Here is a 112,839-nt window from a genome sequence, read left to right as displayed (position 1 = left end):
CCCCTGCCGCGCCGTGACACCCCTCAGCGCCAGCGCGTTGACTCGATGGGCAGCACCACGCCGGACAGCAGCGCGCCGCGGCCGTGGCCCCGCCTCATCCCTGCACACGCGACGCGGTACGCCTCTCACACCTGAGCCTGCCCATTCAACCTCCACCTACGCCCGCCTCTACAGCGGGATGAAGCAATCCGATGGTGGATCGGAACACCGCGCGACGGCACCCCTCGGGTGCGATTCGCTGAACAATGCGCCACGCCGCGCACCTCGTTGCCTGGCATTTCGATCGCGTCACACGCTTACTTCCCTTATGCCCAGATGCCGCGAGCGGGATTATCCATCCGCTACGTCGACCCTTGCGAAGCGCCGTCACCACTGGGCCACCTCCGCATGCTGGATCGACGAGCTAACACCGAGACGTCATCCAGGACGAGGCGGAACCGGCGCATATGATTCGTCCGTTTCACGTGAAACATCGACACAGCTTCTCCTGGGATACAAGGCCGCAGGGTCGGCCGCCAACCCGCGGTCGACCCCCTTGGCGATCAGCAGATACCCCCACAACCCGATGCGTTGACGTTCGACCGGGGCCGATCCCTGGAGACACCACACCGCGCCCACGTCGCCGCGCTCACAACCGCTTTCCCGCATCTCGCACCGTGGTGACCTCGATCATCATCGGCTCGGCGAGCGATCGAAACCATCGTGCGTTCGCGATCGACCAGGGCAGCTGTTTCACGTGAAACATCGATACGGCTTCTCCCCGGCACCCCTGGCGGTGGGCCCTACGCCCGCGATCGACACCTCGGCGACCATCCGACAACCTCGGTGGCCGATACGACGCCGATCAACCCGCATCGCGCCCCTCGAACGCGACACGGCGCTCACGACGCGCGCTCACGGCCGCTGTTCCCGCATCTCGAACCGTGGCGACATCGATCATCATCGGCTCGGTGAAGGGTTCGTGTTCGTTTTCGCTTTCATCAGGCGGCTCAGCGGTTCGCCGGTGATGCTGCTCCACGTGAAACAGCCAGCGCGAAACTCCGGGGGAGAGTCGTCGCTCCATCACCAGACGACCAAGCCTCACAAGATCCCACATCTGACTGTGACGACGCAGGGTGGTTCAACGACGACAGACCCAAGTACGACGCGCGTCATGGGACACCTCACTCCCCACACAACGAAAAGGCGGAGCGTTTCACGTGAAACACCCCGCCTCGTCATCTCACGGCGTCTAACGAACGCGTGCCCGAACGACTCTCGTAGTCTCGGGAAGCACGTCCTCCCCCAGCACCTCGACACGCACATCGGAAAGGCGGAACTTCTTGATCTGCTTCTGCGCGGCATCGATCTCGTTGCCCGCGTTCATACCCTTGAGGAGAGTGAGCTCCCCTCCATCTCGAACCAGCGGCGCGGTCAGAGGGATCAGGGTGCGCAACGCGCTGACGGCGCGGGCCGTGACGACATCGAATCCTTCGGCCGGACGGACCTCTTCCGCGCGGGCGCGAAGCACCGTCACGTTCTCCAGCCCCAGCGCCTCGACCTGCTCGTTGAGCCACGTGATCCGACGCTCCATCGGCTCGATCAACGTCCACGTCACGTCCGGGCGCGCGATCGCAAGAACAAGACCCGGCAAACCGGCGCCGGATCCGATGTCCGCAACGGAGCCATGGAAGAGCGGTGCCGCGATCACACTGTTGAGAATGTGCCTGGTCCAGAGACGAGGGAGTTCCAGCGGACCGATAAGACCGCGCTCCTCGCCCTCGCGAGCGAGCGCAGCGGTGAATGCCCGAGCCGGCTCGATCTGACCTCCGAAGAGCTCGACGGCGACAGGGGGCTCGAGTTCGACGTCACTCATGAGAGTCCGCGTGTGGACGGCGTTTCACGTGAAACATCAACGACGGCGAAGCACCGTATGGCGGTCAGCGCCCTCGCCATACGATTCCGACACCAGACCGCGGTCCGCCGCGATGTCATGTACCAGCTTGCGCTCATAGCTCGACATGGACGGCAGCGACGCCTGCGAGGAACCCTCGTCGAGCTTGGCGGCAGCGGCGTCGACCAACGTCTCGAGCTGGCGGCGACGTGTGTCTCGAGAGCCGCCGATGTCGAGGATCAACCGCGAGAACGAGCCGGTCTTACTCTGCACCGCGAGGCGTGTCAGCTCTTGAAGGGCCTGCACCGTGTCAGGAGCGGAGAGCAGCGCGAGGCCGTCTCCTTCCGCCTCGACCGATACATAGGCACGGCCCTGACGCACGTCGAGATTGAGGTCGCCGTCGATGTCGGCGATGTCGAGCAGCTCTTCGAGGTAGTCCGCCGCGACGTCGCCTTCGTTCTCGAGCTGAGCCACGGTGGGCTCGGTGTTCTCGGTCATCGTCTCGCTCATGAGCCGCTCCCCTTCTTCTTCGCACGCTTCTTACCCACCGGCTGCTGGCGCTTCGGAGCCTCGGCTTTCGCCCTTTCGGCTTCCTCCAGCAGACGCTGCTGTTCTGCCTCATACGCCGCCATGGGCACCACCTTGCCCGAGGAGTCGATCGCCTTGCCCTTGCGAGCGAGTCGCTCCTCGCGGGCCTTGGCCGCCTCGGAGCCGGGGGTCGGCATCTCACGGATGACGAGGAACTGCTGTCCCATGGTCCAGAGGTTCGAGATGAACCAGTAGACGACGACACCGAGGGGGAAGAACACACCGGAGAAGATGAACCCCAGGGGCAGCACGTACAGCATGATCTTCTGCATCTGGTATGCCTGGCCGGTCTTGGCCTCGGGCGACAGGTTCTTCGAGATGATCTGCAGCTGCGTGAAGAACTGCGAGGCGATCATGAGCACGACGAGCGTGACGAGGATGATGATCGCCGTGGTGTTCTTGGCGTCCACCGCGTTGCCGAGCGTCTCGTGCAGCGACGCGACGCCGAACAGCTTGGCGTCGTAGAACTCCTTGGTCAGCTCCGGGCTGAGCAACCCGACGCCGCCAATGTTGTCCCGCGCGTGCTTGCTCACGTCGCTGAGCACGCTGTAGAGCGAGAAGAAGATCGGCATCTGCACGAGAAGCGGAAGACAGCTCGACATCGGCGTCGTGCCGTGCTTCTTGTACAGCGCCATGGTCTCGCGGCTCATCGCCTCGCGAGACAGCTGATCCTTCTTGCCGCGGTACTTCTCCTGAACTTTTCGCAGCTCAGGAGCAATTTCCATCATCTTTCGCTGACTCTTGATCTGCTTCACGAAGAGCGGGATCAGAGCAGCGCGGACCACGATCACGAGGCCGACGATCGACAGCACCCAGGTGAGGCCCGATGCTGCGGGCAGCCCGACGGTCGTGAGGAGCCAATGCCAGGCGACCAGGATCAGCTCGACGACCCACTTCAGGGGCCAGAGGATCGTGCCGATCAGATCGAATCCACCCGCAGCAGGAGCATCGCTGGGAGTGGAGCTGGCTAGCAGAAGGTCAAGACCCACCGGTCAGTCCTTTCGGGAAGGGACGACGAAACCGTGTGCGGTCAGGTCGTAGCGGAAGTGATCGTGCGGGCGGACGTCGTCGACGCCACCGCTGGTCCAGGGGTTGCAACGGAGGATGCGCCATGCCGAGAGCGCCGCTCCCTTCACCGCGCCGTGCTGCTGCACCGCACCTACAGCGTAGGCGGAACAGCTGGGGTAATACGCACAGACATCTCCATACAGCGGCGAGATGACCTTGCGGTAGCCGGCGAGGAAACCCAGGACCAGATTGCGCGGGATCACGGGGATGCTGCGAAGCAGGTCGCGAGCGTGCAGGTGCGCGGTCCCGACCGACGACGCGGGAAGCGCAGTCATGCCGACACCGCGGCGGACGCCGAGGTGAGCCTGTGAAGACAGCGATCCACGTCGGCACGGAGCTCCGCGAACGTCGCGGTCGCGGATGCAGGAAGGGCACGGATGACGACATCCGTGCCCTCGGGAACACGCGGGAGCGCTTCCGCGCACACGGCTTTGAGCCGCCGACGCACGGTGTTGCGCACCACTGCGGTGCCTACCTGCTTGCTGATGATGAATCCGAACCTCACGGCTCTGCTCTCGCCCGTCACCAGCATCGAAGTGATGACGCGCGCTCCGCCACACCGGGAACCGCGTCGAACGACCAGACGATAGTCGCTCCCGCGGGTCAATCGATACGGGCGGGCGAGCACAGCGGACTACGCAGAGAGCTCGGTGCGGCCCTTCGCGCGGCGTGCAGCGAGGATGCCGCGGCCGGCACGCGTGCGCATGCGGGCACGGAAGCCGTGCTTCTTGGCGCGACGACGGTTGTTGGGCTGGAAGGTGCGCTTGCTCATGGAATCACTCCGGGAATACTGTCACCGGATTCACTTCGACCGGAGACATGGGGAACTGCCGAAAAAGGCATAAGTCAACCGACTTAGGGTACGTCCTCCCGGCGCGCAGAGCAAATCTGCGGGCTTCCCCGACCGGAAGCACGCACGAACCGCACAGCCATTATCCACAACCGAGACTCTCCCGACCCGCACAACACGCGCGCGTGTTTTCAGGGGCAGGTTGCCGTTCACAGCCGGGGTGACTACCGTGGCATCCTAAGTTATCCACAGGGGAGCAGCACGTTTCCCCACCTCGATTCCTCGTCCGGAGCGTCATGTCATCACCTGCCCAGCCCGACGTCCCGATCTGGACCACGGTGCAGGAGCTTCTGGTCGATGACGATCGGGTCACCCCGCAACTGCAGGGGTTCCTGAGTCTCGCAGTCCCGGCTGGCGTCATGGCGGCGACCCTCTACCTCGAGGTTCCCAACGACCTCACGGCGGCGCAGATCAACAAGCGCCTCCGCCTTCCGATCATGGAGGCCCTCTCGCACATCGGCGATGAGGTCACCTCGTACCGGGTCGTTGTGAACCACGAGCTCGCGGAGCAGCCGACCGCACCGATCGCGGTGGGTGACTTCGGACGCCAGGAACCGACGCGGGTCGAGTCGCCGATGGAGCAGCCGACGCAGCTGCGCCACGAATCCCGTCTGAACCCGAAGTACACCTTCGACAACTTCGTCATCGGCCAATCCAACCGCTTCGCCCACGCCGCAGCGGTCGCGGTCGCCGAGGCGCCGGCCAAGGCCTACAACCCGTTGTTCATCTACGGCGACTCGGGCCTCGGCAAGACGCACCTCCTGCACGCCATCGGCGACTACGCACAGTCCCTCTATGCAGGCGTCAAGGTTCGCTACGTGTCGAGCGAGGAGTTCACGAACGACTTCATCAACTCGATCGCGAACAACCGCGGCGCGGCGTTCCAAGCCAGGTATCGCGACGTCGACATCCTCCTGATCGACGACATCCAGTTCCTCCAAGGGCGCGCCGAGACCCAGGAAGCCTTCTTCCACACCTTCAACACACTGCACGATCACAACAAGCAGGTCGTGATCACGAGCGATGTCGCCCCCAAGCACCTCACGGGGTTCGAGGACCGGATGCGGAGCCGCTTCGAGTGGGGTCTCATCACCGACGTGCAGGCACCCGACCTCGAGACGCGCATCGCCATCCTCCGCAAGAAGGCCCAGAGCGAAGCGCTGCACATCCCGGATGAGGTCCTGGAGTACATCGCGACCGTGGTCTCATCCAACATCCGTGAACTCGAAGGCGCTCTGATCCGCGTCTCCGCGTTCGCCAGTCTCAACCGCTCTGCGCTCGACATCTCCCTCGCCCAGACGGTGCTCCGCGACATCATCGACACGGCGGAGGACAACATCATCTCGCCGACGGACATCATCACGGCGACCGCGCAGTACTTCAAGCTCACCGTCGACGACCTGTACGGCTCGAGCCGGTCGCAGCAGATCGCGACCGCTCGACAGATCGCGATGTACCTGTGCCGGGAACGGACGAGTCTGTCGTTGCCGAAGATCGGCCAGCTCTTCGGCAACCGAGACCACACGACGGTCATGTACGCGTACAAGAAGATCAGCGAACTCATGAAGGAGCGGCGCTCGATCTACAACCAGGTCACCGAGATCACGACGCAGCTGGGTCGCCGCTGAGTCGCGACGTCGCCGCGAGGGGACACCGCATCCTGTCGAGGAGCGGTGTCCCCTTTTCCGTACTTGACAGCGCGAGGACGCAACCGATAAATGCCTCTATGCACATGTGGATAACTTGTGGATGAATGCGATTCGGATCGGGACGGATGTGGGTCGATCGGTGGAACCTGTGGATAAGTCGGGGACCAGACCCGCACCCCCGAAACGGTGGAACCCGCGGTTTCCTCAGGGATTCCACAACTGACAGCCGTGTAGTTCCCTACTCGCTCTTGATATCCACCGACTTATCCACAGTATCCACAGCTGTTAACACCGTTAAGGAGTTAACCCATTCAAGGCGCGATCCGATCACCAGACGGTGGGGAGAACCATCCGAGGGACGACAGGAACCTCGGCGTAGGGATACGTGGGACTGTGGGGCTAGCATGGGAAGCCCTGCACCGGCAGGAACGACGACAACGCGTCACAGATCGACGACAAGGGAGCACCCGTGAGGTTTCAGGTCAACCGCGATGTCTTCAGCGAGGCTGTCTCGTTCGTCGTCAAGCTTCTTCCTCAGCGCAATCCCCAGCCGATCCTCGCCGGAGTGCTGATCGAAGCCGACGGCTCGGGGCTCACCCTCTCCGCCTTCGACTACGAAGCGTCCGCGCGCACCACGATCGAAGCCACCGTCGACACGCCTGGCACGATCCTCGTGCACGGACGCCTTCTCTCCGACATCGCCAGCCGGCTGCCGAATGCGCCGATCGAGATCGCCGTCGAGGAAGACGGCGGGATCGCCGTGACCTGCGGCTCTGCCCGATTCACCCTCGCAGCCATGCCGGTCGAGGAATACCCGTCGATCCCCGAGGTCACCGGGACGTCCGGCGTCGTCCCCGCCGATGACTTCGGCACTGCGATCGCTCAGGTCGGATTCGCTGCATCGCGCGACGACGTCACCCCGGTGCTCACCGGTGTACAGCTCGAGGTCTCCGGTCACAACCTGAGCCTGGTCGCCACCGACCGGTACCGGGTCTCGCTCCGAGACGTCCCGTGGGACGGCGAGTCGGTCGAAGCGACCGCTCTGGTCCCGGCGCGCACCCTGCTCGAGGTCGGTAAGACGTTCGGTCACGCCGGCACCATCCAGGTCGCGTTCTCCGGAGCGGGTGACCGCGAGATCATCGCGTTCACCGCGGGCAACAAGACCGTGACGTCGCTGCTCATCAAGGGAAACTTCCCGCCGGTGCGGCGCCTGTTCCCCGAGCAGACCGACCACTACGCCGTCGTCAACACCGCCGACCTCATCGAAGCCGTTCGTCGCGTCTCGCTCGTCCTCGACCGCGCTGCTCCGCTGCGTTTCACCTTCTCAAACGACAGCGTGACGATGGATGCCTCCGGCAGCGAGCATGCACGGGCGTCCGAGTCGGTCGATGCGATCCTCTCCGGTGGCGACGAGGTCACTCTGGGCCTAAACCCCCAGTACCTGATCGAGGCCCTGGGCGCGGTGAAGAGCGAGTTCGTGCGGGTGACCTTCACCTCGAGCGACAACGCCAACAAGCTCAGCCCGGTCCTCATCACGAGCCAGACCTCGGTCGATCAGGCGGGTCTGGACTCGTTCAAGTACCTGCTTCAGCCCAACCTCCTCCTTCGCTGATCCTCTCCGCCTCTCCTACTCGAAACGTTCCCGGATCAGCTATTTCCTCAGTGAAACCTGCGGGAGTCGTGATGCTCCCGGAACGAGCATCGGGAGGGGCCCACGAAGTGGGAGGGTCCCCGTTCTGCGAGGGCAGGGAGCATCACGTCTCCCAACTCACAAGAGCCACCGACTCACAGATCGATTGTCAGAGCCCGAAGGTAGGCTGACTCCGTGATTGTGGAGCACCTGAGTCTGGTCGATTTCCGCAATTACGCGACCGCCGAACTCACCCTTCACCGCGGACCGAACGTGCTCGTCGGACGCAACGGGCAGGGCAAGACGAATCTGGCCGAAGCCGTCGTCTTCCTCGCGACGCTCGGTTCCCACCGGGTGTCGTCCGACGCTCCGCTGGTTCGCGACGGCCAGGAGTTCGCGGTCATCCGTGCCCGGCTCTCGCACGGTGAGCGACGTGTCCTCGCCGAGGTGCAGGTGAATCGGCAGGGTTCGAACAAGGCGCGAATCAACGGCGCCCCCTCGAAACCCAATGAACTGCCCCGCTATGCGCACGTCGTTCTCTTCGCCCCGGAGGATCTGCAGATCGTGCGCGGTGACCCGTCTGCGCGCCGACGGTTCACTGATCAGCTGCTGATCCAACGCACCCCGCGGATGGCAGCGGTCCTCGCCGACTACGACCGCGTGCTCAAACAGCGCAACGCCCTGCTCAAGTCCGCACGGGCGCGCGGTGTCCGTGGCGAGGGTCTGAGCACCCTGGACGTCTGGGATGACAAGCTCGTGGCATTCGGGTCGGAGATCATCACGGCACGACAGCGACTCGCGACCGATCTGCAGCAGCCGGTGGCCGATGCCTACGAGGCCATCGCCGGAGCCGACCACAGGCCTCGACTCGAATGGGCGCTGTCGGTCGACGGCGGAGATCCGGAGGAAGACGACGGTCTCGTCGATGACGCCGAGGCCGCACCGATCGGCGACACGGCCCGCATCGCCGAGATGTTCCGTGCGTCGCTCGCAGCGAAGCGATCGAACGAGCTCGACCGCGGGCTCACCCTCACCGGCCCCCATCGCGACGACCTCGTGCTGCGGGTGCGCGACCTTCCCGTGAAGGGCTACGCCTCCCATGGCGAGTCGTGGTCCGTCGCTCTCGCACTGCGGCTCGCGTCGGCCGAACTGTTGCGGAGTGAGTCGCCCGCGGGTGATCCTGTGCTCATTCTCGACGACGTTTTCGCAGAACTCGACGCCGACCGTCGTCAACGGCTCGCGGGTTTGACGGCAGGGTATGAGCAGGTGGTGGTCACCGCTGCGGTGGAGGAGGATATCCCCGCGGTGCTGCATGCGCATGTGGTCCACATCAGCGCCGGAACGATCAGCGATGACCGGGCACTCCGGAACGCGCAAGAATCCAGCGACGTCGAGGCAGGTGACGATGAGTGACGCGGTTCCGGCTCCCGCAGCCGAAGTCCCGGAGACGGTCGCCACCTATCTGCGCCTGCGCGGTCTCAAGCCGAGCTCCACGAGCTGGAAGCGCAAACGCCGTATCGCCGTCGACGATGACAACGCGCCGTTCACCCCTGGGCGGGATCCGGGAATGCTCGGTGACATCCTCGATCGATTGACCCGCGACTCCGGATGGCAGACCACCCTCGCCCGCGAAGACCTCGTGCGGCAGTGGGCCGATCTCGCCGGCGCCGACACGGCGAAGCACTCCGAGCCCGTCTCTCTCGAGCGCGGACTGCTCACCGTGAAGTGCGATTCGACGGCGTGGGCGAAGAACCTCCAGTTCATGCGAGCCACGATCCTCACCGAGATCGGTCGACGGTATCCCGACGCGGGCGTGGAGAACCTCCGCTTCATCGGACCGGACGTCCCCTCCTGGAAATGGGGTCCCAGAGCCGTTCCAGGACGGGGCCCGCGCGATACCTACGGGTAGGGCACCGTGCGAGGGGTCTGAAACGCTCAGAGGGCCACACGCGGCCGTTGAGCGGCATTTCCCGACGAAACCCCGCTAGAATGGGAGTTCGTGATATCGATGTGGAGAATGCCCTCTGATGACGCCTGAATCCCCTGCTGACGAGACGGAATCGAACACCGGGGGAACCCCCGCAACCGAGGGCACCACTGCACCCAAGGCGAAGCAGCCGGGAGAGTACGGCGCGGATTCGATCCAGATCCTCGAAGGTCTCGAAGCCGTCCGCAAGCGCCCCGGCATGTACATCGGCTCGACCGGACCGCGCGGCCTGCACCACCTGGTCTACGAGATCGTCGACAACTCCGTGGATGAGGCGCTGGCCGGCTACGCCGACACGATCCTGGTGACGCTGCTCGCCGACGGCGGCGTCCGTGTGGTCGACAACGGTCGTGGAATCCCGGTCGACCCGCACTCCTCCGATCCGAACAAGTCGACGGTCGAGGTGGTGCTGACGATCCTGCACGCCGGCGGCAAGTTCGGCGGGGGCGCCTATGCCGTCTCCGGCGGTCTGCACGGTGTCGGCTCCTCCGTCGTGAATGCGCTCTCGACGCGGTTCGATGTCGAGGTCAAGCAGAAGGGGTTCGTCTGGCGCCACTCCTTCGCCGACGGCGGTGTGCCCCAGCAGAAGCTCGAGAAGGGCGAGGCGACCGACGACACCGGAACCAGCATCACGTTCTGGCCGGATGCCGAGATCTTCACCGAGACGATCGACTTCGACTACGACACGCTCCGCACCCGTTTCCAGCAGATGGCATTCCTCAACAAGGGACTGCGCATCGACCTGCGCGACGAGCGGGAGTCCTCCGCCTACGAGGTCGAGGAAGACGGCGCGACCGTCACCAAGCAGCCCGGCGACGTCTTCTTCTACGAGCGCGGACTCGTCGACTACGTGGAATACCTCAACAAGGTGCGCCATGCCGAGGTCGTCAACGAGGAGATCATCGCCTTCGAGTCGGAGGACACCGGACGGAAGATCTCGCTCGAGGTCGCGATGCAGTGGACGACCTCGTACACCGAGAACGTCTTCACCTACGCGAACACGATCAACACCCACGAAGGCGGAACACATGAGGAGGGATTCCGCGCGGCGCTGACCACCCTGGTCAACAAGTACGCCCGCGCGAACAACCTGCTCAAGGAGAAGGACGACAACCTCTCCGGCGACGACGTCCGAGAGGGTCTGACCGCCGTCATCTCGATCAAGCTGGGCGAACCGCAGTTCGAGGGGCAGACCAAGACGAAGCTCGGCAACACCGAGGCGAAGGCCTTCGTGCAGAAGGTCGTGGGCGATCAGCTCGGCGATTGGTTCGAGCGCAACCCGAACCAGGCGAAGAACGTCATCCGCAAGGCGATCGATGCCGCGACCGCTCGTCTCGCCGCCCGCAAGGCCCGCGAGACCGCCCGCCGCAAGAGCGTCTTCGAGTCGGCGGCCATGCCCGACAAGCTCAAGGACTGCACGAGCAAGGATCCGTCGATCAGCGAGATCTTCCTCGTCGAGGGTGACTCCGCCGGCGGCTCCGCCGTGCAGGGTCGCGACCCGCACACGCAGGCGATCCTGGCTCTGCGAGGCAAGATCCTCAACGTGGAGCGCGCCCGACTCGACAAGGCCCTGGGTAACAAGGAAGTCCAGGCGATGATCCAGGCCTTCGGCACGGGTATCGGCGAAGAGTTCGACATCGAGAAGGCGCGCTATCACAAGATCGTGCTGATGGCCGATGCCGACGTCGACGGCCAGCACATCACGACGCTGCTGCTCACCCTGCTGTTCCGCTACATGCGCGGGCTCATCGAAGCCGGGTTCGTGTATCTCGCGATGCCGCCGCTGTACCGCCTCAAGTGGTCGAACTCGGCGCACGAATACGTGTTCAGCGACGCCGAGCGCGACGCCCTGCTCAAGCACGGCCTCGACAACGGCAAGCGCATCCCGAAGGATGCCGGCATCCAGCGCTACAAGGGTCTCGGCGAGATGAACCCCAAGGAGCTGTGGGAGACGACGATGGATCACACCACGCGCACCCTCCAGCAGATCACCATCGAAGACGCGGCTGCGGCCGACGAGATCTTCAGCGTGCTGATGGGTGAGGACGTCGAGTCCCGACGCAGCTTCATCCAGCGCAACGCCAAGGACGTCCGCTTCCTCGACATCTGACGCCCCGCGGGCTCAGACCAGATGTGTGACAGAGAGATTGACTTATGACTGACGAAGAACGCACCGAGCCGGAACACGAACACGGCAAGATCGACCAGGTCGACCTGCAGTTCGAGATGCAGCGCAGTTACCTCGACTACGCGATGGCCGTCATCGTGGGTCGCGCCCTTCCGGACGTGCGCGACGGACTCAAGCCGGTGCACCGCCGTGTCATCTACGGCATGTACGACGGCGGGTTCCGACCGGACAAGTCGTTCTCGAAGTGCGCTCGCGTGGTCGGCGAGGTCATGGGGCAGTACCACCCCCACGGCGACTCCGCGATCTACGACGCCCTCGTCCGCCTGGTGCAGCCGTGGTCGTTGCGCTACCCGCTGGCTCTCGGCCAGGGCAACTTCGGCTCCCCGGGCAACATGGGCGCCGCAGCCCCCCGATACACCGAGACCAAGATGGCTCCGCTCGCGCTCGAGATGGTGCGCGACATCGAAGAAGACACCGTCGACTTCACCGACAACTACGACGGTCAGACGCAGGAACCGACGGTCCTCCCGGCGCGATTCCCGAACCTGCTCGTCAACGGATCGGTCGGCATCGCGGTCGGCATGGCCACGAACATCCCTCCGCACAACCTCCGAGAGGTCGCGGATGCGGCGCTCTGGGCGCTCGACAACCCCGGTCTCCCCCGCGAGGAGCTGCTCGACGGCCTGATCCAGCGTGTGCCGGGACCGGACTTCCCGACCGGTGCCCAGATCCTCGGAACCAAGGGCATCCACGAGGCGTACCGTACCGGCCGCGGATCGATCACGATGCGCGCGGTCGTCAACGTCGAGGAGATCCAGGGACGCACCTGCCTCGTCATCACAGAGCTGCCGTATCAGGTCAACCCCGACAACGTCGCTGTCAAGATCGGCGACCTCGCCCGCGACGGCAAGATCACGGGTATCGCGGACATCCGCGATGAGTCGTCCGACCGCACCGGTCAGCGTCTCGTGGTCGTGCTCAAGCGCGACGCGGTCGCGAAGGTCGTGCTGAACAACCTGTACAAGCACACCCAGCTGCAGGAGAACTTCGGCGCGAACATGCTCGCGATCGTCGACGGCGTTCCGCGCACGCTCGCGATCGACGGCTTCATCTCGCACTGGATCGCCCACCAGATCGATGTGATCGTCCGGCGCACGGAGTTCCGTCTGCGCGAGGCCGAGAAGCGCATGCACATCCTGCGCGGATACCTGAAGGCGCTCGATGCGCTCGACGAGGTCATCGCGCTCATCCGTCGTTCGCAGACCACGGCGGATGCCAACGAAGGGCTTCAGAAGCTCCTCGACATCGACGAGATCCAGGCCGACGCCATCCTGCAGATGCAGCTGCGACGCCTCGCCGCTCTCGAACGTCAGAAGATCATCGACCAGGCGAACGAGCTCGAAGCCCAGATCACCGACTACAAGGCGATCCTGGCCGACGAGGGTCGTCAGCGCACGATCATCCGCGAGGAGCTGACCGGCATCGTCGAGCGGTTCGGCGACGAGCGCCGTACGCACATCCTGCACGGCTTCGACGGCGACGTGTCGATGGAAGACCTGATCGCCGAGGAGGAGATGGTCGTCACCGTCACGCGCGAGGGGTACATCAAGCGCACGCGCAGTGACAACTACCGCTCTCAGCACCGCGGCGGCAAGGGCGTCAAGGGTGCCCAGCTGCGTGCGAACGACATCGTCGAGCACTTCTTCGTGACGACGACGCACCACTGGCTGCTGTTCTTCACAGACAAGGGCCGCGTCTACCGCGCGAAGACCTATGAGGTCCCGGAAGCCGGCCGCGACGCGAAGGGCATGCACGTTGCGAACCTGCTCGCTCTGCAGCCCGACGAGAGCATCGCCCAGGTGCTCGACATCCGCGACTACAAGGTCGCCGACTACCTGGTGCTGGCGACGCGCGAGGGCCTCGTCAAGAAGACACGGCTCGACAACTACGACACCAACCGTCAGGGCGGCGTCATCGCTATCCGTCTGAACGACGAGGACGAGCTCGTCAGCGCCCTGCTCGTGAACGCCGAAGACGACATCCTCCTGATCAGCCGTCGCGGCATGTCGGTGCGCTTCGAAGCCACCGACGAGGCCCTGCGTCCGATGGGCCGGGCGACGGCCGGTGTCCGCGGCATGAAGTTCAAGATCGACGAGGACTGCCTGCTGTCGGCATCCGTCGCCGCACCCGGGAAGTTCGTCTTCGTGGTCACCGACGGTGGGTACGCGAAGCGCACCGCGGTCGAGGAATATCGTGTCCAGGGACGCGGCGGAACGGGCATCAAGGTCGCGAAACTGAACGACGATCGAGGCACTCTGGCGGGCGGTCTGATCGTCTCGGAGGACGACGAGGTCTTGGTGGTTCTGTCCAGCGGCAAGGTGGTACGCTCTGCCGTGGCCGAGGTCCCCGCCAAGGGTCGAGACACCATGGGAGTGGTGTTCGCCCGGACGACGGAGGCCGATCGCATCCTCGCCATCGCCCGTAATGGCGAGCGTGGCCTCGCAGACGAAGAGGCGGATGCGGAGGGTGCCGACCCCCAGGCACCTGAGACGACAGAGACCCCCGAGGATACAGACGCATGAGTACAGTGGCCGACAAGCTGGCGAAGAAGTCGACACGCAAGACAGGCGGCAAGCAGGTCCGCCTCCGTCTCGTCTACGTCGACTTCTGGTCGGCCGTGAAGCTCTCGTTCCTCGGAGCCGTCGCTCTCGCGGTGGTCACCATGGTGTCGTTCTTCCTCATCTTCCTCGTGCTCCAGGCGACGAACGTCATGAGCACGGCCGAGAGCTTCCTGCTCGGCATCACCGACAACACGTTCGTGCTCTCCGAGGTCGTCGGCCTGCCGCAGGTCATGGCCTTCGCGGCGGTGGTCGCGATCCTGAACCTGATCGTCTTCACGGTTCTCGGCGCAGTGATCGCCGGGATCTACAACCTCGCCGTCAAGGTGACCGGCGGACTGCTCGTCGGCTTCATGTCGAACTGACCACGGTTCCTCGAACCGGACGAAGGGCGGATGCTGCGGCATCCGCCCTTCGTCGTCTCGGGGTAGGGAAAACCCGAACACGAGTGTCCGGATGGCTCGGTGTCGGCGCGGGTTGCCCCGCCGTACCTTGGAGACATGACCACTCAGACTGCGACCTCGGCACCCGCACCCGCGGTGAAGCCGCCGTCGCGCATCTTCCTCACGATCCTGCATCTGGCAGGTCTCGGAGTGCTCGGCGGCGCCATCTTCGGAATGCTCGCCGGACTCCTCGGCACCGGCCTCGGCCTCCTCTTCGTCGCGGGCGTCGGCCTCGTGCTCCTCGTGGGGCTCGTCTACGCTCTGTACGGGCTGGGCTGGTTCGAGGTGGCTCGCGTCGGGGCGCTGTACCGCACGCCCATCGCCCCCTTGCAGGTGCAGCGACGGGACCGTCCCGGCTTCGGCGGCTGGCTCCGCTCTCTCGGACGTCAGGCGATCGACGGTCGCATGTGGCGCGCCGTCGCCAACTTCGCGATCTCGGCCATCCTCGGCGTCGTCGTCCTTCGTCTTTTCTGGGGCCTGGTGTGGTCGATCATCATCTCGTTCGCCCCGCTCACGGCCGCGGACGCGGTGATGGGACCCTTCGGCGGCGGAGGCATCCCCGTGGCGTGGGCCCCTCTGGTCGGCATCCTGGGAATCGCTGCCTGCACCGTCGGGATGATCGGTCTCGCCCTGCTGCACCGCACCCTGTCGCTGGCGATCGTGGTGCGGAGCAGGGAGACCGAGCTCACCGAGCGTGTCCGCACCTCCTCCGCTCAGCGGGAAGGCGCCGTGCGCGCCGCCGACGTGGAGCGCACCCGCATCGAGCGCGATCTCCATGACGGGGTCCAACCTCGCCTCGTGTCGGTCGGCATGACTCTCGGCCTCGCCCAGCAGAAGATCGACAGCGACCCGGAGACCGCGAAGGAGCTGATCAACGAGGCGCACACCTCGACCAAGGCGGCCATCACCGAGCTGCGGCAGCTCGCGCGCGGTATCCACGCATCGGTGCTCGACGATCGCGGCCTCGACGCGGCCCTGTCCGCACTGGCCGGACGCTCGCACATCCCCGTGCACCTCGACGTACGCATGGACGGACGGTGCAGCCGTGAGGCCGAGGCGGCCGTGTACTTCTCGATCGCCGAGTCGCTGACCAACGCCGCGAAGCACTCCCGAGCCAGCGAGGCGCGGGTCATCGTGCGACTTCGTGAGGGCAACACGCTCTGGGCCCGCGTGGAGGACAACGGGATCGGCGGGGCACAGGTGCAACCGGGAGGCGGCCTCGACGGCATCGCCAACCGCATCCTCGCCGCCGGCGGAACCTTCCGTCTCGACAGTCCGCAGGGCGGACCGACCAGCCTGGAGGTGACCGTCCCATGCGCATCCTGATCTGCGAGGACTCGGTCCTGCTGCGAGAGGGTCTCGTCCGTCTTCTCGAAGACGCCGGCCATGACGTGGTCGCGGCGCTGTCCGACACCGAAGGCCTCGAGGCCGCGGTCGCGGATACCGCGCCCGAGCTCTGCATCCTCGATGTGCGGCTCCCTCCGACGTTCACCGACGAGGGCATCCGCGCGGCCCTGGCGCTGAGGTCGACCGATCCCTCGCTCGCGATCCTCGTGCTGTCGCAGTACGTCGAAGAGCGATACGCCTCGGATCTCATCGCAGCGCAGGGCGGGCCGCTCGGTTACCTGCTCAAGGATCGCGTCGCCGACGTCTCGGAGTTCCTCGCCTCGGTGCAGCGCATCGCGGAGGGCGCGACCGTGCTCGATCCCGAGGTCGTCGCCCAGCTGCTCACGCGACGGAACCGTGACGATCGGATGCTGCGGCTCACCGAACGCGAACGCACCGTTCTCGCACTGATCGCCGAGGGGAAGTCGAATCAGGCGATCGCCGGACTGCTGTTCCTCTCGGAGGCCAGCGTCGAGAAGCACATCACCTCCATCTTCCAGAAGCTGGGCTTCGACCCGGACGAGTCCGGCAACCGCCGCGTGCTCGCCGCGCTCGCCCACATCGAGAACACGGGCGGCACGACGCCCCCGACCGGCCAGACAGGAGTGGCACGATGACCACCGAAAACAACGACGCCCCGGCAGAGCACACATCGTTCACGCCGCCGCCCGCCTCACCGCCGCCCCCCGGTGCACCGCAGATGTCCGCACCCCAGGCACCCCCGACTCCGACCTCGCCATCACCCTCCGCGGGTGGACGCTCGTCCGGCGCCACCGCGGTTCTGGTCGTGACCGCCGTCGTGGGCGGGATCGCCCTGCTGGGAACCGGCGGGACGGCCGCCGCGGCGGCGGCAGGCACCGTCATCTCGTCGAGTCGCCCCGACTCGGTGCAGACGGTCGATGTCGCGGGCATCGAGGGAATCGACGTCGACGCGGACGCCAGCAGCATGCGCGTCGAGTTCGGTGACGTCGATGAGGCGGAGCTGGCCGTGACCAACGGCCGCGGCACCGCATGGACCTTCGAGCGTGACGGCGACGAGCTGATCGTGCGGAGTCCGCAGGGTGTCTTCGGCTGGTGGTTCGGGAACTGGTTCGGCGACGAGGAGATCGCCGTGCTCACCCTGCCCGAGAGTCTCCGCGGCGCGGGACTCGACGCCGACCTCACTCTCGACGCCGGCAGCCTCGACGTGGACGGGGACTTCGGGATGCTCGACGTGACGGTGAGCGCGGGGGCCCTGGATGCCACCGGGTCGGCCGAGGAGCTCGACGTGCAGATGAGCGCCGGCCGTGCAGACATCATCCTCGACGGGGTCTCCTCCGCGGACCTGGGAGTCTCGGCCGGTGACCTCACGATCGAATTGACGGGCACACCTCCGACGCAGACGACGATCGACGTGAGCGCGGGCTCGCTCGATCTGACCGTCCCGGATGTCGAGTACGCGATCACGCAGGACATCAGCGCCGGCACGTTGAACGCGAAGGTCGACGAGGCCTCGAGCGCTCGCAGGACGATCGACGTCTCGCTCTCCGCGGGCACGGCGACCATCCGTCCGAGCCGCTGAATCCCGTCGGGGGCGAGGACTCTGCGTGGTCCTCGCCCTCGATTCGGATTTTCCGTCTTTCTCCGGTAAAGTCTTGGAGGTTGACGGGGCTATAGCTCAGGCGGTTAGAGCGCTTCACTGATAATGAAGAGGTCCCAGGTTCAAGTCCTGGTAGCCCCACTCCTCAATTCAAGAAACACCCTCACGGGGCCTTAGCTCAGTTGGTAGAGCGCCTGCTTTGCAAGCAGGATGTCAGGAGTTCGAATCTCCTAGGCTCCACAGGTTCGAGAAGCCCCTGGCCGCCGCCGGGGGCTTTTCTCATCGGCCGCCATGCGCTGGCCGTGAGTGCACACGGCCGTCGGGGTTCGAGACCCGACCGTACGCACGGCAGATCTCGGCGAGGTAGGCGAGGGAGCCGCTCTCGTCTCGCTCCGGCGACACCGAGGCCAGAGGCTCGACCCACTCGTTCCATCCGTGCTTCTCGGAGCCGCCACCGTTGACCCTGTCGAAGGCGTCCTGCTCGATCACATGGAGAAGCGAATCGTCCTGAGCGCCGAACGGCTCGTCGAGTGTCTCCGGAGGATACCCGGCCCCGTCGAGGTAGGCGGACATGAGGGTGCGTGCCGTATCGGCCCATGGCTGAAGCTGAGCAGACTCCGAGGGAGAACGGAACGCTCGTTCATGGATGAGCGTCAACTGCGAGACCATCGTTCGTGCGGAGTCCCACACCTCCGCGTCCACGTCGGACCAGAAGAAGTCGATCGAGGCCGACAGATGGTACCGGGCCTTGAGCACCCACTCCGAGACGAGCTCGTACAGCTCTTCGGGTTGAACGACGATCCCCCGGCTGATGGGCAGCCTGAAGCTCTCGCCCTTGCTCTTGTCGACGTACCGCTTGACGACGAGAGGATCGAAGAAGCGGTAGTGAACGGATGCCTGCTCGTCTGTGACGACGGCGATGACGAACGTCGGAGTCCCCGTTTGCGCACCGAGCTGCCACGCCGCTGCCGTCTCTCGTGTGATCGCGGGCAAATTCGTCGTCCTCGTCGTCTTGACCTGCACATGCGCCGTCAAGCCGGACATCGGCCAGGACTCATCGTCTGCCTCGGGGATCCTCACGGGAAGTTGGACATGGAGGTCGAGACCGAAATCCATGAACGGCAGGAAGTTGACCGCACATCCCGCTCGGACGAAGACCTCCGCCACGCGGAGTTCACCGAGCTTTCCCTGTCGGTTGTTCCGGTCGTTGTTGGCCATGGAGTGGGCTCACTTTCTGTTGGGCGCGGGCAGAAGCAGCGGGCAGCTCCACCCCGGCTGCGAGTCCGGGGCGTCACTCGACGGGACGCAGGTCTCGCAGGATCGTGGCGTGACGCACGAGGAAGGTGCGCTCGTCGAGCTTCTTACGGCGGAGCCATCCGGTCACCTCGTCGTTGTGCTTGCTCGCGTTGCACGACGCGCACGCCGGGACGACGTTGTCGAGCGTGTATCGGCCGCCGCGAGAGATCGGCTGGATGCAGTCGCGTTGCAGGGCTGCGCCGTCCCCACCGCAGTACGCGCACCCGCCCCATGCATCCATGAGGTCGTGCCACTGGGCGTCGGTCAGGTCGTTGTCGACGCGGGCGAGTCGCCCCTGACGTCGCTTGGCGTAGCGGGCACGGGTCGCCGGAGACGCGGTGGCGGAAGAGACCTTGCGGCGGCGACGCATGGGCCGATGCTACCGCGACGGGCGCGGGAGCTCGGTCAGTCCGCGCCGACCGACACGAGCTCGTGCGGCGCGACGTTCAACCGCTCGCCTCCCGCAGCCGTGACGACCACGATGTCTTCGATGCGAGCGCCCCACTCCCCTGCGAAGTAGATACCGGGTTCGATGCTGAACGCCATGCCCTCACGCAGCACGAGGTCGTTGCCCGGCGCGATGTACGGCTCTTCGTGCACCGAGACGCCGATCCCATGACCCGTGCGATGCAGGAACGCCTCACCCAGGCCGGCCTCGACGAGCACGGTGCGCGCGGCCGCATCGACCTCGGCCGCGGTGATGCCGGGACGCACGGCATCCACTGCCGCCTGCTGCGCGCGGACGAGAACCGCGATCCGCTCGGCCGCTGCGGAGTCGGGGGTGCCGACGACGTAGGTCCTCGTGCTGTCGGAGTTGTACCCGCTGGGCACGGCACCGCCGATGTCGACCACGACGACGTCGCCCTGCTCGATCACGCGGTCGGAGACCTCATGATGCGGGTCTGCACCATTCGGACCGGACCCGACGATCACGAACTCGACCGTACGGTGGCCTTCGGCGACGATGGCCTCGGCGATGTCGGCCGCGACCTCGCGTTCGGTGCGTCCTGCCCGAAGCCACTGCGGAACGTGGCGGTGGACGGCGTCGATCGCCTCACCGGCGCGGCGCAGCTCGGCGATCTCTGCGGTGTCCTTGATCATGCGGCCGTCGCGGAGCACGGGGGTCGCGAGTTCCAGGCGCACTCCGAGGCGCTCTCCGATGGGGATCACATGCAGTGCTGGCAGAGCGTCGGAGACTCCCACCCGAGAGGCGCTGCCGACGGCGGCGGTCACCAGCGCGTACGGGTCCTCACCGTCGACCCAGTCGGCGACCTCGAGGGCCAGTTCCCCGACGGCGGTGCTGCGGACCTTGGCCAGCTCCATCCGCGGCACCACGACGGTCGGCGTCACGGCCGGGCCGATCACGAGGGCGGTCAGCCGCTCGATGGTGTCGCCCTCCACGCCCAGCAGGTACTGCAGATCGGGGCCAGGGCCGACCACGATGGCGTCGAGCCCCGACTCGGCGGCGAGCGATGAGGCCCTGGCGAGACGGGCGGCGTACACGGCGGCGGGGAAGGGCAATGTGCTCACGGCATCCACGGTACTGCGCACGTCTCCCACTGGGCACCCGATCCTCCGACGGAAGAAGCCCCTGCGACGTTCGGTGGTCGTCAGCTGATCGCGACGCGGATGCGCTCCGCCAGGAACTCGAGGTCCTTCTTCGTCAGGTCGGTCACGGCGTAGGCGGTCGGCCACACGGTGCCGTCGTCGAGGTTGGAGATCGGCTCGAAGCCGAACGTCCCGTAACGCACCTTGAACTTGCTCGCGGGCTGGAAGAAGCACAGCACCTTGCCGTCTCGACCCCACGCGGGCATGCCGTAATAGGTGCGGGGAACGAGTTCCGGCGCGACCTCGGAGACGAGCGTGTGCAGCTTCTCGGCAAGAGCCTTGTCCTCGGGCGTCAGCTTCTCGATCGCCTCCTTGAGATCGGCTTCTCCCGCCGCTCGCAGTTCCTCTGGCGACTTCTTCGCCCGAGAACGCCGAGTCCGTGCTTCCTTCGCGGCGGCCTGCATGGCCTCGCGTTCCTCGGCGCTGAAGTTCTTCTCTTTCTCCGCCATGACCTGTCCTCTCGGTGTGCTGTCGATGTGGGAATCACACTACGGATTCCCCGCCAGGACGCGCTTCTCGATTCGTGATCGATCGTCGCGGTCGCCTCGGCTGTCAGACTGACGCCATGACGACGATCTTCACCGGCCGCATCCGTCCCCTCGTCCCCCGCGTCGACTCCGAAGCGGAGGCCATGGCTGTCGAGGGCGGCACGATCCTCGCAGTCGGGGGCGCCGCTGAGCTTCACACGCGGTTCCCGGAGGCCGACACCGTGGCGCTGGACGGCTGGGTCATGCCGGGACTGATCGAGCCGCACGGACACCCCGGATTCTCCGCGATCCTGCTCTCCGATCTCGTGGTCGATCTCCGTCCCGTCGTGATCCCGGACGCCGAGGGCGTGCTCGCAGCACTTCGCGCAGCGGTGGCGGACGCCGGGGGAGACGCGGTCTTCGCGAACGGCTGGGACGCCCTGCTCCAGCGCGGACTCCCTGACCCCGACCGGGGCTTCCTCGACGAACTCGCCGGCGACGTCCCTCTCACCGTGATCCACAACTCCGGCCACTCCGTGTACTTCAACACGGCGGCGGCGCTCGCGGCGGGCATCGACCGAGACACTCCCGATCCGGCCGGAGCCTCGTTCGGTCGCGACGCCGACGGCGAACTCACCGGTGTCGCGTTGGAGGCCGCGGCGGTCGAGCTGGTCCTCGCGCCGATGCTCGCGCAGGCCCGAGAGCATCTCCCCCGCATTCTGCCCGCGCACCTGCGCGACCTGGCGTCCCGAGGGATCACGACGGTGTCGGACCTGTCGTGGAACACCGACCTCGATCCGCTCATCGACGCCCTCCGCGCGCAAGGACAGATGCCCGTGCGATTGCGCTGGTACGAGATGTCCCGTCCGGGCGGCGCGCCCGCTGCGCGAGGTGCCGACGACCCTGTGGTCCGTCAGACGGGTGTGAAGACTTGGTCGGACGGGTCGCCCTGGGTCGGCAACATCGCGACCTCCTTCCCCTACCTCGACACCCCGGCGACCCGCGACCTCGGCCTCGAGCCGCACCACATCGGACGCGCGAAATACACGGCGGAGCAGCTCGAGGTGATCGCCGAGCCCTACGCAGCAGCCGGATGGCAGCTCGCCTGTCACGCCCACGGCGACAGGGCCATCGATGCGACGCTCGATGTCTACGCGCAGCTCGTCGCCCGTCATGGCCTCGACGATCACCGGTTCCGCCTGGAGCACTGCGGCGCGATGACCCCGGCGCAGTTCGAACGCGCGGCCTCCCTCGGCGTCACGGTCAGCCTCTTCGTCGATCACATCACCTACTGGGGTGAGGTCCTGGTGGACGACCTCTTCGGTGCGGAGCACGGCGGGTCCTGGGCGGATGCCGGCGCCGCTTTCGCCGCAGGCCACCGCGCGACCTTCCACAACGACGGCTGGGTCACGCCGAACGAACCCTTCCGGAACATGGCGGTGGCCGAGACCCGCACCACCCGCAACGGCTATCGGATGCCGGGAGGCACACCGGTCACGCGGGAGCAGTCGTTGGCGGCCCACACCGAGAACGCCGCCTGGCAGTTGTTCAGTGAGCACGAGGTCGGGCTCCTCGCGCCGGGACTCCTCGCGGACTTCATCGTCGTCGACCGCGATCCCGTCACCGTCCCGGCGGACGAGCTCGCGGCGACGCGGGTGAGCGCGACCTTCGTCGGCGGGGCTCGGGTCGTCTGACACGCGGTCATCGGCTGTCCCTGCGGACGGATAGTGTGTGAGCCATGGACCTGCGTGTCGCGGCGTACGCGGTCGTCACCGATGACGACGGGCGTCTGTTGCTGGCGCGCTGGACGGAGGGCCGTCGGGTCGCGTGGACCATGCCTGGTGGCGGTCTCGAGCCGGGGGAGTCCCCGGAAGATGCGGTTCGTCGCGAACTCCGGGAAGAGACCGGCTACAGCGTCAAGGTGGGAGAGCTCCTCGGCATCCACTCTCGGGTGATCCCGGCCGGCCGTCGCGTCCAGAAGGCCGCAGACCCCCTGCACACGCTTCGCATCGTCTATCGAGCCGAGGTCACGGGTGGCAAGCTCCGCTTCGAGACCGGCGGGTCGACCGACATGGCGGAATGGTTCTCCCTGAAGGCGGTCGCCCAACTGCAGCGGGTGAAGCTCGTCGACATCGCGATGCGCATGGCGGGGATCATCTGATCCCGAACCCTTCGTCGACCGGAGGGGTCAGCGTTCCTCGGGAACGGAGATGTCGGCGACGGTGGCGCCGTACGCGGCGATGAGGTCGTCTGCCTCGACGAACAGGCTGTAGCCGTGGGCGCCTGCCCCCATCGCGATCCGCTGGCCGACGATCGACTCGTCCGCGTAGACCGGCCAATCGGTCGTGCTGCCGATCGGCACGATGGTTCCTCGCTCGTAGCCGGTCGCCGCGAGCGCGAGTTCCGCCTCGGGAAGCCTCAGCTTGTTCACGCCGACCAGGGCCCGCAGCTTCGGCCAGGATATCGATCGCCCGCCGGGAATGAGGGCGAACAGGAAGGTGTCGTCCGACCGCTTCACGACCAGCGTCTTCACGATGCCCGAGGCAGGGATGCCGAGCAGTTCCGCGGCCTCGAAGAGACTGCCCGCAGCGGGCCGCTCGCGGATCTCGATCTCGAGGCCCCGCGCGCGGGCCGCATCGCGCACCCGTGCATGCTGATCGCCTCCGCCACCGGAGGCGACGGAGGCGGGATCAGAGGTGTTCACGCGTCGGGAGCGGAGAGCGGGTCGTCCGCGACCCAGAGCTCGTCATCCGCGCGCAGCGTCTGCCATGCGGCGTAGAGCACGCCGACCGCGGCCGCAGCACCGAGGATGATCGCGATGACCGAACCGAGGCCGGGACCCGACTTCTGCTTCTTGCCGAACGCGCCACGAGGCGCGGGGGCCGAGACCCCGTGGCGCTTGGCGTTCGCGACGTCCCAGGCGGTGAGCGCCGATCCGACGACCCCGCCGACGATCGGGACGACCTTGTCGTCGACGACGTGCTTGCCGAACTGCACACCGCGGTCGACGGTCGGGGCGACACGACGGTTGTACGCGTCCTGGATCACCGGCACGACCTGCTCGCGATTGATGTTGCCGAGCTGACGACCGGCCTCACGGGCCACGTCAGCGGCGTGGCCGACGAGCACCTGCTGGTTCTCCCAGAGCTGGTTCGCGTCGTGCTGAAGACGACGCAGTTCCTTCTTCCGCTTGCGGCTGAGGCTCACGATGCTCTCCTGTCCATTGGAGTACGGGTTCCCCATCTTGCCACGAGAGGCTGGATGACGGGCGGGAATCGCCCGGCCCTTGCGCCTTCGTCCGATCCGCGGTACACCGGGCGAACTCACCGAAAGCTCTGCGAGAATGAGGGCATGGTCCACGCTTCTCACGTCGCAACCCTGCACACCAACCACGGTGACATCGTCATCAACCTCTTCGGCGACCACGCCCCGAAGACGGTCAAGAACTTCGTCGGCCTCGCCGACGGCACCCAGGAGTGGACGCACCCCGCCACCGGAAAGCCGGGCGAGGGCCCCCTCTACAAGGACGTCATCTTCCACCGCATCATCCCGAACTTCATGATCCAGGGCGGCGACCCGCTCGGTAAGGGCGTCGGCGGCCCCGGCTACAACTTCGACGACGAGATCAACATGGAGCTCAACTTCAACGAGCCCTACGTCCTCGCCATGGCCAACGCCGGCCTCCGTCGCAACGCCATCACCGGCAAGCCCGAGGGCACCAACGGCTCGCAGTTCTTCATCACCACCGACCCGACGCCGTGGCTGCAGGGCAAGCACACGATCTTCGGCGAGGTCGCCGACGACGCCTCCAAGGCCGTCGTCGACAAGATCGGCGCCGTGCAGACGGGTCCCGGCGATCAGCCGATCGAGCCCGTGGTGCTGCAGTCGATCGACATCGTCGCGGCCTGACGACAGCTGCGGCCGATCCGGATGACCACGCCTGAGTTCACGAGCAATCGCGAAAACTTCTGCTACCGGCATCCGGATCGGCAGAGCTTCGTGCTCTGCCAGCGGTGCATGCGCACCATCTGCCCCGAGTGTCAGACACAGGCGCCGGTCGGCGTCATCTGCCCGGAGTGCATGAACGCCGAACGCAAGAACCGCACGCCGGCACAGAAGAAGGCCGCTCGCCGCTGGGGCGGTCGCGGCACCGGGACGATGACGATGGCCAGGAGCGGAAGGCCCGTCGTCACCTACGCCCTGCTCGCCGTGACGTCGTTCATCGGACTCGTGCAGCTGATCCCGGGGATGAATCAGCCGATCACCCAGGCACTGGGTTTCTTCGCGCCCTACCTCTACCCGAACCTCTTCGCTCTGCCCTTCGAGCCGTGGCGGCTGCTCACGGTCCTGTTCGTCCACGGCGGCTTCATCCATCTCGCGCTGAACATGCTCGCCCTGTGGATGCTCGGGCAGAGCCTCGAACCGATGCTCGGTCGTGTCCGCTTCCTGGCGATGTATCTGATCAGCGGCCTCGGCGGGTCGGTGATGGTCGCGCTCCTCGCTCCAGGGTCGTGGACGGTCGGCGCATCCGGCGCGATCTTCGGCCTCTTGGCATCGCTGCTCATCATCGGACGTCACATCGGCGCCAACGTCACGGGGATCCTCGTCATCCTCGGGATCAACTTCGCCTTCGGCCTGTTCGTCGGCGGGATCTCCTGGCAGGCCCACCTGGGTGGCGCGATCGTCGGCGCACTGGTCGCCCTCATCTACACCCGGACGAAGCGCCGCGACCAGCGCACGTGGCAGATCGTGCTCCTCGCTGCGCTGGTCGTACTGCTGCTCGTGATCGTCGCCTTCATTCCGCCCCTGCTCCTTTTGGCCTGATCCGGAGTTGTTAACAGGGTTGTTAACCCCTGTGAATAACACCGGTGTAATTCTCCCCAGGCTGTGGAGAGGGCTGTGGATAACTCTGGCTCCAGCATGAAGAAAGGCCCCTCGCGATGCGAGGGGCCTTTCGAGAAGAAGGAGTGGCGTCAGCGCCAGCGGGTGGTCATGAGGAAGCCGATCAGGGCGATCCCGAGACCGATGGCGAGGTTCCAGTTGTCGAGCCCCGGGATGGGGAACTGCATGCCCGAGATGTAGAACACGAGGATCCAGGCGAGACCGAGCAGCATGAAGCCGATCATCACCGGCTTGAACCAAACGGCGTTGGGAGCTGCTTCGCCCTCGGCGCGCTCGACGACGGGTTCTTCGGTCTTGCGGTCACGTGCCATGCCGTCATTGTACCCAAGACATCTGTGCCGCGCCGAGAGCCCCGAGTGCGGTGCGCCGCCTCTCGTGGCGCCGATCCGGCGGCTCTGTTCAGCGATGACGGATATGATCACGGCATGACCGCAACCGTCGTGCCTGGGGGGCGACGCCCGCGACGAGAGCGACCGCGCTCCCGCGCCACTTTCGCGAGCGTGCTCGGCGAACTCCTGCTCACCGCCGGAGTGATCGTCCTGCTGTTCGTCGCCTGGCAGATGTGGATCGGCGACATCATCATCGCCGCTCAGAAGAACGACGAGGGTGCGGCCATCTCGCAGCAACTGGCCCAGGCAGAAGCGCCCGAGCTGCCGCCCGTGGTCGAGGATGACGAGGGAACCCCCACGTACGTCCCGCCCGTGCCGGCCGCGCCCGCCGATGGAGCGTGGTTCGCACAGATGCACATCCCCCGCTTCGGCGCCGACTACAACTTCGGGATCTACGGAGGCACGAGCCGCGCTCGTACGCTGGACCAGAAGGGGATTGGGGTCTACAAGGATTCGAAGATGCCCGGCGAGGTCGGCAACTTCTCGATGGCCGGACACCGGACCACGTGGGGCAAGCCGTTCAATCAGCTCGACAAGCTGCAGCTCGGCGATGCGATCGTCGTCGAGACGCCCGACGGGTGGTACACGTACCGGTTCCGGACGCTCGAGTACGTCAAGCCGACGCAGACCGACGTGCTCGCCGATGTTCCCCAGATGCCTGAGCAGCAGACCGGCGAGCAGTACATCACGCTCACGGCCTGCTCGCCGCTGTACTCGCTCGCCGAGCGCATCGTCGCCTACGGGGTCTTCGAGAGCTTCCAGCCGCGCGCAGAGGGACCGCCCAGTGCACTGACCGACCCGCCCCCGCCTCCTGCCGCCCCATCGGTATGACCATGGACGTTCACGAGGGAGAAGACTGATGTACGCCGCACTCTGGCGCCTGCTGCCCGGTCCGTGGTGGCTGCGCGTGCTGATCCTGGTGATCGTCGTCGCCGCCATCCTCTACGGTCTGTTCTGGTATGTCTTCCCGTGGGTGAGCCCGATCATCTCCCCCGGCGAGGTCGACGTCGAATGACCCGCGTGCTCGTGGTCGACAACCACGACAGCTTCGTGCACACGCTCGTCGGCTACCTCCACGAACTCGGAGCGGAGACCGCGATCGTCGAGTCGGACGCCGTGGACGCCGGCGACCTCGAGCGGCTGGTGCCCTCCCACGATGCCCTGCTGCTCTCCCCCGGGCCCGGTCGTCCTGCCGACGCCGGCGCATCCGTCGCAGCCGTGCGGATCGCGGCACGCCTGCGCACGCCGACCCTCGGTGTCTGCCTCGGCCACCAGACGATCGGCGAAGCCTTCGGCGCACAGGTCGGCGAGGCGCCGGAGCTCATGCACGGGATGGTCTCGGCTGTGGCGCACGACGGATCGGCGTTGTTCGCGGGCATCCCCTCCCCGTTCGACGCCGGCCGCTATCATTCCCTGGCGCTCGCGGAGGCCGACCTCCCGCCCGATGTGGTCGCCACGGCGTGGACCGAGAGCGGAACGGTCATGGGGCTCGCCCACCGGGAGCTGCCGCTGTGGGGAGTGCAGTTCCACCCCGAGAGTGTGCTCACCGAGGGCGGCTACCGGCTCTTGGCCAATTGGCTGGAGCTGTGCGGCGCGCAGGATGCCGTGGCCCGTGCGGAGAACCTGCACCCGCTGTCACGCTGACCCAGAATCGCTCAGGGCGACGCTCGGCGGCTCAGCTCCCGGAGCAGTACCGCAGCTCGACCGACGATCCGATCGGAACGTCTCCGGGCGCGATCGACATCGAGTGCACGGTCGTCGGCTCGGTCGCGGGGCAATCCGCCTCCTCGACCGGAACCGGGTTCAATCCAAGATCGGTGAGATTCGTGGTGGCGGCATCGACGGTCCAGCCGACGAGGTTGGTCAGCGTCACCTTTCCGCTCGCGACCTCGACGTTCACGACGGTTCCAGGGGCCACCTCGCTGTCCGCGTCCTCGCTGGCGGACATCACGGTCCCCGCTGCCAGGGCCTTGTCGTTGCGTTGAATGACCGTGCCGAGCTCGAGCCCCGCGGTCTCCAGGGCCTTCGTGGCGTCGGCAAGGGCCATGCCCTCGATCTTCGGCACCGTCACCGTCTCGACCCCGGAGGAGACATGAACGGTGACGGTCGAACCCTCCTCGACCGAGACTCCTGCCTCGGGGTCGGTGCGGATCACGTTGCCCTCGGCGATGTCCGGGCTGGATTCGATCACGATCTTCGCGGTGAGGTCGAGCTTGGCGAGATCGTCCTGCGCGCGCTCGGACGAGACGTTGACGAGGTTCGGCACGATGCGTGATGTGCTGGGGACCTCCGGCGGCCGCATGCTGATCGTGACCACCCAGAACAGCACGGACGCCAGCAGTACGGCGAGCAGAGCGACGCCCGCCCAGATCCAGGCGACCGGCGGACCCGACTGGGTGCGGGTCATGGTGGTGTCGGTGCTGAGCTGTCGCAGGGACCGCGCCGTCTCCTGAGCCTGCCGCGGGCTCGGCCCGTACAGCTCGCTCGTCAGCGCACCGAGCTCCTTGCGCGTCGGAGCGTTGCCCGCGACGGCGGAGTCGAGGGCGGCGCGGAAGTGCGCGGCATCCGGGTATCGCTGGTACGGATCCTTCGCGAGAGCCCGCAGCACGATCGGGTCCAGTGCGCCCGGGGCGTTCTCGTTCACCTCACTCGGCGGAATCGGGGTCTCGCTCACATGCTGGTAAGCGACGGCGACGGGAGACTCACCGCGGAAGGGCTGACGGCCGGTGAGCAGCTCGTACAGCACGACGCCGGTGGAGTACAGGTCGGCGCGGGCGTCGACCGGCTCGCCCTTGGCCTGCTCCGGCGAGAAGTAGGCCGCGGTGCCGATGATCTGCGTGGTCTCGGCGACGGTCGAGGACGAGTCGGACACCGCGCGTGCGATGCCGAAGTCCATCACCTTGACCTGGCCCTTGTCGGTCACCATGACGTTGCCCGGCTTGATGTCGCGGTGCACCACGCCCGCACGGTGCGAGTAGTCGAGGGCTTCGAGGATGCCGTCGACGTAGCGCACCGCATCTTCCACGGGCACCGGACCGTCGGCGATGATCTTCTTGAGCAGGGTTCCCTTGACCAGCTCCATCACGATGTACGGCAGCTCGTCGGACGAGGCGTCGTTGGTCGAGGGGTCGCCCGCGTCGTACACGCGCACGATCGAGGGATGCGACATCCGCGACGCCGCCTGGGCCTCCAGCCGGAACCGCGTGCGGAACGCCGTGTCGCGCGCGAGCTCGGGATCGAGGATCTTGATCGCGACCTCACGGCCGAGAGTCAGGTCGTACCCGCGGTAGACCTTCGCCATGCCGCCATGCCCGATGAGCTCGTCGACGCGGTATCGGCCCGCGATGACTCGTGGCTCTGTGGACACGTACTACCCCCTGGAAACGACTTCGACTGAGCTGGAACTACAGGCTACCCGGCGGTTTCGCCGCCGTCGTCACCCTCGCCGGGGTCGGGCGCGGCGACGATCGGCACCGACAGCGGCGGCGAGGCGGCGGAGGTGCGCTGATCGCCACCGGAGCACATGCCCTGGTACGTGACGATGAGCTGCTGACCCGCGGCGTCGGCGACCTGCACCTGCGTGTTGCGCTGCGTCGGCTGGAAGTTCGGTCCTCCGGAGACGAACGTCCCGTTCTGCAGCGACACGACGTAACCCGAGAGCGTGGTGCCGCTCGGGCACGTGAATCCGGTGCCCCAGGCGATGCTCACGGTGCTGCCGGCCACCGGGTCTCCGGTGATCGTCGGCGCATCGGTCGGCGTCGGCAGGGCCGCCCGCGGTGCGTAGACCGTCAGCGCGATCGGCTGCGTGGTCTCGACGTTCCCCGAGGGGGCGACGCGGTAGACCGTGCCGACCTTGTCATCGGTGGCGGCAGGGTCGCCGTCCGCGCAGGTGATGTCGCTGTCGAAGCCGGCGTTCTTCAGGGTCGACGTCGCGGTGCCGCAGTCCATCCCGACCAGGTTGAGGGCCGTCACGTCGACGCGGGTCACCTCAGGAGTCGGTGTGTCCGACGGCGTCGGCGACTGCGACGGGGAGCTGGGCGGCGGACTCGTCGGATCGGGATCGTCGCCGCCCTGGTTCGCGAGCATCGCCCACAACGTTCCGCCGAGCACGATCACCAGGAGCGCGATCAGCGCGATCAACGGCCACGTCCACCTGCTGCGCTTCTTCTTCGGCTCCTCCGCTGCGTCTTCGGTGGGAAGCTGGGCGGTGGTGGGGAGGATGCGGGTGGTGCCGTCGTCACCAGACGCCGTCAGCATCCGGGTCGCGTCGTCGTCGGACGCGACGCCGCCGGATGCGATGGCGGGCACGGCGATCGCCGCGGAGTTCAGGTCTCCCCGGCGCAACGCCTGCGCGGCACGCGCCACGGTCGCCGAGGACGACGGACGGTCGGCGGGCTTCTTGGCGATCATCGCCATGACGAGGTTCTGGACCGGGATCGGCACGGTCGGCGGCAACGGCGGCGGCTGCTCGTTGATCTGCGCCATCGCGATCGCCACCTGCGACTCACCCGTGAACGGACGCTTGCCCGCCAGGCACTCGTACGCGACGATGCCGAGCGAGTAGGTGTCGGTCGCGGGAGAGGCCGGGTGTCCTGACGCCTGCTCGGGCGAGAGGTACTGGACGGTGCCCATGACCTGGCCGGTCGCGGTGAGCGGCACCTGGTCGGCGATGCGGGCGATGCCGAAGTCGGTGATCTTCACGCGGCCGTCGGGCGTGATCAGCAGGTTGCCCGGCTTGATGTCGCGGTGCACGAGACCGGCGGCGTGTGCAGCCTGCAGGGCGGATGCCGTCTGCGCGACGATGTCGAGCGTCTTGTCGGCGCTCAGCGCGCCATCGCGCTCGAGCACGGTCGAGAGGGCCTCACCGGGCACGAGCTCCATGACGAGGTAGGCACTGCCGTTCTCCTCGCCGTAGTCGAACACGCTGGCGATGCCCTCGTGGTTGACGAGCGCTGCGTGCCGGGCCTCCGCGCGGAACCGCTCGAGGAACCCGGGGTCCCCCATGTACTCGTCCTTGAGGATCTTGATGGCGACGGTGCGTCCGATGACGTGATCCGTCGCCTCCCACACCTCGCCCATGCCACCGATCGCGATACGCGACTGCAGCTCGTAACGACCACCGAACGACACACCCTGCGTCGGCCTCATCTGCCCAGCACCGCCTCTATGACCTTCTTCGCAATCGGAGCGGCGATGGTGTCGCCGCTGCCTGATTGTCCCTGTCCGCCGCCGTCTTCGACGACGACCGCTACTGCGACCGCGGGGTCGTCCGCCGGCGCGAAGCCGGTGAACCACAACGTGTGCGGCCTGTTTCCGTTCTCTGCGGTGCCCGTCTTACCGGCCACGTCGATCCCGTCTATTCTTGCACCCTGCGCCGCGCCCGTAGCGACGCTCGCGACCATGGCCGCGGTGACGTCGTTCGCCACATCCGCCTCCATCGCGCGGCCGAACTCGCTGTCCTCGAAGGCCTTGATCACCGACAGATCGTTGCCGATCACGGCGTCCACCATCCGCGGGTTCATGACCGCTCCGTCGTTCGCGAGGCCGGCGGAGACCATGGCCATCTGCAGCGGTGTCGCGGTGACCTGCCCCTGCCCGAATCCGGTCAGGGCGGTCTGCGCATCGTCGAGCGCACGGGGGTAGCTCGAGGCCGTCGAGGTCAACGGCGTGTCGAACGACTGGTTGAATCCCAGCTTCTCCGCCATCTCGCGGATCGCGTCGTCGCCGAGCTCGACCGCGAGCTCGGCCATCGGGATGTTGCAGCTGAGACGGATGGCCTCCGCGATCGTGACGGTGGCCCCGGGGCCGCAGGCACTGCCCCACGCGTTGGACACGCGGTTCGCGGAGCCGGGGAGCGTGTACGAGGCGGGGTTCGGGAGTGTCGAGCTGGGCGTCCAGTTTCCGCTGGCGAATGCTGCGGCCGCGACGACGACCTTGAAGGTGGAGCCCGGCGGGTTCAGGTCACCGGCGATCGCCCGATTGGACAGCGGCTTTCCGGGGTCGGCGGCGAGCTGATCGTGAGTGGCGTTCGCCGCATCCGCGTCGTGCGTCGCCATCGTATTCGTGTCGAACCCAGGGGTGGAGACCATGGCGAGGATGCGCCCGGTCTTCGGGTCCATGGCGACGACGGCGCCCTGGAGGCCGTCGAGGGCTTCGAAGGCGGCTCGCTGCGCGGCGGTGTCGAGAGACAGTTCGACGCTGTAGCCGCGCTGCGGCTGACCCGAGAGGATGCGCTCGATCTCGCCGAGCAGCGCGTTGCTCCCGGTGCCGGAGAGATCGGCGTTCATCGCCTGCTCGATGCCGGTCCGCGAGTCGAGTGCCGCGTTGAAGTACCCGGTGACCGGCTCCCACATCGCCGCATCGGTGTAGACCCGCTGGAACTGGTAGCGGTCGTCGCTCGGAACCGAGTTCGCGATCGCGGCGCCGTCGACGATGATCGACCCGCGCTGGATCTCATAGCTGTCGAGCCGGGTGCGCGTGTTGTTGCTGTTCTGGGCGAGGCTGTCGGCTTCGACGACCTGGATCCAGCTGGTCGCCGCGAACAGGGCCACGAACATGAACAGCATCACGATGCTGAGACGACGGAGCTCTCTCGTCATCCGATCACCACCCTCGGCTGGCGGCGGACGCCGTCGGAGATACGCAGCAGCAGCGCCACGATGAGCCAGTTCGCCACGAGCGAGGAACCGCCGGCGGCGAGGAACGGCGTCGTCAGGCCGGTCAGCGGGATCAGACGGGTCACGCCGCCGACCATGATGAACACCTGCAGTGCGATCGTGAACGAGAGTCCGGTCGCGAGCAGCTTGCCGAAGTCGTCCTGCCCCGCGAGACCGATGCGCATGCCGCGGCTGACGAACACCATGTAGAGACACAGGATCGCGAAGAGCCCGATGAGGCCGAGCTCTTCTCCCAGGCTGGTGATGATGTAGTCGCTGTGGGCGAGCGGAGTCACCTCCGGACGACCCTGGCCCCACCCCGTGCCGATGAGTCCGCCGCGGGCGAGGCCGAAGAGCCCCTGCATGGGCTGATAACCGGCGCCGTCGGGGTCGACCTGGTTCGCGTCGAACAGGAACAGCCAGTTGATGAAACGACCGTGGACGTAGCTGAGGATCTGCGTCGCCACCGCGACACCAGCGACCACCAGGGTCAGACCGATCAGCACCCAGCTCGTCTTGCCGGTCGCGACGTACAGCATCGCGACGAACATGCCGAAGATCAGTGTTCCCGTGCCGAGGTCGCGCTGGAACACGATGATGCCGAGGGAGATGATCCAGACGACCAGGACGGGCCCGAGCTCGCGCATCCGCGGCCACGTGATGCCGAGCACTCGCTTGCCGACCGAGGTGAGGCTCTCGCGCGTGCGCACCAGGTAGCCGGCGAAGAAGATCGCGAGGCAGATCTTCGCGAGCTCGCCCGGCTGGAAGGCGAAGACCCCGCCGAGAGACACCCAGACGGCTGCGTTCGCGTCTGCGATGCGCAGGCCGGGGACGAACGGCAGCAGCAGCAACAGGATTCCGGCGAGGCCGAAGATGTACGTGTAGCGGAAGAGGATCCGGTAGTTGCGGAGCAGGATCACGACCGCGATCGCACCGGCGAGGGAGATCGCCGTCCAGGCGAGCTGCTTCGTGGAGTACGCGTCCCACCCGGTGTTCTCGTACGCGATGTCGATGCGGTAGATCATCGCGATGCCGAGCCCGGTGAGCAGGGTGGCGATCGGCACCACGAACGGATCGGCGTCGGCGGCGACGAAGCGCAGCACGATGTGCAGGGCGAAGGCGAGCGCGGCGAGGCCTCCGCCGATCGCGAGGATCATCGGGTCGATGACTCCGAGCGCGCCCAGCTGCACGAGGGTGAGAGCTGCGCCGCTGATCGCGCAGGCGAACAGCAGAAGCCAGAACTCGCGGTTGCGCTGCGTCTGGGGCAGACGCAGACGCTTCAGTGCCTTGATGACGGTGGTGTCCGCCTGGAGGTCGGTGCTCATCCCTCACCGCCTGCGGGCGTGTCGGTCGGGGTCGGCAGCGGCGTCGGAAGCGGGGTGGGGATCGCGTTCGCATCGGCACCCGCGCGCAGCCGGTCGACGATCGCCATCGCGTCTGACAGGGAGCGTGCCGTGATGGTGCGCTCGACCGACGCCCGCTGATACGGCGGGAGGTTCGCCAGCAGGATGTCGGTGTCTTCGACCGGTGTCGACAGGGTGATCGGGCCGATGTTCTGCTGCACGCCCTGGAAGATCACGACGCTGTCGTCGTCGGCGCCGATGAAGTAGCGCGTCTGCGTCCAGCTGTAGGCGGCGAAGGCGGCGACCGCCAGCATCGCGACGACCACGAGCGCTCCCGCGATCCAGCCGAGACGCCGCCGCTTCGCACGACGACGGTCTTCTTCGATGAGCTCTTCGAGGTATTCGGGCGCTGGCTCGAAGTGGCTCGGCTCATTCGCGGCCTGACGCACCGGGTGCAGCCAGTTGCCGCGCGGCGGGCGCACCGGCGGCACGTACACGCCGTCGGGGTTCGAGGCCGAGCCGACGATGGTCGGTGTGCCGGAGTGGATCGGATGCTGTCCGCCGACATCGACCAGGACGATCGTGACGTTGTCGGGTGCACCGCCGTCGAGCGCCTGCTTGAGGAGGTTGTCAGCCGTGCGACCGGGAGCGAGACCGAGCTGCATGGCCTTGAGGATGTGGGGCTCGTCGACCACGCCGGACAGACCGTCGGAGCACAGCAGCCACCGGTCGCCCGGCTGGGTGTGCATGACGAACATGTCGAGCTCGGGGTCGGAGTCCATGTCGCTGAGCACGCGCATGAGCACGGACCGGCGGGGGTGGTACCTGGCCTCTTCCGGGGTGATGCGCCCCGAGTCGACGAGCCGCTGCACGAAGGTGTGGTCTGCCGTGATCTGCGTGAGCGCGTCGTCGCGGTACAGGTAGATGCGGGAGTCTCCGATGTGGCCGATGACCGCATACTCGTCGACCATGATGATCGCGCTGACGGTGGTCCCGAGGCCGGCGAGCTCCGGGCGATCCTTGGCCGCGCGGATGAGGTCGCCCGCAGCGGTGGTCGCCGCCGCCTGCAACGACGCCTGAGCATCTTCGGTCGAGGCATACGCCTGGTCGAGGGGCTCCAACCGCTGGATCGCGATGCTCGAGGCGACGTCTCCGCCGGCGTGGCCGCCCATGCCGTCGGCGACGACGAACAGGTTCGCTCCGGAGTAGCCGGAATCCTGGTTGTTGGAGCGGACCTTCCCGGTGTGGGAGATCGCGACGCTCGAGCCCTCGAAGACCATGCCGGGGTCAGGCTCGCAGCTCGAAGGTCGTGGCGCCCACCTTGATGGGGGTTCCGAGCGAGAGGGACACAGGAGAGGATCCGACGCGCTGGCCCGCGACGAAGGTGCCGTTCGTGGAGTCGAGGTCCTGGATCGCCCAGGCGTCGCCGCGCAGCATCAGGCGCGCGTGGTGGCTGGACGTGTAGTCGTCGCGGATCACGAGGGCGGACTCGCTCGAGCGGCCGATCGTGAGCGAATCGGCGCTGAGCGGGAGTTCCAGGCCGGCTTTCGGGCCCGAGGTGATCACGAGGCGCTTGGCCGTCGCGACGGTCGCGGGTCCCGTGGAGGGACGGGACGAGGCCGGCTTCGCGGCGGGCGCGGCGGGTGCCGGTGCCGCTGCGGGTGCCCCCGCTGTGGCCTCGGCCGGAAGCTTGCGCACGCGCACGCCGAAGAGATCGGCGCGCAGCGAGTACACCACGCCGAACACGAAGAACCACATCAGGACGAGGAACCCGATGCGGAGCAGGAGGAGGATCAGCTCGCTCAACCGAGGCCTCCGAACGCGCGGGTGGCGTCGTCGCCACGTGGGGCGGGGCGCGAAGGTGCGGCCACCGGGACGATGCGGAACACCAGCTCGGTACGGCCGATGGTGATCGTGGTGTCGCTGGGGAGCGCGGCCTCGCGGAGCTTCTGCCCGTTGACCTTCGTGCCGTTGGTGGATCCGAGGTCGCGCATCATGGCGCGCTCGCCGTCCCACAGGATCTCGACGTGCTTCCGGCTCGATCCGGCGTCGGCGATCGTGATGTCGGCATCCGTTCCCCGACCGATCACGGTGCGGGCGCGGGTGATCGCGTGGCGGCGACCGTCGACGTCGACGACGGCCTGCCAGCTGACGCGACCTTCCACCGTGCCGGAGTTCACGCGCACGGTTCCCGTCGCGACCTTCTCGTCGGCTTCGAGCGTGATCGAGAGGGGGCCGGCGAAGCTGTAGCCCTGGGCCTTGGCGTGGGTGGTCATGAGAGCGAGCAGTTCATCGGTGAGAGCGCCGCCCAGGCCGCGCATCCGCTCCGCGTCGTCGGTACTCAGACGCACCACATAGCTGTTGGGCGCGATGATGCGGTCGCGGCTCACGACCGCGGCCTTCGTGTCGGCTTCGCGGCGGAGCGCAGAGGCGATCTCCACCGGCTGTATGCCGCTGCGGAAGGTCTTCGCGAACGCGCTGTTCACTGCGCGCTCGAGACCCTTCTCAAAGCTGTCAAGTAGTCCCACTGGGCTCCTCTGGCATGCCGACCGGTAGACACATCGTAGTCAGGTGACCTGGGGGAACGCCGCCGATCGACGTCCGGGGGTGTGCAACAGGGGGTGAAATCGCGTGATATCCTCGGGAAGTTGAGTTCTTCGGAACGAGACACTCGCGCGAGTGGCGGAATGGTAGACGCGCTGGCTTCAGGTGCCAGTGTCCGTAAGGACGTGGGGGTTCAAGTCCCCCCTCGCGCACACGAAGGCTGAATTCTTTTCAGCCTCGAGTGCTCCTCAAGGAAAAGAGCCGGTCAGAAGATGCTTCTGGCCGGCTCTTCCGGTTGTCGACGCCATCCCCTCGCGGGAGCGATCACCACGGCAGCCGTGTCGCGACCTCTCGTCAGGAGTCTTCGGGCTCGATCAGGAGTTCATAGAGGTCGCCGCGGTAGATCGAGCGGGTGATTTCCGCGACCCTGCCGTCGCCGAGACTGCCTCGGGCGACGACGCGGAGGCACGGCTGGTCGAGGGTGATGTCGAGCAGCTCCGCTTCTCGTGCGGTCGGCAGGACAGCGGCCACTCGCGAAGATGCGCGGGTGAGGTGCACGTCGTACCGCCGGCGGAGGATCTCGTACAGCGAACCGGTGAGATCGTTGCCCAGCAGGTTCGGGAAGAGCGCGGCGGGAAGAAGAGAGCGGTCGATGCTCAGCGGCGTGTCATCCCCGAACCGCAGACGTTCGACCGTGTAGACCGATGTGGTCCCCTCGAGCCCGAAGTCCGCGGCGACCTCGGGCGCAGCCGGGGCGATGCCGGCGGACAGGACCTCCGCACGGGCCGTCCGCCCCGCTGCGCGCATGGAATCGGTGAACGAGGCCAGAGTCATGCGCTTGGTCAGAGCGGGCTCGGCGACGAAGGTCCCCTTGCCTCGGATGCCGACGATCCTCTTCGCGTGGGCGAGCGCCTCGAGCGCCCGTCGCACCGTCATCGAGGAGACGTTGAACCGGGCAGCGAGCTGCTGCTCGGTGGGCAGCTGATCTCCTGCACGCATCTGCGCGATCTCCGCAGAGAGCTCTTTCATCACGAGCTCGTACTTCGCCGCCACATCCCCTCCTTTCGCGTGAGAGCCAGCACCATAACTATCACGCATCGGCCGTCGGATCCGGTCCGGAACGTGATTGCGGATGTCCGAGGGACGGTGTAACTTCCTTGTAACCCTAGGGTGCTACTTCTACCCTATGGTATTCAAGACCCCACCCGAATGCACCACTTTCCAACGGAGGATCCCATGAGCGCTGCAACACCCGCCCGCTCGCGTGCACCACGGCTCGCCGTCCGCATCGGCGCCGGTTTCGTCGGTCTCGCGACGGCTGCCGGAAGCATCACCGCCTGCGCACCGTCCGGCTCGGACGGAGACGGCGACGGCAGCGGCGTGACTATCAACGTCCTCGCCGAAGACATCTCCTACACCGACAACTGGAAGGAGCTGCTGCCCGACTTCGAGGAGCAGACCGGCATCAAAGTCAACATCGAGACGGTGCCGTACAGCGACCAGGCCGCCAAGATCCTGTTGAACTTCAGCCAGAAGTCCAGCGACTACGACGTCGTCTTCACAGACAACACCTACGGCACCGGCTACTTCGAGTCCGGTTACATCGACGACCTGTCCGACTACGAATCCGACTTCGTCGCGCTCGACGACTTCTACCAGCCGTACCTCGCCCCCATGCAGAAGGACGATGCCACGTTCGGCCTTCCCGTCTACGGCGAGAGCACCTGGCTGATGTACCGAACCGATCTCTTCGAGGAGTACGGCATCGACGGGCCGCCCACCACCATGGACGACCTGCGAGCGGCAGCGAAGACCATCAGCGAGGGATCGGGCGGCGAGGTCGCAGGCATCACCCTCCGTGGAGCTCCGGGCATCCAGAGCGTGTACCCGTGGGCGGGGTTCCTCCGCGCCTTCGGCGGCGATTTCTACGACGGGGACACCCTGGCCGTCGACTCGCCCGAGGCCGTCGAAGCGACCCAGTTCTGGGCTGACCTGCTCAAGGAGTACGGCCCCTCCGGAGTCGGCAACTTCGACTGGGAGCAGAACCGCATCGCCTTCACGCAGGGCACCGCCGCGATGACCATCGACGCCACCGCCAACGGTCCCTTCAACGAAGACACCGAGGCCAGCGTCGTCGCGGGCAAGGTCGGATACGCACCGATCCCGTACGCCATCTCCGACCCGCCCACCAGCGGCAACACCGACAACTCCCTCAACGTGCACGCGCTGTACCTCAGCTCCTTCTCCCAGAAGAAGGACGCGGCCTACCAGTTCATGACCTGGGCGACGAGCGAGGAAGTGCAGAACAACGCCGTCGAGACGACCGAGGCCGTGGGGGTCACGCTCGACTCCGTCCTGGAGAGCCCCGCCTACGACGAGAAGTACGGGCCGTTCAAGGACGCGCTCCTCGAGCAGCTGGCCACCGGCAACGTCGACTACCTCCCCGCAGGCACCGACGCCAACGCCATCATCACCGAGGTCGGCCAGGCGCTGTCGCGGACCCTGGCGGGAGAAGCGGACGCGAAAGACGCGTTGACCGCCGCTCAGAAAGCACTCGAGACTCAGCTCGGCTGAGACCACGGACGCCGGAACGGAAGAAGAAAGACGATGACCAAGCTCCTGACGCCTCCACGTCCCGATGCGGAAACCAGAGTCGACGACCCTCCGTTCCGGCGTCCACCTCGCCGGAAGTCCCTCCGGCCCAGGCTCGCTCAAGCGAGCCTCGCACTCCCCGCCCTCATCGTGATCGTCCCTCTGCTGGTGATCATCATCATGCAGGGAGCCAACCTCGTCACCCACGCCGAGAACCTTCTCCGCCCCGGCAGCGAGGACATCTTCGTCGGGTGGGACAACTTCACCAGGGCGCTGTCGGACCCGACGCTTCTCGGCTCCATCCGGGTCACCCTCGTCTATGTCGTCGCGGCCGTCGCCATCGAACTCGTCCTCGGTGTGTCCATCGCCCTCGCCCTGCACGGACGCATTCCGGGCAAGGGGGTGCTCCGCGCCCTCATCCTGATCCCCATGGTGCTGACGCCCGTCGTCGCCGGTCTCATGTGGCGCCTGCTCATGGATCCCACTTCGGGCTTCATCAACTGGTTCCTCGACACCGTCGGCATCGGCGGTCATGCGTTCCTCGCCGACCCGGCCACTGCGCTCGCCGCCGTGATCCTCGTCGAGGTCTGGCAGAACACGCCATTCGTCGTGATCATCGTGCTCGCCGGACTCGAGTCGCTCGACCCGTCTCCGTTCGAGGCGGCGCAGCTCGACGGCGCGGGAGGATTCCGCCTGTTGTGGAACGTCACCCTGCCGATGCTCGCTCCCGTGTTGTCGATCGTCGTGCTCCTTCGCGTCATCGATGCCGTCAAGACGTTCGCCATCGTCAACACCATGACGAAGGGCGGACCAGGCACATCGACCCTCGCCATCAGCAACTACGTCTACCGACTCGGTTTCGAGACCTTCGACATCGGGTACGCGACGACCGTGGGCGCCCTCGTCTCCCTGGTCGTCCTGGTCGTCCTGTTCCCCACTGCCACGCGCCTCATGGGCCTGCGAATCTGGAAGGCACGCCGATGAAAACGCGCCGCAACATCCTGCACACCCTCCGCGTCGCCGCGGTCTACGTCTTCGTCATCTGGTGCATCCTCCCGGTCGTCTGGCTGGTCAGCACGTCTCTGAAGAGCGACGTCGACGCGTTCAGCCGTGAGCCGGTCTGGTTCTTCGTCCCCCAGTTCGGCAGCTACGTCAGCGCCTGGGTCGACGGCGGGATGGGGCAGGCCATGGTCGTCAGCGCCGTCGTCGCCATCATCAGCAGTGTCGTCGGCATCGTCGTCGGGTTGCCCCTCGCCTACCTGACGACCCAGGTGTGGCCACCGGAGTCCGCGTGGTCTGCGCGCGTGACGCTCGCGATCCTCCTGCTGACGACGGTTCCCCCTGTGCTCACGCTGACGCCGTTCTATCGGGCGTTCTTCGGCATCGGGCTGACCGGCAACCCGGTGGGGCTCACGATCGTGCACTCCTTCTACGCGATCCTTCTCGCGGTGCTGATCTTCCGCTCGTTCCTCGTCGCCTTCCCGCGCGAGATCCGTGAGGCGGCGATGATCGACGGACTCGGCGAGTGGCGCACCCTGTTCCGGTGCGTGCTCCCGAACGTCTGGGGCGCCGCGTTCGCGACGTTCGTGCTCGCGCTCATCCAGTCGTGGAACGAGTTCCTGTACGCCCTCGTCCTGACCAGCGGCGACAGCCAGACGGTTCCCGTGACCATCGCGGGCTTCCTGAGCTTCTTCGGCACCAACTGGGCCCGACTCACCGCCGCCGGCGTCATCGGTGCGCTGCCCATCGTCATCTTCGCGATCATCGTCCGCAAGCACATGGCCCGTGGTCTGTCGTTCGGAGGGGTCAAGTGACCGGCATCACCGCGCGGAAGTCCGTGGCTGTGACGCACCGGACGGCCACGGCGGCGGCATCGGCGGCGGTCGACGTCATCGAAGCGCTCCTGCACTCCGGCGGTCTGCGCACTCTGGGAGTCGCGACGGGCTCCTCTCCCGGCCCCGTCTATCGAGAGATGGCCCGACGTCAGCTGGACCTGTCGGAGGTGACGCTGTTCGCGCTGGACGAGTACATCGGGCTGCCCGACGGACACCAGGAGAGCTATCGTGCCGTCGTCGAACGGGAAGTCGCCCATCCCCTCCGCGTCCCCCCGGCGCGTGTGCACGTGCCGGACGGCGCCGACCCCGCCGCCTACGACGAACTCATCGCGGACAACGGGGGCATCGACCTGCAGATCCTGGGAGTAGGGAGGAACGGCCACATCGGATTCAACGAACCGGGCTCGTCGTTCGACTCCCTCACCCGGGTCGTCGACCTCGACGAGTCGACGCGCGAAGCGAACGCCCGCTTCTTCGGCTCCCTTGCCGAAGTCCCCCACCGCAGCGTGACGCAGGGAGTCCGCACCATCCTGAACGCGCGCCGAATCGTCGTCGTCGTCTCGGGGGTCGACAAGGCGGCAGCGGTCGCTGCGGCGATCGACGGACCGCGCACCGAGGCGATGCCCGCGAGCGTCCTCCGCGACCACGCGGACGTCACGTGGTTCCTCGACGAGGATGCCGCCTCGCAGCTCCGGCCTCCCGCGAGGGACGGGGGCGACGCATGAACGGCGCTCTCGCCATCGACATCGGGCAAACCGGGCTCCGCGTGCGTGGGGACGAGGGCGAGGTCGTCGGCTTCTCCCTCGGCGTCACGGCACTCACGAGCGAAGAGCACGTCCGTTCGCTCGCGCAGCGCATCGCCGCTCACGTCCCTGAGGGCACGCGGGCCGAGCACGTGGGTGTCGGGTTGTCCGGATTCGTCGACGGCTCAGACGCTCCACACGCCCTCGCGGCACATCTGAAGGAAGCGCTCGGCGCCCGCAGCGTGGTGGTCGCGGCAGATGCCGTCACCGCGTTCCTCGGCACGGTCGGCGCGCGCCCTGGCACCGTCGTGATCTGTGGAACCGGGGTCGCTGCGCTCGGTATCGACACCGGTGCCTCGCCGCGGCGCATCGACGCTCGCGGTTACCTGCTCGGCGACGTCGGCGGCGGGTTCTGGATCGGCCAACGGGGTCTCCAGGCAGCTCTCGATGCTCTCGAAGGACGCGGAGAACCCACAGCGCTCGCCGGCCACAGCGAGCGTCTCGGCACCCCGTCGGACATCTACCTCCAGGCCATGGGCTCGGTGCCGCCCCCGAAGTTCGTCGCGGAGTTCGCCCCCGACGTGATCCGAGCAGCGGCCGAGGGCGACTCCGTCGCGCACGACATCGTCAGAGCCGCCGCCTCCGAACTCGCTCAGTCCATCCGCGCCGCCCGGATCTCCGATGGGCCCATCGGGTTGACCGGCGGCCTGGTGCGCGCTCCTCTGTTCGTCGAAGAAGTCCGCGCAGCGCTCGGCCACATCGGTCTGCCTGTCGACGACGTCCTCGTTCGAGCCGATGCCGCCCTCGAGGGTGCGCGCGTCATCGCCGAGGACGCATCTATCCGACCGGCGTTCGCCGGTCTCATCGCAGTGAAGGAGTAAGAATGCTCGACCTCGAGACGCTTCGTGGACGCCTCATCGTGTCCTGTCAGGCGCCGGACGGGTCGCCGTTGCGCGACCCGGGAATCATCGCCGCGATCGCCGAGGCGGCCGTGCTCGCGGGTGCCGGGGCGGTACGCATCAACAGCGCGGAACACGTGGCGGCCGTGCGTGCACGTGTCACCGTTCCCATCATCGGTCTGGAGAAGGTCGTCACGGACGGGTTCCAGTGGATCACCCCCACCGTCGACAGGGCCAAGGCCCTCCTCGACGCCGGCGCCGACATCATCGCCATGGATGCGACGTTGCGCGCTCGCGGCGAGCACCCGGGCGTCGACACACTCCTTCCGGCTGTCCGTGAGCTCGGCGCGGCCGTCATGGCGGACATCGACAGCTTCGAGGCGGGCGCGCACGCGGGTGAGCTCGGCGCCGACCTGGTCGGTACGACGCTGTCCGGCTACACCAGCGTGCCGCAGAACCGCGGCGGCGACCCTGACATCGAGCTCGTCGCCCGACTCGCCACCCGCCCGACCCCGGTCATCGCGGAGGGGCGCATCAAATCACCCGACGAGCTTCGAGCAGCGTTCGAGGCCGGAGCTTTCGCGGTCGTCGTCGGAACATCCATCACCGAGCCGATGGCGCTGACCAAGCGCTACCTGGCTGCAGTACCCACGCTCACGAAGGGAGCATCCGCATGACCACCAACATCGCCGTCGTCGGCGCCGGCCGCATGGGCCAGGTCCACTGCCGAATCGTCGCCGAGAACCCCAGGGCGACACTGGCCGCCGTGGTCGACCCGTTCGAAGACAGCGGTCGCCGCGTCGCCACGCAGTACGGAGCGCCGTGGTTCCCCACGCTCAGCGCCGCCCGTGAGGCTGTCGCCCTGGACGGCGTCGTGATCGCGGTCCCCGACAAGCTGCACGTCGGCGTCACCGTGGAGGCCATCGAGGCAGGACTCCACGTCCTCGTCGAGAAGCCCCTCGCCGACACGCTCGAGGGTGCCCGCACCATCGCGGATGCCGCGGCGAAGGCGACAGCATCCAAAGTCCTCGTCGGACACGTCCTGCGCCACGATCCTCGGTTCAGGTCGGCGGCGAAGACCGTGGCCGCGGGGACGGTCGGCGACCCCGTCCATTTCCGCGCGGCGCGGATCGTCCCCCGCAGCGTCGGGTTCGCGAACAACGGGGCTTCCCCGATCTACATGTATCAGGGCATCCACGACATCGACCTCGTGCAGTGGATCTCCGGGAGTCCCATCGTGCGCGTCTCGGCCACCACCGCCGCGAAGGTCCTCCCCGCGGCCGGCAAGGAGGGCGTCGACGTCGCCCTGATCCTCGCCGAGCTCGAGAACGGCGCGGTGGGCACGATCGAGATCTCCTGGGTGCTCCCGGATTCCACGCCGAGCGGCCTCGCCTCGCAGTTCGATCTGTACGGCACCGACGGGAACATCAAGGTGGATGTCACGGCCGAAGGCATCTCACTCGACACGCTCGACGACTTCCGGCTCCCCAACACGATGCTCGACCCGGAACTCGACGGACGGCTGGAGGGAGTCGTGCCGCAGCAGTTCGACTACTTCCTGCAGATGGTCGAGTTCGACCTCCCCAGCCGCATCGGCATCGAGGAAGCGGTGTCTGCGGCGCGAGTGCTCGACGCCATCGACGAGTCGCTTCGTACGCGCACCTGGGCGGACGTGAGTCGCTGATCCCGCGGCGGGCCTTCCGAATCGGGAGGCCCGCCACGCGCCTGCGCGTCCGATCGCGGGCGAAAGACTGGCGTCATGAGCGACCAGCACGAGCCCCTCGAGAACCGCTACGCATCCGCTCCGGCCTGGCGCTCTGTCGATTCCTACTTCGCCGCCGCGCTCGTGGACGAGGATGCCGCGTTGGTGGAAGCACGCGAGTCGGGGGCGCGGACGACCATGCCGAACGCCGAGGTCGCCGCGAACCAGGGCGCACTGATCGGCCTCCTGGCGCAGATCTCCGGCGCGCGGCGCGTGCTCGAGTTCGGTACGCTCGCGGGCTACTCCACCGTCTGGTTGGCGCGTGCAGTCGGTGTCGGCGGTCATGTCGTCACCTTCGAACTCGAAGAGCAGAACGCCGCGATCGCACGCGAGAACCTGGAGCGCGCAGGAGTCGCCGACCGGGTGGATGTGGTGGTGGGTCCGGCCGCGGACTCCGCGCAGAGGCTGATCGACCAGCAGGTCGAGCCGTTCGATCTGGTCTTCATCGATGCCGACAAGCCGAGCAATCCGATCTACCTCGCCGCGGCGCTCGAGCTGACCACGCCTGGCGCGGTGATCGTCATCGACAATGTGGTGCGCGACGGCGCCGTCGCCGATGCGAACAGCAGCGACCCGCGTGTGCAGGGGGTGCGTGCAGTGATCGATGCGATCGCCGCGAACCCGGACCTCGATGCGACGGCGCTGCAGACGGTGGGCGAGAAGGGGTGGGACGGCCTCATCATCGTGCACCGTCGGTAGTGCGGGGGCTCAGCCCAGCGGACCCTCGAGAACCGTGAGCACGTCGGCCTCTTCGAATCCGAGGGATCGATTGAGCGCGAGCATCGGCGCGTTGCCCGGCTCGGTGTAGGTCTGCAGGATCCGCGAGGCGGTGCTCTCCGGCACGGTCATGAGCTGACGGAGGTTGGCGACTTTCATCGCGCGACCGATCCCTCGACCTCGAGCCCGCTCCTCGACGAAGGTGTCGTCCTGGTACCCGATCTCGGGATCGGCTCGGGACACCAGGATCTCGGTGTAGCCGACCGCGTCGCCGTGTTCGCGCGCCAGACTCCGCACGAGCGTGTAGCCCTGGGCCGACATGCGCTGCTCGTTGCGACGCACCGCCTCGACGTCGGCGGTCTCCAGCGTGCGGGTCAGCTCTCCCGACGGCACCTCGGCGGACATCTGTGATCGCAGTCGAGCCCAGTCGTCGAGCACATCGTCGGGACACCGACCGGACCAGGAGAGCACCTCGACACCCGCGGGCGCTCCGGCTCTTCCCGCAAGCCTGTTCTCCGGCACCGGAAGCTCGACGATCTGACGGATCTCGCGGGTGCCGACGTCGAGCCCCGCTGATCGGGCGAACGCGACCCCCGCCTCGGTGGAGGTCTCGGCGCGCATGACCGTGGCAGCGCCGCGCAGCGCGGACCGCACGGCTTCGAGCAACGCGCGACCGACTCCTCGACGCCGGCAGTCTTCGCGGACGGCGATCTCGACGTCAGCGGGCTCTCCCGGGCGCATATGAGCCTCGGCGGCGCCGACCGCGACGCCAGCGACCTCGGCCATCAGCAGGACGGAGACCCGGGTCGGATGCGGGTGGTGGAACTGCGAGCGTGTCGCCTCGTCGCTGCGCGACCACACGTGGCTGCGCCCGGACGCGTAGCCGTCACGCAGCACGGCGTTCCATTCGAGGAGCCGTGGGAGATCGTGCGGGTCCACCACCTCGATGGTCACCGTCGGCTCTGAGTGGGAGGACTCGTCATCTGGCGTTCGCTCGGGCACAGGATCCAGCGTGCCATCGATCGGCTGCGGGAACGTGCGGGCTCGGGGCGGTGGGACGGCGGAAGCGCTAGGACGCGCGTGCGGCGAGCTGGCCGAGGTCGCGCATCCCACGTGCGTCGAGGTAGCGCCGGATCACGTCGGTCACCAGTCGGATCTGCGCCTCGTTGCCCATGGCCGCCTGCATCGCGCCCATCGTCGGCGCCGGCTTGCCGTCCACACGCTCGAGTGCCTCCCACACGATGTCCTCGCGGGAGCCACGGCCCATCGCGTGCGGCATCGAACTGAAGACGGGGCTGGGCGTCCAGCCGGATCGGGTCTCATCCATGGTGGTTCCTCTCGTGGGGGTCCCTTCGACCCTAGCAAGTTATTTTGAGTCATTCAAAATAAGGAACCGGTGCGGGATGCGATGAAGGCCCGGACCGCTGCGGTCCGGGCCTTCGTCGGGGGGCGTCTCAACCCTGCGGAGCGTCGTTCCATGACCAGATGTCGTCGCCGCGGAGCACGGCGTCTGCGCCACCGTCGCAGTAGATGGTCTGGCCTGCCATATGGGTGTTCGCCGGACTCGTGAGCCACACCAGCAGTTCCGCGATCGACGACGCGGGCTGGTGGTAGTTGAGGGGCATCGGCACGGCGGCATCCACCTGCGCCAGGCCTTCAGGGCTCGCGAGCAGGCCGGCGGTCATGGCCGTGGTGACTGTGCCGGGCGCGACGGCGTTGAGTGGGATGCCCGCCCCGGCCCACGCGGGGGTGACCGACTCCCGGCGGACCCACCGCGACACCGCGCGCTTGCTCGACGAGTAGTTGAGGAAGCCGGCCTCGGGTGTCGCGGCGAGCTGGTCTCCGATCTCCAGCGCTCGTGCCTCGTCGCCGTCGAGCGCGGCATCGACGAGCTCGGCCGACACGGGCTGCAGTGAGGCCATGGACGACACCACCGCAGCCCTCGGCTGATCGGCGAGGCTCAGCGTCGGCTGCAGCGCGGTCAGGAACTCGGTGACGCCGAAGTAGTTGATCGCCATCGTCTTGGCGATCGGAGCGGCGATCCCCGCACAGGCGATCACGGCGTCGATGGTGCCGCCCGCCGCGGCGATCGCCGCTTCCGCCGCGGCAGTGCGGCCGTCCGGCGTCGACAGGTCGCCCTCGACCTCGGTGCCGGCGAGGTCGACTCCGATCACGGTGTGGCCCTGTGCGCGGAGCAGCTGCGTCGTGGCGGCGCCGATGCCGGATGCGGCGCCGGTGACGATGTAGGTGCGTGTCATGTTTCCTCCTTGTGGGTGGGCGCCCGATCAGGCGTCGTCTTGGGGTCGTGCGGGTGTGTCGTCCGCGAGAGGGCCGCGACGAACCGGGCGAGCTGTGCACGGAACTGCTCGACCTCCTGAGGCGTCCAGCCCGTGACGGCGTCGTCGACCATGCGATGCCCTGCCGCCACGAGGCGCGCGTACGCCCGAGCTCCGGCATCCGTCAGCCGCACCTCGACCGTGCGTCCGGAACGCACGCGCTCGACGACCCCCTGGGCCTCGAGCCGGGTGACGAGCTTGGACGTGGTCGGGCGCGACATCGAGGCGCGCTCGGACAATGCGGTGAAGCCCATCGCACCGCCGCTGAGACCGAGCAGGTACACCGCGCGGACAGCCGTCGGGTCGAGCGCGACGCCCACGCCGTCGGCGACCTGCGCCTGGAGATCGCTCTCCGTCCATTCGGAGACCACCTGCACGAGCGCGACGTGGATGCCTGCGACACCGTCAGCGACTGTCATGCGACCAGTCTACGCCGATAGTTGCCTGAGGCAACTGACGTGCGGAATTCTGTTCACCCCGGCTCAGGCGTCGAACGAGACCGACTCCTCGTGTGCGCCCTCCGACGCGCGGAGCGGGCGCCGCGGCAGCCAGCAGGAGACGCGGTCTCGGTACGCGCGGAACGCCGAACCGAAACGCTCCTCGAGGTCCGCCTCTTCGAGCGGACGCACCACCGTGTTCCAGACCAGCGAGCCGCAGAGGGCGTAGACGACTACGAGCCAGGAGCCGGCCATGAGCCCGATCGCCACACCCTGGGCGATGCCCCCGATCGCCATCGGGTTCCGGACGAACCGGTAGGGACCCGAGATCACGAGTCGACGGGGCATCGACGACGGGAGGGGCGTGCCCGCTCCCTGCACCGACATCGCGGCAGACGACCAGGTCGAGAGGGCGAGCGCTGCCGCGAACAGGGCGACGCCGCCGATGCGCAGGGCGGGAGGGAATGGGACGTGCAGCCCCCACCGCAGCTCCAGCACCACGATGACAGCGGGCAGCGCGAGGAGGAAGATCGCCGAGAACACCACAGTCTGGAGAGTGGCCTTCGACACGAGCGCGCGGGTGTTCATCGGCGCAGCCGGCCGGAAGCGGAAGGGGCCGATCAGCAGCCAGTTCGACGGCACCCTTCCCAGGAGCACGAGGATCGCCGCGCCCGTCGAGCCCGCTGCCGCCGCCACCATCAGCAGTGCGCCCCAGCCCGCGGTCGCCGTGACCGTCGCATACAGACCCATCCCGACGGCGACCAGCAGCGTCCAGGGGGCGGCGACCCATGCTGCACGCCGCACGCCGAGCGCCACCAGTGCCGACGCCACCACGAAGAGGGGGATGTCCGCGACGGCGAGGAGTCGCGCGTCGAGGGTCCCCAGCGTCGCCGTGCGCACGTCCGGCACCGTGAAGACCGTGATCCACCACGCGACGCCCGCCAGTGCCTGGCCCGCGAAGTAGAGGCGTCCCCAGGTCACTGCCGACGTCGATGCGAGCCGGCTCCCCCTCATAGCGGCAAGTCTAGGTCGCCGGGCCGCGGGCACGAGGGTGTCAGCTGAACAGCACGACGACGTAGATGGCGAACGTCACCAGGTGTGCCGCGCCGTGCATGGCCGTCACGCGTTTCGCGGCGAACGTCGTCACCGAGAGCAGCAGCGTGACGCCCAGCATCAGCAGATTCGCCGGAGACTCGGCCAGCACCACGGTCTGGCCCGTCGCGATGCCGATCACCAGCACGGCGGGGATCGTCAGACCCACGGTCGACACCAGGGCGCCGTGGCAGAGATTGACGACGCGCTGCACCTCGCCGCCGAGCGCGGCTCGGACGGCGGTGATCGACTCCGGCAGGAAGACGATGCCCGCGATCAGGACTCCCGCGAGGGCGACCGGAGCGCCGAGGCGACCGAGTCCGTCGTCGAGCAGCGCGGCCATGTCGTGCGACAGCAGCACGATCGGGATCACGGTCACCACCAGGAGCGCGAGCCGGACGATCACCTCGGCGCGGTGTGCGGCCAGCACCTGCCGGATGCCGGTTCGCTCCTCCCGCGGCGACCGCTGCGGCGACCGGGTGTCGACCTCGGTGAAGTCGCCCGCCTGCGCGCCCATCTGCCGGAAGAGGAAGAAGGCGTAGAGCACGAGCGTGAGGATGATGATCGGGATCTCCTGCGCGGTGGCGTACGAGCCGTCGACGCCGATCAGCGCCGGCAGGCCGAACGCGAGAGCCACGAGCACCACCAGCATCGACAGGTACGCCGACGTGCCGGTGCGGTTGTGCGCCATGCCGCGGTGACGCATGCCGCCGAGGAGGAGGGCGAGGCCGATGACGAGGTTCAGGATGATCATCGCGACCGCCATCACCGAGTCGCGGGCGATCGTCGCATGCTCACCGGGTCCGAGCATGACCGCCGAGATCAGGATGACCTCGATCAAGACGATGGAGAGCGTGAGGACGAGCGAGCCGTAGGGATCGCCGAGACGATGGGCGAGAGCCTCGGCCTGCGTGACCACGCCGAACGCGCACACGAGGATCACCGCGACGATCACCGCGAGTGCGATGACCAGGACCGGAGCGGGCACGGGGGGCTCCAGCAGCGGGTGGAGGATCAGGAGCGCGGCGAACGCTCCCCATCCGAGAACGATGCGGGCGACGTCCTTGACGCCGATCAACTGCTTCACTTCTGCGCGGGACATGGCGGACTCCTGGAGTCGGGGCCGTCCCCGGTCTGAATCTCCCGCCGGAGGTCGTCCTCCGTGGTCAGCGAACACTCCAGCGTAGCAAATATTTCCCGGTCAGGAGGAAATTTGACTTCCCTCAGGCGCGGGCTATGGTCGGAGGTTACGCCAGCCAGCACAAGGGGAAGCGAGTAACCATGTCCGGAAAGTCCATCCAGGGTCGGGCCAGCAAGAAGGCACCGCAGCTCACGCTCAAGGAGAAGCGCGCCGCGAAGCGCGAGAAGAACGCGCCAGACGAGTTCCTGAAGCCTCGCAAGGGCGCGAAGGGCTGAGCGAACTCCTCCGGTGGGTGCGTCGACGTGCGCTTCCGGCGCACCCACCGGTCCCGGCTACCTTCCCTTCGTGCGCGTGTCAACGGTGCTGCGTCGCGACGGCATCCGCCCGACGCTGGAGTCTCCCGACGAGAAGGAGTTCACGATGTCGAATCCCGACGTGTACCCGACCGATGCAGAGCAGCCCGAGACGCAGGGCGACGACCCGGTCGAGGCCGAACTCGGCGAAGACGGCCAGGGCGATATCGCGCCCGAGGACGAGGGCGGTGGGCACAGCGGCGACGCGCCGACCGACCTGAGGGACGGTTCCGAATGAGCGGCATCGACGAAGAGGGCCAGCGCCCCGAGAACGTGTCGTCCCCCGCAGACGGCGATGCGCACGGACGGATCGCCGAGCACCTCGCCGAGCGCGGCGGTGACGCGGCCGCGACCTCGGGCGAGGTCCCTGCGGGAGGAGCGGGAGCCGACTCGGGCGCTGCAGAGGCCGTCGGCGTCGAGCGCGGATCGCGATCATCCGTGCCCGACGAGTCGACGCACAACGACGAACCCGGCATCGGCACACGGCGTCCTGACGTCGACGAGGCGAACCGCGACGAGGGCGACCCCGGCGCGAACGCCTGAGGCCACCCCCGCCGAGGACTCACGCGGCAGACTCACACCGTCGAGGGGTGCAGCACCACCTTGATGCAGCCGTCCTCCTTCTGCTGGAACGTGCGGTAGAGCTCGGGGGCATCGTCGAGGGGTGCGTTGTGGGTCGTGAGGTCCATCACACCGATCGGATCGGCGATGTCCTCGACGAGCGGCACCAGGTCATCGACCCAGTGCTTCACGTTGCACTGCCCCATCCGCAGAGTGATCTGCTTGTCGAACAGGGTCTTCATCGGCATGATGTCGGCATCGCCCGCGTACACACCGCTCAGCGACACGGTGCCGCCGCGGCGGACCACATCGATCGATGCGTACACGGCGGCCAGTCGGTCGATGCCGACCTTGTCGAGCACCTGGCGCGCCGCCGGGTCCGGCAGCAGCCCCACGGCCTTCTGCACGAACTCGACGCCAGAGTTGCCGTGCGCCTCGAGGCCGACGGCATCCACCACGGAGTCCGTGCCGCGCCCCTCCGTCAGATCGCGCAGCTCCTCCACGATCGTGTCGGTGAGGTCGAAGGTCTCGATCCCGTGGCGCTCGGCCATCGCGCGGCGCTCGGGCACCGGATCGACCGCGAGCACCCGATAGCCGCGGTGTCGCCCGATGCGCGACACGAACTGCCCCACGGGCCCGAGACCCATCACCGCGAGCGTGCCGCCTTCCGGTACCTGGGCGTACTCGACGCCCTGCCAGGCTGTGGGGAGGATGTCGCTGAGGAACAGGTACCGTTCGTCGGGCAGGTCGGGGCCGACCGGGATGTGGTTGTAGTCCGCGAGCGGTACGCGCAGGTATTCCGCCTGTCCGCCGGGCACCTGGCCGTACAGCTTGGTGTAGCCGAACAGCGCGGCGCCGCTGCCGTACTCCCGCACCTGCGTCGTCTCGCACTGCGACTGGAACCCGCGCCGACACAGGAAGCACTCGCCGCACGCGATGTTGAACGGGATCACGACGCGGTCGCCGACCGACAGCCGCGTCACGTTCGCGCCGACCTCCACGACGACGCCCATCGGCTCATGGCCGAGGATGTCGCCGCGGTCGAGGAACGGCCCGAGCAGTTCGTACAGATGCAGGTCCGAGCCGCAGATCGCGGACGAGGTGATGCGGATGATCGCATCCTCGGGCTGCTGGATCACCGGGTCGGGAACCTCCTCGACCGTCACCGTTCGCTTGCCCTGCCAGGTCAGTGCCTTCATGGCGTCCTCCGCTCGTGTCGTCGTCCGCCCCACGGTCGTCGCCGATGTGGATCCCGCCTACCCGGTTGACAGGTGTCTCCGGGCATGCGACCCCCGCTCAGTGGAACGGGCAGCCTCGTCCGGAGCCGGCGGCGCGTACACGTGCCCCGGATGCGGGCTTGGTCGGCAGGCGGCGGCGGTTCACGTCGAGGCCGTCGTCGAGGATCCGGAGTCGCGGATCGCTCAGCACGGCGATCGCGGCGGACAGCCCCGCGATCACGAGCTTCTCCCCGGGGCATCGATGACCGGTCGCGACCTCGGCGCCACCCTGCGGGATGAACGTGCGCAGCGACTCGTAGTCGTCGACGTCGGTGAACCGCTCGGGGGCGAAGCGGTGCGGATGTGCCCAGGACTGCTCGTCGGTGTTCGTGCCGAGGATGTCGAGCACCACCCTTCCGCCCGCGGGAACCCGCACCTCGCCGATCTCGATGTCGGCGATCGCGCGCCCGGGGAGCATCGGCACGAACAGTGCCGTCCGCCGGATCTCCTGCGCGAACATCGTGGCGAGAGTGCCGCCCACCAGCGCTCCGCGCTCTTCCACCTCCGCGGCGATACGCGCGCGCCACTCCGGGCGGTCGTGCAGCTCCTTGGCGGCGAACGCCACGAACCGGGCCGCTGCGATCATGGGACGGATGCTGTTCTGCAGCTCTATGCCGGCGACCCGCGAGGGGAGGAGTTCGCCGTCCGGAGCGCGGTGCGCCGCCCACAGTGCGAGCGCCGTGCCCTCCCGGGCATCCAGTGAGCGCGCGCGGACGGCCTCGATGAGACGCTGCGCGTGTCGGTCCGACCACACCCGGTTGATGGCGGCCGCGAGGTACTCCGGCGAGTAGGGAACGCCGAAGCCGTCGACGATCTGCGCCAGTCGCGCCGACCACCGCGTCTTCGCCGCCGCGGTCCCCGGCAGGCCCGCCCACCCCATGATCGCGCGGCCGAGGGCCCCGACCGCGGCGTCGTACGCGCTGCGGGTGCCGCCGCGAAGCCACTCCTCGCGCTCGACCGCCCACTCCCTCTCGAGCCACGGCGTGAGGCGCTCGACCTGCGCGTCTTCGTAGGCGACTTCGACGAACGTGGCCTTGCGGTGCCGATGGGCTTCGCCGTCCAAGCTGTGCACCGAGCCGTGTCCGAACAGCGTCTCCTGAACGAGGGCCGGCATGGCGCCGTGGCGCGCGATGCGGGACTCGTCGTAGAACAGCTCGACGCCCTCCGCGCCGCGCACGAACGCCGTGTCGTCGCCGAGCAGCCGCATCGGCGCGGACCGGGAACCGGGCTGCGCTCGCCGCCAGATGCGCTCGCCGAAGTCGTAGCCGCGGGTGAGGAGCGTCGGGGAGTCGTCGTGCACGATCGCGTCGACCGCGCGCGACACCCGGGAGGTCAGTCTCTGGAACATCCTCCGACCGTGCCAGGAGCGGTGACCCCGCTCCAGGGGGGAGCGTTCGCGATCCGGATGTGGTATCCGGGTCGACGCCGCGTGTGTCAAGCACCTGCTGCGAAGAGACCGTGTCGTCCAGGATGGCCGTGGACGGAGGAATCATGACGAGCAACACCCGAGAGATGGCGTGCACCACCGACGATGTGTTCCGCGTGCTCGCGAACGGCTGGCTCTACCCCGCGTGGGTGGTCGGAGCCTCCCGCATGCGCGATGTCGACGAGTCCTGGCCGGCGGCGGGCTCGCAGCTGCACCATTCGGTCGGGGTGTGGCCGGCGCTGCTCGACGACACGACCGAGGTTCTGGAGTGGGATCCCCCGCGAGGCATCATGCTCCGTGCGCGTGGCTGGCCGATGGGTGAGGCGCAGGTCACGCTGCGAGCACGCACGACTCCCACCGGGTGCCAGGTGCGCATCGACGAGGAGCCGGTGAAGGGGCCGGCCGCACTGATCCCGCGACTGTTCACCGCACCGATGCTGCGCTGGCGCAACGCCGAGACACTTCACCGTCTCGCCTACCTCGCCGAGGGGCACGCGGAGTCGTCGTGACCCAGGGCTGAGTGGTCTTCCTGTTCGGCGGCTTCACGCGCTGAGGGCGAGCGCGACGGCCGCCTCGACGTGCAGGGCTGTCGTGGGGAACACCGGGACCGGCGCATCCTCCGCCGAGACGAGAAGCTCGATCTCCGTGCATCCCAGCACCACGCCCTCGGCGCCCCGCAGCACCAGACGCTCGATCACGTCGACGTACCGCCGTCGCGAGTCGTCGCTGATGATGCCGTGGACGAGTTCGTCGTAGATCACCCGGTGCACGGCGGCACGATCCTCCGCATCGGGGACGATCGTGCGGATGCCGTGTGCGGCGAGCCGATCCGCGTAGAACGGCTGCTCCATCGTGAAGGCGGTGCCGAGCAGCCCGACCGTCGTCAGGCCGGACGCGCGGATGGCTGCGGCCGCGGGATCCGCGATGTGCAGGAAGGGGATGCTCACGGCCGCCTCGATCCGATCCGCCACCAGGTGCATCGTGTTCGTGGCGAGCACGAGCAGTTCGGCTCCCATTCCCTGGAGTGCTGCGGCGCGGTCGGCGAGGAGACCGCCAGCGGCGTCCCAGTCGCCTCGAGCCTGCATCGCCTCGATCTCGGCGAAGTCCAGCGAGTCCAGCACGATGCGCGCGGAATGATGTCCGCCGAGCTGTGCATGCACGCGCTCGTTCGCGAGCCGGTACCACTCCAGCGAGGACTCCCAGCTCATGCCGCCGAGCACTCCGATGGCCTTCATCGCGACGTCACTCCCCCGCGCCGTCCTTGAACTGCCGCTCCCAATCCCGCAGCTCGGAGCGGCCGATCAGCGAGTCGAGCGACACCTGGAACAGCAGCCCCTTGCGGGCGTTGACCTGCTTGATGTTGTCGACGATCTGCGTCGTGAGCCCGGCGAGGGCCTCCCGCACCTCGTCGACCCGCTCCTGCGGCGAATCCCACAGGTCGGGCCGGGTGAGCAGGTCGAGCAGGTAATCGGGTTCGAGTGCCGCGACGAGCCGGGCGAGCTTGTCGGCGTACTCGGCCTCGGCGAGCATGACCTGGTCCGCCTCGGCCTTGGCGTCGAGCCGCACGAAGAGCTGCTCGACGTGGGAGGCGAGCGTGTCGATCGACGCCGCCGTCTCCGCCGCGACCGCGTCGCCCCGGAGGTTCGCGTAGTCGACGCGCAGTTCGCGCAGCCGGTTCACACGCAGGCGGATGGCCGGAGGCAAGGGGTCTGCGGTGGCGGCAGCCTTCGGTGCACGGCGCCGACGCAGGACGAGGGCGATGGCGGCACCGGCGGCCGCGGCGAGGACGACACCACCGATGACGAGGGGAAGGATCGCATCTCCTGCTTCGCCCGCGGTCTCCCCCGGCGACGACGGGGCCTCCTCGACGATCTGGTTCACCGTCTCGACGAGCGCGGACTGCGTGTCACCACCGGCCGCTGCCTCGTTCTCGTTGGCGATCCGCAGCACGTCGTTGCTGTCGATCACCGTGGAGCCCGCCTGCAGGTCATCCCCGACGGCGAGCACGACGGTCGTCTGCGGCACCCGCTCGCTGAGCCTGTCCAGCAGTTCGAGGTCGTAGACGGTGCCCAGGTCCGCGTCCTCCGGAAGCACCACGACGGCGATCGTCCGGTCCCCCGGCACGGCGGCCGCCAGCGCCTCGGTCAGGGCTGCCTGCCCCTGCACGCCCGGCGCGACGTAGACGTCGCCCGACTGAAGGGCCGCGATCGCGTCGGTCACTCCGCTCGGGTCGGATGCCGTGGTGCTGATCATCCTCACCTCAGAAGTTGTTGATCACGGAGGCGAACACGAGGTCGATGCGCTCGGCGTCCGAGGCGTCGAACATCTGCCCCCCTGTGGCATCCGCGATCCGCTGCAGCGCCGAGGTGTCGGCGCCCTCTCCGTATGCGATGGGGAAGATGCGCACCGGGGCATCGGTGCCGCCCTCCTTCGTGCTCTTGCCGATCTTCGCGATCAGCGAGTCGAGTGAGGTCGTGGAGTCGGTGTCTTCGCCGTCGGACAGCACCACGATCGCGTTGATGCGTCCGGGTTCGGCGCGCTCGCCCATGGCCTCGTACGCGGTGAGGATCGCGTCGTACAGCGGGGTCCCGTTGCGCTGCGCGTACCGAAGGTCGTCGAGCGACGAGTCGAGCTTCTCGCCGTCGGCACCGAGCGCCGACACGTCGCGCAGCACCTGGATGCCTTCGCCCTCGTCGGACTCGACTCCGGTCGTGAAGGCCCAGACGCCGACCTCGTCGGTCGACCGGAAGTGGTCGAGCGTGGTCTGCGCTCCCTCGATCGCCCCGTCGAGTCGCGAGCGTCCGTCGCCGATCGGGTCGTCCATCGAACCGGAGATGTCGATGAGTTCGAGTACGGAGGAGGGCTTGCGCACCTGGGTCCACTGGTCGATGGCCGTCGAGATGACATCCACGTCGGGCTTGGGCAGTGTCACGGCGGGCTGTGCGGGGTCGACGCCGAAGCTGGCGGTGAAGAGATCGCCGAGGGCGACGGACTCGTCGAGCGGGCGGAAGCCGTATTCGGGGAGGATCTGCTGGGCCGGCGTGGTCTGCAGGAAGGCTGCGAACGCCTCGCCGGCTGTGCGCTGCTCGGGGGTGATCCAGTCTGCTCCGAGCACCGTGACCGGGTTGTCGGACCACATCGAGCCGCCAGAGGGGTACACAGCGACGAGCTTGGTCTTCGGCGGGGTCAGCGTCTCTCCCGGCTGCACGGTGTGCGAGTCGGGGTTCCCCTTGTTGTAGTTGAGCAGCGAGGTCTCTTCGAGGGCGACGGCCGAGACGTACGCCGAGCCGTTGGCGCCGTTCTGGGTCTCGTCGTACAGGGTCGAGAGCACGTTGCCGGTCGTGTCTCCGTAGTGGATCACGCACTCCTCGAACACCCGGGAGAAGTCCTCGGCAGCGTCCACGTCGTCACCCGTGAGTCCCTCCGACTTGCCCGAGGCTTCGTACGACTGCATCAGGATGGTCGACAGTCCGGTCGTCGAGGTGTTCGGGTTCGTCTTGGAGATCTTGAACGCGCCCCAGATGTCCTTGCCGACGCTCCCCCAGCCCTCGGGGTTCTGGCACAGACCCTCGAGGTCGGTGATGCTGATGGGGGTGTCCGGCCACCCCAGAGCCTTGGCCATGGGTTCGGGCATCCCGAACACGACGGGGGTGCGCGTGAACGAGGCGGGCTCGCCGACGAGATTCGGCGAGGCGGCGGCGGCGACACGGTCGGTCCACACGGTCGATGCGGGTGACCACAGTGTCGGCCACAGGGCGCGGTCGTCGCTGGGCCAGTCGTCGCCGGAGGTGAGGTAGCGCGCGGCGTTGCCGGAGGAGACGTTCGTCGGGCGCACCGTCGCGCACGTGTCGAGTCCCTCGTGCTCGGGAGATTCCTTGAACGCCGTCGCGAGCTCGTCGAGCATGTTGACCTTCTCCGACGAGGTCGCCACCGTGATGTGGGTGCAGCCGTCGTCCGGGAACCCCTGTCCGGCCTCGGGCTCCGGGTCTTCTCCCCCGCCCGTGCAGGCCGCGAGAACCAGTGCGGCGACGGCTGCTGTGGCCAACGCGGCGGGTGTTCGCCGGAACAGGGTCCTTCGTGCGGTGCGAGGCGCGCTCATGCGCCTAGGCTACCCAGGTATCGGTCTCGTGATCACGCAGTTCCTGCGCGCATGAACTCCTCTGCGGCGCGCACCTGCTCCGCAGAGGGGCGGACGCCCGTGTAGAGGACGAACTGCTCGAGCGCCTGCAGTGTCGCCACCTCTGCGCCGGTGATCACGGTCTTTCCTGCGGCGCGACCGGCGGCGATCAGCGGCGTCTCGGCGGGAAGGGCCACCACGTCGAAGACGACCGAGGCCGCGGCGATCGTCTCGGTCGCGAACGCCAGAGTGCCCTCGTCCGCTCCTCCGGCCATCCCGATCGGGGTGACGTTGACCAGGATGTCCGCGGTGGCGCTGCCCACTCCCGGACTCCACGCGAACCCGTACAGATCTGCCAGCGCGCGACCGCTCGTCTCGTTGCGGGCGACGACGGTGACGCACGAGAACCCGGCATCGCGGAAAGCGGCTGCGGTGGCCTTCGCCATGCCGCCGGAGCCGCGCAGCAGTACGGACGCCGCGGGATCGAGGCCAGAGCGCTCGATCAGCTGCACGATCGCGGAGTAGTCGGTGTTGTAGGCGGTGAGCACGCCGGCGTCGTTCACGATCGTGTTGACCGAATCGATGGCCGTCGCAGAGGGATCCATCCGATCCACGAGAGCGATCACGTCTTCCTTGTACGGCATCGAGATCGCGCAGCCGCGGATGCCGAGTCCGCGCACGCCGGCGATGGCCAGTCGGAGGTCGGTCGGAGCGAAGGCCTTGTAGATCCAGTTCAGCCCGAGCGCGTCGTAGAGGTGGTTGTGGAACCGTGTCCCGTTGTTGCTCGGTCGAGCCGACAGCGAGATGCACAGGGTCATGTCCTTGTTGAGCAGCGTCACCGCATCAGGGTACTCGCGTGCCGCGCGAGTCCTCCCCTATGGTGAAGGTGCATGCACAAGGGGATTGATCGTCTCCGTCTCTCCCCAGGAGACGGACGGCCCACCCCAGGGGCAAGACGATCCGTGCATGCGATTGGGCCCTCTCGAGTAGTTCAGTCCCCAATGGGCTACTCGAGGGGGCCGCTATCGTCATCCTCCCACCGATTTTCGCCCTTGTCCCCCAAAAGGGGGACAAGGGCGCCGAAAAGGAGCTAGGCTGTTTCTGACGCACCCTCCGGTCGTCTTCGGCCCTCATCGCTCCCCCCGCGGTGAGGGCCACACCATTTTCCGGGCGGCATCCGGCCTCCTCGCCGCGACTCCGCCGCGTGACGGCCGTGTAGCGCTCGTGCAACATTTGGATTACCTTCTCGCCGGCGCTATTCCCCTCGGGGCCTCCTCCACTAGCGTTAGCGATGTCGGGGCATCCCTGCGTCGGCTTTTTACCCAGCAGAACAGGCAGTACATGAGCACCCAGGGCACGGTCAAGTGGTTCAACTCGGAGAAGGGCTTCGGCTTCATCTCCCCCGACGACGGAGGCGCTGACGTCTTCGCGCACTACTCCGCCATCCAGTCATCCGGCTACCGGTCTCTCGAAGAGAACCAGCGAGTCGAGTTCGATGTGGCACAGGGTCCGAAAGGCCTTCAGGCAGAGAACATTCGCCCCGTCTGAGACGGGCGAGACACGGAACTCCCCGACCGGAGCGCGCATCTCGCGCGACATCCGGCGGGGAGTTCTGTGCTTCGTGCGGGTCGATGAGGCCTCGCGCGCAGCTGAGCACCGCTTAGACACGGGTCCCCTGCGGAAGCGGCGGGCGGTGGATCAGTCGAGGAGGAGTCCTCGGAGCTCGTCGACCGTGGAGACGCGGAACGCGGCATCGTCTCCTTCGTGGTGGTCGCTGAAGCCCCAGTCGACGAAGATGACGGGAACGCCGTTCGCCAGCCCACCCTCGACGTCATGGTGACGGTCGCCGACGAGCACGGGTCGTGCCGTGTCGGCCCCGAGCTCACGAAGTCGGCGCAGAGCCTCGGCGACGATGTCGGTCTTCGAGGCGAGGGTCGATTCGTCGGGTGTCGCGCCGACGGTCGTGAGGAACGCGGGCCGGAGGCCGAAGTGGTCGACCAGCGCGTCGACCTGGTTCTCCGGCTTCGAACTGGCGGTCGCCTGCGGCACGCCGGCGGTGTGCAGATCGTGGATGAGCTCGGTGACGCCGGGGTAGGTCGCGACATCGGTCGTGTACCCGTCGGCCTTGCCGAGTGTCCGGTAGAAGGCGACCGCCTCCGCTGACTGCTCCGGCGTCATGCCCGCCTGGTCCTGGAACGACTGGAACATGGGAGGCCCGATCCAGTGCACCAGCTCCTCGCGCGTGGGTGCCGGGTGCCCGAAGTGCGTGAGCGCGACGTTCAACCGGCGGAGGATGCCGACGGAGGCGTCGACGATCGTGCCGTCGACGTCCCAGAGCACGCAGGAGAAGGGGGAGTGGGGCATGCCTCCAGCCTAGGGTCACGCGGGAGGGTGATCACTCACCCTGCACAGGTGTGCAGTGAGCTATCTTCTCCACACCTTACGTGAATGCGTTGTGTCCCCATATAAGGTCGTGACAATGACGGGGCAACGGGTGAGAATGGGGGCTGTACGTGTCGATGGAAGTCATCACGATGCTGGCGACAGCGGCAACACTGCTGGTGGCGATCGTCAGCGGCTTCGGGTGGATGATCACTCGGATGGAAGCGCGGTTCGCTGCGCAGGAGGCGAGGCATGAGGCGCGCTTCGACAGGATCGACGACCGGTTCGACCGTGTCGACGACAGGTTCGACCGTGTCGACGATCGGTTCGACAGGCTGGAGAAGCGGATCCACGGCATCGAGCTCGAGATGACCGGCGTGAAGATCGCGGTCGCGCGACTCGAGGGGCCGACCCGCGGCTGATGATGGTGCGATGACCGGTCGGAACCGGAGAGGGAGCGGGTGAGGACGACTGCGGGTCAGAACAGACGGGGGATGCCCGACTCGATCCCCTTCATGTCGTCATAGTCGAGAACGAGGCAGCGGATGCCGCGGTCCTCGGCCAGCACACGTGCCTGCGGTTTGATCTCCTGCGCGGCGAAGACGCCCTGCACGGGGGCGAGGTGAGGGTCGCGCCCGAGCAGTTCGAGGTAGCGGGTCAGCTGCTCGACGCCGTCGATGTCGCCACGGCGCTTGATCTCGACCGCGATCGCGGCACCTTCGGCATCGCGCACGAGCAGGTCGACCGGCCCGATCGCGGTCGGGTACTCGCGGCGCACGAGGGTCGCGCCCTCGGAGATCCGATCCACCTGCTCGGCGAGCAGCCGCTGCAGATCGGCCTCGACGCCGTCCTTCTGCAGCCCGGGGTCGACACCGAGCTCGTGGGACGTGTCGTGGATGATCTCGTAGATCTGCACCCGCAGCGCATCGCCGGTCTTCTTGTGCGTGACGCGCCACACTTCGACGACGCCGGCGCTCGACTCCTCCTCGCCGGGCTCCTCGCTCGACAGCGAGCACGGCGGGCTCATCCAGTTCAGGGGTTTGTAGCTGCCGCCATCGGAGTGCACGAGCAGACTCCCGTCGCCCTTATGCACGAGCAGACGCGTGGCGAGCGGGAGATGGGCATTGAGCCGACCGGTGTAGTCGACCGAGCAGCGGGCGATGACGAGACGCACCCGTCGAGCCTACTTCGTCGCCGTCCCGTTGTTCGCCGCCTCGGTGTGTGGCGATCAGTTGCCGAGGAAGCCGCCGAGCGCCTCGAAGATGCCGAGCTCGGTTGCGGCGGAGCGGGCGATCAGGAACCCGATGATGCCGATGATCCACGCCGTGTTCTCCGCCCCTGTGCGCTGCATCCAGGCGGCGAAGCGCTGCAGGGGCCTTTCGACCAGGGGAGCGGCGACGAGGCGGAGGATCAGCAGCACGATCGCGGGGAGGATCATCAGCGCGCAGTATCCGACGAGGGACAGCACCCGCAGCGGAGTGTCGATTCCGGCGTCCGCCAGCATGGTCATCGCCACGATGTACGGAAGCATGGTGGCGACTTCGACGAGGCCGGCGGCGATCGCCACCGCCATCACGGCCGTTCCGCGAGTGCGCGGGTCGAGCAGACGCTCCCGCCAGCGGGTGATGCGCCCGGCCGGAGGAGCAGACGCGGTGTCGGCAGTGGCCGCGTGCGGCGTCAGGGGGGCGGCGACCGTGGTCTCCGGCGCGGACGACATGCCCGTCGGCGAGATGCGAGGTGCTGAAGGTGCAGCGGTCGCCGAGGGGGAGGCCTTCGCCTCCGCCTTGTCGCCCGTGGGCATCACGAAGGCGGTGATGAGCAGCGCGCCTCCCACGACGAGACGGATGATCATTCCGGCGGGAGATGCGAGGAACTCGGAGGCGACGTCGACCAGGTTCACGAGTCCCCAGAGGAACAGGAGGCCGACGACCAGATAGAACGCGGTGATCGTGACGAGGTAGAGGAGGATGCGCCCGACCCGCACGCGGCCGGGGTGCAGGAGCAGGAACACCGGGATCAGGAGCGTGCCGACGCTGAGGCCGTCGATCAGCGCCAGGAGCGCGAGGGAGAGGGGGAGCGGCAGCCCGCCGAAGAGTTCCATGCGTCAACGCTCTCCGAAACACGGATGCGGCGAATCGGGCGAAAGTCGCGTCCCGCCTCCTCGTCTCATCCCTTGGTCGGATGCGCGGGGAACCGTGTCGTGATTGCATGAGGACATGCACGAGCAGGTCCACGGCGGCATCGGCGCCTGGTATCGCCGGCACCGCTGGTGGGCCGACCCGGTCGGGATGGCGATCCTCGCCGTCGTCATGGCCGGACTCGGCTTCCGCGGAATCTGGGGACCGTTCTCGATCCTCGCCGCTCCCGTCTCGCCGTGGTGGGCACTGGTGCTCGCGCTTCCCGCCTGTGCTCTCGCGCTCGCGAAGCGTCGCTTGCCGATGACCGTGCTCACCCTCGTGTCCGTGCTGTTCGTGGTCGACTTGCTGACGGTCGGCGGCATCGGAACTCTCGTCGTCCTGCTTGATGTGCTCTGGACGGCTGCCTTCCTCGCCGGGGAGCGGGGCCGTCGCGCTCTGCTCCTGCTGCTCGGGGCGTCGACGCTCGTCCTCTTCGTCGCCGCATGGCTCTTCACCGACGTCTCCTTCGCCGTCGCATTCCTCATCGGGGTGCAGTTCGGAGCGATCTTCGGCACGGACTACTGGTGGGCGGTCGCGGTCTCTCAAGCGCACGAGCTGGCCGAACTGCATCGTCAACGGGCAGAGGACGCCGCGATCGTCGCGGAGCGGGACAGGGCCGAAGCCGTCCGACGCGAACGCGAGACCATGGCGCGCGAGCTGCACGACGTGGTGGCCGGACACGTGATGGCGATGGCGATCCGTGCGGAAGCAGCATTGTCGACCGAGCCGGATCGCACGAAGGACAGAGCAGCGCTCCAGGCGGTTCGCGATGCCGGCCTCGATGCCCATGGCGCCCTGAGATCCATGATCTCGGTGTTGCGGCGCGGCGACGGGAACCTGGCGCGACCACCGCGCTGGGGCGATCTCGACGCCATCGTCCAGGAGGCCGAGCGGGCGGGACTGGTCGTCGACCACTCCATCGTCGACCTCCGCGACCTCGGCACCGGACCTGAGCAGGCCGTCGTCCGCATCGTCAGGGAGGCGGTGGCCAACTGCATCCGTCATGCCGGCGGTGCGCACGTCGAGATCGTGGTCGATCGCGATGACGACGACGTGCGGGTGATGGTGCGATCACGAGGAGGTGTCGCCAGCGCTGCTGTCGCGCGGATCGGCGACGGCTGGGGCCTGCAGATGCTGGAGGAACGCGTGGCGGCGCTCGGCGGGGCGTTCACCGCAGGACCCGAGGCCGACGGCTGGGCGGTCGAGGGTCGGATCCCGATCGAGGTGCGGGTATGAGCGCCCCGACCGTGCTGCTCGCCGACGACCACTCGGCCATCAGAGCGGGCCTTCGGATCATGCTGGAGGCGCACGGCATCACCGTGGTAGGGGAAGCCGCGGACGGCGATGTCGCCGTACGCAACGCGGCTGCACTGCGCCCGGACGTCGTGCTCATGGACCTGCGTATGCCCGGCAGGGACGGCGTCTCCGCGACCCGCGAGATCGTCGACCGCGGGCTCGGCGACGTGCTCGTGCTGACGAGCTTCGACGAAGACGAGCTGGTCTTGGGGGCGATCCGCGCTGGTGCCGTCGGCTTCCTCCTGAAGACGGTGGATGCGCCGACCCTCGTGCAGGCTGTGCGTGCCGTGGCCGCGGGCGACGGAGCGTTGGACCCTCGCGTGACTCGGCGTGCGCTCGCCGCGGCGGCGAGCGGTGCCGATCCCGTACCGCCGAGTCGTGCGGCGCAGCCCGAGCTGACGGCGCGGGAGCGGGAGGTGCTCGACGGCATCCTGCGTGGGTGGTCGAATGCGCAGCTCGCGACGCGCCTGCGCATCTCGGTTCCGACGGTCAAGACGCACGTGTCGAACGTGCTGATGAAGCTCGGCGCGCGCAGTCGATCCCACGCTGCCGCGCTCGTGCGCGAACGCGAGATCTGAGGGTCAGCCCTCGCGGGCGCCGTTCGCCGCGATCTTCTCGTCGTCGCGCAGCGGACGGGCGGCGCCGGAGAACAGTCCGGAGAGGACGACGAGTGCGACCAGGATGAACAGCGTGTTCAGCAGGCCGATGTGCTCGCTGATGATCCCGAGCACGGGTGGTCCGCCGAGGAACGCGACGTACCCGATGGTGGCGGCGGCGCTCACGCGAGCCGCGGCCTTGGCGGGGTCGTCCGCGGCAGCCGACATGCCGAGGGGGAAGCCGAGCGAGGCTCCGACGCCCCAGAGCGCCGCCCCGACGAGCACGAGGGGGAAGGTCGGAGCGAGGATGAAGAGCAGGATCCCGGAGGCCGCCGTCACGGCGAGGATCCGCAGCACGGCGACCCGGCCGAACCGGTCGACCAGGGGCCCTCCGAACAGGCGCACGGTCGTCATGCCGATCGAGAACACGGCCAGCGCCAGGGCGCCGGTGCCTTCGGTGAAGCCGTGCCCCTGCTCCGTACCGAGGGCGATCCAGTCGTTCGCACCGCCTTCCGCGAACGACATGCCGAGCATCACGGTCCCCAACAGGTAGGTGCGAGGCTCGCGCCACGCCTCGAGCGCGGTGTGCATGCGCTCCCGGAACGGCGGCTTCTCGTGTCCTTCCGGGTCGAGAGCGGCTTCGCGCACGGGCACCTGCAAGTAACAGGCGACCGCGATCGCGGCGATCAGCACTCCCATGACCGTGGCGTGGGTCGCGACGTCGAAGGCCAGCTGCGCCGCGAGCGCACCGATACCCGCGCCGATGACCGTGCCGAAGCTGAAGAACGCGTGGAACACCGGAAGGATCGTGCGCCCCATCTGCTGCTCGATCGCCGTCGCCTCGACGTTCATCATGACGTCGACCGATCCGTTGCCGAAGCCGAACAGTGCCATGCCGATCAGGACCACGGGAACTGAGCTGAAGACGTTGGCCCCCAGTCCCACGAGGACGATGCCCGCGGCGAAGGTCAGCATCGTGAGGAGCATGCCCCGTCGTGCCCCGGTGCGAGCCATCACGGCGGGTCCCGTCGAGATGCCGATGATCGAGGCGACCCCCATGCCGAGCAGGATCAGGCCCACCTGCGCATTGTCGAGGTCGAGCGCCTGCTTGATCCCCGGGACGCGCGACGCCCAGGTCGCGATCGACAGGCCGCTCGCCAGGAAGATGGCGAAGATCGCGGCGCGCCAGCGGACGAACTGCGAACGGGTGAGGGCTGCATCCATGCCGGATAGCCTATCGAATCGATTCGACCCTTGGGGATGGAAGACGGCTATCCTCGAAGTATGAGCAGTCAGGAGACGCCGCGTCGTGCCACGATCGCCGACGTCGCCCGCGAGGCGGGGGTCGCGACGTCCACGGCCTCCGTCGTCTTCAGCGGGAAAGCCAAAGTCGCCCCCGCGACCAGGGAGCGCGTGCTCGCCGCCGCAGCCGAACTCGGCTACGCGGGCCCGGATCCCCGTGCGGCATCATTGCGGCGCGGGCGCAGCGGCATCGTGGCCGTGGTGCTCGAAGGCCACCTGCGTGCGGCCTTCCTCGACCCCGTGACGACGGCGATGATGGACGGACTCACCGACGGACTCGCCGAGCTCAGCTCCGGCATCCTGCTGATGCGCGACGACCCCGGCGATGAGGGCGCGGCGATCGCGAGCGCCCCGGTCGATGCGTTCGTGCTGATCGGATGCTCCGGCCGTACCAGGGCATCTCTCGAGGTCGTCGTCGGTCGTGGGCTGCCCGTCGTCGTTATCGAAGGCGACGCAGGGGAGTCGATCCCGCGCATCACGCTCGACAACGCCGCGGCCTCCGCCGACATCGCTCGACACGTGCGCGACCTCGGTCACCGCGATGTCGCACTCGTCACGCTGCCGCTCGACACCGACCGCGAACGTGCTCTCATCACTCAGGAGAGGCTCGAACAGGCGACGGTGGACGTGACGATCCACCGCCTCGCGGGCACACGAGAGGTGTTCCCCGACGCGCCGGCGATCTCGGCGTCGGGCAGCCTCATCGACGAGGGGGTGCTGGTGGGGAGGATGCTGCTCGCCGACCCCGCCACGAGGCCCACCGCCGTGCTCGCACAGAGCGACCTGCTCGCCGTCGGCGTGATCCGTGCCGCGGAAGAGCTGGGGCTGCGCGTGCCGGAGGACCTCTCGGTCGCCGGATTCGACGGGATCGCCCTCGACGGTCTCGGCGACCTCAGCCTCACGACCAGCGTGCAGCCCGCCGTGGAGAAGGGGCGCGCGGCGGGAGAGCAGGTCGCGCGCATGCTGCGCGGCGAGCCCGGTGTCACCCAGCACCTCACCTGCCGGTTCCACGCCGGCACGACGACGGCACGCGCACCGCGCTGACCGGAACCCCCGTCAGCTCCGCTGAGGGCCGAGCGGCAGCGTCGCGGCGCCGAAATCGAGGATGCGGTATCTGCCGCAGTCGACCACCTCATCGGGCACCGCCGGCACAGGCAGCTGCCACGGGACGGTCTGCGCATCCTCCACGAGGAACGACACCTCGCCGACCTCGAAGTCGCGACGGTCCACCAGCCACGCATATCCGTTGAGCTCGTGATCGACCTGCACGAGTCGTGCCGGATCCTCGAGGTGCAGTTTCGGCAGACGCACCGTCCAGAACTGACCCCCGCCGACGCGATCCGATGCGTCGACCCAGTCGGTCACACAGGTGCGGTCGGGGTCGGTGGCCCCTGCGGCGGTCGCCAGTCGGGGAATGCTGAGAGCGCCGCCGAACATCAGCAGCACCCCGGTCGCGCCGATGAGGAGCAATCGCGCTCGCCGCGGGACTCGAACCACGCGGGGCCAGGCGACGAGAGCGAGCACCGGGGCGAACGCGAGCGGCTGCAGGTAGCGCGCCGCATGGGTGCCGAGGGCGACGGCGCCGACCGCGACGAGCAGCGGCGTGATCCACGCGAACGCAGCCACGAGGCGCGCTCCCGTGTCTGCGACCCGCACCGTGCGGTGTACTGCGAGCGCGAGGAGAGCGAGGACGATGACACCCCCGACGACCCCGGTCGGCGTGGACATGCGATCTGCGAAGAGGCCGGAGTAGTAGTCGAGGGACTCGGCCCAGCGCTCGGGCTGCGCGTAGCCCGCCCCGCTTTTCGTGATCCATGCCTGAAGCGGAATGCGACCGAGGAAGCCGATTGCCGTGCCGCACAGCAGCACGGTGAGGAGCAGTGCAAGACGGATCCGGTCCCGCGAACGGACGAGCAGCACGGTGAGCAGCAGGGTGAGCGGAACCGTCGCCCACACCGCGTACAGCGGGTTCGAGAGCGTGGAGACGGCCGCCGTGAGCACGAGAAGGACGAGCATCATTCCACCGCCGACCGGGCGATCGAGGACCCGCCGTACGAATCCCACGGAGAGGACCGCAGCGATCACGGTGCCGGAATAGTAAGTGGTCGTCAACGACAGGGAAGCCAGCTCGAGGGCATCCCGCGATGTCGAGATCTCGGTCATCGCGATCAGGGAGAACACCGTGAGGCCGAGAAGGGACCACGCGACGGGCGCTGAACCCGCCCGCCGGCGGCCGGCCACGAGCCGAAGCGCGCCGAAGAGGGCGAGAAGGTTGAGCACGGCGTTCACGGCGAGCACGCCGTCGACCTCGAGGGGGAGCAGGGCATCGAGGCCCGCGAACACCGCCGTCTCGGGGACGAAGAGCACACTCGACAGGGCCCAGTCCGCCGGTCCTCCGGCGAGCAGAGAGCGCGCGAACATCCCCACGATCAGGGAATCCCCGTCGCGGAACAGCAGCTCCGAACGGGCGGAGGATGCGATCTGTGCCGCGGTGATGAGCGACACCGCCAGGGCGCCGGACCACCCGGCCAGCTCTCGCACCCCAGCCCGGCCCATGCGCCCACTCTCGCACGATCGTGCAAGCCGTGGACCTCGGAACCGCTTCGCCCCGGTAAACTGGCCTGACACCCGCCCGCCTGTGCCGCATGGCCGACGAGCCCTGAGGGAGCCGCGTATATGCTGATGCTCCTCGCCGTGTTCCTCCTCGGGTCGCTGTTGATGCCCGTTCTGGTGCGCTGGCTCGGAGCCCAGGCGTTCGCGATCGCGGCCCTCGTCCCGGCAGCGGCCTTCGTGCACGCGCTCGTCATGACACCGCAGGTGCTCGACGGTCCGGTGCCGTTCGAATCCATCGAGTGGATCCCGCAGCTCGGTCTCGACCTGTCCATGAACATGGACGTCCTCGGCTGGGTGCTGACGCTGATCGTGACCGGCGTGGGAGCGCTCGTGCTCCTCTACTGCCGGTGGTACTTCCACGACGACACCGTCGGCATCGGCCAGTTCGCCGGCGTGCTGCTCGGGTTCGCCGGTGCGATGTACGGACTCGTCCTGACCGACGACCTCGTCATGCTCGTCATGTTCTGGGAGGTGACGAGCATCCTCTCGTACCTCCTGATCGGGCACTACCGTCGCCGAGCCGCCAGCCGACGCGCGGCCCTGCAGGCGCTGCTGGTGACGACGCTGGGCGGACTCGTGATGTTCGTCGGCGTGGTGCTGCTCGTGGTCGACACCGGCACCTCCAGCATCCGCGAGATCCTCGAGATCGCCCCGACCGGTCCGATCGTGGATGCCGCGATCGTCATGCTCCTCGTCGGAGCGATCAGCAAGTCGGCGTTGTTCCCCTTCCACTTCTGGCTCCCCGGGGCGATGGCGGCCCCCACGCCGGTCAGCGCCTACCTGCACGCCGCGGCGATGGTGAAGGCCGGCATCTACCTCATCGCCCGATTCGCCCCGATCTTCGCGTTCAGCGCCACCTGGCGTCCGATCGTCATCACCCTGGGCATCCTCACGATGCTGCTCGGCGGCATCCAGGCGCTGCGCGAGACCGACCTCAAGCGCGTGCTGGCGTTCGGCACCGTGAGCCAGCTCGGGTTCTTCGCCGTGGTCGTCGGGTATGGCACTCAGGCGGCCGCCCTCGCAGGGCTCGCGCTGGTCATCGGCCACGCGCTGTTCAAGTCGGCCCTGTTCCTCATCGTCGGCGTGATCGACCGTCAACTGTCCACGCGCGACATCACCGAGCTCTCCGGTGTCGGGCGGCAGGCTCCCGTCATGGCGACGGCGGCATTCATCTCGGTCGCCTCGATGGCCGGCATCGCGCCCACCATCGGTTTCGTCGCCAAGGAGTCCACGCTCACCGCGCTGCTCGACGATGCCCTCGGGGGCTCTCCCTGGGGTCTTGTCGCCCTCATCGGGGTCGTTCTCGGCTCTATGCTCACTGCGGCATATGGTGTGCGCTTCCTGTGGGGAGCCTTCTGGAAGAAGCGGGACGAGCACGGTCGTCAGGTGCCGGACACGGCGTGGCCCGACCCGCCGGTCGGCTTCCTCTCGGCGCCGATCATCCTCGCCGGCGTCACCATCGCCGCAGGGATCGGGGCTCCTGCCCTCGACATCGCGCTCCAGGGGTACGCGGCCACCGCGACGCCAGGGCTCGATCACGCGGGCGATGCCGTCGAAGGGCCGGGGCACCTCGCGCTCTGGCACGGCTTCGAACCGGCCCTCGGCATCTCGATCCTGTCGATCCTGCTCGGCATCGGGCTGTTCCTCCTCACCCGCAAGACCGGGTGGGATCGCAAGACGCGGATGCTGCGATTCACCGCGGCAGACGTGTACTACTTCGTCGTGCGCGGCGTCGACCGCCTCTCGGTTCTCAGTACGACGTTGACCCAGCGAGGCTCGCTGCCGGTCTACGTCGGCACGATCTTCGTGGTGTTCGTCGCCGCCGAGGTCACGGCTCTGATCGCCAGCGACATCGACCGCTACAACCTCTCGGCCTGGCATACCCCTGCGCAGATCGTGGTGGCGCCCATCATGGCGATCGCCGGCGTCTTCGCGGTCCGTGCGCAGAAGCGCTACACGGGGGTCGTGCTGGTCTCGGTCACGGGACTCGGGATGGTCGTGCTGTTCGCGACGAGCGGCGCCCCCGACCTCGCGCTCACGCAGATCCTGGTCGAGACCGTCACCATGGTCACGTTCGCCCTCGTCCTTCGTCGGCTCCCCGCCCGCATGGGCGAGCACAACGCCTCCGTCGGTCGGGTCCCGCGTGCGCTCCTGGCCATCGGTGTGGGCGTGACGATGGCGTTCGTCGCGGTCGTCGCGACCCAGTCGCGCGTCGCGGACCCGATCTCCGAGGCGTTCCCGAAGCTCGCGTATGAGATCGGCCATGGCAAGAACGTCGTCAACGTGGCGCTGGTCGACCTGCGTGGCTGGGACACGATGGGCGAGCTCTCGGTGCTCGTGCTCGCCGCGACCGGCGTGGCATCTCTCGTCTTCGTGACGCACCGGGCCGACCTGCTCGCCGCGACGAAGAACCTGCCGCGAGCGACCCGCAAGGCCGCGCGCAGCAGGCCGCTCGTCGAGACCACCGAAGGCATCCGCTTCCAGACCACCGAGAACGAGAGCAGCCCGCGCGCGTGGCTCGTCGGCGGGCAGAAGATGAAACCGGAGAACAGGTCGATCCTGCTCGAGGTGATCGTCCGCATCCTGTTCCACACGATCATCGTGGTGTCGATCTTCCTGCTGTTCTCCGGCCACAACCTGCCCGGTGGCGGCTTCGCGGGCGGACTCGTCGCCGGTATGGCACTCGTGATGCGCTACATCGCCGGCGGTCGCTGGGAGCTCGGGGCAGCGGCCCCGACCGACGCCGGCCGGCTGCTGGGCGCAGGACTCATCCTCGCCGTCGGCACCGCTGTGGTCCCCCTCTTCTTCGGCCTCGCACCGCTCACGAGCACGTTCTGGGAGTGGGAGATCCCCGGCATCGGGCATATGGAGTTCGTCACGTCGACGATCTTCGACATCGGTGTGTACCTCGTCGTGATCGGGCTGGTCCTCGATGTGCTGCGCAGCCTCGGAGCCGAGGTCGACAGGCAGGCCGCTCTGCGCACGACCCCGGGGCCCGAAGGCTTCCTCTCACGGGGCGGGAGGAGCAGCTGATGGATGTCTCCCTCACCCTGATCGTCATCATGGCAGTCCTCTTCGCGTGCGGCGTGTACGCGATGCTGGAGCGCAGCCTGACCCGCGTGCTGATCGGCTTCCTGCTGCTGGGGAACGCCACGAACCTGCTGCTCCTGATCGTGATGGGCGTGCCGGGGAACGCGCCGTTCTTCGGTACGGAGGGCGAGCTGAGCGACCCGCTCCCGCAGGCGCTCACCCTGACCGCGATCGTGATCACCTTCGCCGTGTCGGCGTTCCTCCTCGCGCTCATCTACCGCTCCTGGCAGCTCGGTCAGGCCGACACGGTCGAGGACGACGAGGCCGACATCGCGCTCCGCGAGCGCACCGACGCCGACGAAGACGTCATGGACGACGAGTCCGAGACCGACGACGACGAGGCGACCACCGACTTCGTCGGCGTGCAGACCGCGCCGATCACGGTGCTGCACATGCGCGATCACCCCGCCATCCACGACGATGCCCCCTTCGACGCACCGACCGGATGGGGTGCCGAACCCTCATCGCGGCCGGACGACGAGGAGTCGACCCCCGACGAACCACACGACCGCGACGAGAACGAGGAGGGCAGGCCATGACCGCCCTCGTCCCCCTCCTCGTCGCACTGCCGCTGCTCGGCGCGGCGGTCACGCTCGTGTTCGGGCGCAACGCCAGGCTCCAGGTCGTCGTCACCGTGGCCACTCTCGCCGCTGTCTCGGTGATCGCCGCCGTGCTCCTGGTCGTCGTCGATTCCGGGGCGCCCCTCGCGGTGTCGGTCGGCGGATGGCCCGTGCCGTTCGGCATCGTGCTGTACGTCGACAGGCTCGCCGCGCTGCTGGTGCTCATCTCCAGCATCGTGCTGTTGGCGGTGCTGCTCTTCTCGATCGGCCAGGGAGCGGCGGACGGCACGGACGAGACCCCCATCTCGATCTTCAACCCCTCGTACCTGATCCTCGCGGCCGGCATCTTCAACGCCTTCATCGCCGGCGACCTCTTCAACCTCTATGTCGGGTTCGAGATCCTGCTCGTCGCCTCCTACGTGCTGATCACGCTCGGCAGCACGGAGTCGCGGATCCGCACCGGCGCGGTCTACATCGTCGTCTCGCTGGTGTCGTCGATCCTGTTCCTCGCCTCGATCGCGATGATCTACGGCGCGCTGGGTACGGTCAACATGGCCCAGATCGCCGAGCGGATGTCCGAGCTCCCGCAGGAGACGCAGCTGGTGCTGCACCTGATGCTCGTGGTCGCCTTCGGCATCAAGGCCGCCATCTTCCCGGTGTCGTTCTGGCTGCCGGACTCGTACCCGACCGCTCCGGCCCCGGTCACGGCGGTGTTCGCCGGCTTGCTGACGAAGGTGGGCGTGTATGCGCTGATCCGCACCGAGACGCAGCTCTTCGCCTCGAACAGTATCGATACGCTGCTGCTGATCATCGCTCTCGCGACCATGATCGTCGGCGTGCTCGGCGCAGTGGCGCAGGCCGAACTCAAACGAATCCTGTCCTTCACGCTCGTCAGCCACGTCGGCTACATGATCTTCGGTCTCGCGATAGCGACACCCGCTGCCATCGGCGCCACGGTGTACTACATCGTGCACCACATCGTCGTGCAGACCACGCTGTTCCTGGCTGTCGGGCTCGTGGAACGCCGAGCGGGAAGCACCTCCATCCTGCGCGTCAAGGGGCTGCTGAAGGTCGCCCCCGTCATCGCGGTGCTGTACTTCGTTCCCGCGATCAACCTCGGCGGCCTGCCGCCGTTCTCGGGGTTCATCGGCAAGTTCGCGCTGTTCGAAGCTGCGGCATCCGTCGGAACTCCGATCATGATCGTGCTGATCTTCGGTGGCATCATCACCTCGCTGCTGACGCTCTACGCCCTGATGCGCGCCTGGAACCTCGCCTTCTGGCGTGAGGAGGAGGACTCCACCGAGACCGAAGGCCGCATCTCCTACCTGGGCAACGCCCCCGCCGCCGACGAGCAGCAGGAACGTCGTCGCATCCCGAAGATCATGACCCTCGCGACCGGGGGCATGGTCGCGGTGACTCTGGCTCTGACGGTCTTCGCCGGACCCCTGTACGCCCTCTGCGACCGGATCGGCGCCGGTCTTCTGCAGCCCGTGAACCTCGTGCAGCTGGAAGACGAGGTGGGCTGATGGGGCGCGACACCCGACGTCACCTCTGGCGCGACATCCGTGTGCAGCTGCCGTTCCTCGCGTGGCTGGTGGTGCTCTGGATGCTCTTGTGGGCGCAGTTCACGGTGCTGTCTTTCCTGACCGGGCTCGTCGTGGCGATCTTCGTCACTCGCGTCTTCCGACTGCCGACCGTCGCCCTCTCCGGGCGCATCAACCTCTGGTACGCCGCGCTCTTCGTCGTGCAGTTCCTGTTCGCGGTGCTCCGCGGTGCGCTCTCGGTGACCGTGCAGGTGTTCGACTTCCGGCGTCAGCCGGGCACGGCGATCATCGCGGTGCCCCTGCGGTACGCGGACGACCTGGTGATGACGCACGTCGCCGTCGTGTCCTCGCTGGTCCCCGGCTCGCTGGTGGCCGAGACCGACCGGGATCGACGCATCCTCTACCTGCACGTGATCGGCGTCAGGAACCTCGAAGACGTGGAGAAGCAACGCGCAGGAGTCCTGCGGTGGGAGCAGCGGGTCGTGCGTGCGCTCGGCGATCCCGCTCAGTACCGTGCACTCAAGGCCGACGAGCGCGCCGGCCTCGGGCTGACGAAGGGCGGTGCCCGATGAACATCCTGCTGCTGCTGATCATGGTGGTGTTCGGCATCGCCGCGGTTCTCGCGCTGATCCGCATCGTGCGGGGACCGTCCATCCTCGACAGGGCCGTGGCCTCCGATGTGCTCCTCACCGAGGTGATGTGCGTGATCGGAGCGGAGATGGCGATCAACGGTCACACCCGGAACATCCCGGTGCTCCTGATCATCGCGGCCATCGGAGTGTTCGGGTCGATCGCCGTCGCCCGGTTCGTCGCGAGAAGGGACAACACGACACCATGAACGTGTTCGGTCTCATGATCCCTGATGCCGTCATCGATGTGGCGGTCCTGGTCCTCATCCTGCTCGGCGCGCTGCTGTGCCTGTCGGCCGCGGTCGGCCTGCTGCATTTCCGCGACGTCCCCTCGCGGCTGCACGCTGCCACCAAGCCGCAGGTCCTCGGGCTGCTCCTCATCTGCATCGCCATCGCTCTGTCGCAGCGCTCGATCGGGGGCATCCTCGTCGGATTCGTGCTGGTCGCCCCTGTCGTGTTGATGCAGTTCGCCACGGCTCCGCTCTCGGCGCACATGGTCGGGCGGCAGGCCTATCGCAACGGGACCATCGAGCAGCGCGGTCTCGTTGTCGACGAGCTGGCCGAGTCGAAGCAGACTCCTCCCGCCGCCGGCTGACGTCGCCGGCTGCCCCGGTGCTCGATGCCAGCTCACCGCGTCGGATCAGGCCATCGCGCCCAATCAGGCCGTTTCGAAGTGAATCGGCCTGATCCGACGCGATGGCCTGATCCCGCGGGCGTCAGAGGCGGGCGGTGAACTCGTGGATCAGTCGTGCCGCGGGCTCGGAGTCGCTGATCAGCGTGCCGTGCCCGTGGTCGGGGATGACCTCGAGGTCGGCGCCAGGGATGGCGTCGAGGATCTCCTGACACCAGCTCATCGGCGCGAGGGGGTCGCTCTCGCCGCGCAGCACGAGTACAGGGCAGTCGATGCGCACGAAGGCGTCCTCGGGTTCGTGCACGATGGTCGCGCGCATCTTGCGGATGAGGTGCGGCCCACCGCGGAGGTACTCCCTGGCCCCGCGCCAGATCACCAGCGGCCGCTCTCCGACGAGGTCGGTCAGCAGATACCGCGCCTGTGCGCCGATGTTCCGAGCGGCCTTGTTCACGGTCGGGCCCGCCAGCACGACCCCCTCCACGAGAGACGGATGCCGGGCTGCGAGCTCCGCGGCGATCTGGCTGCCCATCGAGTGTCCGATCACGATGACCGGCCCTGAGTCCACGTGCTTCAGGTACGCCGCGACGAGGTCGGCGTGCCGCTCCATGGTGAGTGTCTTCTCCGGCTCCGGAGCTTCACCGAAGCCGGGCAGATCGACGGCGATCACCTTCCCTTCGAGCCGTTGCACGATGTCGAGGTAGACGCTGCGGCCCATGCCGATGCCGTGCAGCAGCAGGTACGTGTGCGGGCCTTCCCCGAACGTCTCGGCGATCAGGGTCGCCCCGCCGTGCTCATACTCCAGGAGCGTGGCGATGGTCCCCTTCGGGGCGAGATAACTGGATGGCACGCATCCACGTTATCCGAGGAAGCTCAGCTTCCCTCGTCAGTCGCCGGGGGTCAGCACGAGGGTGTCGACCGTGGCGGACCGCACCGCCTTCTCCGAGTACGCCCAGGGCTTCTGGACTCCGGCGGCCCAGTCCGCTGTCTGGTCGGTGTAGTGCTCGTGGTAGGCGTGGCCGGAAGCGCCGGTGAGGTGGTTCCAGGTCGAGGCGTCGAAGTCCGCCAGGTCGATGACCATGCGCATGGAGGGCACTGTCGTCGTCGCGTACGAGACACCGAGCTCCCATCCCGTGGCGTTCACGACCGACGCTCCGCCGCCCACCGGGTAGGGGCCGCGGTTGAAGAGGGCTTCGATGGGGGCGATCCCGGATGAGCCGAGCGTGTCGCTCGTGAGGGTGATGGCGTGGAGGTCGCCCCAGTTCCACCGGGCGACCACGTCTCCCTGCAGCGCCGAGAGCTCGTCGTAGGCTTCCTCCGCCGACAGCGTCAGCATCGCCTCCATGCCGTCGACGTCGAGAGCCGGGTTGCTCCACAGAGGGTCCGACGGGTCGTCGAGCATGGCTCCGACCACGGTGAACAGGCGTGCCTGTCCGTCGATCGGCAGAGGCTGCTCGCGCTCGGCGAAGATGTTCTGCACGAGGGTGGACCACAGCACGTTCGCGTAGGCCGCAGCGGGCGAGCTCGCCGAGTTCTGCGCATCCCAGGACCGCAGGAGCTCGACGGCTTCCGTCGGTCCCGCGCCTGGCACGTCGACGTCGCCCATGGCGGCGGCGAGCTGGGTGCCGATCCACATCTCCTCGTCCATCTGGATGTCGCGCATGTCCTGGGCGGTCAACGGGGCTGCGGCCGCACGACGTTCGATGAGGTCGGTGATGCGGGCTGCACGGTAGCCGTAGTCCCAGTCGCGGGAGAGGAAGTACGAGTAGTCGTCCGTCACGATCGCGTTGTTCGCGGTGACGATGTACCCCGACCTCGGGTTGTACGACACGGGCAGCTCCTCGAACGGGATGAAGCCCGTCCAGTCGTAGCTGCTGTCCCACCCGGGCTGGGGCATCCACCCGTCGCCGGCTCCACGGATGGGGAGGCGCCCGGGGGTCTGGTAGCCGATGTTGCCCTCGGTGTCGGCGTAGATGAGGTTCTGCGCCGGGACGTCGAAGAGCGATGCGGCGTAGCGGAAGTCCTCGAAGTCCTGCGCCGTCGACAAGGCGAAGATCGCGGTCGCGGTCGTGCCGGGATCGAGCGCGGTCCATCGCAGGCTGACCGCGTTCTCGGCGTCGCCGTCGGGGTCCGGCACGGTTGCGGGAGCACCGGTCGCCTCTTCCAGGGCGGGACCGGGGTCCTCGGCGATCGCGGTGAAGTCGTCCGTGAGACCCGAGATGATGGGCCCGTGCACGGTCGAGCGGATCGTGAGGTCGATGTCGTCTCCGCCCGCGACCTTGATCGTCTCGGTGCGCGTCTCGAGGGGGACGAGGGCGCCGTCTCGCCAGTACTCGTCGCCGACGACGCGTTCGACGTAGAGGTCGGTGACGTCTGTGGTGAGGTTCGTGAAGCCCCAGGCGACGTGCTGGTTGTGCCCGATCACGATGCCGGGAAGCCCGGAGAACGAGAAGCCTCCGACGTCGAAGGGGCAGTCCTCGTCCACGGTCGAGCACTTCAACTGCACCTGATACCAGACCGAGGGCAGCGATGCGCCGAGGTGCGGGTCGTTCGCGAGCAGCGGCATCCCGCTCTCGGTCAGGTCGCCGGAGACCACCCAGGAGTTCGAGCCGATACCCTCCCCGATGTCCCCGACGAGTTCGCTGGCCGCCTCGATGACGCCCGAGGTCTGGGTCCACTCCACGGTCGTCGTCGCCTGCTGGATCTCCCCGTCGTCCGCCGGGGACGCGTACGCGGCGGGCTCCGCGTCGGTGTCGAGCGCCGGCACGGTCGAGATCTTGGGGACGATCACCGGGTTCTCATCGAACGGATAGTCGGGGTAGAGCTTCGCGAGCAAGGCAGCGGTATCGACGTCCTCGCCTTCGCCCAGCTCGGCGGCGAGGAGCGATCGCTCGGTCTCGTCCTCGATGTTCCCTCGCAGGTCCCAGGCCATCGCCTTCAGCCACGCCACCGAGTCGGCGGGCTCCCAGGGCTCGGGAGCGTACTCCGGATTCTGTATGCCGAGAACCGCATATTCCAGGGAGAGCTCCGCACCGGAACGGGTGGCGAGGTAGGCGTTGACACCGTCGGCGTAGGCCTCGTAATAGCCGCGCGTGGTCTCGTCCATAGCCTCGACCTCGGCTTCGGCGACGGCGCGCCAGCCCAGCGTGCGGAGGAAGGCATCGGTCGCCGCCTGTGACTCGCCGAACATCTCCGCGACGCGGCCGGCGGTGACGTGGCGGCGGAAGTCCATCTCGAAGAACCGGTCCTGGGCGTGCACGAACCCCTCGGCGTAGAACAGATCGTCGGTCGAGTCGGCGGTGATCGTGGGGATTCCGCGGTCGTCCCGCTGCACGGTGACCTCGGACTGGAGCCCATCGAGCTCCAGCGTTCCCGCGGTCTGCGGGAAGGAGCGCTGGATCGTCCACGTGACGAAGAACGCCGCCGCGACGGCGATCACGACGATCCCTGCGACGACCAAGAACGCGATGCGTCCGATGCGGACGCCCAGGGAGGGGCGCGAGGGTGCGGCAGACGCCGTCGAATCGGTCATCATCGTCGAGAACTCTTTCGGGTAGACAGGTGGAACTCAGTCCCACCGAGCCCCAGTGCGCGTGTCAGGCTCGCGCCTTCGCATCATATCCCCCTGCCCGCCGCGGAGTGTTCCACGGCGGGCGGCGACGGTCACCCGATGAGGCTCGGCTGCAGATCGCGGAGCGTGCGTCGATGGGTCATCCGCGTCACGCCGATCATCGCGAGAAGCAGAGCACCGACCAGCCAAGCCCCGAGGACCGCGAGGTCCCATCCGGCGCGTGCATAGTCCCCGCCGTACATGAGCTGTCGCATCGCATCGACCACATAGCCCAGCGGCAGGACATGGTGCAGGGCGGCGAGCGGTGCCGGGAGGGTCTGCCAGGGGAACGTACCGCCGGCCGTGACGAGCTGCAGCACCATGAGCACGAGTCCGAGGAACTGACCCACCGAACCCAGCCACACGTTGAGCGCGAGGATGATCGCCGCGAAGGTCGCGGAGGCGAACACCATCACGCCGAGGGTGCCGAGAGGATGGTCGAAGGTGAAGCCCAGCGTGATCGCCAGGATGCCCATGAGCCCGAGCATCTGCACCGCGCCGAGCATGGCGGGTGTCAGCCACCCGGCCAGCGTGATGCGGATGGGGGAGTGCAGCGCGGTGATGGCGCGGCGGGAGATCGGCTTCACGATCAGGAACAGTGCGTAGATGCCGATCCACGCCGACAGCGCGGCGAAGAACGGGGCGAGACCTGCACCGTAGTCCTCGGCCGACGCGACCTTGTCGCTCGAGACCTTGACCGGATCCGCGATCGTGTCGGCCTGCAGGGTGCGCAGTTCCGGCGTGGATGCGGGTATCGCCTCGACGCCGTCGGAGAGCCCGTCACGCAGCTCCGTCGTTCCTGAGGCGAGCGTGGCGAGGCCGTCGCGCAGCTGTGCTGCCCCGTCGTTCGCAGCGGATGCCCCCGTGGCGACGGTACCGGCACCGGATGCGAGATCACTGGCGCCGGATGCGAGGGATGCGGCGCCGGCCGCGAGCTGGTCGACCTTGCCGACCGCGTTCTGCACCTGCGTGTTCCCCTCCTGCAGACGTGCGCCGAGAGGGTCGAGCCTGGCCAGCACCTGGTCGACCTCTTCGGGCGTGAGGCCCTGCTCGGTGAGCGCGTCCGCGATGTCGGTGCGCACCTGCGGCAGGGCATTCGCGGCCTCTTGGACCGCAGCCCCTGCCCGATCGGCGACGTCGGCGAGCTGACGGTTGCCCGCGCTGACCTGCTGCGCCCCGTTCGCGAGCGTCTGTGCACCGGAAGCCAGCTGTGCGGCGCCGTCGGCGAGTTTCGCCGTGCCTTCGGCGAGGGTCGTGCTGCCCGACGCGGCCGTGCCTGCTCCGTCGGCGAGCTGCGTCGCACCGTCGGTCGCGGTGACGAGGCTGTCGCGCACGTCGCTGAGACCCGTGAGCAGTCGTTCTGCAGCCTCGCTGCCGACCATCTCGGCGACCGAGCTGCGGATCTTCTCCACCGCCTGCGTCCCCATCGACGACGCGAGGTAGTTGTTGGCGTCGTTGGTCTCGAGTTCGATGCGCGCCTGATGCGGATCGTCGCCGGCGGCGGACGTGAGTGCCGTCGAGAAGTCGACGGGGATCGTCACGGTGAAGTCGACCGTGCCCGTGCGCAACGCCTCGGCTGCTTCGTCGGCCGTCATCCGCTGCCAGTCGAACGCGTTGCCGTCGATGAGGTTCTCGGCGACGTCCTCACCGTAGTTCACCGTGTCACCCGTCTCGGGTTCCGTGCCCGTGGTCGGCGCGGGCGCACCTTCGTCATCGACGACCAGGGCGACGGGTACGTCGGGGAACTTCGCGTACGGGTCCTGGTTCGCCCAGAGGTAGAGTCCCCCGTACAGGATCGGCACGCAGATCAGCGCGACGAGGGCGAGGATGCCCATCTTGCTCGCGGTGAGCCGCCGAAGCTCCGCGGCGATCATGGCGGGAACCTTCATCGTGCCCCTCCTTTCTCGTGCGTCGTGACGTCTTCGGGTTCGGGCTCCGCTTCGGGTTCGGACTCCGCTTCGGTTTCGGGCACCGCTTCGGTCGCTGGCTCGGGTTCGAACTCGGGCTCGGGCGCCGTCTCGGTCTCGGTCTCCGGCACGGCCGACTCGGTCTCGGTCTCGGTCTCCGGCACGGTCGACTCGGTCTCGGGTGCGGCCTCCGGTTCGGGTTCCTCGAGGATCAGAGGTTCGACGGGCCCCGAGGCGTTGATCGCCTCGAACTCATGCATCCGCTCGAGGGCGACGGCGGCGGACCCGCCGATGATCACGAGGATCGCGTAGCCGCGGTCCGCGAACTCGCCGGCGATGCGCCACCAGCCGTCGGGACTCCCTCCGTGACGGTCGGGCGACACGAGGACGACGCCCTCGACCCCCTCGCGCAGCACGGCGAGTTCGCACAGGATGCGTACGCGCGCCGCCGGGTCGATGGTGCCGATCGGCGCGGAGGCGAGTTCGCTGAAGCCCAGCTGTGCGAGCCAGCGCCGCGCGTGCAGAGGGGTGGCGCCGACGCCGGCGAACATGAGCTCCTCGCCCACGACGCCGGCGAGGGTGATGTCGGCGTGGGGGTCGCTCACATCCGGTGCGTCGACCAGTGCGACGCGACGACGCAGCGCCTTCGCGTCCGACGTCCCATCGATGCTGACCCTCCCGGAGTCCGGGCGCATCCGGCCGGACGCGATCAGTCCGAGCACCGTCGGGCGCTGCTCGGTCTCGGCGAGTGCGAAGCGCACGGCGCCGGTGTGGAACTCGAGCGACGTCGACGGGAGCGCCTGCCCACCGCGACCCTTGCTCACGTCCTGCAGGGCGATCTTCATGCGCTCGCCTTCCTGTCGGTGTCGGCCGTCGCGGCGACGGTCGTGTCGATGTCGGGGTGCGAAGCCAGCAGGGTGTCGGCTTCGCGCCAGGAGAGCCCGGCGATGCTCAGGACCGTGCGGACGGCCAGGTCGGCGGCCCCCGCGCTCATCGCATCCGTCCGGGACACGACGATCCGGGCCATCTCCTCGATCAGCCGGGCGAGCGTGGGCGCGGCGAGGTCCGTGCGGAAGCTGCCGTCTTCCTGTCCTCGGCGCACGAGCGCGGCGACCGTGCGCCGCAGCGGGGCGAGCGCTGCGGCGGTGTGCTCCACATGCGACTCGTCGAGCGCGAGGGCTGCGGCCACCTGCACGTGCGCCGCCTCCCGCCAGAGCTGAGCGGCGAGGCGGGCGAGGGCGATCCGGGCGTCGGCGTCGTCCACGGATTCTGCGATCGCGTTGAATCGCTGCGCACCGCTCGATATGAGTTCGCGGATCAGGGCGTCACGGTCGTCGAAGTGTCCGTAGAGCGTGCGACGCGAGAGGCCGGCGCTGCGGGCGATGGCGTCGATGGAGGCGTGGGGATCGACGGCGAGGGCCGCGCGTGCGGCGGAGAGGATCCCGACCCGGTTCTCCACGGCGTCGCGGCGGGGTGCGCGAGTGGTCATCCTTCGATGATAATTATCCTGCACATGATTGTGCAAGATCAAACGGCACTCTCTCAGCATCGACTGTTCAGTGGCCGTTGAGAGAGCTGTGTTATGTTACGCGTTGCGCGACGTATGGCAACGGGGGGCGTCGCTCCCGCGAGCGCATAGGAGACCGTGACCGTCGGTCTCTGGGGGTGGGGAATCGCTGTGGTCGAGGAGGGTGCGAATTGTCAGGTTTCGATGGCGCGTTGGAGCGCAGAACCGTGAGCGAAGAGGTCTATCGGCGTCTGAGAGATGCGATCGTGAACGGCGAACTGCGGCCGGGTCAGCGCATCCGCGACTACGAGCTGGCGGAGGATCTGGGAACATCCAAGACGCCCGTCCGCCATGCTCTGGCGCGCCTTGCCGAACTGGGACTCGTCGAGATGCAACGCAACCGGTACACGCGGGTCGCGCCTCTCGACATCGATCACATCCGCGACGCCGTCGCGATGTTCGGTGACATCTGGATCGGGTCGGTGCGTCACGCGATGCCTCTGCTTCAGGAAGACGACGTCGCGTATCTCATCGACCTCACGGAGGACATGTCCTCGGCGATCAGCAAGCGTGACGTCGCCGCCTTCAGCGGAGCCCTTCGTGCTGTCGTCGTCGCCTTCGCCCGCATAGAGGGGAACTCCACGCGGGTCGGTGCGATCGAGGTGCTCGGCCCGCAGATCAGGCGGTTCACGCAGCAGGCGCGGGGCGCCTTCGACTGGGATGGCATCGAACGCGCCACGGCCGAGGTCCGCGAGGCGATCCGGCAGCGCGACGCCGCGGTGACGCGTGCGGTGATCGTGACGCTCTTCGACGACGTGCTTCCAGCGATCATCGACAGGGCGGCCGAAGAGACGGACGCCGCTGAACCGCAGCAGGGACGCGTGCGCCCCGCCTTCGCTCGCGAACCCTGATCCGAACGCCGACTGCCCGTGAGGTCAGTCGGTGCCGGAGTCGAAGGCGGCGCCCTCGGATGCCGTGTCGACGGCGTCTGCCAGAGTCTCGTCGGCCTCGGAGATCGAGCCGTGGACCGACTCGGTGATCTCGGCGGACTCGCCGGCGGTCACACGTCCGACGAGCTCGCCCGTCGCACCGCCGACCAGACCGAGGCCCGCGTACTGCTCCAGACGTGCACGGGAGTCCGAGATGTCGAGGTTGCGCATGGTGAGCTGGCCGATGCGGTCGACAGGACCGAAGGCGGCATCGCCGACGCGCTCCATCGACAGCTTCTCGGGGCCGTACGACAGGTTCGGGGAGACGGTGTCGAGGATGGTCCAGTCGTCGCCGCGGCGCAGGCGGATCGTCACGGTTCCGGAGATCGTGAGTCCGACCCAGCGCTGGATCGATTCGCGCAGCATGAGCGACTGCGGCTCGAGCCAGCGACCCTCGTACATCAGGCGCCCGAGGCGGCGGCCCTGCTCGTGGTAGGTTGCGAGCGTGTCCTCGTTCAGGATGCCGTTGACCAGGCGCTCGTACGCGATGAACAGCAGCGCCATGGCCGGAGCCTCGTAGATGCCGCGCGACTTCGCCTCGATGATGCGGTTCTCGATCTGGTCGCTCATGCCGAGGCCGTGGCGCCCGCCGATCGTGTTCGCCTCCATCACGAGGGCGACCGGATCGCTGTACTCGACGCCGTTGATCGCGACGGGGCGGCCGGCCTCGAACGTGACCGTGACGTCTTCGGCCTCGATCGCGACCGAGGGGTCCCAGAACTTGACACCCATGATGGGGTCGACGGTCTCGAGGGAGACGTCGAGGTGTTCGAGCGTCTTCGCCTCGTGCGTCGCGCCCCAGATGTTCGCGTCGGTGGAGTACGCCTTCTCTGCCGAGTCGCGGTAGGGGAAGTCGCGGGCGACGAGCCAGTCGCTCATCTCCTTGCGGCCGCCCAGCTCGGTGACGAAGTCGGCGTCGAGCCAGGGCTTGTAGATGCGCAGACGAGGGTTCGCGAGCAGACCGTAGCGGTAGAAACGCTCGATGTCGTTGCCCTTGTAGGTGGAGCCGTCGCCCCAGATGTCGACGCCGTCCTCCTTCATGGCGCGAACCAGCAGCGTGCCGGTGACGGCGCGGCCGAGAGGCGTCGTGTTGAAGTAGGTCTTGCCGCTGGAGCGGATGTGGAAGGCGCCGCAGGAGAGGGCGACGAGGCCCTCTTCGACCAGGGCGGTCTTGCAGTCGATCAGGCGCGACGCTTCAGCGCCGTACTCCAGCGCGCGGCCGGGAATCGACGCGATGTCGTCTTCGTCATACTGGCCGAGGTCACCGGTGTAGGTGAAGGGCACGGCGCCCTTCTCGCGCATCCACGCGACGGCGACGGAGGTGTCGAGTCCTCCGGAGAAGGCGATGCCGACGCGTTCGCCGACGGGAAGGGACTGGAGGACCTTGGACATGCTGTCCAGTCTATCGGCGGGCGGCGTGTCGCCCTGTGCCGCGTCAGACGACGGTGACGGCGATGCCGAGGGCCGCGTACGTCGCCATAGCGCGGCGATCGCAACTGAGGAGCGTCACGCCGGCAGCGCGGGCACAGAGCGCGACCAGCCCGTCGTACACCGCGCCGCCGGAGACCCCGGCATCGGCGAGGGTGTCGACGGCGGTCTGCGCCGTCTCTTCTGGGAGCGAGACCGATGCGGGGAACGCGGTCCGGATCGCACGAGCGGCCGCCCGAGGAGTCAGTCGATTCGGGCCAGGAAGACGTGTCAGGACCGAGTAGGTCTCAGCCGACGCATGGCCCGCGAGTCCGAGGACTGCGCCGGCACATGCGGCCTGCATGGCGAGGTGCGCAGTGCTGTCTTCCGTGAGGAGGGCGACCGCGGCGCTGGTGTCGAGAAGGAGGTCAGCGCTGGTCGGCAAGACGCAACTCCCGAATGTCGTCGCTCGTGAGGGGAAGGCCAGACGACGCGATCACGAGGCGCCCGTTCTTCTCGATGAGGTTGTCCGGCGCTTCGATTTCGATACGGATGCCGTTGCCGTCGAGGATCAGGTCGACGGGGCCCGGGACCAGTCCCACGCGCTCACGGAGCGGCGCGGGGATGACGATGCGTCCTGCCTTGTCCATGGTAGCCTTCATGCCATCACGATACCACCGACATGGCACGATACCGCCGCGCCGCAGTGCTTCATATCGGAACCGGGGTGAGGGGCCACCGCCCGGGAACGAGCGACACACCTCGGGCGTCGCTGACGGGCAGCCCGGCCCGGCATCGAGAAGTGGGAGAGTAGGCCCAACGGAGGTGCGACGTGGGCGATGCGATCCTGTGGGGTGCGGTGGCGGCCGCGCCGCTGTTCGTCGGTGCGCTGCTCGCGCTGGTGCGCAAGTGGCCCCCGAAGTGGCTCGGCATCGTGCTCGGATTCGGTGCCGGCGCGCTGATGGCCTCGATCGCGTTCGAGCTGTGGGAAGAGGGCCTGGATCTCGCCGGCCCGATCCCGCTGGTGGCCGGAGTGGCGGCGGGGGCGATCAGCTACTACATCGCCGATCGCATCCTGGATGCCCGCGCCGCGAGGACGAAGCAGCGCGCGGGCGGTGGGCAGCTCGCCGTCGGGGCCCTCCTCGACGGCATCCCGGAGCAGCTGGTGCTCGGAATCGGTCTGGCCTCGGGCGAACCCGTGAGCATCGCCCTCGTGGTGGCCATCCTCGTCTCGAACCTGCCCGAGTCGATCGGGTCCGCAGCCGACCTGCTCGAGGGAGGCATGGGGAAGTCGCGCGTGCTTCTCCTGTGGGCGGGGGTCGCTGTCGTGTGCGCTGCGGCGACGGTCGGCGGCTTCGCGCTCGCCAGCGTGACGGGCGACGACTTCCGCTCCGCCGCGAGCGGGTTCGCGGCTGGCGCACTCCTCGTGATGCTCGTCGACTCGATGGTCCCCGAGGCGCAGTCGAAGGCCAAGGAGTCGACGGGTCTCGCAACGGTGCTCGGCTTCGCGCTCGCCGCAGGTCTCGCGCTGGCCTGATCAATCCCGACGGACGACGCGTCCCTCGATGCTCTCGATCTGGAAGATCAGCGCGAGGTCGCGGTCACCGCCGGCCCAGGGGTTGACCCTGGCGCTGACGGCCGCGACCTCCTCCTCGGGGGCGGGTGACAGAGAGCCGTGCATCAGCACGCTCCACGCGGTGGCGCCGAGCGGGTCGTGGTAGTCCACCTCGAACGAGACATCGACCGCGTCGCGGGCGAGCGACGCCAGCAACCCGTCGGGGCTGGTGCGAAGCAGTAGCGTGCGCCCGGAGACGGCGAAGTTCACGGGGTAGATCTGCACCCGCCCATCGACCACGAACCCGACTCTGCCCACCGTGGTCGTGCTCAACATCTCATAGGACTGCTGCTCGTCGAGAACTCGGATCATGTGGGGGCGTCCCTTCCGTGTGGCGCCAGTGTATCCAGATCAAGCCAAAAGTCCCCATGACACCTTCCCGCTCCGTTGCTAGCGTGTTACGTGTTGCGGGTTAAAGGATCTGCAGCCGGGATCCGTGTCGTTCCGCACCGTGTCACGGGGGAGGGCCACCGTGCAGTGGCGCAACGGATCTTGTCGGCCGGTGGGCCGAAGACCAGATGACTGGGAGAGATGCATGGGGAATTACCTTGCGCGAAAGCGCGCCCGGAAGGCGGCCGTGGGTGCCGTCGTCGGGGCTTTGATAGTGGCCGGACTGGCCTCGATGAGCGGTGGTGCCGCGGTGGCGGATGTGTCGCCGTCGGTGCCGCCGATGCTGCAGCGTGATGGCGACGTGGCGACGGCGGACCCGATTCCGACGGTGCAGATCGACAACGGATACGTGTGGGCACAGGCGACCATCGGGTCAACGGTGTACGCGGGCGGTCGGTTCGACAACGCACGCGAGCCGGGTGCGGCGCCGGGCACGGCATTGACCGCACGCTCGAACCTGCTCGCGTACGACATCAACACCGGGGCGCTGTTGCCTTTCGCGCCGCAGGTGAACGGAGTGATCAAGGCTGTCGTCGCTTCGCCGGACGGCAGTCGGATCTACATCGGCGGGTCGTTCAGCTCGGTGAACGGGCAGGAGCGCAACAACATCGCCGCGATCAATGCGCAGACCGGAGAGTTGATCCCGGAGGTCGTGCCGTCCATCGGCGGATCCGGGGTGTATGCACTGGCGGTCTCGGGTTCGACCGTGTACGCGGGCGGGCTGTTCACCCAGGCCAACGGTGTGGCGCGGAGGAACCTCGCCGCGTTCGACACCACGAATGGCGCGCTGCTGGGCTGGGCGCCGCAGCCGGATCAGCAGATCGATGCGATGGTGATCGATCCGGCCGGGACGAACGCCATCGTCGGTGGGCGTTTCACCCACCTGAACGGCGCAGAGGTGGTCGGGTCGGCTGCCGTGAACATGTCGACAGGCGCTCTGGACACCTCGTGGTTGCTGTCCAAGACCGTGAAGAGCATCAACCTCGCTACCGGGATCGGGGGCATCTTCAGCCTCACGACGGACGCGACCGGCGTCTACGGCACCGGGTGGGGCAGCTCGATCTTCGAAGGGACCTTCGCCGCAGAGGCGGGGACCGGGCAGGTTCGGTGGATGGCGGACTGTCACGGCGATCACTACGGGGTGTATTCGACGGGAAAGGTCGTCTACACGACGAGCCACATGCATTCCTGCCCGACGATGGGGCAGTTCAGCGAGTCGAACCCGATGGCGCATCAGTACGCAGAGGCCTACACGGCTGATGCGCGGGGAACTCTCGCGCACAACCAGGTCTCCGGTTACACCGACTGGGGCGGAAACCCGACGCCGTCCGCCTATCAGTGGGCCCCCGACTGGGCTGTGGGAACGACGACGGGGCTCGGCCAGGCCGGGCTGTCGATCACCGGCGCGGGCGACATGATCTCGATCGGTGGGGAGTTCCGGTCTGTCAACAACGGGCAGTTCGAAGGACTCGTCCGTTTCTCCACGAACCCTCCCGGAGGGGCTCACCAGGGTCCCCGCGTATCGGGCGCTGACTGGACGGGCTCCGCTGTGCGGCCCGACGAGAATGTCGACAGCACTACGGTCACCTTCCCCGCCAATTGGGACCGCGACGATCTGGCGCTGAAATATGAGCTCTACCGTTCCGGAAGCACCACACCGGTAGCGACTACCACGGAGTACACGACCCGGTGGAACCGTCCGAACCTCCAGCTCGTCGACTCGACCTCCTCCAACCACCAGCAGCAGACCTACACGGTCGTGGCGAAGGACAGCAACGGCAACACGGCGACGAGCGCTGTCATCAATGGTCCCGCGCCCTTCGCGGGAACCGATCCGAATCCGACTCCGGTTGCCCAGGAGTACATCCTCGTCACGGCGTCCAGCCAGAAAGCCATGGGAGTGTCCGGAACCGACGATCCTCCTGTCACGCAGGCTGTGACGGACTCCCGAGCCCAGCAGTGGTGGATTCTGCCGCAAGCCGATGGCACCGTGCAGTTGCGGAACGCCTCGCTCGCAGGGTGCCTCACCGTGTCGGGCGCGAGCGTCGACGACGGGGCGCAGATTGTTCGGGAGCTCTGTGGATATCAGTCCCACCCCGCCGCTCACTGGAAAAAGAGGGACATCGGCAACGGCAACAGCCAGCTGGTCAACGTCAACTCCGGTAAGTGCATCACCCTCAAAGACGGCAACGCGGCAGAAGGCGTGTCGTTCGTGCAGGCCGGCTGTGACACGGGGACCAACTACTCCTACTTCACCATCCGCCGACCCAACTTCGGCTGAGAACGACCAGACGCCCCCGGGAGACCGGGGGCGTCTGCCTTCCTCCCGGAGGAAGGCAAGTTCCCCGACATTGTGTGGTAACGTGCTACCCGCTGCAAGCTATAACGCATGCAGCGGGTATTCGTTGCTGTGTGTGTCGGCCGTGTCATGGGGGCTTTCTGGGGAAGCTCTCTCGGTTGGACCACGGTGATGTCTTCGTCGGCCTGAGGGCCGAACTCTGATGACTGGGGAACAAATCATGGGGAAACATCTTGCGCTCAGGCGCGCCCGGAAGACGGCCATCGGCGTCGTCGTCGGGGCTTTGGTCATGGCGGGGCTGGTCTCGCTGAGTGGTGGCGCGGCGGCGGCGGACGTCTCACCAGACCTGCCGCCGTTGCTGCAGCGTGACGGCAATGTGGTGACGTCGGACCCGATTCCGACCGTGCAGATCGACAACGGCTACGTCTGGTCCCAGACGACCATCGGATCGACGGTGTACGCGGTCGGGAAGTTCGATAACGCCCGCGAGCCGAAGGCGGCGCCCGGTACGGCGTTGACGGCACGCTCCAACGTGCTCGCGTACGACATCACCACCGGTGCGCTGCTGCCGTTCGCCCCGCAGGTGAACGGGGTGATCAAGGCGGTCACGGCGTCGCCCGACGGCAGCCGGATCTACATCGGCGGGTCGTTCAGCTCGGTGAACGGACAGGCTCGGTGGAACATCGCCGCGCTCGACGCGACCACCGGCGCACTGGTCCCCGGTTTCGTACCGTCTATCGGCGGATCCGGGGTGTATGCGCTGACGACGTCAGGATCGAGCGTCTACGCCGGTGGGCTGTTCACCCAGGCCAACGGCACCGCGCGCAAGAACCTCGCCGCGTTCGACGCGACCGACGGCGCGGTGCTGGGATGGGCGCCGCAGACGGACCTCCAGGTGGATGCCTTGGTGATGGACCCGGCGGGAGCGGACACCGTCATCGGCGGACGCTTCTCTCAGATCAACGGCGACACCGGGAAGAACGGGATCGCGGCGGTTGACAAGGCCACTGGAGCCGTGGATGCCGCATGGGAGGTTCCGAACACGATCCACAACGGGTTGAACGGCGGTGTGGACGACGGCATGACGGGCATCTTCGCGCTCGCGACGGACGCCACCGGTGTGTACGGCACTGGTTGGTCGTACGGCCTGAGCAAGCCGGGCAGTCTCGAGGGCACGTTCGCGGCAGAGGCGGGAACGGGAAAGATCCGGTGGATCGCCGACTGCCTGGGCGACCACTACGGCGTCTACTCCACCGGCAAGGTGGTCTACACGACCAACCACACCCACGCCTGCAGCACGATGAACCTCCAACCGGAGCAGAATCCTCGGACTTTCCACTACGCGGAGGCGTATACAGCCGACGCTCGAGGAACGCTTGGCCACCAGACGAACACGTCGTATTACAAGGACTGGGCCGGGTCGCCTGCGCCCTCGCCATACGCCTGGACACCGGACTGGGCAGTCGGCGTCACTTCCGGTCTGGGACAAGCGGGGCTGTCGATCACCGGTGTGGGCGACATGATCTCTGTCGGCGGCGAGTTCCGGTCGGTCAACAACGGACAGTTCGAGGGGCTCGTTCGCTTCTCGACGAACCCGCCGGGAGGCGCGAAAGACAAACCCCGCCTCTCCGGTGCCGACTGGAGGGGCACCGCGGTGCGGGCTACTGACGATCCGAGTCACGTGACCGTCTCGCTTCCCGCCGACTGGGACCGAGATGACCTGACCTTGACCTACGAACTCCACCGCTCCGGCACGGCCGCCCCGGTGGCGACTGTCGAGGCCGATGCGACCTGGTGGAACCGCCCCGACGTCACGCTCGTCGACCCGGCGGCACCCGCCGCGACGACGCTGCAGTACACGGTCGTCGCGAAAGACCGCGACGGAAACTCTGCGACCAGCGCGCCGATCGTGATCGACGAAGCCGTGACGATCCTCTCGCGCGTCAGCGGGAAGGTCGTCGGAGTCTCGGGTGCGATCCGCGACACCCCGGCCGTCCAGCAGACGTTCTCCGGCGATGCGTCGCAGGAGTGGAAGCTGAATCCGAAGGGGAACGGCACGTTCGAGGTCAAGAACACCGCGACGGGCGAATGTCTCGCTGTCGGCGGGCCGAGCGCGGACGACGGTGCGCTCGTCGTGCAGTACGACTGCCTCGGCGAATCGAACTTCCTGTGGTCGCTGAAGGACGCGGGTGAGGGTTACACCCACCTCGTCGCCGCCCACTCCGGCAAGTGCCTCGCTGTGAAAGACGCCGACACTGCGGACGGAGCGACCTTCGTTCAGAACGACTGCGCGTCCACGCCGGCTGCGAACACCCAGTTCACGGTCTCGTCGCCGCGTGCCACAGCGATCGTCTCCCGAGTGAGCGGCAAGGTGGTCGGGGTGCCCAACTGGGAGAGGGACGCGCCGACCGTGCAGCAGACGTTCACGGGTGATGCCATGCAGCAGTGGAACATGATTCCGCATGCGAACGGCGCATACGAACTGAAGAACACCGTGACGGGCAAGTGCCTCGCGGTCGGAGGTCCGAGTATGGACGACGGCGCGAGCGTGGTGCAGTACGACTGCCTCGGAGAGTCGAACTTCCTCTGGACTCTGAAGGACGCGGGAGACGGCTACCGGCAGCTGGTCGCCTCTCATTCCGGCAAGTGCCTCGCCCTCAACGGTGGTGACACCGCAGACGGAGCGACCTTCGTGCAGTATGACTGTGCCGCTGCGCCTGCTGCGAACATGCAGTTCATGCTGCGTCCGACCAGCTAGGTGCCCCACACGCAGCCGGCCCCGGGAGGAAGCTCCCGGGGCCGGCTGCGTCTGGCCGAGAAGTTGCACGGATAGGATGTTCACCGCTTCGTCCGTGCCGCTTCGGGAACGCTCCGATGTCTGCGGTGCGGTCGACGAACGGTGAGGGGGTGCGGCGTGACTGGTCTTTCGACACGCCCCGCAGCCCCGGCGCACGAACCCCAGGACGGATCAGGGGATGCGGCCGCGCTGCTCCGGTCGAACCGCCGTCGACGCGCCGTCCGTCGGTGGGTCGCGATCGGCACTCTCCCGCTCACGCTCGCCGCATTGCTCTTCGTGGGCAAGCTGCTGAGCATGTACGCGTTCGCCCATCAGGCGATCACCGCCTACGTGGTCGACGACTTCGCGGGAGCCGAGGGATCGGCGCGCGGACAGGAGTTCCTGAACTGGTTCGAGCCATACAAGGCCCCGTTCAACATCGGTACCGCACTCGGAGCCGCAGAGCAGCTGCCCGAGGCCAGGGCGGAACTGGAAGAGGCGCTCGACCTGGCGACCGGGCTCGAGGTGTGCGGCGTCCGGATCAACCTCGCCCTGGTCATCGAGCGGATGGGTGACGCCGCGCGGGCTGACGGCGACGGTGCGACTGCCGCCGACCTCTACGGACAGGCGCTGACCGTGACGGTCGAGACACCGGAGGAGTGCCACAGCGACCAGGCGCAGCAGCAGTCGTCCGATCCGCAGCGCGACATGTCGGACACCCTCGACGGCACCGAGGACCGGCTGAAGCAGAAGCAGCAGGAGCAAGAGCAGCAGGAGCAACCCCAGCCGCAACCGGAGGAGAACGAGCAGCCCTCTGAAGACAAGCTGCAGGGGCTCCAGGACAAACTCGAGCAGGGCACACAGGAACGCGACCAGCAGCAGGGCGACGACCCCGGCGGCTCCGGAACGGACAAGCCGTGGTGATGGACCACGAGAAGCAGCGCGCGCGCTACATCGCCGGCACAGAAGGCGCACCTCCTGTGCCACCTCCTGGCGGCTACCGCGGCGCGCGTCGCCACGCCTCAGGGACGGCACCCGCCTCCGCCCCGTCGCCGCTTGCGGCACCCGTCGCCGCGCCCATCGAGACCACGACCCCGGCAGACCAGAAGACGCCCGCGAACGCCCTCGGCTGGATCGCCCTCGCGGCGTCCATCCTGTTCGCCCTCGTCCTCCTCGGAACACTGTTCGCCGGCGGCACCGACATCCTCTACGGGGTCACGATGCTCACGGTGCAGCTCGTGGTCGCGGCGACGATCGTGGCCGCGCTGTTCTCGGCGCGAGGACGCACTCTCGGGGCGATCGCCCTCGTCGTCGCCGCGCTGTTCAACGTCGCCACCGTCGGCGGCATGAGCGCATTGCAGACCTCCGCGTCGGGCAACTACGAAGGCACGAAGTCGGCAGCCCAGAAGCACGCCGAGGCCTACCCCGGCATCAAGGGCACCGACCCCCAGCAGACGCTCGCGCAGCAGTCGCTGGACGACGTCCGTGCGCAGTCCGAGACGCTGTTCGCCGACATCCGCGCACGGCTCACCGAGGAGTTCGGCTATACGTGGACGCAGGTGGGAGACGAGGACCTCCGACCGGAGCGCAACGGCTACGGCGGCGAGTCCATGCTCGTCGAGTACACCTCCCCGTCCTGGGCGACCGAGCAGCCGATCCAGGATTACGACCGCAAGCTCGAGGTCATGGCCGTCATCGACGACGTCGTCCTCCAGAGCGGGCTGTGGGAGCTGTACTCCTTCAACGACCCGACGAACTCCGGCATCGACCAGGGGATGATCGCGAAGCTCTACGGCAGCGACGACCCGCGCACTCAGCACACGTGGGAGTACTACACCGAGAACTATCCGGACCCGTTGCGGTTCTACGCCAATGTCTACGACCTCTCCCAGGACCACGACGGCGGATTCCGCGCCGCACGCGAGGCGCAGAACGCTCGCACCGGAGAGCCTCTGGAGGGGTTGCAGCTCGTGGTCATCGCCAGCGGTGTGCTCAGCGAGGCCGACCGGGCCGAGTTCGAGACGAAGCTGCAGGACTACCCCGGCTTCGAGTAGACCCCCTCTTCGCAGCGGACGCCGGGTGCGATCACCGCCCCGGGTGGCGCGGAGCGCGGAGTCCGCGGAGTTGCACGATCAGGATCGTGGCACGGGCCACTTCGACGCCGAGGACGAGCAGGGCGACCAGCGCCGCGATCCAGTAGAGCTCCGTGACGTTGCCGACCTCGCCGGACTCCGCGTAGTTCGTCGTGGTCGATGGTGCCTCGGGAAGCACCGGTGCGACATCGGCCGTCCGATGCTGATAGTCCACCCCGAGCTGCTCGCCGATCGCTTCGAGGTTCGTCTCGTCGATCACCGAGAGCGCATCGGAACCCTCGTACTGGATGTAGTCGGCACCGTCGTCGGAGACCCCGCCGGTGGTGATGCGCATCGGTCCGCCCTCGACGGTGCCGTAACCGAAGACGGCGCCGGCGTCGGTGTACTCCGCGCTGGCACTGAACGACTCCGGTTCCGACTCGACCGTCTGCTCGCCGTCGCCGAAGTAGAACACCATGCGGGAACGGTCGGGCGACGAGGACGCCGCAGAGGCGAGGGTCTCCGACAGCAGGGGCGCCGCGACGCCGACCGAGCTGCCGCGGGACTGGCTGGTGACCTCGGGGCGCAGCACGTCGAGCGAACCCATCAGCGCCGTGGTGTCGGTCGTCAACGGCATCCGCAGTTCGGCCGCGGCATCCGAGGTGATGAGTGCGAAGCGTGCACCCGGGTACTCCTCGATCAGCGCGCGTACATCCTCACGGATGCCGTCGAGGCGCGGCTCGTCGTCGGCCCAGTCCTCGGCGACGATGCTCGCGGTCGTGTCGACGACGAGCACGATGTCGGTGTCGGTCGCGAGCGTCTGCGTCGCGCCCCCGGGGATGCCCGGTCGCAGCAGCATCGTGGCGCATGCGAGCACCAGCACCAGACGCATCGCCCACAGCGCACGGTGCCCGGCACGGGTGCGCGCGTCGGACACCGTGATGCCGGTCGACGCCGACGGTCGCACGATGATCCAGACCACGAGCGCGGCGACCGGGAGGCACAGCAGCGCGATGAGCAACGGGTTGAGGATCGGCTGGAAGATCACAGTCGCACCCTCCACAGCACCACGACGAAGGCCAGCACGCCCACGGACAGCAGCGCGATCCAGAGGTTCGGCGTGTCCGTCCAGACCACCTGCGCCTCCCCGCGCAGCGCGGTCGCCTCCTGCTCCTGCACCTGGGTGACGATGTCGGAGACCGTCGTCGTGTCACGCAGCCCGAACGCCGCTCCGCCGGTCGCCTCAGCGGCGGCGGCGAGCTCGGCGCTGACATCCGCATCCTTGCCCTGCACCGGGTTCAGTGCGAAGACGCGCACGTCCTTCGCCGCCGCATAGGCAGCCGCCTCCTCGAGAGTCACGATCGAGGCGCCGTTCACCTCGTTGTCCGTGGCGAAGATGACCGACCGCGAGCGCTCGTCGTCGGGGCGATCGAAGCCCATCGTGCAGGCAGCGAGCCCGTCTCCGATCAGAGAGGCGCCGTCTCCGTTCAGAGTGCCCACCCAATGCTCCGGGACCTCGTCGACGTAGTCGAAGCTCTGCGTCATGCTCGCCAGGTGTTCGCGGATGAAGTCGTAGTCGTCGGTGAGGGGGAAGATCTGAACCGGGGAGCTGTTGAAGATCGTCAGCCCGATCCGCTCGCCTTCGAAACCGTCGAGCAGCTCGTCGAAGACCGTGAGCACCTCGACGTCCACCTCGGTCATGGAGCCGGACACGTCGAGGCACAGCATGATGTCTCGGCTCGTGTTGACCGGGTGGATGGTCTGCGCAGACATCGGGCGGGCGGCGACGACACCGGCCACGATCGTCGTCACCGCTCCCAGCGCCAGGATCCCGGAGAGGGCGAGTGCCCGCCGAGCCAGCGCGCGGCGGAACGCCGGAAGTGTGCGCAGTCGCTCGGCTCTGGCGATGCGGGCCGTGTCGCCCCCGCGCGCGCGGCCGCCGCGGCGGAGGCCGACGACGACGCCGACCCCGAGGGCGACCAGCACCACGGCGACCGCGGCGATCAGCATCCACACGTTCGCTAGTGCCATGTGCGCACCACCGTTCGCGCCGCCTCGGCGCCGGCGACCGGATCGATCGAGGGGCCGGGGCGGAAGATGCTGGGGTAGTAGTGCCTGCTCAACGCGTCGATCAGAGCAGGGTGCACGCCCCGTGCCACGAGGTCGTCGAGCGTGAGCACCGGAGCCTCCAGGCCGCTGTACTCGTTCACGAAGGTGCGGACGACCCTGCTCAGCTCGAGGTTCGCCTGTCGCGCGGGCAGTCGGCGCTCGCGGTACTCGGTCTCGATCTCAGCGATGCGCGCAAGGTATTCGGTGCGCAGCTGCGAGAGCACATCGACGACCAGCGGCGCGTGCCCGGCGGCCGGATCCGCGAGGGTCAGGGTGCGCCGCGGCCGGGTGAGCACGATCAGCAGCCAGGCTCCGAGCACCAGGAGGATGAGGATGCCGATCGCGAGCAGCATCCATCCCCATCCGTACTGCGCCGGGGGGTAGAGCTCGTCAGAGCCGGGCATTCGACCTCCGATTCAGCAGCTGCAGCAGCTGCGCGACGGCGTCATCCTGCCCGTCGATGGAGGAGTGGCTGATCTCCATCCGGGTGAGGAGGTCGGCGAGATAGACGGCGTCGGCTTCGCGTTGCGCTGTCAGCTCCTGCACGATCTCGCGGTCGCCCTGCACGAAGCCCGGCACCTGCCAGCGGCTGTCCACGTCGGCGCGGAGGCGACCTGTCGCGTGGTCCAGCACCGGATCGGCGTCGCGGAGCGTGAGCCACAGCACATCGTGCTGCACGCGCAGACGGCGCAGCATCCGCTCGGTCTCGCTCGTGACGGGTGCTTCATCGGTGATCACGACCACGATCATGCGGCGTGAGATCGTGCGGGTCACGAACGACAGCAGGGCGTCGCGGTCACTCGGCGCCGCGCTCTGGTCGATCGCACGGTCGATCGTGCGCAGCGCGTGCTCGAGCGCTCCTTCGCTACGGCCGGGAGCGAGGCGACGCACCTTCGCGGCATCGCCGTACACCGTGGTGAAGTCGTCGCCGTGGCGCAGGGTGAGCACGCCGAGCACGCCCGTCGCGAGGATGGCCAGCTCCTTCTTCGAACGCTCGTCCGCCGCGAGGGCTGACATCGAGCGGCCGGTGTCGACCACGAACATCACGGTGTGCATGCGGGTCGCCCGCGAGCGCTTGACCAGCGGAGTGCCGAGTCGGGCGGTCGCCCGCCAGTCGATGTCGCGCACCTGATCGCCGTACTCGTACTTGCGCAGATCCTCGAAGTCGAGGCTCCGGCCGTGCAGCAGCGACGCGTAGGCGCCGTCGAGCGCGTGCAGCGACTTGCGCGACGAGTGGATGAAGAGCTTGCTCTTCACCTGGGTGATCAGGCTGGCCATGGACGGTCAGGGCGTGGGGACCGACGCGAAGATCTGGTCGATGATCTCCTCGCTGCGGACGCCCTCGGCATCGGCCTCGAACGTGAGCAGCACACGGTGGCGCAGCACGAGGTGACGGAGTTCGCGAATGTCCTCCGGCAGCACGTGAGCGCGGCCCTTGAGCAGTGCCAGTGCCCGCGAAGCCTGCAGGAAGGCGATGCTCGCACGCGGGCTCGCGCCGTACTTGATGAAACGCGCCCGCTCTTCGCCGATGTACGGCGCCGGGTTCCTGGTGACGTAGGCGATCGACACGATGTAGTTGCGGATCGCGGGGTCGACGTAGATGCGGCTCGCGACGTCTTGCAGCAGGTGCACGTCGTCGAGGCTCACGGCGCTGGCGACATGCCGGTCAGGATCCAGCACGCCGGAGTCGATGCGGCTGAGCACCTCGAGCTCCTCGGCGGGACTCGGGTACTCGACGATCTCCTTCAGCAGGAAACGGTCCATCTGCGCCTCGGGGAGCTCGTACGTGCCCTCCTGCTCGATGGGGTTCTGCGTCGCGATCACGAGGAACGGTTTCGGCAGGTGATGGATCTCGCCGCCGATCGTGGTCTGGTGCTCCTGCATCGCCTCGAGCATCGCGCTCTGGGTCTTCGCGCTCGAGCGGTTGATCTCATCGAGGAGCACGAAATTCGCGTGCACAGGGCCGAGCACCGTGCGGAAGCTGCCGGTCGCGGCGTCGTAGATCTGGTTTCCCGTGATGTCGCTCGGGAGCAGGTCGGGTGTGCACTGGATGCGCTTGAACTGCGCCTTCACGGTGTCGGCGAGGGTGCTCGCCGCCGTGGTCTTCGCCAGGCCGGGGACGCTCTCGAGCAGGATGTGACCGCCGGCGATGAGCGCGACGAGCAGGCTGGTGCGCAGCCGCTCCTGGCCGACCATCTTCGCGGAGTACGAGGAGGAGACGATCCTCAGGACCTCGGTCGCCCTGGCCATCTCGGCATCCGTGGGTGCCGCGGGGGCCGGTGCTGGGGCGGCGGTCGGCGCGGATGAATGCGCCGAAGTGGGGGCGGGCGGCGGCGGGGGCGCGGAGATCGTCGGCGGATTCTGCACGTCGGGCTCGTTCATCGTTTCTCGCGTCTCCCTCGTTCGTGCGCGGCGACTGCCCGGCGCACCCCTCCGCCGACCAGCGTAATCGCAACCCCTTGGAGGTCGTCCAGGGCCCGCGTCCCGCCCGCCCTTGGCTCGTCTGCACGATCCGGGAACGGATGCACGACGAACTTCCACGACGCGTCGTGCATCTGGGGATCGATCGTGCACGTGGCACCTGAATGTCCCGTCGTCGCGGAGCGAGTATAGTCATATGTAGACATAGAGTAGTCAAAAGGGACTGTGCGCCGCCTCGACGACGTGACCTCAGCGGGGTGAGTCGTCGATCCGGCGGCACGGGCAGGAAAGGCGATCCATTGTGAAGGCGCGACAGCCCGGCCTCTGGGACGTTCGCGACTACCGGGCGTGGTTCGCGGGTGACACGCTCACGCAGATCGGTCTGAGCGTCGGGGCGTTCGCCTTCACGCTCCTCGGCTACCAACTGACGGCCGATGCCTTCCTCGCCGGGCTGATCGGGACGGTATCCGCGGTCGCACGCGGAGTGTCCATCCTTCCTGGAGGCGTTCTCGCCGACATATTCGACGCCCGGCGGTTGATGATCTGGTCAGGGGCGACCGCCTTCGTCATCTACGCGGGGCTGTCAGGGCTGTACCTCGCCGGTCTCCTGACGACGGGCACGCTCATCGTGATCGCGGCGGGAGAGGGCCTTGTCGTCGGCCTCTTCTTCACTGTGACGGATGTCGCCCTACCGCGGATCGTCGGCAAGCAGTTCCTTGCCGATGCGTCGGCGGCGAACCAGGCTCGCGACGCGGCCCTCAGGGCTCGCGGCATCCCCCGTGTCGGGCTTCCTCTTCGGGGTGCACCCCTCGCTGCCGCTCCTCATCGCTGCCGTCGCTCGACTCGGAGAAGTCGGGTCCGCTCTCGCGATCCGAAAGGACCTGAGCCCCGAAAGTCGCGGGGACGAGAGGATGCTCCGATCGCTCGCCTCAGGTGGGCGGTGGCTGGCGACGTGGCACCAGCCGCGTGTCCTCATCGGCCTCATCGTGATGGTCAACTTCGCCCTCGGGGCCTGCGGTATGACCATCGTCCTGAGTCAGCAGCAGGCAGGCACCCCCGCGTGGCAGATCGGCGCGATCCAGACGATGCAAGGCGTCGGCGTCCTGATCGGAGGTGCTGCGGTGGGGTCGACGCTTCGTCGTCTCAGCGGGCGCGTGATCGTGCGGCTCTCGATCGGCACGATGGCCGCCGCCTTCACCGGCCTGCTCTTCACTCAGGCCGTCTGGGCCGTGGCGGTCATCGGACTCATCGCGTCGATGCCGCTGATTCCTCTGAACGCCGTGCAGGGCTCCTACCTCGCGTTGATCATCCCCGACCCGATCCGCGGTCGCGTGCTGTCGCTCTCGTCGTTGCTGGGAGCGCTCGCGGGAGGGCTCGCGCCTCTGCTGGCGGGGACGCTTCTCGAGTACGCGGGCTACGCCGTGGCCGTCGGCGTCCCGCTCGTCATCCTCGGCGGGACAGCGGTGGCCGCCGCGCTCTCCACGGCGGTCGGAGCGATTCCCCGAAGGAGCGGCTTCGACGCCATCGAACCCCTTCCCCTGTCTGCTCCCCCTGAATAGGTCGCAGCCCTGCCCGGCGGGCACGGATGCACGATCCGGGAACGGATGCACGACGAGCTTCCACGGCGCGTCGTGCATCCGGGGATCGGTCGTGCAGGCGGGACGGGCCCTGCCCCGGGGCCGACCGCCGACACTGATAACGTCGAAGAGCAGCCGCGTCCGGGCAGGTCGAGCATTCCGCTCCCGCCGGGACTGAACTGTTCCTCCCTCGGATGCGGCCGCGCCCGATACATGACTGAAGAGTATGAGGACGATACGTGACGAGTAGAGAACGAGTAGCGATCATCGGCGCCGGCCCCTCGGGGATGGCGCAACTGCGGGCCTTCGAATCCGCGGCCCGCGCGGGGGCGGAGATCCCCGACCTGGTCTGCTTCGAGAAGCAGGCCGACTGGGGCGGACAGTGGAACTTCACCTGGCGCACCGGACTGGATGAGTTCGGCGAACCGGTGCATTCCAGCATGTACCGGAACCTCTGGTCGAACGGTCCCAAGGAGGCCCTGGAATTCGCCGACTACAGCTTCGACGAGCATTTCGGCCGCCCCATCTCCTCTTACCCGCCGCGACCCGTGCTGTGGGACTACATCGCCGGGCGGTTGGAGAAGACCGACGTGCGCGACCTGATCCGCTTCCAGACGGTCGTGCGATGGGTCGAGTTCGACGACGAGCGCCAGGTGTTCACGCTCACCAGCGAGCACCTTCCGACGGGCCGATCGACGACCGAGGAGTTCGACCGCGTGATCATCGCGAGCGGACACTTCTCCTTCCCGAACGTGCCGGACTTCCCCGGCATCGAGACGTTCCCCGGGTACATCAGCCACGCTCACGACTTCCGGGGCGCCGAGGCGTTCGCCGACAAGGACGTGCTCGTGATCGGCGCGAGCTATTCCGCCGAGGACATCGGCAGCCAGGCGTTCAAGATGGGCGCCCGCTCCGTCACCGCGAGCTTCCGTTCGGCGCCGATGGGCTACGACTGGCCGCAGGGGATCGAGGAGCGCCCCGTCGTGGAACGCTTCGAGGGGAACGTCGCCTTCTTCGCCGACGGCACCTCGAAGCCTGTCGACGCGGTGATCCTGTGCACCGGATACCTGCACAAGTACCCGTTCCTGCCGCACGACCTCGCCCTCGTCTCCCCGAACAACGTGTACCCCGACGGCCTGTACCGCGGAGTGGTCTGGCAAGGCAATCCGCGTCTGACCTACCTCGGCGCGCAGGATCAGTGGTTCACGTTCAACATGTTCGACGTGCAGGCCTGGTACGTCCGCGATCTGATCCTCGGCCGCATCGCGCTGCCCGAGGAGCAGGAGCGCGCAGCGTCCATCGCCGAGTGGCGTGCACGCTTCGCGCAGATCGACTCGGCTGCGGCGGAGATCCGCTTCCAGGCCGACTACATCCGTGACCTTCTGGAGCTGACCGACTACCCGGAGTTCGACATCGACCGGGTCGTGGAGATCTTCCTCGCGTGGAAGCGCGACAAGAAGGACGACATCATGGGGTACCGCGACCGCGTCTACGAGTCGGTCATGACGGGGACCATCGCCGTCGTGCACCACACACCGTGGCTCGAGGAACTCGACGACTCGCTCGAGCGCTATCTCGACGTGGATCCGGATGCCGTCGAGGCGGAGCGCATCATCGCCGAGCAGCGTCGAGACGACGACCGCGAGGCGCTCGCCGCCGTCTGACCGCCGTCAGCGTGCCTCGCCCCTCCGCTCGCCCGCGGGCTCGAGGGGCGAGGTCGGCGCGGACTCGACGGTTCCACGGCGACGGCCGACCCAGACCACGAAGGCGGCCGTCGCGACGATGATCGCCGCGATGAGGAGCACCCAGAGCGCGACGCCGCCGTATCCGCCGTTCAGGCGCGGGTCCAGGAACGGATAGGGGTACCACCACGAGTTGCCCGTCGACGGGGCGATCACGAGGTTCGCCCGGATCAGCGTGTACACGACCCACACGATCGGGAAGATCGCGGTGATGGCCACGGCGCTCCAGCCGAGCGCGCGGCGACGGGGTGCGAAGAGCAGGTCGGCGAGCATGACGAGCGGGATGACGACGTGCAGCACCTCGTTCGACCAGCCCACCGTCGACCCCTGCGGCAGCTCGATGCCGCGCAGCAGGGTGTTGTAGACGATGCCCGTGACGATCATGTACGTGCTGGCGCACACGAGGAGGAGCGCCAGCCATCGCGGTTCCGCCGTCGTGCCGCGGTGCGTGAGCGCCCAGATCGCCCCGACCGCGAGGGCGACCGCGGCCGCCACATTCGAGAGGATCGTGAAGAAACTGAAGAAGTTCGCCACGACGGTCGGCAGGTGGCCGCCCCACTCCGTCTCCGCGACGAGGGCGATCTCCAGGGTCCGGACGAGTTGCGCGACGATCGCCGCGACGGCCAGGACGGATGCTGCGAGTCGTGCGTAGGGCCACCAGGTCGTCATTTCGCCTCCGACGCACACTGTAGCGCCACACCGCCGTAGACCGCGGGACCGGTATATCGCTATCGTCGGTCCCAGCACGCAGGACGCGCATGGCGGAGGGGCAGATGAGCGACAGCGGTACAGAGCAGATCGGTGTGCACGCGACGAAGAGGCGGAGCTGGCGGGGCCGGGCGGGTCTCAGCATCCAGTCGAAGCTCCTGATCATGCTGCTGGCGGTGAGCCTCGTCTCGTCGGTGATCGTCGGCGCCATCGGATTCATCAACGGGCGGCAGTCGCTGCACGACTCGGCGGTTGACCAGCTCATCACCATCCGCTCGATGCGCGCGGCCGAGATCACCACCGCGATCGAGAGCGTCCGCCGCGACGCTTCGCTCAACAGCCGCAACCTCAGCGCGCAGAGCATGTCGGCGGCCGTGAACGCCGGATACGCCGACCTCGCCGACGTGGACCTCGAAGACAGCCGCCGCGCCGAGCTGGCGGCGTACTACGAGGACGTGTTCATTCCCGAACTCGAGCAGCGCTCCGGCGAGGAATACGGCGACACGGCCTTCATCCCCGAATCGACGGCCGGGCAATATGTGCAGCGGCAGTTCGTGACGGGCAACGAGGACTTCGACGCCGACTACGACGCGCAGCTCGAGCTCAACGACAGCGGAGACGGCACGACCTACTCCGCGGCGACCGAGCGCTACGGCGACTACTTCACGCGCCTCGTCCAGGAGGCCGGGTACGAGGATGCGCTCCTGCTCAACACCGACGGTGACGTCACCTTCTCCGCATACAAGGGCGTCGAGCTCGGGACGAACCTCCTCACCGGGCCGTACCGGGACTCTGCGCTCGCGGAGGCCTACGCGGAGGCGATGGCGACGAACTCCGTGAACACCGTCGTCCTGACCGACTTCGACCGATGGATCCCGTCACTCAACGTTCCGGCGATGTGGGTCGTCTCCCCGGTCGGAAACGACGCCGGCATCACCGGGGCGATGGCGTTCCAGATCTCCATCGACACGATCAACGACGTGATGACGGGCAAGGAAGACTGGAAGGCCCAGGGCCTCGGCGACACCGGCGAGGTCTACCTGGTCGGCCGAGACGACCTCATGCGCAGCACGGCGCGACGCCTCGTGGAGGATCCCGACGACTACGTGAAGCGACTCATCAGCGGCGGCATGGCGCCGACGATCGTCGATCGCATCGCCGCGGTCAAGGGCACCGTGTTGCTCCAGCCCGTCGACACCCAAGCGGTGGAGGGCGCGCAGGCCGGACGCAGCGGCACGATCGTCGGGCGGGACTTCATCGGCGGCGAGAGCGTCACCGCCTATGCGCCGCTCGAGATCGAAGGCCTCGACTGGGTCGTGATCGCGCGCATCGACACCGCCGAGGCTTTCGAGCCCGTGACCGTCTTCACCCGCAACGTGCTGCTGTCGCTGCTGGGCATCTTGCTCGGCGTCTCGCTGCTCTCGCTCCTGCTCGCACAGGTGTTCACGCGTCCGATCCACCGCCTCGTCGGCGCCGTGCACCGGGTGGCCGAGGGCGACCTCGACGTGCAGGTGCCGCAGGGTTCTCGCGACGAGTTCGGCGACCTCGGCAGCGCGTTCAATGACATGGCCTCGAGTCTGCGGATCAAGCAGGACCTGATCGAGGAGCAGCAGCGCGAGAACGAGAAGCTGCTGCACACGCTGATGCCGGAGAGCGTCGCGACGAAGTACAAGCAGGGCGACGAGGCCATCACCGAGGCGCATGAGAACGTGTCGGTCGTCTTCGCCGAGCTGGTCGGCTTCGACGACCTCGCGCGGGAGGTGGGCGCGGAGCAGGAGATCAGCCTCCTCAACACCCTGATGCGCGGGTTCGACGAGGCGGCCGAGAAAGCCGGTGTGGAGAAGGTGCGCACCCTGCGCGGCGGCTACCTCGCCTCGTCGGGACTGGTCGTGCCGAGGGTCGACAACATCCGGCGAGCGGTCGACTTCGCCCGCAACCTCCTCGGGGTCCTCGAGCGGTTCAACGCCCAGCACGGTACCCAGATCTCGCTCCGCGCGGGCGTCGACACCGGAACCGTCACGAGCGGACTCGTCGCGCGGACCAGCCTTGCCTACGACCTCTGGGGCGATGCCGTGAACCTCGCCTACCGTGTGCGCTCGGTGACCGGTGAGCCCGGCATCTACGTCAGCCAGACCGTGCGTGACCGTACACAGGAACTCGTCACGTATGTCGAGGCGGGGACGGTGGAGACCCAGGGCAGGACCGAGACCGTGTGGAAGGTGGTCTGATCATGGGCGACGTGTTCGCGGGAGGATGGGGCTGGTGGATCATCGGCCTCGCGGTCGGCGTCCCGGCACTCCTCGTCGTGCTCACCGAGCTGATCGGCGCGCTGACCCGGCGCGGCAACCCGGTCGCGAAGCCGCTGCGGATGCTGCGCAACTGGGTGATCCCGGTGGGAGCCCTGTTCGCGCTCCTGGTGTTCGCGATCCAGTCGCCCGCGGATCAGGTGTGGACCCGCGTCGTGGCGACGGTGTTCGGGTTCCTGGTGATCCTGCTCGTGCTCTCGGCGTTCAACGTCGCGCTCTTCGCCAACGCGAAGCCGGGTTCGTGGCGGGAGCGCATCCCCTCGATCTTCGTGGAGATCGGACGCCTCGTCCTGGTGGGCCTCGGCCTCGCACTGCTGTTCTCGTGGGTGTGGGATGCGGATGTCGGCGGCCTCTTCACAGCGCTCGGTGTCGGGTCGATCGTGATCGGCCTCGCCCTGCAGAACGCGGTCGGCGGGGTGATCTCGGGTCTGCTACTGCTGTTCGAGCAGCCGTTCAAGATCGGCGACTGGCTCGATGCCGCCGGCGTGAAGGGCCGTGTCGTCGAGGTGAACTGGCGGGCTGTGCACATCGACACGGGAGCAGGCATCCAGATCGTGCCGAACTCCTCGCTGTCCGGGGCCTCGTTCACGAACCTGAGCGAGCCGGAGGGGCCGTACTCCGCCGAGACAGCCGTGAAGTTCTCGACCGACGACCCGCCGCACGAGGTCATCGCGCTCCTGATCGAGGTGGCCGACTCGCTTCCGATGAGGCTGCAACGCGAACGGGCGAGCGTCGACTACTCGGGTGCGGGCGCGTACGCGGTGTCGATACCGGTGGCGGGTCCGGCAGACGCGTCACGTGCTCTCTCGATGTACCTCTCGTGGCTCTGGTACGCCGCGCGGCGCCGCGGCTTCGCGCTCGACGGCGACTCCACTGACCCGTTGGCCGAGCCTCAGCGGCTGGTCGAGGCCATGAACGAGGTCGCGCCGACGCTGCACCTGCGCGAGGAGGACTTCGAGGAGATCCTCCCGGCGGCGCGACTGGAGCGCTACGGCGTCGGTGAGATCGTACTGCCCAGCGGCGTGGTGCCCGACGAGGTACGTGTGGTGGTGTCCGGTCGGGCCGTTCTCGCCCTCGACGTCGATGACGGACGGGTCGAGTTCGCGAGTGCGGAGAAGGGTGATCTCATCGGGCAGACGGCCCTCACGAGGGAGCGGACGCAAGCCGTGACAGTGGCGGGTGAGATCCTCACGGTCGTGGTGCTGCCGCAGGCCACGATCGACACCCTGATCCGCACGCGCCCTCGACTGGCCGCCGAGATCGGGGAGTCGCTCGAGCTCAAGCGCACCCTGGCCGCGAGCAGGCTCGCCGAGCTCGGCATCGCGCGGGGCATCATCACCGGACGTTGAGCCGCGGCTCAGGGCGAGTGCCCGAGCTCATAGGCTCTGCCGAAACAGGATGACCCGCCTAAGGCTCATGCTTGCCAGAGGCAGAGGGCATCCCAGTCGCCAGGTGCACCGAGCGACTCGATCGTGAGCGACTCGGAGCTTGGGAAGCTCCGAAACAGAGCCGCGGCGCGCGTGGCCCAGCTGGTGTCCGGGTCGATCGCTGGGAGCAGATACGCGATCACTGCCAGCGCGCTGTACGTGCCATATACCTGCTTGGGGTGCTCTGAATTGCGTAGATGGTCGAGCGCAGGGATCTGGCCAGTCTTTGGCCTGGACGGCGCGTTCTGCAGTTTCCGGTTGAACAGCCGAGAGTGGTGAGCCGCGACATTTCGCATGTAGTTGAGGCTGGCGAGCCAACTCGCCATCAGCCTTTTCGTTGGGACGCCAAATGCGAGAGCGACCTCTTCAGCGTCCACCTGGTTCATTCCCCGGTAGAGAACGGAGAGGTGGCCAAGTTCGAGGATCTCGGTGAGTGCCCAAACGGGCATTCTGTCGTCATACTTCTCTCGGAAGTGTTCGACAAACCTCTCATCGGAGCTCGCTTGGCGAGAACTGACTCGTTGCAGCCACTGCACATGCGTGCTCGACCTCGGGTCGCGGATGTCGGTGTCGTCGGTGGTGAAAGCTGCCGTGAACCGGGTCGGATCTTCGTAGGCGAAGGCGGAGGCCCTCCCCAAGACGTAGCCGAGGCGCATCCGGACAGCCACCTCGATGCGTTCGATTCCGTCGAGAACGAGGAGCCGGAGGCGTCGATCGAAGTCGAGGAGTTCCTCGGCATTGGACAGCCGCGTGCCCGGGCGGTAGCGGCTGAGGACGCGTACGCGAGTGCGATCCTTGTCGTCGATGTACTTCTCGGACATCCGGAACGGATAGAGGTAGCCGGTGAGGCGGTAGTAACCGATCGCTGCCAAGACCTTCGCAGCGCGATTCCTATCTGGTATCTGGAGACCGTGCTCGATGAGACGCTCGACTTGCTGTTCCACGGACAACCATTTTTTCGCGTACTCAACCATGAACTCCCCAGAAAGAAAATCAGCCCGCGCCTTTCGGCAACGGGCTGATCATGATGTCTTCATCGTAGTGCAACGATGACCCCCGGGCTAGTAACGGCGGCGCGTATATCGGACGTTCCGTGCGTGCGGCCGCGATCTTCCTGATGCCGCGGTTCGTGTTGTGGGGTCAGGTTCGGCGCCCCCAGCGCAGTCGGGTGATGAGCACCCCGAGCAGACAGAGCGCGCCGCCCAGGAACATCAGGGGAGTGGGCACCTCGCCGAGGATCGCCCAGGACATCAGGATCGCGATGGCCGGAACGACGTACGTGGTCGCCGAGGTCTGCCCCGCGGTGCTGCGCTGAAGCACATACGCCCAGGTCGTGAAGGCGACGGCGGTGGGGAAGATGCCGAGGTAGACGACCCACAGCGTCGCGTCGAGGGGAGCGGTCTGGAGTGAGTCGACGAGGCTGCCGACCCAGGGCAGCAGCGCGATGGTGCCGACACCCGCACCCAGCCAGGTGAGAGTGGTCGGGTCGACGCCAGAGGTCAGCAGGCGCTTCTGCACGAGGGTGCAGCCCGCGTACATGACGGCGGCGAGGAGCGCGAGCAGCAGGCCGGTGATGTCGGGTCCGGCGCTCGTGGAGGAGTTCATGCCGATCAGCACGACCCCGAGGAAGGCGATGGGCGCACCGATCACGAGCGGCTTCGGGAAGCCCTCGCGCAGGAACAGCCCGCTGAAGACCACGACCATGAGCGGGGCGAGGTTCACGACCATCGCCGCGGTACCGGCGTCGAGGGTGAGCTCCGCGCTGTTCAGGGCGAGGTTGTAGACGCAGAACCAGCCGATGCCCCACACGGCGATGAGCAGCCAGTGCCGACGCTCCGGGGTGCGGATGCCGTGGCGCACCGCGATGATCGTCAGCACGACTGTGCCCACGGCCATGCGCAGCAAGGCGAGTGCGCCGGGGTCGTAGTGCGGCCCTGCACCACGGATGCCGATGAACGCAGACGCCCACAGCACCACAGTGACCAGGGCTGCGACGAGCACGAGCGCCCCCTGCTTCGAGGGTGTGTCGGTGCTCGCGCGGAACCCGGGATCGCCGGATGGGGCTGTGGCCATCCTTCGATCCTGGCAGGGCCCTCCGACATCGGTCGACCGTTCGAACGGCCATCCATCGACGCTTTCCCGCCGGAGCGGTCGCGGGCGTGCGAGGAAGGGCGTCCGACCCCTCCCGATAGGATGGGACCGCCCGAAGAGGGCCAGCTCATCGGCCGGTGCGAACCCGGCGAAAGCCAGGGGGTTACCCATGCCAGGAATCGTTATCGTCGGCGTGCAGTGGGGCGACGAAGGAAAGGGCAAGGCCACCGATCTTCTCGGTGAGCGCACCGACTGGGTGGTGAAGTTCAACGGCGGCAACAACGCCGGACACACCGTGGTCGTCGGCGACGAGAAGTATGCGCTGCACCTGCTGCCGTCCGGCATCCTCTCCCCGGGCGTCACCCCCGTGATCGGCAACGGCGTCGTGGTCGACCTCGAGGTCCTCTTCTTCGAGCTCGAGGCGCTCGCGGCGCGGGGTATCGACATCTCGCGGCTCAAGGTGAGCGCGAACGCGCACATCATCACGCAGTACCACCGCACGCTCGACAAGGTCACCGAGCGCTTCCTCGGCAAGCGCATGATCGGCACCACCGGTCGCGGCATCGGCCCGGCGTACGCCGACAAGATCAACCGCGTCGGGATCCGCGTGCAAGACCTGTTCGACGAGAACATCCTGCGCCAGAAGGTCGAAGGCGCCCTCGACCAGAAGAACCACCTGCTGGTGAAGATCTTCAACCGCCGTGCGATCACCGCAGATGAGGTCGTCGAAGACCTGCTCTCGTACGCCGAGCGGCTGCGGCCGATGGTCGCCGACACGGGGTACCTGATCGCCCAGGCACTGGATCGCGGCGAGGTCGTCGTGTTCGAGGGCGGCCAGGCCACGATGCTCGACATCGACCACGGCACCTACCCCTTCGTGACTTCCTCCTCGGCGACCGCCGGGGGGGCGTCGACCGGCGCCGGCGTCGGTCCTGGCGCGCTCGACCGCATCGTCGGCATCGTCAAGGCCTACACGACCCGCGTCGGCTCCGGTCCGTTCCCGACCGAGCTCTTCGACGAGCAGGGCGAGTGGCTGCGCAAGCAGGGCTTCGAGTTCGGCACCACGACCGGCCGTCCGCGCCGTGTGGGCTGGTACGACGCGCCCATCACGCGCTACGCCACGCGCATCAACGGCATCACCGACCTCGTGCTCACCAAGCTCGACATCCTCACCGGTCTCGAACAGATCCCCGTGTGCGTCGCCTACGACGTCGACGGCGAACGGTTCGACGAGGTGCCCGTCAACCAGACCGACTTCCACCACGCGAAGCCGATCCTGGAGTACTTCCCCGGCTGGAACGACGACATCTCCGTCGCTCGCACCTTCGAAGATCTGCCCCAGAACGCGCAGGACTATGTGCTGGCGCTCGAGAAGATGAGCAACACGCGCATCTCGGTCATCGGCGTCGGCCCAGAGCGCGACCAGGTCATCGTCCGTCACGACCTGCTCGACTGACCCGGCACTCCATGACGCGATTCTGGCTCGGCGGGTACGGCGCCGGCATGGACGGTTCGGCCGATGGCATCGGTCTGCTCGCGGGGGATGAGGGCCGGGAGGCCACAACTCTCGCCTACCGTGGTGCGGCTGCCGAGGCGCCGTCGCCGTCGTGGTTGGCGCCGCATCCGACGCTCGACGTGGTCTACGCGGCCCTCGAGGGCGACGCGGCAGTGCAGGCGTTCGTCCGCGCGGGCGAATCGGTGCTTGCACCGCTGGGGGCGCCCGTGCCGGTCGGACAGTACGTCTGCCACATCGCGGTCGCCCCGAACGGCTCCGCCCTCGTGGCCAGCTGCTACGGAGATGGCCGTGTCGTGCGGTTCGACCTCGACGCAGAGGGCCGCATCCTGCCCGCGAAGCCGGATGCGGCAGCGGCCCTCCGCGCGGCACTGTTCGGTGACGACGTGGACCCCGACGCCCCTGCACCCACTCCCCCGGGAGACGGTGTCGCCGCAATCGACCCGTATGCGGCAGGTGGCGACCGGGCGTCGCACGCGCACGCCGCGGTGTTCCTGCGCGATGGGCGCATCGCCACGACCGACCTCGGGTTCGACCTCGTGCGCTTCTGGCGGCAGAGCGGCAGCGGTCTGGTGCTCGACCACGAGGTCGTGCTCCCCCTCGGCACGGGTCCGCGTCATATGGTGCTGCACCCCAGCGGCCACCTGCACGTGGTCACCGAGTACTCGTGCGAGGTGTTCACTCTCGCGGAGGCGCCGGATCGCACGTGGAGTGTCGTGTCGTCGACCCTGTCGAGCCCGATCGCCCAGGTCGGCACCGACTTCCCCGCCGAACTCGCACGTACGCGTGACGGGCAGTTCCTCTATACGGCACTGCGCGGCAGCAACACGATCGCAGCACTGCGGGTGCGCGGCGGCGGCGAGGCGTTGGAGTCGGTGGCGCTCGCCGACTCCGGTGTGGACTGGCCGCGTCATCACCTGGTGCACGAGGGCAAGATGCTCGTCGCGGGGCAGCGCTCCGACACGATGACGCTGCTCGACCTCGACGAGCGTACGGGCGCGCCCCTCGGCATCCGTCATGAGGCGCAGGTGCCGACGCCGACCCACTTCCTGCCCGTGCGCTGAGCACAGCCGAAAGCAGCGCTTGACCTCAACCTCACTTGAGGTTCTAGCGTCGTCACCATGACGACGGAGACCGGACAGGTGACGACGCCGGGCGCGGCCGCACCGCGCATCATGAGCAGTGACTACCTGTGGATCACCATCGGCGCGTGCGCCCTCGTGTTCCTCGGGGCGTTCGAATCCCTGGCCGTCACCACGGTGATGCCGACGGTGAGCGCCGACCTCGGAGGTGAGCGGCTCTACGCCCTGGCGTTCGCGGGACCGCTGGCGACCGGAGTGATCGGCATGGTGTTCGCGGGCAACTGGGCCGATCGCCGCGGACCTGTGGCGCCGTTGTACACCGCGGTCGCGATGTTCGTCGTCGGATTGCTGATCGCGGGCCTCGCGCCGAGCATGGAGGTGCTGGTCGCCGGACGGTTCGCGCAGGGTCTCGGCAGCGGCGGTCTGATGGTGGCCCTGTACGTCGTGGTCGCCCGCGTCTACCCACAGGAGCTTCATCCCGCGATCTTCGCCGGGTTCGCTGCGGCATGGGTCATCCCGTCGCTCATCGGACCCACCGTCGCCGGAGCCGTGACCGAGCTCTGGAGTTGGCATTGGGTGTTCCTCGGCGTGGTGATCCTCGTGCTCGTCGCGCTGCTGATGGTGATCCCCGCGCTCCGCGGCCTCGCGAACGAGGGGGACGCGACGGCGCCGTGGGCGTTCGGCCGACTGGGATGGTCGGTGCTGGCGGCGGTCGCCGTGCTCGGATTGAACCTCGTCGGTGACCTCCCCGGTGTCGGTCCGGTGCTCGCCTTCCTCGCGGTCGTGGTCGCGCTCATCGCCGTGCGGCCCTTGGTCCCGCGTGGGACGTTCCGTGCGCGTCGGGGGCTGCCCTCCGTGATCCTGGTCCGCGGGGTGACGGCGGCCGCGTTCTTCGGGGCGCAGGTGTACCTGCCGTACCTGCTCACCGACCGCTACGAGCTCTCGCCGACGCTCGCGGGGCTCGCGCTCACCGGTGGCGCGCTCGCCTGGTCGGCCGCCGCGACGATCCAGGGGCGGATGGGCGCTCGGCTGTCCAGCGTGACGGCGGTTCAGGTGGGCACGGTCCTGGTGCTGGTCGGCATCGTGCTCACGGTCGCGACCGCCGGCTTCGGCTGGGGCGCCGTGATGGCGGCGGCGGCCTGGGTGGTCGCGGGGGCGGGGATGGGACTGATGAGTCCGCGCACGAGTGCACTCACGCTCGCGCTGTCTCCTGCGGAGGATCAGGGATTCAACAGCGGTGCCATGACCGTCGCCGACTCGTTCGGCAGCGCGTTGGCCCTCGCGGTCACCGGGACGCTGTTCACCGCGCTCGCCGGTGCCGACCCGTTCCTCGGCGTGTTCGCCCTGGCCGCGGTCGTCGCCCTCGCCGCGGCCGTCCTCGCGCCGCGTGTCCGTGTCGCGGCATCCGGCTCCGATGGAATGAGCGGGCGTGGATGACAGCAGCGCCGTGATTTGCGCGTCGATGGCGGCATCCGTACTCTGGTGAACGGTGTTCAGGTGAACACCGTTCAGGAAGGATGAGCGATGCCCGCTTCGACCCGCGACACCAGTGCGACCCTCGGCCGAGTGGCCGTGTTCGCCGCCCTCATCATCGTGCTCGGTGCCGTCGTCGTCCCGCTGCCTGGCGGCGTGCCCATCACCGGACAGACCCTCGGCGTGATGCTCGCCGGTCTCGTGCTGGGTCCCCGCGTCGCGCCGTGGTCGATCGCGATCGTGATGGCGCTCGCCGCCGTCGGGCTCCCCGTGCTGGCGGGCGGTCGCGGCGGACTCGGTGTCTTCGTCGGACCGACCGTGGGCTACATGATCGGCTGGATCGCGGGCGTCATCGTGATCGGGCTCCTCATGCGCACCGGGCGCTTCACCTGGTGGCGTACCGCGATCGCAGCCCTGGTGGGCGGTGTGCTCGTCGTCTACGCGTTCGGCATCCCGGTCCAGGCGTTCATCATCGGAGTCCCGCTCGACCTCACCGCGCTGTCGAGCCTGGCCTTCCTCCCCGGCGACCTGATCAAGGTGACGGCGGCGACCCTCGTGGCCATCGCCCTGCGCCGCGCCTACCCGCGCGCCTTCGCCGACACCCGCCCGGTCCCGCAGTCCGCCACGGCCTGACCCCGCCCCCTCACCTGTCAGGCGGGCACGGCTGCACGACCGGGGCACGGATGCACGACCGACGCAGGCGTGTCGG

The 112,839-nt window shown here is 67.8% G+C and carries 110 protein-coding genes and 3 tRNA genes; 57 read left to right on the top strand and 56 right to left on the bottom strand.

From position 1 onward, the window contains the following. Positions 1–844: 844 nt before the first annotated feature. The 7 genes from AB0E56_RS03000 to rpmH all read right to left on the bottom strand — a co-directional run bounded on the left by AB0E56_RS03000 (position 845) and on the right by rpmH (position 4,301). The gene (locus tag AB0E56_RS03000) at positions 845–1,063 is read right to left on the bottom strand and encodes a hypothetical protein (protein WP_359796582.1); all 219 of its coding nucleotides are present in this window, start codon (positions 1,061–1,063) and stop codon (positions 845–847) included. Positions 1,064–1,231: 168 nt separating this feature from the next. Further along, the gene (rsmG, locus tag AB0E56_RS02995; protein WP_359796581.1) at positions 1,232–1,855 is read right to left on the bottom strand and encodes a 16S rRNA (guanine(527)-N(7))-methyltransferase RsmG; all 624 of its coding nucleotides are present in this window, start codon (positions 1,853–1,855) and stop codon (positions 1,232–1,234) included. Positions 1,856–1,891: 36 nt separating this feature from the next. After that, entirely contained in the window at positions 1,892–2,383 is a 492-nt protein-coding gene (locus tag AB0E56_RS02990; protein WP_359796580.1) for a R3H domain-containing nucleic acid-binding protein, read from the bottom strand. Further along, complete coding sequence (gene yidC, locus AB0E56_RS02985) at positions 2,380–3,450, bottom strand: membrane protein insertase YidC (protein WP_359796579.1); 1,071 nt, start codon at positions 3,448–3,450, stop codon at positions 2,380–2,382. The genes AB0E56_RS02990 and yidC overlap by 4 nt, the downstream gene beginning before the upstream one ends. A 3-nt stretch (positions 3,451–3,453) precedes the next feature. Further along, complete coding sequence (yidD, locus tag AB0E56_RS02980; RefSeq protein ID WP_359796578.1) at positions 3,454–3,804, bottom strand: membrane protein insertion efficiency factor YidD; 351 nt, start codon at positions 3,802–3,804, stop codon at positions 3,454–3,456. After that, positions 3,801–4,157 (bottom strand): ribonuclease P protein component, encoded by a 357-nt coding sequence (gene rnpA / locus AB0E56_RS02975; protein ID WP_359796577.1) that lies wholly within the window; start codon positions 4,155–4,157, stop codon positions 3,801–3,803. Before rnpA ends, yidD begins: the two co-directional genes overlap by 4 nt. A gap of 6 nt (positions 4,158–4,163) precedes the next feature. Continuing rightward, positions 4,164–4,301, bottom strand: coding sequence for a 50S ribosomal protein L34 (gene rpmH, locus AB0E56_RS02970; RefSeq protein WP_013584598.1), 138 nt, complete (start codon positions 4,299–4,301; stop codon positions 4,164–4,166). 314 nt (positions 4,302–4,615) lie between these two features. Here rpmH and dnaA point away from each other — a divergent pair, with 314 nt between their 5' ends. The 12 genes from dnaA to AB0E56_RS02910 all read left to right on the top strand — a co-directional run bounded on the left by dnaA (position 4,616) and on the right by AB0E56_RS02910 (position 18,039). Then, positions 4,616–6,007: a chromosomal replication initiator protein DnaA gene (dnaA, locus tag AB0E56_RS02965; protein WP_359796576.1), complete on the top strand. Its 1,392-nt coding sequence runs from the start codon at positions 4,616–4,618 to the stop codon at positions 6,005–6,007. 490 nt (positions 6,008–6,497) lie between these two features. Then, complete coding sequence (gene dnaN / locus AB0E56_RS02960) at positions 6,498–7,640, top strand: DNA polymerase III subunit beta (RefSeq protein WP_359796575.1); 1,143 nt, start codon at positions 6,498–6,500, stop codon at positions 7,638–7,640. A 213-nt stretch (positions 7,641–7,853) separates the two neighbouring features. Further along, positions 7,854–9,071: a DNA replication/repair protein RecF gene (recF, locus tag AB0E56_RS02955; protein ID WP_359796574.1), complete on the top strand. Its 1,218-nt coding sequence runs from the start codon at positions 7,854–7,856 to the stop codon at positions 9,069–9,071. Beyond that, positions 9,064–9,567: a DciA family protein gene (locus AB0E56_RS02950; protein WP_183151388.1), complete on the top strand. Its 504-nt coding sequence runs from the start codon at positions 9,064–9,066 to the stop codon at positions 9,565–9,567. Before recF ends, AB0E56_RS02950 begins: the two co-directional genes overlap by 8 nt. 118 nt (positions 9,568–9,685) lie before the next feature. Next, positions 9,686–11,755, top strand: a complete 2,070-nt coding sequence (gene gyrB / locus AB0E56_RS02945; protein WP_359796573.1) for a DNA topoisomerase (ATP-hydrolyzing) subunit B — start codon at positions 9,686–9,688, stop codon at positions 11,753–11,755. Between the two features lie 44 nt (positions 11,756–11,799). Continuing rightward, positions 11,800–14,355, top strand: a complete 2,556-nt coding sequence (gyrA, locus tag AB0E56_RS02940) for a DNA gyrase subunit A (protein ID WP_359796572.1) — start codon at positions 11,800–11,802, stop codon at positions 14,353–14,355. After that, the gene (locus AB0E56_RS02935) at positions 14,352–14,756 is read left to right on the top strand and encodes a DUF3566 domain-containing protein (protein ID WP_183151391.1); all 405 of its coding nucleotides are present in this window, start codon (positions 14,352–14,354) and stop codon (positions 14,754–14,756) included. Before gyrA ends, AB0E56_RS02935 begins: the two co-directional genes overlap by 4 nt. A 135-nt stretch (positions 14,757–14,891) precedes the next feature. Next, the gene (locus AB0E56_RS02930; RefSeq protein ID WP_359796571.1) at positions 14,892–16,160 is read left to right on the top strand and encodes a sensor histidine kinase; all 1,269 of its coding nucleotides are present in this window, start codon (positions 14,892–14,894) and stop codon (positions 16,158–16,160) included. Further along, positions 16,148–16,837 (top strand): response regulator transcription factor, encoded by a 690-nt coding sequence (locus AB0E56_RS02925; RefSeq protein ID WP_359796570.1) that lies wholly within the window; start codon positions 16,148–16,150, stop codon positions 16,835–16,837. The genes AB0E56_RS02930 and AB0E56_RS02925 overlap by 13 nt, the downstream gene beginning before the upstream one ends. Further along, positions 16,834–17,781 carry a hypothetical protein gene (locus tag AB0E56_RS02920; RefSeq protein WP_359796569.1) on the top strand — a complete coding sequence of 316 codons (948 nt, stop codon included), beginning with the start codon at positions 16,834–16,836 and terminating at the stop codon, positions 17,779–17,781. Before AB0E56_RS02925 ends, AB0E56_RS02920 begins: the two co-directional genes overlap by 4 nt. Positions 17,782–17,866: 85 nt before the next feature. Continuing rightward, a tRNA-Ile gene (locus tag AB0E56_RS02915) sits at positions 17,867–17,940 on the top strand. Between the two features lie 26 nt (positions 17,941–17,966). Next, positions 17,967–18,039: transfer RNA gene (locus AB0E56_RS02910), tRNA-Ala, on the top strand. A 39-nt stretch (positions 18,040–18,078) separates the two neighbouring features. On the opposite strand, the gene AB0E56_RS02905 is transcribed toward AB0E56_RS02910, so the two are convergent. The 4 genes from AB0E56_RS02905 to AB0E56_RS02890 all read right to left on the bottom strand — a co-directional run bounded on the left by AB0E56_RS02905 (position 18,079) and on the right by AB0E56_RS02890 (position 21,152). Continuing rightward, positions 18,079–19,017, bottom strand: a complete 939-nt coding sequence (locus AB0E56_RS02905) for a hypothetical protein (protein ID WP_359796568.1) — start codon at positions 19,015–19,017, stop codon at positions 18,079–18,081. Positions 19,018–19,090: 73 nt separating this feature from the next. Next, positions 19,091–19,465, bottom strand: coding sequence for an HNH endonuclease signature motif containing protein (locus AB0E56_RS02900; RefSeq protein ID WP_359796567.1), 375 nt, complete (start codon positions 19,463–19,465; stop codon positions 19,091–19,093). 35 nt (positions 19,466–19,500) lie between these two features. Further along, a complete protein-coding gene (locus AB0E56_RS02895; RefSeq protein WP_359796566.1) occupies positions 19,501–20,625 on the bottom strand; it encodes a Xaa-Pro peptidase family protein in 1,125 nt (374 codons plus the stop codon). Between the two features lie 80 nt (positions 20,626–20,705). After that, positions 20,706–21,152 (bottom strand): hypothetical protein, encoded by a 447-nt coding sequence (locus AB0E56_RS02890; RefSeq protein ID WP_359796565.1) that lies wholly within the window; start codon positions 21,150–21,152, stop codon positions 20,706–20,708. A gap of 116 nt (positions 21,153–21,268) precedes the next feature. Here AB0E56_RS02890 and AB0E56_RS02885 point away from each other — a divergent pair, with 116 nt between their 5' ends. Together AB0E56_RS02885 and AB0E56_RS02880 are read left to right on the top strand one after the other, a co-directional pair. Continuing rightward, entirely contained in the window at positions 21,269–22,864 is a 1,596-nt protein-coding gene (locus AB0E56_RS02885; protein ID WP_359796564.1) for an amidohydrolase, read from the top strand. A gap of 44 nt (positions 22,865–22,908) precedes the next feature. Then, the gene (locus AB0E56_RS02880) at positions 22,909–23,331 is read left to right on the top strand and encodes an NUDIX hydrolase (protein ID WP_183151397.1); all 423 of its coding nucleotides are present in this window, start codon (positions 22,909–22,911) and stop codon (positions 23,329–23,331) included. A gap of 27 nt (positions 23,332–23,358) precedes the next feature. On the opposite strand, the gene AB0E56_RS02875 is transcribed toward AB0E56_RS02880, so the two are convergent. Both AB0E56_RS02875 and AB0E56_RS02870 read right to left on the bottom strand, forming a co-directional pair. Then, complete coding sequence (locus AB0E56_RS02875; RefSeq protein ID WP_359798254.1) at positions 23,359–23,814, bottom strand: YbaK/EbsC family protein; 456 nt, start codon at positions 23,812–23,814, stop codon at positions 23,359–23,361. Between the two features lie 56 nt (positions 23,815–23,870). Continuing rightward, positions 23,871–24,377 (bottom strand): DNA helicase, encoded by a 507-nt coding sequence (locus AB0E56_RS02870; protein WP_359796563.1) that lies wholly within the window; start codon positions 24,375–24,377, stop codon positions 23,871–23,873. Between the two features lie 144 nt (positions 24,378–24,521). On the opposite strand from AB0E56_RS02870, the gene AB0E56_RS02865 reads away from it, so the two are divergent. Together AB0E56_RS02865 and AB0E56_RS02860 are read left to right on the top strand one after the other, a co-directional pair. Then, positions 24,522–25,079, top strand: a complete 558-nt coding sequence (locus AB0E56_RS02865) for a peptidylprolyl isomerase (protein WP_359796562.1) — start codon at positions 24,522–24,524, stop codon at positions 25,077–25,079. A 21-nt stretch (positions 25,080–25,100) separates the two neighbouring features. Continuing rightward, complete coding sequence (locus AB0E56_RS02860) at positions 25,101–25,994, top strand: rhomboid family intramembrane serine protease (protein WP_359796561.1); 894 nt, start codon at positions 25,101–25,103, stop codon at positions 25,992–25,994. Between the two features lie 149 nt (positions 25,995–26,143). On the opposite strand, the gene AB0E56_RS02855 is transcribed toward AB0E56_RS02860, so the two are convergent. Further along, positions 26,144–26,383, bottom strand: a complete 240-nt coding sequence (locus AB0E56_RS02855; protein WP_359796560.1) for a cell division protein CrgA — start codon at positions 26,381–26,383, stop codon at positions 26,144–26,146. A 114-nt stretch (positions 26,384–26,497) separates the two neighbouring features. Here AB0E56_RS02855 and AB0E56_RS02850 point away from each other — a divergent pair, with 114 nt between their 5' ends. From AB0E56_RS02850 to AB0E56_RS02840, 3 genes are read left to right on the top strand one after another with little or no spacing between them, the layout of a single operon-like run. Next, complete coding sequence (locus tag AB0E56_RS02850; RefSeq protein WP_359796559.1) at positions 26,498–27,292, top strand: class E sortase; 795 nt, start codon at positions 26,498–26,500, stop codon at positions 27,290–27,292. 28 nt (positions 27,293–27,320) lie between these two features. Then, a complete protein-coding gene (locus AB0E56_RS02845) occupies positions 27,321–27,476 on the top strand; it encodes a hypothetical protein (RefSeq protein ID WP_183151403.1) in 156 nt (51 codons plus the stop codon). Beyond that, complete coding sequence (locus AB0E56_RS02840) at positions 27,473–28,105, top strand: aminodeoxychorismate/anthranilate synthase component II (RefSeq protein WP_359796558.1); 633 nt, start codon at positions 27,473–27,475, stop codon at positions 28,103–28,105. Before AB0E56_RS02845 ends, AB0E56_RS02840 begins: the two co-directional genes overlap by 4 nt. 31 nt (positions 28,106–28,136) lie before the next feature. Here AB0E56_RS02840 and pknB read toward each other — a convergent pair whose 3' ends face one another. From pknB to AB0E56_RS02805, 7 genes are read right to left on the bottom strand one after another with little or no spacing between them, the layout of a single operon-like run. Continuing rightward, positions 28,137–29,828: a Stk1 family PASTA domain-containing Ser/Thr kinase gene (pknB, locus tag AB0E56_RS02835; RefSeq protein ID WP_359796557.1), complete on the bottom strand. Its 1,692-nt coding sequence runs from the start codon at positions 29,826–29,828 to the stop codon at positions 28,137–28,139. Between the two features lie 44 nt (positions 29,829–29,872). Next, the gene (locus tag AB0E56_RS02830; RefSeq protein WP_359796556.1) at positions 29,873–31,609 is read right to left on the bottom strand and encodes a protein kinase; all 1,737 of its coding nucleotides are present in this window, start codon (positions 31,607–31,609) and stop codon (positions 29,873–29,875) included. After that, the gene (locus tag AB0E56_RS02825; protein ID WP_359796555.1) at positions 31,606–33,060 is read right to left on the bottom strand and encodes a penicillin-binding transpeptidase domain-containing protein; all 1,455 of its coding nucleotides are present in this window, start codon (positions 33,058–33,060) and stop codon (positions 31,606–31,608) included. Before AB0E56_RS02825 ends, AB0E56_RS02830 begins: the two co-directional genes overlap by 4 nt. Next, positions 33,057–34,442, bottom strand: a complete 1,386-nt coding sequence (locus AB0E56_RS02820; RefSeq protein WP_183151407.1) for an FtsW/RodA/SpoVE family cell cycle protein — start codon at positions 34,440–34,442, stop codon at positions 33,057–33,059. Before AB0E56_RS02820 ends, AB0E56_RS02825 begins: the two co-directional genes overlap by 4 nt. Further along, positions 34,439–35,740, bottom strand: coding sequence for a PP2C family serine/threonine-protein phosphatase (locus tag AB0E56_RS02815; protein ID WP_183151408.1), 1,302 nt, complete (start codon positions 35,738–35,740; stop codon positions 34,439–34,441). The genes AB0E56_RS02820 and AB0E56_RS02815 overlap by 4 nt, the downstream gene beginning before the upstream one ends. 7 nt (positions 35,741–35,747) lie before the next feature. Next, positions 35,748–36,266, bottom strand: a complete 519-nt coding sequence (locus tag AB0E56_RS02810; RefSeq protein WP_359796554.1) for an FHA domain-containing protein — start codon at positions 36,264–36,266, stop codon at positions 35,748–35,750. Next, positions 36,263–36,988 carry a DUF3662 and FHA domain-containing protein gene (locus AB0E56_RS02805; RefSeq protein ID WP_359796553.1) on the bottom strand — a complete coding sequence of 242 codons (726 nt, stop codon included), beginning with the start codon at positions 36,986–36,988 and terminating at the stop codon, positions 36,263–36,265. Before AB0E56_RS02805 ends, AB0E56_RS02810 begins: the two co-directional genes overlap by 4 nt. 145 nt (positions 36,989–37,133) lie before the next feature. Between AB0E56_RS02805 and AB0E56_RS02800 the strand changes: the two genes are divergently transcribed. Beyond that, positions 37,134–37,216: transfer RNA gene (locus AB0E56_RS02800), tRNA-Leu, on the top strand. Positions 37,217–37,358: 142 nt separating this feature from the next. Here the strand turns inward: AB0E56_RS02800 and AB0E56_RS02795 are convergent. Further along, a complete protein-coding gene (locus AB0E56_RS02795; RefSeq protein ID WP_359796552.1) occupies positions 37,359–38,057 on the bottom strand; it encodes a GntR family transcriptional regulator in 699 nt (232 codons plus the stop codon). Positions 38,058–38,240: 183 nt separating this feature from the next. Here AB0E56_RS02795 and AB0E56_RS02790 point away from each other — a divergent pair, with 183 nt between their 5' ends. The 8 genes from AB0E56_RS02790 (at position 38,241) to AB0E56_RS02755 (ending at position 45,534) form a co-directional block, all read left to right on the top strand. Beyond that, positions 38,241–39,578 (top strand): sugar ABC transporter substrate-binding protein, encoded by a 1,338-nt coding sequence (locus tag AB0E56_RS02790; RefSeq protein WP_359796551.1) that lies wholly within the window; start codon positions 38,241–38,243, stop codon positions 39,576–39,578. A gap of 33 nt (positions 39,579–39,611) precedes the next feature. Continuing rightward, positions 39,612–40,580 carry a sugar ABC transporter permease gene (locus tag AB0E56_RS02785; RefSeq protein ID WP_359796550.1) on the top strand — a complete coding sequence of 323 codons (969 nt, stop codon included), beginning with the start codon at positions 39,612–39,614 and terminating at the stop codon, positions 40,578–40,580. Next, the gene (locus AB0E56_RS02780; protein ID WP_359796549.1) at positions 40,577–41,410 is read left to right on the top strand and encodes a carbohydrate ABC transporter permease; all 834 of its coding nucleotides are present in this window, start codon (positions 40,577–40,579) and stop codon (positions 41,408–41,410) included. Before AB0E56_RS02785 ends, AB0E56_RS02780 begins: the two co-directional genes overlap by 4 nt. Next, entirely contained in the window at positions 41,407–42,156 is a 750-nt protein-coding gene (locus AB0E56_RS02775; RefSeq protein ID WP_359796548.1) for a glucosamine-6-phosphate deaminase, read from the top strand. Before AB0E56_RS02780 ends, AB0E56_RS02775 begins: the two co-directional genes overlap by 4 nt. Further along, positions 42,153–43,055, top strand: coding sequence for a BadF/BadG/BcrA/BcrD ATPase family protein (locus AB0E56_RS02770; protein WP_359796547.1), 903 nt, complete (start codon positions 42,153–42,155; stop codon positions 43,053–43,055). Before AB0E56_RS02775 ends, AB0E56_RS02770 begins: the two co-directional genes overlap by 4 nt. A gap of 2 nt (positions 43,056–43,057) precedes the next feature. Then, the gene (locus AB0E56_RS02765) at positions 43,058–43,750 is read left to right on the top strand and encodes a putative N-acetylmannosamine-6-phosphate 2-epimerase (protein WP_359796546.1); all 693 of its coding nucleotides are present in this window, start codon (positions 43,058–43,060) and stop codon (positions 43,748–43,750) included. After that, the gene (locus AB0E56_RS02760) at positions 43,747–44,757 is read left to right on the top strand and encodes a Gfo/Idh/MocA family oxidoreductase (RefSeq protein WP_359796545.1); all 1,011 of its coding nucleotides are present in this window, start codon (positions 43,747–43,749) and stop codon (positions 44,755–44,757) included. Before AB0E56_RS02765 ends, AB0E56_RS02760 begins: the two co-directional genes overlap by 4 nt. A gap of 75 nt (positions 44,758–44,832) precedes the next feature. Further along, positions 44,833–45,534 carry an O-methyltransferase gene (locus AB0E56_RS02755; RefSeq protein WP_359796544.1) on the top strand — a complete coding sequence of 234 codons (702 nt, stop codon included), beginning with the start codon at positions 44,833–44,835 and terminating at the stop codon, positions 45,532–45,534. Positions 45,535–45,543: 9 nt separating this feature from the next. Here the strand turns inward: AB0E56_RS02755 and AB0E56_RS02750 are convergent, their stop codons facing one another. From AB0E56_RS02750 to AB0E56_RS02725, 6 genes are all read right to left on the bottom strand, one after another. Beyond that, entirely contained in the window at positions 45,544–46,506 is a 963-nt protein-coding gene (locus AB0E56_RS02750; RefSeq protein ID WP_359796543.1) for a GNAT family N-acetyltransferase, read from the bottom strand. A 115-nt stretch (positions 46,507–46,621) separates the two neighbouring features. Further along, the gene (locus AB0E56_RS02745) at positions 46,622–46,879 is read right to left on the bottom strand and encodes a hypothetical protein (protein WP_359796542.1); all 258 of its coding nucleotides are present in this window, start codon (positions 46,877–46,879) and stop codon (positions 46,622–46,624) included. 127 nt (positions 46,880–47,006) lie between these two features. Beyond that, complete coding sequence (locus tag AB0E56_RS02740; protein WP_359796541.1) at positions 47,007–47,810, bottom strand: SDR family oxidoreductase; 804 nt, start codon at positions 47,808–47,810, stop codon at positions 47,007–47,009. Continuing rightward, the gene (locus AB0E56_RS02735; protein ID WP_359796540.1) at positions 47,807–48,307 is read right to left on the bottom strand and encodes a MarR family transcriptional regulator; all 501 of its coding nucleotides are present in this window, start codon (positions 48,305–48,307) and stop codon (positions 47,807–47,809) included. Before AB0E56_RS02735 ends, AB0E56_RS02740 begins: the two co-directional genes overlap by 4 nt. A gap of 63 nt (positions 48,308–48,370) precedes the next feature. Continuing rightward, positions 48,371–49,339: an isoprenylcysteine carboxylmethyltransferase family protein gene (locus AB0E56_RS02730; RefSeq protein ID WP_359796539.1), complete on the bottom strand. Its 969-nt coding sequence runs from the start codon at positions 49,337–49,339 to the stop codon at positions 48,371–48,373. A 40-nt stretch (positions 49,340–49,379) separates the two neighbouring features. Then, positions 49,380–50,519 (bottom strand): calcium:proton antiporter, encoded by a 1,140-nt coding sequence (locus AB0E56_RS02725; protein WP_359796538.1) that lies wholly within the window; start codon positions 50,517–50,519, stop codon positions 49,380–49,382. Positions 50,520–50,698: 179 nt separating this feature from the next. Between AB0E56_RS02725 and AB0E56_RS02720 the strand changes: the two genes are divergently transcribed. The 3 genes from AB0E56_RS02720 (at position 50,699) to AB0E56_RS02710 (ending at position 51,454) form a co-directional block, all read left to right on the top strand. Then, entirely contained in the window at positions 50,699–50,833 is a 135-nt protein-coding gene (locus tag AB0E56_RS02720) for a hypothetical protein (RefSeq protein ID WP_017203888.1), read from the top strand. 70 nt (positions 50,834–50,903) lie between these two features. Beyond that, positions 50,904–51,149, top strand: a complete 246-nt coding sequence (locus AB0E56_RS02715; protein WP_359796537.1) for a hypothetical protein — start codon at positions 50,904–50,906, stop codon at positions 51,147–51,149. Next, the gene (locus tag AB0E56_RS02710) at positions 51,146–51,454 is read left to right on the top strand and encodes a hypothetical protein (RefSeq protein WP_359796536.1); all 309 of its coding nucleotides are present in this window, start codon (positions 51,146–51,148) and stop codon (positions 51,452–51,454) included. The genes AB0E56_RS02715 and AB0E56_RS02710 overlap by 4 nt, the downstream gene beginning before the upstream one ends. 32 nt (positions 51,455–51,486) lie before the next feature. Here AB0E56_RS02710 and AB0E56_RS02705 read toward each other — a convergent pair whose 3' ends face one another. After that, positions 51,487–52,671, bottom strand: coding sequence for a zinc-dependent alcohol dehydrogenase (locus tag AB0E56_RS02705; RefSeq protein ID WP_359796535.1), 1,185 nt, complete (start codon positions 52,669–52,671; stop codon positions 51,487–51,489). 97 nt (positions 52,672–52,768) lie between these two features. Further along, positions 52,769–54,097, bottom strand: coding sequence for a cytochrome P450 (locus AB0E56_RS02700; RefSeq protein WP_359796534.1), 1,329 nt, complete (start codon positions 54,095–54,097; stop codon positions 52,769–52,771). A gap of 143 nt (positions 54,098–54,240) precedes the next feature. Here AB0E56_RS02700 and AB0E56_RS02695 point away from each other — a divergent pair, with 143 nt between their 5' ends. Continuing rightward, positions 54,241–54,684, top strand: a complete 444-nt coding sequence (locus AB0E56_RS02695) for an SRPBCC family protein (protein WP_359796533.1) — start codon at positions 54,241–54,243, stop codon at positions 54,682–54,684. A gap of 33 nt (positions 54,685–54,717) precedes the next feature. On the opposite strand, the gene AB0E56_RS02690 is transcribed toward AB0E56_RS02695, so the two are convergent. Genes AB0E56_RS02690 through AB0E56_RS02675 form a run of 4 tightly spaced genes read right to left on the bottom strand, consistent with a single transcriptional unit; the run spans position 54,718 to position 59,131 of the window. Continuing rightward, positions 54,718–55,410: an aspartate/glutamate racemase family protein gene (locus AB0E56_RS02690; RefSeq protein ID WP_359796532.1), complete on the bottom strand. Its 693-nt coding sequence runs from the start codon at positions 55,408–55,410 to the stop codon at positions 54,718–54,720. Between the two features lie 7 nt (positions 55,411–55,417). Further along, the gene (locus tag AB0E56_RS02685) at positions 55,418–56,428 is read right to left on the bottom strand and encodes a hypothetical protein (protein WP_359796531.1); all 1,011 of its coding nucleotides are present in this window, start codon (positions 56,426–56,428) and stop codon (positions 55,418–55,420) included. 7 nt (positions 56,429–56,435) lie between these two features. After that, on the bottom strand, positions 56,436–58,274 hold the full coding sequence (locus AB0E56_RS02680; protein ID WP_359796530.1) for a substrate-binding and VWA domain-containing protein: 1,839 nt from the start codon (positions 58,272–58,274) through the stop codon (positions 56,436–56,438). 32 nt (positions 58,275–58,306) lie between these two features. Further along, entirely contained in the window at positions 58,307–59,131 is an 825-nt protein-coding gene (locus tag AB0E56_RS02675) for a shikimate 5-dehydrogenase (protein ID WP_359796529.1), read from the bottom strand. Positions 59,132–59,633: 502 nt separating this feature from the next. On the opposite strand from AB0E56_RS02675, the gene AB0E56_RS02670 reads away from it, so the two are divergent. Then, positions 59,634–59,840 (top strand): cold-shock protein, encoded by a 207-nt coding sequence (locus AB0E56_RS02670; protein ID WP_017203899.1) that lies wholly within the window; start codon positions 59,634–59,636, stop codon positions 59,838–59,840. Positions 59,841–59,990: 150 nt separating this feature from the next. Here AB0E56_RS02670 and AB0E56_RS02665 read toward each other — a convergent pair whose 3' ends face one another. Further along, positions 59,991–60,656 (bottom strand): HAD hydrolase-like protein, encoded by a 666-nt coding sequence (locus AB0E56_RS02665; protein ID WP_359796528.1) that lies wholly within the window; start codon positions 60,654–60,656, stop codon positions 59,991–59,993. Between the two features lie 149 nt (positions 60,657–60,805). On the opposite strand from AB0E56_RS02665, the gene AB0E56_RS02660 reads away from it, so the two are divergent. Further along, complete coding sequence (locus AB0E56_RS02660) at positions 60,806–61,096, top strand: response regulator (RefSeq protein ID WP_359796527.1); 291 nt, start codon at positions 60,806–60,808, stop codon at positions 61,094–61,096. 56 nt (positions 61,097–61,152) lie between these two features. Here the strand turns inward: AB0E56_RS02660 and nucS are convergent, their stop codons facing one another. Beyond that, the gene (nucS, locus tag AB0E56_RS02655) at positions 61,153–61,848 is read right to left on the bottom strand and encodes an endonuclease NucS (protein WP_183151430.1); all 696 of its coding nucleotides are present in this window, start codon (positions 61,846–61,848) and stop codon (positions 61,153–61,155) included. 54 nt (positions 61,849–61,902) lie between these two features. Next, positions 61,903–62,775 (bottom strand): GAP family protein, encoded by an 873-nt coding sequence (locus AB0E56_RS02650; protein ID WP_359796526.1) that lies wholly within the window; start codon positions 62,773–62,775, stop codon positions 61,903–61,905. A gap of 115 nt (positions 62,776–62,890) precedes the next feature. Between AB0E56_RS02650 and AB0E56_RS02645 the strand changes: the two genes are divergently transcribed. Beyond that, on the top strand, positions 62,891–64,087 hold the full coding sequence (locus tag AB0E56_RS02645; RefSeq protein WP_359796525.1) for a histidine kinase: 1,197 nt from the start codon (positions 62,891–62,893) through the stop codon (positions 64,085–64,087). After that, entirely contained in the window at positions 64,084–64,725 is a 642-nt protein-coding gene (locus AB0E56_RS02640; RefSeq protein WP_359796524.1) for a response regulator transcription factor, read from the top strand. Before AB0E56_RS02645 ends, AB0E56_RS02640 begins: the two co-directional genes overlap by 4 nt. Positions 64,726–64,728: 3 nt before the next feature. On the opposite strand, the gene AB0E56_RS02635 is transcribed toward AB0E56_RS02640, so the two are convergent. Next, entirely contained in the window at positions 64,729–65,967 is a 1,239-nt protein-coding gene (locus AB0E56_RS02635) for an MFS transporter (RefSeq protein ID WP_359796523.1), read from the bottom strand. Positions 65,968–66,027: 60 nt separating this feature from the next. Between AB0E56_RS02635 and AB0E56_RS02630 the strand changes: the two genes are divergently transcribed. Further along, entirely contained in the window at positions 66,028–67,089 is a 1,062-nt protein-coding gene (locus AB0E56_RS02630) for a LacI family DNA-binding transcriptional regulator (RefSeq protein WP_359796522.1), read from the top strand. A 12-nt stretch (positions 67,090–67,101) separates the two neighbouring features. Here the strand turns inward: AB0E56_RS02630 and AB0E56_RS02625 are convergent, their stop codons facing one another. Beyond that, positions 67,102–68,601: a hypothetical protein gene (locus AB0E56_RS02625; RefSeq protein WP_359796521.1), complete on the bottom strand. Its 1,500-nt coding sequence runs from the start codon at positions 68,599–68,601 to the stop codon at positions 67,102–67,104. Between the two features lie 120 nt (positions 68,602–68,721). On the opposite strand from AB0E56_RS02625, the gene AB0E56_RS02620 reads away from it, so the two are divergent. From AB0E56_RS02620 to mnhG, 6 genes are read left to right on the top strand one after another with little or no spacing between them, the layout of a single operon-like run. Continuing rightward, positions 68,722–71,691 (top strand): Na+/H+ antiporter subunit A, encoded by a 2,970-nt coding sequence (locus tag AB0E56_RS02620; protein ID WP_359796520.1) that lies wholly within the window; start codon positions 68,722–68,724, stop codon positions 71,689–71,691. Beyond that, positions 71,691–72,287: a Na(+)/H(+) antiporter subunit C gene (locus AB0E56_RS02615; RefSeq protein WP_359796519.1), complete on the top strand. Its 597-nt coding sequence runs from the start codon at positions 71,691–71,693 to the stop codon at positions 72,285–72,287. The genes AB0E56_RS02620 and AB0E56_RS02615 overlap by 1 nt, the downstream gene beginning before the upstream one ends. After that, positions 72,284–73,834 carry a Na+/H+ antiporter subunit D gene (locus AB0E56_RS02610; RefSeq protein WP_359796518.1) on the top strand — a complete coding sequence of 517 codons (1,551 nt, stop codon included), beginning with the start codon at positions 72,284–72,286 and terminating at the stop codon, positions 73,832–73,834. Before AB0E56_RS02615 ends, AB0E56_RS02610 begins: the two co-directional genes overlap by 4 nt. Then, entirely contained in the window at positions 73,834–74,424 is a 591-nt protein-coding gene (locus tag AB0E56_RS02605) for a Na+/H+ antiporter subunit E (protein WP_359796517.1), read from the top strand. The genes AB0E56_RS02610 and AB0E56_RS02605 overlap by 1 nt, the downstream gene beginning before the upstream one ends. Beyond that, positions 74,421–74,690, top strand: a complete 270-nt coding sequence (locus AB0E56_RS02600) for a monovalent cation/H+ antiporter complex subunit F (RefSeq protein WP_021200077.1) — start codon at positions 74,421–74,423, stop codon at positions 74,688–74,690. The genes AB0E56_RS02605 and AB0E56_RS02600 overlap by 4 nt, the downstream gene beginning before the upstream one ends. Next, positions 74,687–75,076, top strand: a complete 390-nt coding sequence (gene mnhG / locus AB0E56_RS02595; RefSeq protein WP_359796516.1) for a monovalent cation/H(+) antiporter subunit G — start codon at positions 74,687–74,689, stop codon at positions 75,074–75,076. The genes AB0E56_RS02600 and mnhG overlap by 4 nt, the downstream gene beginning before the upstream one ends. Positions 75,077–75,197: 121 nt before the next feature. Here the strand turns inward: mnhG and AB0E56_RS02590 are convergent, their stop codons facing one another. The 5 genes from AB0E56_RS02590 to AB0E56_RS02570 all read right to left on the bottom strand — a co-directional run bounded on the left by AB0E56_RS02590 (position 75,198) and on the right by AB0E56_RS02570 (position 82,115). After that, positions 75,198–75,959, bottom strand: coding sequence for an alpha/beta hydrolase (locus tag AB0E56_RS02590; RefSeq protein WP_359796515.1), 762 nt, complete (start codon positions 75,957–75,959; stop codon positions 75,198–75,200). A 36-nt stretch (positions 75,960–75,995) separates the two neighbouring features. Continuing rightward, positions 75,996–78,644 carry a penicillin acylase family protein gene (locus AB0E56_RS02585; RefSeq protein WP_359796514.1) on the bottom strand — a complete coding sequence of 883 codons (2,649 nt, stop codon included), beginning with the start codon at positions 78,642–78,644 and terminating at the stop codon, positions 75,996–75,998. 128 nt (positions 78,645–78,772) lie between these two features. Next, positions 78,773–80,608 (bottom strand): YhgE/Pip domain-containing protein, encoded by a 1,836-nt coding sequence (locus AB0E56_RS02580; RefSeq protein ID WP_359796513.1) that lies wholly within the window; start codon positions 80,606–80,608, stop codon positions 78,773–78,775. After that, entirely contained in the window at positions 80,605–81,471 is an 867-nt protein-coding gene (locus AB0E56_RS02575; RefSeq protein ID WP_359796512.1) for a hypothetical protein, read from the bottom strand. Before AB0E56_RS02575 ends, AB0E56_RS02580 begins: the two co-directional genes overlap by 4 nt. Beyond that, complete coding sequence (locus tag AB0E56_RS02570) at positions 81,468–82,115, bottom strand: helix-turn-helix domain-containing protein (protein WP_359796511.1); 648 nt, start codon at positions 82,113–82,115, stop codon at positions 81,468–81,470. Before AB0E56_RS02570 ends, AB0E56_RS02575 begins: the two co-directional genes overlap by 4 nt. A 245-nt stretch (positions 82,116–82,360) precedes the next feature. On the opposite strand from AB0E56_RS02570, the gene AB0E56_RS02565 reads away from it, so the two are divergent. Then, a complete protein-coding gene (locus AB0E56_RS02565) occupies positions 82,361–83,044 on the top strand; it encodes a GntR family transcriptional regulator (RefSeq protein WP_359796510.1) in 684 nt (227 codons plus the stop codon). Between the two features lie 24 nt (positions 83,045–83,068). On the opposite strand, the gene argG is transcribed toward AB0E56_RS02565, so the two are convergent. The 3 genes from argG to AB0E56_RS02550 are packed head-to-tail and all read right to left on the bottom strand — an operon-like array spanning position 83,069 to position 85,191. Beyond that, entirely contained in the window at positions 83,069–84,514 is a 1,446-nt protein-coding gene (gene argG / locus AB0E56_RS02560) for an argininosuccinate synthase (protein ID WP_359796509.1), read from the bottom strand. 43 nt (positions 84,515–84,557) lie between these two features. Further along, positions 84,558–84,974, bottom strand: a complete 417-nt coding sequence (locus tag AB0E56_RS02555) for a PIN domain-containing protein (protein WP_359796508.1) — start codon at positions 84,972–84,974, stop codon at positions 84,558–84,560. Then, positions 84,958–85,191, bottom strand: coding sequence for an AbrB/MazE/SpoVT family DNA-binding domain-containing protein (locus AB0E56_RS02550; RefSeq protein WP_359796507.1), 234 nt, complete (start codon positions 85,189–85,191; stop codon positions 84,958–84,960). The genes AB0E56_RS02555 and AB0E56_RS02550 overlap by 17 nt, the downstream gene beginning before the upstream one ends. Positions 85,192–85,361: 170 nt before the next feature. Here AB0E56_RS02550 and AB0E56_RS02545 point away from each other — a divergent pair, with 170 nt between their 5' ends. Continuing rightward, positions 85,362–86,066, top strand: coding sequence for a hypothetical protein (locus tag AB0E56_RS02545; protein WP_359796506.1), 705 nt, complete (start codon positions 85,362–85,364; stop codon positions 86,064–86,066). Here AB0E56_RS02545 and AB0E56_RS02540 read toward each other — a convergent pair whose 3' ends face one another. Then, on the bottom strand, positions 86,067–86,456 hold the full coding sequence (locus AB0E56_RS02540; protein ID WP_359796505.1) for a pyridoxamine 5'-phosphate oxidase family protein: 390 nt from the start codon (positions 86,454–86,456) through the stop codon (positions 86,067–86,069). It lies immediately after the preceding gene. A 223-nt stretch (positions 86,457–86,679) separates the two neighbouring features. Between AB0E56_RS02540 and AB0E56_RS02535 the strand changes: the two genes are divergently transcribed. The 4 genes from AB0E56_RS02535 to AB0E56_RS02520 all read left to right on the top strand — a co-directional run bounded on the left by AB0E56_RS02535 (position 86,680) and on the right by AB0E56_RS02520 (position 93,663). Beyond that, on the top strand, positions 86,680–88,815 hold the full coding sequence (locus AB0E56_RS02535) for an RICIN domain-containing protein (protein WP_359796504.1): 2,136 nt from the start codon (positions 86,680–86,682) through the stop codon (positions 88,813–88,815). Positions 88,816–89,053: 238 nt separating this feature from the next. Then, complete coding sequence (locus tag AB0E56_RS02530) at positions 89,054–91,591, top strand: RICIN domain-containing protein (protein ID WP_359796503.1); 2,538 nt, start codon at positions 89,054–89,056, stop codon at positions 91,589–91,591. 156 nt (positions 91,592–91,747) lie between these two features. Next, positions 91,748–92,533, top strand: coding sequence for a tetratricopeptide repeat protein (locus AB0E56_RS02525; RefSeq protein ID WP_359796502.1), 786 nt, complete (start codon positions 91,748–91,750; stop codon positions 92,531–92,533). Then, positions 92,533–93,663, top strand: a complete 1,131-nt coding sequence (locus AB0E56_RS02520; RefSeq protein ID WP_359796501.1) for a hypothetical protein — start codon at positions 92,533–92,535, stop codon at positions 93,661–93,663. The genes AB0E56_RS02525 and AB0E56_RS02520 overlap by 1 nt, the downstream gene beginning before the upstream one ends. Positions 93,664–93,694: 31 nt before the next feature. Here AB0E56_RS02520 and AB0E56_RS02515 read toward each other — a convergent pair whose 3' ends face one another. The 5 genes from AB0E56_RS02515 to AB0E56_RS02495 are packed head-to-tail and all read right to left on the bottom strand — an operon-like array spanning position 93,695 to position 98,172. Continuing rightward, complete coding sequence (locus AB0E56_RS02515; RefSeq protein ID WP_359796500.1) at positions 93,695–94,729, bottom strand: VWA domain-containing protein; 1,035 nt, start codon at positions 94,727–94,729, stop codon at positions 93,695–93,697. Continuing rightward, complete coding sequence (locus tag AB0E56_RS02510; protein ID WP_359796499.1) at positions 94,726–95,712, bottom strand: VWA domain-containing protein; 987 nt, start codon at positions 95,710–95,712, stop codon at positions 94,726–94,728. Before AB0E56_RS02510 ends, AB0E56_RS02515 begins: the two co-directional genes overlap by 4 nt. Beyond that, positions 95,703–96,194, bottom strand: coding sequence for a hypothetical protein (locus AB0E56_RS02505; protein WP_359796498.1), 492 nt, complete (start codon positions 96,192–96,194; stop codon positions 95,703–95,705). Before AB0E56_RS02505 ends, AB0E56_RS02510 begins: the two co-directional genes overlap by 10 nt. Next, entirely contained in the window at positions 96,181–97,068 is an 888-nt protein-coding gene (locus AB0E56_RS02500) for a DUF58 domain-containing protein (protein WP_359796497.1), read from the bottom strand. Before AB0E56_RS02500 ends, AB0E56_RS02505 begins: the two co-directional genes overlap by 14 nt. Positions 97,069–97,074: 6 nt before the next feature. Next, complete coding sequence (locus AB0E56_RS02495) at positions 97,075–98,172, bottom strand: MoxR family ATPase (RefSeq protein ID WP_359796496.1); 1,098 nt, start codon at positions 98,170–98,172, stop codon at positions 97,075–97,077. Between the two features lie 950 nt (positions 98,173–99,122). On the opposite strand from AB0E56_RS02495, the gene AB0E56_RS02490 reads away from it, so the two are divergent. Continuing rightward, complete coding sequence (locus AB0E56_RS02490; protein ID WP_359796495.1) at positions 99,123–99,770, top strand: hypothetical protein; 648 nt, start codon at positions 99,123–99,125, stop codon at positions 99,768–99,770. Between the two features lie 257 nt (positions 99,771–100,027). After that, entirely contained in the window at positions 100,028–101,452 is a 1,425-nt protein-coding gene (locus AB0E56_RS02485; protein ID WP_359796494.1) for an NAD(P)/FAD-dependent oxidoreductase, read from the top strand. Positions 101,453–101,458: 6 nt separating this feature from the next. Here AB0E56_RS02485 and AB0E56_RS02480 read toward each other — a convergent pair whose 3' ends face one another. Next, the gene (locus AB0E56_RS02480; protein ID WP_359796493.1) at positions 101,459–102,199 is read right to left on the bottom strand and encodes a Pr6Pr family membrane protein; all 741 of its coding nucleotides are present in this window, start codon (positions 102,197–102,199) and stop codon (positions 101,459–101,461) included. A 104-nt stretch (positions 102,200–102,303) separates the two neighbouring features. On the opposite strand from AB0E56_RS02480, the gene AB0E56_RS02475 reads away from it, so the two are divergent. Together AB0E56_RS02475 and AB0E56_RS02470 are read left to right on the top strand one after the other, a co-directional pair. Then, positions 102,304–104,466, top strand: a complete 2,163-nt coding sequence (locus AB0E56_RS02475) for an adenylate/guanylate cyclase domain-containing protein (RefSeq protein ID WP_359796492.1) — start codon at positions 102,304–102,306, stop codon at positions 104,464–104,466. Positions 104,467–104,468: 2 nt separating this feature from the next. Continuing rightward, complete coding sequence (locus AB0E56_RS02470) at positions 104,469–105,893, top strand: mechanosensitive ion channel domain-containing protein (protein WP_359796491.1); 1,425 nt, start codon at positions 104,469–104,471, stop codon at positions 105,891–105,893. Positions 105,894–105,958: 65 nt separating this feature from the next. Here the strand turns inward: AB0E56_RS02470 and AB0E56_RS02465 are convergent, their stop codons facing one another. Further along, positions 105,959–106,945, bottom strand: a complete 987-nt coding sequence (locus AB0E56_RS02465) for an Abi family protein (protein ID WP_359796490.1) — start codon at positions 106,943–106,945, stop codon at positions 105,959–105,961. A 166-nt stretch (positions 106,946–107,111) separates the two neighbouring features. Then, positions 107,112–108,044 (bottom strand): DMT family transporter, encoded by a 933-nt coding sequence (locus AB0E56_RS02460; protein ID WP_359796489.1) that lies wholly within the window; start codon positions 108,042–108,044, stop codon positions 107,112–107,114. A gap of 187 nt (positions 108,045–108,231) precedes the next feature. Between AB0E56_RS02460 and AB0E56_RS02455 the strand changes: the two genes are divergently transcribed. The 4 genes from AB0E56_RS02455 to AB0E56_RS02440 all read left to right on the top strand — a co-directional run bounded on the left by AB0E56_RS02455 (position 108,232) and on the right by AB0E56_RS02440 (position 112,763). Next, positions 108,232–109,518, top strand: coding sequence for an adenylosuccinate synthase (locus AB0E56_RS02455; protein ID WP_359796488.1), 1,287 nt, complete (start codon positions 108,232–108,234; stop codon positions 109,516–109,518). An 11-nt stretch (positions 109,519–109,529) separates the two neighbouring features. Then, a complete protein-coding gene (locus AB0E56_RS02450; protein ID WP_359796487.1) occupies positions 109,530–110,639 on the top strand; it encodes a beta-propeller fold lactonase family protein in 1,110 nt (369 codons plus the stop codon). Positions 110,640–110,696: 57 nt separating this feature from the next. Beyond that, the gene (locus tag AB0E56_RS02445; protein ID WP_359796486.1) at positions 110,697–112,094 is read left to right on the top strand and encodes an MFS transporter; all 1,398 of its coding nucleotides are present in this window, start codon (positions 110,697–110,699) and stop codon (positions 112,092–112,094) included. 87 nt (positions 112,095–112,181) lie between these two features. Next, positions 112,182–112,763: a biotin transporter BioY gene (locus tag AB0E56_RS02440; RefSeq protein WP_359796485.1), complete on the top strand. Its 582-nt coding sequence runs from the start codon at positions 112,182–112,184 to the stop codon at positions 112,761–112,763. Positions 112,764–112,839: the final 76 nt, after the last annotated feature.

This window comes from Microbacterium sp. NPDC028030 (assembly GCF_040637855.1).
Classification (GTDB): Bacteria; Actinomycetota; Actinomycetes; order Actinomycetales; family Microbacteriaceae; genus Microbacterium.
This window is presented reverse-complemented; position numbering and strand designations above follow the sequence as displayed.

Coding starts and splice junctions, on each gene's coding strand:
- AB0E56_RS02625 (WP_359796521.1), bottom strand. CDS start 68,601: ATGGGCCGGGCTGGGGTGCGAGAGCTGGCCGGGTGGTCCGGCGCCCTG.
- AB0E56_RS02695 (WP_359796533.1), top strand. CDS start 54,241: ATGACGAGCAACACCCGAGAGATGGCGTGCACCACCGACGATGTGTTC.
- AB0E56_RS02950 (WP_183151388.1), top strand. CDS start 9,064: ATGAGTGACGCGGTTCCGGCTCCCGCAGCCGAAGTCCCGGAGACGGTC.
- AB0E56_RS02520 (WP_359796501.1), top strand. CDS start 92,533: ATGGACCACGAGAAGCAGCGCGCGCGCTACATCGCCGGCACAGAAGGC.
- AB0E56_RS02840 (WP_359796558.1), top strand. CDS start 27,473: ATGACCCGCGTGCTCGTGGTCGACAACCACGACAGCTTCGTGCACACG.
- AB0E56_RS02930 (WP_359796571.1), top strand. CDS start 14,892: ATGACCACTCAGACTGCGACCTCGGCACCCGCACCCGCGGTGAAGCCG.
- dnaA (WP_359796576.1), top strand. CDS start 4,616: ATGTCATCACCTGCCCAGCCCGACGTCCCGATCTGGACCACGGTGCAG.
- AB0E56_RS02855 (WP_359796560.1), bottom strand. CDS start 26,383: ATGGCACGTGACCGCAAGACCGAAGAACCCGTCGTCGAGCGCGCCGAG.
- AB0E56_RS02530 (WP_359796503.1), top strand. CDS start 89,054: ATGGGGAAACATCTTGCGCTCAGGCGCGCCCGGAAGACGGCCATCGGC.
- AB0E56_RS02720 (WP_017203888.1), top strand. CDS start 50,699: ATGTCCGGAAAGTCCATCCAGGGTCGGGCCAGCAAGAAGGCACCGCAG.
- AB0E56_RS02670 (WP_017203899.1), top strand. CDS start 59,634: ATGAGCACCCAGGGCACGGTCAAGTGGTTCAACTCGGAGAAGGGCTTC.
- rsmG (WP_359796581.1), bottom strand. CDS start 1,855: ATGAGTGACGTCGAACTCGAGCCCCCTGTCGCCGTCGAGCTCTTCGGA.
- rpmH (WP_013584598.1), bottom strand. CDS start 4,301: ATGAGCAAGCGCACCTTCCAGCCCAACAACCGTCGTCGCGCCAAGAAG.
- AB0E56_RS02890 (WP_359796565.1), bottom strand. CDS start 21,152: ATGGCGGAGAAAGAGAAGAACTTCAGCGCCGAGGAACGCGAGGCCATG.
- AB0E56_RS02580 (WP_359796513.1), bottom strand. CDS start 80,608: ATGAAGGTTCCCGCCATGATCGCCGCGGAGCTTCGGCGGCTCACCGCG.
- AB0E56_RS02745 (WP_359796542.1), bottom strand. CDS start 46,879: ATGGATGAGACCCGATCCGGCTGGACGCCCAGCCCCGTCTTCAGTTCG.
- AB0E56_RS02740 (WP_359796541.1), bottom strand. CDS start 47,810: ATGACACGCACCTACATCGTCACCGGCGCCGCATCCGGCATCGGCGCC.
- mnhG (WP_359796516.1), top strand. CDS start 74,687: ATGAACGTGTTCGGTCTCATGATCCCTGATGCCGTCATCGATGTGGCG.
- AB0E56_RS02665 (WP_359796528.1), bottom strand. CDS start 60,656: ATGCCCCACTCCCCCTTCTCCTGCGTGCTCTGGGACGTCGACGGCACG.
- AB0E56_RS02540 (WP_359796505.1), bottom strand. CDS start 86,456: ATGATCCGAGTTCTCGACGAGCAGCAGTCCTATGAGATGTTGAGCACG.
- AB0E56_RS02920 (WP_359796569.1), top strand. CDS start 16,834: ATGACCACCGAAAACAACGACGCCCCGGCAGAGCACACATCGTTCACG.
- AB0E56_RS02460 (WP_359796489.1), bottom strand. CDS start 108,044: ATGGCCACAGCCCCATCCGGCGATCCCGGGTTCCGCGCGAGCACCGAC.
- AB0E56_RS02900 (WP_359796567.1), bottom strand. CDS start 19,465: ATGCGTCGCCGCCGCAAGGTCTCTTCCGCCACCGCGTCTCCGGCGACC.
- gyrA (WP_359796572.1), top strand. CDS start 11,800: ATGACTGACGAAGAACGCACCGAGCCGGAACACGAACACGGCAAGATC.
- AB0E56_RS02925 (WP_359796570.1), top strand. CDS start 16,148: ATGCGCATCCTGATCTGCGAGGACTCGGTCCTGCTGCGAGAGGGTCTC.
- AB0E56_RS02990 (WP_359796580.1), bottom strand. CDS start 2,383: ATGAGCGAGACGATGACCGAGAACACCGAGCCCACCGTGGCTCAGCTC.
- AB0E56_RS02815 (WP_183151408.1), bottom strand. CDS start 35,740: ATGGTCTTCGAGGGCTCGAGCGTCGCGATCTCCCACACCGGGAAGGTC.
- AB0E56_RS02620 (WP_359796520.1), top strand. CDS start 68,722: ATGCTGATGCTCCTCGCCGTGTTCCTCCTCGGGTCGCTGTTGATGCCC.
- AB0E56_RS02635 (WP_359796523.1), bottom strand. CDS start 65,967: ATGGATGCAGCCCTCACCCGTTCGCAGTTCGTCCGCTGGCGCGCCGCG.
- AB0E56_RS02510 (WP_359796499.1), bottom strand. CDS start 95,712: ATGGCACTAGCGAACGTGTGGATGCTGATCGCCGCGGTCGCCGTGGTG.
- AB0E56_RS02735 (WP_359796540.1), bottom strand. CDS start 48,307: ATGACAGTCGCTGACGGTGTCGCAGGCATCCACGTCGCGCTCGTGCAG.
- AB0E56_RS02825 (WP_359796555.1), bottom strand. CDS start 33,060: ATGACGAGAGAGCTCCGTCGTCTCAGCATCGTGATGCTGTTCATGTTC.
- AB0E56_RS02470 (WP_359796491.1), top strand. CDS start 104,469: ATGGGCGACGTGTTCGCGGGAGGATGGGGCTGGTGGATCATCGGCCTC.
- AB0E56_RS02790 (WP_359796551.1), top strand. CDS start 38,241: ATGAGCGCTGCAACACCCGCCCGCTCGCGTGCACCACGGCTCGCCGTC.
- AB0E56_RS02490 (WP_359796495.1), top strand. CDS start 99,123: ATGCTCCGATCGCTCGCCTCAGGTGGGCGGTGGCTGGCGACGTGGCAC.
- AB0E56_RS02785 (WP_359796550.1), top strand. CDS start 39,612: ATGACCAAGCTCCTGACGCCTCCACGTCCCGATGCGGAAACCAGAGTC.
- AB0E56_RS02465 (WP_359796490.1), bottom strand. CDS start 106,945: ATGGTTGAGTACGCGAAAAAATGGTTGTCCGTGGAACAGCAAGTCGAG.
- AB0E56_RS02850 (WP_359796559.1), top strand. CDS start 26,498: ATGACCGCAACCGTCGTGCCTGGGGGGCGACGCCCGCGACGAGAGCGA.
- AB0E56_RS02865 (WP_359796562.1), top strand. CDS start 24,522: ATGGTCCACGCTTCTCACGTCGCAACCCTGCACACCAACCACGGTGAC.
- AB0E56_RS02645 (WP_359796525.1), top strand. CDS start 62,891: ATGCACGAGCAGGTCCACGGCGGCATCGGCGCCTGGTATCGCCGGCAC.
- AB0E56_RS02760 (WP_359796545.1), top strand. CDS start 43,747: ATGACCACCAACATCGCCGTCGTCGGCGCCGGCCGCATGGGCCAGGTC.
- AB0E56_RS02880 (WP_183151397.1), top strand. CDS start 22,909: ATGGACCTGCGTGTCGCGGCGTACGCGGTCGTCACCGATGACGACGGG.
- AB0E56_RS02585 (WP_359796514.1), bottom strand. CDS start 78,644: ATGATGACCGATTCGACGGCGTCTGCCGCACCCTCGCGCCCCTCCCTG.
- AB0E56_RS02480 (WP_359796493.1), bottom strand. CDS start 102,199: ATGACGACCTGGTGGCCCTACGCACGACTCGCAGCATCCGTCCTGGCC.
- AB0E56_RS02455 (WP_359796488.1), top strand. CDS start 108,232: ATGCCAGGAATCGTTATCGTCGGCGTGCAGTGGGGCGACGAAGGAAAG.
- AB0E56_RS02650 (WP_359796526.1), bottom strand. CDS start 62,775: ATGGAACTCTTCGGCGGGCTGCCGCTCCCCCTCTCCCTCGCGCTCCTG.
- AB0E56_RS02780 (WP_359796549.1), top strand. CDS start 40,577: ATGAAAACGCGCCGCAACATCCTGCACACCCTCCGCGTCGCCGCGGTC.
- AB0E56_RS02705 (WP_359796535.1), bottom strand. CDS start 52,671: ATGAAGGCACTGACCTGGCAGGGCAAGCGAACGGTGACGGTCGAGGAG.
- AB0E56_RS02845 (WP_183151403.1), top strand. CDS start 27,321: ATGTACGCCGCACTCTGGCGCCTGCTGCCCGGTCCGTGGTGGCTGCGC.
- AB0E56_RS02685 (WP_359796531.1), bottom strand. CDS start 56,428: ATGATCAGCACCACGGCATCCGACCCGAGCGGAGTGACCGACGCGATC.
- AB0E56_RS02820 (WP_183151407.1), bottom strand. CDS start 34,442: ATGAGCACCGACCTCCAGGCGGACACCACCGTCATCAAGGCACTGAAG.
- AB0E56_RS02450 (WP_359796487.1), top strand. CDS start 109,530: ATGACGCGATTCTGGCTCGGCGGGTACGGCGCCGGCATGGACGGTTCG.
- AB0E56_RS02765 (WP_359796546.1), top strand. CDS start 43,058: ATGCTCGACCTCGAGACGCTTCGTGGACGCCTCATCGTGTCCTGTCAG.
- AB0E56_RS02610 (WP_359796518.1), top strand. CDS start 72,284: ATGACCGCCCTCGTCCCCCTCCTCGTCGCACTGCCGCTGCTCGGCGCG.
- yidD (WP_359796578.1), bottom strand. CDS start 3,804: ATGACTGCGCTTCCCGCGTCGTCGGTCGGGACCGCGCACCTGCACGCT.
- AB0E56_RS02690 (WP_359796532.1), bottom strand. CDS start 55,410: ATGAAGGCCATCGGAGTGCTCGGCGGCATGAGCTGGGAGTCCTCGCTG.
- AB0E56_RS02700 (WP_359796534.1), bottom strand. CDS start 54,097: ATGTTCCAGAGACTGACCTCCCGGGTGTCGCGCGCGGTCGACGCGATC.
- AB0E56_RS02860 (WP_359796561.1), top strand. CDS start 25,101: ATGACCACGCCTGAGTTCACGAGCAATCGCGAAAACTTCTGCTACCGG.
- gyrB (WP_359796573.1), top strand. CDS start 9,686: ATGACGCCTGAATCCCCTGCTGACGAGACGGAATCGAACACCGGGGGA.
- AB0E56_RS02600 (WP_021200077.1), top strand. CDS start 74,421: ATGAACATCCTGCTGCTGCTGATCATGGTGGTGTTCGGCATCGCCGCG.
- AB0E56_RS02830 (WP_359796556.1), bottom strand. CDS start 31,609: ATGAGGCCGACGCAGGGTGTGTCGTTCGGTGGTCGTTACGAGCTGCAG.
- AB0E56_RS02495 (WP_359796496.1), bottom strand. CDS start 98,172: ATGAACGAGCCCGACGTGCAGAATCCGCCGACGATCTCCGCGCCCCCG.
- AB0E56_RS02755 (WP_359796544.1), top strand. CDS start 44,833: ATGAGCGACCAGCACGAGCCCCTCGAGAACCGCTACGCATCCGCTCCG.
- AB0E56_RS02575 (WP_359796512.1), bottom strand. CDS start 81,471: ATGAAGATCGCCCTGCAGGACGTGAGCAAGGGTCGCGGTGGGCAGGCG.
- AB0E56_RS02570 (WP_359796511.1), bottom strand. CDS start 82,115: ATGACCACTCGCGCACCCCGCCGCGACGCCGTGGAGAACCGGGTCGGG.
- AB0E56_RS02905 (WP_359796568.1), bottom strand. CDS start 19,017: ATGGCCAACAACGACCGGAACAACCGACAGGGAAAGCTCGGTGAACTC.
- AB0E56_RS02630 (WP_359796522.1), top strand. CDS start 66,028: ATGAGCAGTCAGGAGACGCCGCGTCGTGCCACGATCGCCGACGTCGCC.
- AB0E56_RS02730 (WP_359796539.1), bottom strand. CDS start 49,339: ATGAGGGGGAGCCGGCTCGCATCGACGTCGGCAGTGACCTGGGGACGC.
- AB0E56_RS02640 (WP_359796524.1), top strand. CDS start 64,084: ATGAGCGCCCCGACCGTGCTGCTCGCCGACGACCACTCGGCCATCAGA.
- AB0E56_RS02500 (WP_359796497.1), bottom strand. CDS start 97,068: ATGGCCAGCCTGATCACCCAGGTGAAGAGCAAGCTCTTCATCCACTCG.
- AB0E56_RS02505 (WP_359796498.1), bottom strand. CDS start 96,194: ATGCCCGGCTCTGACGAGCTCTACCCCCCGGCGCAGTACGGATGGGGA.
- AB0E56_RS02770 (WP_359796547.1), top strand. CDS start 42,153: ATGAACGGCGCTCTCGCCATCGACATCGGGCAAACCGGGCTCCGCGTG.
- AB0E56_RS02885 (WP_359796564.1), top strand. CDS start 21,269: ATGACGACGATCTTCACCGGCCGCATCCGTCCCCTCGTCCCCCGCGTC.
- AB0E56_RS02550 (WP_359796507.1), bottom strand. CDS start 85,191: ATGAAGGCTACCATGGACAAGGCAGGACGCATCGTCATCCCCGCGCCG.
- AB0E56_RS02475 (WP_359796492.1), top strand. CDS start 102,304: ATGAGCGACAGCGGTACAGAGCAGATCGGTGTGCACGCGACGAAGAGG.
- AB0E56_RS02605 (WP_359796517.1), top strand. CDS start 73,834: ATGGGGCGCGACACCCGACGTCACCTCTGGCGCGACATCCGTGTGCAG.
- AB0E56_RS02680 (WP_359796530.1), bottom strand. CDS start 58,274: ATGAGCGCGCCTCGCACCGCACGAAGGACCCTGTTCCGGCGAACACCC.
- AB0E56_RS02935 (WP_183151391.1), top strand. CDS start 14,352: ATGAGTACAGTGGCCGACAAGCTGGCGAAGAAGTCGACACGCAAGACA.
- AB0E56_RS02615 (WP_359796519.1), top strand. CDS start 71,691: ATGGATGTCTCCCTCACCCTGATCGTCATCATGGCAGTCCTCTTCGCG.
- AB0E56_RS02535 (WP_359796504.1), top strand. CDS start 86,680: ATGGGGAATTACCTTGCGCGAAAGCGCGCCCGGAAGGCGGCCGTGGGT.
- AB0E56_RS03000 (WP_359796582.1), bottom strand. CDS start 1,063: ATGGAGCGACGACTCTCCCCCGGAGTTTCGCGCTGGCTGTTTCACGTG.
- AB0E56_RS02710 (WP_359796536.1), top strand. CDS start 51,146: ATGAGCGGCATCGACGAAGAGGGCCAGCGCCCCGAGAACGTGTCGTCC.
- AB0E56_RS02725 (WP_359796538.1), bottom strand. CDS start 50,519: ATGTCCCGCGCAGAAGTGAAGCAGTTGATCGGCGTCAAGGACGTCGCC.
- AB0E56_RS02445 (WP_359796486.1), top strand. CDS start 110,697: ATGACGACGGAGACCGGACAGGTGACGACGCCGGGCGCGGCCGCACCG.
- AB0E56_RS02440 (WP_359796485.1), top strand. CDS start 112,182: ATGCCCGCTTCGACCCGCGACACCAGTGCGACCCTCGGCCGAGTGGCC.
- argG (WP_359796509.1), bottom strand. CDS start 84,514: ATGTCCAAGGTCCTCCAGTCCCTTCCCGTCGGCGAACGCGTCGGCATC.